The 113,776-nt window shown below is 69.5% G+C and carries 102 protein-coding genes, 2 tRNA genes and 2 pseudogenes (2 of these 106 running past the window's edge); 57 read left to right on the top strand and 49 right to left on the bottom strand.

The features are described from left to right. The 5 genes from AC0VYL_RS06645 to cobT form a co-directional block, all read right to left on the bottom strand. A protein-coding gene (locus tag AC0VYL_RS06645) for a sensor domain-containing diguanylate cyclase (protein ID WP_475482611.1) crosses the window boundary here: on the bottom strand, nt 1-584 show its 5' end (the start). The gene continues 772 nt to the left of window position 1, outside the view; 584 of the gene's 1,356 nt are visible here — the first part of the coding sequence; its start codon is at nt 582-584; its stop codon lies off the left edge, out of view. Nucleotides 585-1,193: 609 nt separating this feature from the next. Further along, nucleotides 1,194-4,196 (bottom strand): YfjP family GTPase, encoded by a 3,003-nt coding sequence (locus AC0VYL_RS06640; protein ID WP_475482610.1) that lies wholly within the window; start codon nt 4,194-4,196, stop codon nt 1,194-1,196. Further along, the gene (locus AC0VYL_RS06635) at nt 4,193-6,085 is read right to left on the bottom strand and encodes a GTPase (RefSeq protein WP_475460369.1); all 1,893 of its coding nucleotides are present in this window, start codon (nt 6,083-6,085) and stop codon (nt 4,193-4,195) included. Before AC0VYL_RS06635 ends, AC0VYL_RS06640 begins: the two co-directional genes overlap by 4 nt. Before the next feature lie 72 nt (nt 6,086-6,157). Next, entirely contained in the window at nt 6,158-7,438 is a 1,281-nt protein-coding gene (gene cobA / locus AC0VYL_RS06630; RefSeq protein ID WP_475460367.1) for a uroporphyrinogen-III C-methyltransferase, read from the bottom strand. A gap of 304 nt (nt 7,439-7,742) precedes the next feature. After that, nucleotides 7,743-10,280, bottom strand: coding sequence for a nicotinate-nucleotide--dimethylbenzimidazole phosphoribosyltransferase (gene cobT / locus AC0VYL_RS06625; RefSeq protein ID WP_475482609.1), 2,538 nt, complete (start codon nt 10,278-10,280; stop codon nt 7,743-7,745). A gap of 626 nt (nt 10,281-10,906) precedes the next feature. Between cobT and AC0VYL_RS06620 the strand changes: the two genes are divergently transcribed. Together AC0VYL_RS06620 and AC0VYL_RS06615 are read left to right on the top strand one after the other, a co-directional pair. Beyond that, the gene (locus AC0VYL_RS06620; protein WP_475482608.1) at nt 10,907-12,043 is read left to right on the top strand and encodes a peptidoglycan recognition protein family protein; all 1,137 of its coding nucleotides are present in this window, start codon (nt 10,907-10,909) and stop codon (nt 12,041-12,043) included. A 148-nt stretch (nt 12,044-12,191) separates the two neighbouring features. Then, nucleotides 12,192-12,809 carry a GNAT family N-acetyltransferase gene (locus tag AC0VYL_RS06615; protein WP_475482607.1) on the top strand — a complete coding sequence of 206 codons (618 nt, stop codon included), beginning with the start codon at nt 12,192-12,194 and terminating at the stop codon, nt 12,807-12,809. A gap of 79 nt (nt 12,810-12,888) precedes the next feature. On the opposite strand, the gene AC0VYL_RS06610 is transcribed toward AC0VYL_RS06615, so the two are convergent. After that, complete coding sequence (locus AC0VYL_RS06610) at nt 12,889-13,176, bottom strand: DUF6504 family protein (RefSeq protein ID WP_475460359.1); 288 nt, start codon at nt 13,174-13,176, stop codon at nt 12,889-12,891. A gap of 468 nt (nt 13,177-13,644) precedes the next feature. On the opposite strand from AC0VYL_RS06610, the gene AC0VYL_RS06605 reads away from it, so the two are divergent. Next, complete coding sequence (locus AC0VYL_RS06605; protein ID WP_475482606.1) at nt 13,645-15,909, top strand: serine/threonine-protein kinase; 2,265 nt, start codon at nt 13,645-13,647, stop codon at nt 15,907-15,909. A gap of 73 nt (nt 15,910-15,982) precedes the next feature. Continuing rightward, entirely contained in the window at nt 15,983-16,948 is a 966-nt protein-coding gene (locus tag AC0VYL_RS06600; protein ID WP_475460355.1) for a quinone oxidoreductase family protein, read from the top strand. A 63-nt stretch (nt 16,949-17,011) separates the two neighbouring features. On the opposite strand, the gene AC0VYL_RS06595 is transcribed toward AC0VYL_RS06600, so the two are convergent. From AC0VYL_RS06595 to AC0VYL_RS06585, 3 genes are all read right to left on the bottom strand, one after another. Then, entirely contained in the window at nt 17,012-18,100 is a 1,089-nt protein-coding gene (locus tag AC0VYL_RS06595; RefSeq protein ID WP_475460353.1) for an SPFH domain-containing protein, read from the bottom strand. Nucleotides 18,101-18,196: 96 nt separating this feature from the next. Further along, complete coding sequence (locus AC0VYL_RS06590) at nt 18,197-18,679, bottom strand: NfeD family protein (protein ID WP_475460352.1); 483 nt, start codon at nt 18,677-18,679, stop codon at nt 18,197-18,199. 162 nt (nt 18,680-18,841) lie between these two features. Next, nucleotides 18,842-21,718, bottom strand: coding sequence for a penicillin acylase family protein (locus tag AC0VYL_RS06585; RefSeq protein ID WP_475483481.1), 2,877 nt, complete (start codon nt 21,716-21,718; stop codon nt 18,842-18,844). A 317-nt stretch (nt 21,719-22,035) separates the two neighbouring features. Here AC0VYL_RS06585 and AC0VYL_RS06580 point away from each other — a divergent pair, with 317 nt between their 5' ends. The 3 genes and pseudogenes from AC0VYL_RS06580 to AC0VYL_RS06570 all read left to right on the top strand — a co-directional run. Then, a complete protein-coding gene (locus AC0VYL_RS06580; protein WP_475460350.1) occupies nt 22,036-22,545 on the top strand; it encodes a hypothetical protein in 510 nt (169 codons plus the stop codon). Nucleotides 22,546-23,064: 519 nt separating this feature from the next. Then, nucleotides 23,065-23,140, top strand: a tRNA-Arg gene (locus AC0VYL_RS06575). A gap of 595 nt (nt 23,141-23,735) precedes the next feature. Continuing rightward, nucleotides 23,736-23,964: pseudogene (locus AC0VYL_RS06570) on the top strand (transposase); the annotation flags it as partial. 56 nt (nt 23,965-24,020) lie between these two features. Here the strand turns inward: AC0VYL_RS06570 and AC0VYL_RS06565 are convergent. Beyond that, nucleotides 24,021-24,494: a hypothetical protein gene (locus AC0VYL_RS06565; protein WP_475482605.1), complete on the bottom strand. Its 474-nt coding sequence runs from the start codon at nt 24,492-24,494 to the stop codon at nt 24,021-24,023. A gap of 294 nt (nt 24,495-24,788) precedes the next feature. Here AC0VYL_RS06565 and AC0VYL_RS06560 point away from each other — a divergent pair, with 294 nt between their 5' ends. Together AC0VYL_RS06560 and AC0VYL_RS06555 are read left to right on the top strand one after the other, a co-directional pair. Further along, on the top strand, nt 24,789-25,421 hold the full coding sequence (locus AC0VYL_RS06560) for a hypothetical protein (RefSeq protein ID WP_475482604.1): 633 nt from the start codon (nt 24,789-24,791) through the stop codon (nt 25,419-25,421). Then, nucleotides 25,387-26,043 carry a hypothetical protein gene (locus tag AC0VYL_RS06555; protein ID WP_475482603.1) on the top strand — a complete coding sequence of 219 codons (657 nt, stop codon included), beginning with the start codon at nt 25,387-25,389 and terminating at the stop codon, nt 26,041-26,043. The genes AC0VYL_RS06560 and AC0VYL_RS06555 overlap by 35 nt, the downstream gene beginning before the upstream one ends. Here AC0VYL_RS06555 and AC0VYL_RS06550 read toward each other — a convergent pair. Beyond that, nucleotides 26,037-26,822 (bottom strand): phosphotransferase enzyme family protein, encoded by a 786-nt coding sequence (locus tag AC0VYL_RS06550; protein WP_475482602.1) that lies wholly within the window; start codon nt 26,820-26,822, stop codon nt 26,037-26,039. The two genes, AC0VYL_RS06555 and AC0VYL_RS06550, sit on opposite strands and share 7 nt — an antisense overlap. A 110-nt stretch (nt 26,823-26,932) precedes the next feature. On the opposite strand from AC0VYL_RS06550, the gene AC0VYL_RS06545 reads away from it, so the two are divergent. Beyond that, a complete protein-coding gene (locus tag AC0VYL_RS06545; RefSeq protein WP_475453480.1) occupies nt 26,933-27,829 on the top strand; it encodes a transposase in 897 nt (298 codons plus the stop codon). A gap of 176 nt (nt 27,830-28,005) precedes the next feature. Here the strand turns inward: AC0VYL_RS06545 and AC0VYL_RS06540 are convergent, their stop codons facing one another. The 6 genes from AC0VYL_RS06540 to AC0VYL_RS06515 are packed head-to-tail and all read right to left on the bottom strand — an operon-like array spanning nt 28,006 to nt 32,891. Beyond that, nucleotides 28,006-28,680: an HIT domain protein gene (locus AC0VYL_RS06540; RefSeq protein ID WP_475482601.1), complete on the bottom strand. Its 675-nt coding sequence runs from the start codon at nt 28,678-28,680 to the stop codon at nt 28,006-28,008. Between the two features lie 13 nt (nt 28,681-28,693). Next, nucleotides 28,694-29,626 carry a DUF2797 domain-containing protein gene (locus tag AC0VYL_RS06535; protein ID WP_475482600.1) on the bottom strand — a complete coding sequence of 311 codons (933 nt, stop codon included), beginning with the start codon at nt 29,624-29,626 and terminating at the stop codon, nt 28,694-28,696. After that, complete coding sequence (locus AC0VYL_RS06530; protein ID WP_475482599.1) at nt 29,623-30,654, bottom strand: hypothetical protein; 1,032 nt, start codon at nt 30,652-30,654, stop codon at nt 29,623-29,625. Before AC0VYL_RS06530 ends, AC0VYL_RS06535 begins: the two co-directional genes overlap by 4 nt. Next, nucleotides 30,651-31,310 (bottom strand): thymidylate kinase, encoded by a 660-nt coding sequence (locus AC0VYL_RS06525; RefSeq protein ID WP_475482598.1) that lies wholly within the window; start codon nt 31,308-31,310, stop codon nt 30,651-30,653. Before AC0VYL_RS06525 ends, AC0VYL_RS06530 begins: the two co-directional genes overlap by 4 nt. Beyond that, complete coding sequence (locus tag AC0VYL_RS06520) at nt 31,303-32,199, bottom strand: hypothetical protein (RefSeq protein ID WP_475482597.1); 897 nt, start codon at nt 32,197-32,199, stop codon at nt 31,303-31,305. Before AC0VYL_RS06520 ends, AC0VYL_RS06525 begins: the two co-directional genes overlap by 8 nt. Then, nucleotides 32,196-32,891: a pyruvate phosphate dikinase gene (locus AC0VYL_RS06515; RefSeq protein ID WP_475482596.1), complete on the bottom strand. Its 696-nt coding sequence runs from the start codon at nt 32,889-32,891 to the stop codon at nt 32,196-32,198. The genes AC0VYL_RS06520 and AC0VYL_RS06515 overlap by 4 nt, the downstream gene beginning before the upstream one ends. Nucleotides 32,892-33,237: 346 nt before the next feature. Here AC0VYL_RS06515 and AC0VYL_RS06510 point away from each other — a divergent pair, with 346 nt between their 5' ends. From AC0VYL_RS06510 to AC0VYL_RS06480, 7 genes are all read left to right on the top strand, one after another. Further along, on the top strand, nt 33,238-34,122 hold the full coding sequence (locus AC0VYL_RS06510) for a PIN domain-containing protein (protein ID WP_475482595.1): 885 nt from the start codon (nt 33,238-33,240) through the stop codon (nt 34,120-34,122). Nucleotides 34,123-34,378: 256 nt separating this feature from the next. Further along, on the top strand, nt 34,379-34,645 hold the full coding sequence (locus tag AC0VYL_RS06505) for a hypothetical protein (RefSeq protein ID WP_475482594.1): 267 nt from the start codon (nt 34,379-34,381) through the stop codon (nt 34,643-34,645). A gap of 425 nt (nt 34,646-35,070) precedes the next feature. After that, complete coding sequence (locus AC0VYL_RS06500; protein ID WP_475482593.1) at nt 35,071-35,883, top strand: Hachiman antiphage defense system protein HamA; 813 nt, start codon at nt 35,071-35,073, stop codon at nt 35,881-35,883. Further along, nucleotides 35,880-38,840, top strand: a complete 2,961-nt coding sequence (locus AC0VYL_RS06495) for a DEAD/DEAH box helicase (RefSeq protein WP_475482592.1) — start codon at nt 35,880-35,882, stop codon at nt 38,838-38,840. The genes AC0VYL_RS06500 and AC0VYL_RS06495 overlap by 4 nt, the downstream gene beginning before the upstream one ends. A 394-nt stretch (nt 38,841-39,234) precedes the next feature. Beyond that, nucleotides 39,235-39,315: transfer RNA gene (locus AC0VYL_RS06490), tRNA-OTHER, on the top strand. 339 nt (nt 39,316-39,654) lie between these two features. After that, nucleotides 39,655-40,104, top strand: a complete 450-nt coding sequence (locus tag AC0VYL_RS06485) for a hypothetical protein (protein ID WP_475482591.1) — start codon at nt 39,655-39,657, stop codon at nt 40,102-40,104. Further along, nucleotides 40,101-42,929: a tetratricopeptide repeat protein gene (locus AC0VYL_RS06480; protein WP_475482590.1), complete on the top strand. Its 2,829-nt coding sequence runs from the start codon at nt 40,101-40,103 to the stop codon at nt 42,927-42,929. The genes AC0VYL_RS06485 and AC0VYL_RS06480 overlap by 4 nt, the downstream gene beginning before the upstream one ends. A gap of 125 nt (nt 42,930-43,054) precedes the next feature. On the opposite strand, the gene AC0VYL_RS06475 is transcribed toward AC0VYL_RS06480, so the two are convergent. The 4 genes and pseudogenes from AC0VYL_RS06475 to AC0VYL_RS06460 all read right to left on the bottom strand — a co-directional run bounded on the left by AC0VYL_RS06475 (nt 43,055) and on the right by AC0VYL_RS06460 (nt 48,894). Beyond that, nucleotides 43,055-44,551, bottom strand: a complete 1,497-nt coding sequence (locus AC0VYL_RS06475; RefSeq protein WP_475482589.1) for a tyrosine-type recombinase/integrase — start codon at nt 44,549-44,551, stop codon at nt 43,055-43,057. Nucleotides 44,552-47,198: 2,647 nt separating this feature from the next. After that, a pseudogene (locus AC0VYL_RS06470) lies at nt 47,199-47,724 on the bottom strand (transposase); the annotation flags it as partial. 114 nt (nt 47,725-47,838) lie between these two features. Then, complete coding sequence (locus AC0VYL_RS06465; protein ID WP_475482588.1) at nt 47,839-48,381, bottom strand: hypothetical protein; 543 nt, start codon at nt 48,379-48,381, stop codon at nt 47,839-47,841. A gap of 24 nt (nt 48,382-48,405) precedes the next feature. Further along, nucleotides 48,406-48,894 carry a hypothetical protein gene (locus tag AC0VYL_RS06460; protein WP_475482587.1) on the bottom strand — a complete coding sequence of 163 codons (489 nt, stop codon included), beginning with the start codon at nt 48,892-48,894 and terminating at the stop codon, nt 48,406-48,408. Between the two features lie 1,281 nt (nt 48,895-50,175). Between AC0VYL_RS06460 and AC0VYL_RS06455 the strand changes: the two genes are divergently transcribed. Beyond that, entirely contained in the window at nt 50,176-50,874 is a 699-nt protein-coding gene (locus tag AC0VYL_RS06455) for a hypothetical protein (RefSeq protein ID WP_475482586.1), read from the top strand. A gap of 914 nt (nt 50,875-51,788) precedes the next feature. On the opposite strand, the gene AC0VYL_RS06450 is transcribed toward AC0VYL_RS06455, so the two are convergent. Then, nucleotides 51,789-52,559, bottom strand: a complete 771-nt coding sequence (locus AC0VYL_RS06450) for an AAA family ATPase (RefSeq protein WP_475482585.1) — start codon at nt 52,557-52,559, stop codon at nt 51,789-51,791. 679 nt (nt 52,560-53,238) lie between these two features. On the opposite strand from AC0VYL_RS06450, the gene AC0VYL_RS06445 reads away from it, so the two are divergent. Next, the gene (locus AC0VYL_RS06445; RefSeq protein ID WP_475482584.1) at nt 53,239-53,433 is read left to right on the top strand and encodes a hypothetical protein; all 195 of its coding nucleotides are present in this window, start codon (nt 53,239-53,241) and stop codon (nt 53,431-53,433) included. Nucleotides 53,434-53,779: 346 nt separating this feature from the next. Next, complete coding sequence (locus AC0VYL_RS06440; RefSeq protein ID WP_475482583.1) at nt 53,780-54,508, top strand: AlkZ-related protein; 729 nt, start codon at nt 53,780-53,782, stop codon at nt 54,506-54,508. Between the two features lie 366 nt (nt 54,509-54,874). Here the strand turns inward: AC0VYL_RS06440 and AC0VYL_RS06435 are convergent, their stop codons facing one another. Continuing rightward, complete coding sequence (locus AC0VYL_RS06435; RefSeq protein ID WP_475460300.1) at nt 54,875-55,165, bottom strand: hypothetical protein; 291 nt, start codon at nt 55,163-55,165, stop codon at nt 54,875-54,877. A 235-nt stretch (nt 55,166-55,400) separates the two neighbouring features. Between AC0VYL_RS06435 and AC0VYL_RS06430 the strand changes: the two genes are divergently transcribed. Then, nucleotides 55,401-56,378, top strand: coding sequence for a helix-turn-helix transcriptional regulator (locus AC0VYL_RS06430; RefSeq protein WP_475482582.1), 978 nt, complete (start codon nt 55,401-55,403; stop codon nt 56,376-56,378). 19 nt (nt 56,379-56,397) lie between these two features. On the opposite strand, the gene AC0VYL_RS06425 is transcribed toward AC0VYL_RS06430, so the two are convergent. Further along, nucleotides 56,398-57,219, bottom strand: a complete 822-nt coding sequence (locus AC0VYL_RS06425) for an AfsR/SARP family transcriptional regulator (RefSeq protein WP_475482581.1) — start codon at nt 57,217-57,219, stop codon at nt 56,398-56,400. Between the two features lie 31 nt (nt 57,220-57,250). Further along, nucleotides 57,251-57,391 carry a hypothetical protein gene (locus AC0VYL_RS06420; RefSeq protein WP_475460294.1) on the bottom strand — a complete coding sequence of 47 codons (141 nt, stop codon included), beginning with the start codon at nt 57,389-57,391 and terminating at the stop codon, nt 57,251-57,253. 749 nt (nt 57,392-58,140) lie between these two features. On the opposite strand from AC0VYL_RS06420, the gene AC0VYL_RS06415 reads away from it, so the two are divergent. The 10 genes from AC0VYL_RS06415 to AC0VYL_RS06370 all read left to right on the top strand — a co-directional run bounded on the left by AC0VYL_RS06415 (nt 58,141) and on the right by AC0VYL_RS06370 (nt 66,822). Further along, on the top strand, nt 58,141-59,403 hold the full coding sequence (locus AC0VYL_RS06415; protein ID WP_475482580.1) for an AMP-binding protein: 1,263 nt from the start codon (nt 58,141-58,143) through the stop codon (nt 59,401-59,403). A 5-nt stretch (nt 59,404-59,408) separates the two neighbouring features. Beyond that, nucleotides 59,409-59,681: a phosphopantetheine-binding protein gene (locus tag AC0VYL_RS06410; protein ID WP_475482579.1), complete on the top strand. Its 273-nt coding sequence runs from the start codon at nt 59,409-59,411 to the stop codon at nt 59,679-59,681. Nucleotides 59,682-59,729: 48 nt separating this feature from the next. Beyond that, a complete protein-coding gene (locus AC0VYL_RS06405; RefSeq protein WP_475460288.1) occupies nt 59,730-60,107 on the top strand; it encodes an ectoine synthase in 378 nt (125 codons plus the stop codon). 15 nt (nt 60,108-60,122) lie between these two features. After that, on the top strand, nt 60,123-61,286 hold the full coding sequence (locus AC0VYL_RS06400; protein WP_475483480.1) for an acyl-CoA dehydrogenase family protein: 1,164 nt from the start codon (nt 60,123-60,125) through the stop codon (nt 61,284-61,286). Between the two features lie 13 nt (nt 61,287-61,299). Further along, on the top strand, nt 61,300-61,980 hold the full coding sequence (locus AC0VYL_RS06395) for a transglutaminase-like domain-containing protein (protein ID WP_475460286.1): 681 nt from the start codon (nt 61,300-61,302) through the stop codon (nt 61,978-61,980). 11 nt (nt 61,981-61,991) lie between these two features. Beyond that, on the top strand, nt 61,992-62,951 hold the full coding sequence (locus AC0VYL_RS06390) for a pseudouridine-5'-phosphate glycosidase (protein ID WP_475482578.1): 960 nt from the start codon (nt 61,992-61,994) through the stop codon (nt 62,949-62,951). Continuing rightward, on the top strand, nt 62,948-63,637 hold the full coding sequence (locus AC0VYL_RS06385) for an HAD family hydrolase (protein ID WP_475482577.1): 690 nt from the start codon (nt 62,948-62,950) through the stop codon (nt 63,635-63,637). Before AC0VYL_RS06390 ends, AC0VYL_RS06385 begins: the two co-directional genes overlap by 4 nt. Continuing rightward, nucleotides 63,634-65,028: an MFS transporter gene (locus tag AC0VYL_RS06380; protein ID WP_475482576.1), complete on the top strand. Its 1,395-nt coding sequence runs from the start codon at nt 63,634-63,636 to the stop codon at nt 65,026-65,028. The genes AC0VYL_RS06385 and AC0VYL_RS06380 overlap by 4 nt, the downstream gene beginning before the upstream one ends. Further along, nucleotides 65,025-65,768: an aspartate racemase/maleate isomerase family protein gene (locus AC0VYL_RS06375; protein WP_475482575.1), complete on the top strand. Its 744-nt coding sequence runs from the start codon at nt 65,025-65,027 to the stop codon at nt 65,766-65,768. Before AC0VYL_RS06380 ends, AC0VYL_RS06375 begins: the two co-directional genes overlap by 4 nt. A gap of 166 nt (nt 65,769-65,934) precedes the next feature. Beyond that, complete coding sequence (locus AC0VYL_RS06370; protein ID WP_475460276.1) at nt 65,935-66,822, top strand: dihydrodipicolinate synthase family protein; 888 nt, start codon at nt 65,935-65,937, stop codon at nt 66,820-66,822. A 238-nt stretch (nt 66,823-67,060) separates the two neighbouring features. On the opposite strand, the gene AC0VYL_RS06365 is transcribed toward AC0VYL_RS06370, so the two are convergent. After that, entirely contained in the window at nt 67,061-67,777 is a 717-nt protein-coding gene (locus tag AC0VYL_RS06365; RefSeq protein ID WP_475460274.1) for a helix-turn-helix domain-containing protein, read from the bottom strand. Between the two features lie 142 nt (nt 67,778-67,919). Between AC0VYL_RS06365 and AC0VYL_RS06360 the strand changes: the two genes are divergently transcribed. Next, the gene (locus tag AC0VYL_RS06360) at nt 67,920-68,540 is read left to right on the top strand and encodes a stage II sporulation protein M (RefSeq protein WP_475460272.1); all 621 of its coding nucleotides are present in this window, start codon (nt 67,920-67,922) and stop codon (nt 68,538-68,540) included. 18 nt (nt 68,541-68,558) lie between these two features. On the opposite strand, the gene AC0VYL_RS06355 is transcribed toward AC0VYL_RS06360, so the two are convergent. Both AC0VYL_RS06355 and AC0VYL_RS06350 read right to left on the bottom strand, forming a co-directional pair. Continuing rightward, nucleotides 68,559-69,137, bottom strand: coding sequence for an NADPH-dependent FMN reductase (locus AC0VYL_RS06355; protein WP_475460270.1), 579 nt, complete (start codon nt 69,135-69,137; stop codon nt 68,559-68,561). 58 nt (nt 69,138-69,195) lie between these two features. Beyond that, entirely contained in the window at nt 69,196-70,161 is a 966-nt protein-coding gene (locus AC0VYL_RS06350; protein ID WP_475482574.1) for a TIGR03557 family F420-dependent LLM class oxidoreductase, read from the bottom strand. Nucleotides 70,162-70,308: 147 nt separating this feature from the next. Here AC0VYL_RS06350 and AC0VYL_RS06345 point away from each other — a divergent pair, with 147 nt between their 5' ends. Continuing rightward, nucleotides 70,309-71,163, top strand: a complete 855-nt coding sequence (locus tag AC0VYL_RS06345) for an SDR family oxidoreductase (protein ID WP_475482573.1) — start codon at nt 70,309-70,311, stop codon at nt 71,161-71,163. Between the two features lie 57 nt (nt 71,164-71,220). On the opposite strand, the gene AC0VYL_RS06340 is transcribed toward AC0VYL_RS06345, so the two are convergent. The 4 genes from AC0VYL_RS06340 to AC0VYL_RS06325 all read right to left on the bottom strand — a co-directional run bounded on the left by AC0VYL_RS06340 (nt 71,221) and on the right by AC0VYL_RS06325 (nt 74,215). Further along, a complete protein-coding gene (locus AC0VYL_RS06340) occupies nt 71,221-71,658 on the bottom strand; it encodes a ChaB family protein (protein WP_475462960.1) in 438 nt (145 codons plus the stop codon). Nucleotides 71,659-71,759: 101 nt separating this feature from the next. After that, nucleotides 71,760-72,560: a lysostaphin resistance A-like protein gene (locus AC0VYL_RS06335; protein ID WP_475482572.1), complete on the bottom strand. Its 801-nt coding sequence runs from the start codon at nt 72,558-72,560 to the stop codon at nt 71,760-71,762. Then, complete coding sequence (locus AC0VYL_RS06330; protein WP_475460262.1) at nt 72,557-73,276, bottom strand: ABC transporter permease; 720 nt, start codon at nt 73,274-73,276, stop codon at nt 72,557-72,559. Before AC0VYL_RS06330 ends, AC0VYL_RS06335 begins: the two co-directional genes overlap by 4 nt. A gap of 45 nt (nt 73,277-73,321) precedes the next feature. Continuing rightward, entirely contained in the window at nt 73,322-74,215 is an 894-nt protein-coding gene (locus tag AC0VYL_RS06325; protein WP_475460260.1) for an ABC transporter ATP-binding protein, read from the bottom strand. A 162-nt stretch (nt 74,216-74,377) separates the two neighbouring features. Between AC0VYL_RS06325 and AC0VYL_RS06320 the strand changes: the two genes are divergently transcribed. From AC0VYL_RS06320 to AC0VYL_RS06310, 3 genes are read left to right on the top strand one after another with little or no spacing between them, the layout of a single operon-like run. Beyond that, the gene (locus AC0VYL_RS06320) at nt 74,378-75,502 is read left to right on the top strand and encodes a sensor histidine kinase (RefSeq protein ID WP_475460258.1); all 1,125 of its coding nucleotides are present in this window, start codon (nt 74,378-74,380) and stop codon (nt 75,500-75,502) included. Next, complete coding sequence (locus AC0VYL_RS06315) at nt 75,499-76,101, top strand: response regulator transcription factor (RefSeq protein WP_475460256.1); 603 nt, start codon at nt 75,499-75,501, stop codon at nt 76,099-76,101. Before AC0VYL_RS06320 ends, AC0VYL_RS06315 begins: the two co-directional genes overlap by 4 nt. Before the next feature lie 58 nt (nt 76,102-76,159). Further along, nucleotides 76,160-76,309: a hypothetical protein gene (locus AC0VYL_RS06310; RefSeq protein WP_475482571.1), complete on the top strand. Its 150-nt coding sequence runs from the start codon at nt 76,160-76,162 to the stop codon at nt 76,307-76,309. Between the two features lie 94 nt (nt 76,310-76,403). Here the strand turns inward: AC0VYL_RS06310 and katG are convergent, their stop codons facing one another. The 4 genes from katG to argG form a co-directional block, all read right to left on the bottom strand. Further along, nucleotides 76,404-78,626: a catalase/peroxidase HPI gene (katG, locus tag AC0VYL_RS06305; RefSeq protein ID WP_475482570.1), complete on the bottom strand. Its 2,223-nt coding sequence runs from the start codon at nt 78,624-78,626 to the stop codon at nt 76,404-76,406. A 34-nt stretch (nt 78,627-78,660) separates the two neighbouring features. Further along, nucleotides 78,661-79,092, bottom strand: a complete 432-nt coding sequence (locus AC0VYL_RS06300) for a Fur family transcriptional regulator (RefSeq protein ID WP_475460248.1) — start codon at nt 79,090-79,092, stop codon at nt 78,661-78,663. Between the two features lie 120 nt (nt 79,093-79,212). After that, nucleotides 79,213-79,716: an HIT family protein gene (locus AC0VYL_RS06295; RefSeq protein ID WP_475460246.1), complete on the bottom strand. Its 504-nt coding sequence runs from the start codon at nt 79,714-79,716 to the stop codon at nt 79,213-79,215. 126 nt (nt 79,717-79,842) lie between these two features. Continuing rightward, nucleotides 79,843-81,291, bottom strand: a complete 1,449-nt coding sequence (gene argG / locus AC0VYL_RS06290; RefSeq protein WP_475460244.1) for an argininosuccinate synthase — start codon at nt 81,289-81,291, stop codon at nt 79,843-79,845. 171 nt (nt 81,292-81,462) lie between these two features. Here argG and AC0VYL_RS06285 point away from each other — a divergent pair, with 171 nt between their 5' ends. Together AC0VYL_RS06285 and AC0VYL_RS06280 are read left to right on the top strand one after the other, a co-directional pair. After that, nucleotides 81,463-82,665, top strand: a complete 1,203-nt coding sequence (locus tag AC0VYL_RS06285) for an anhydro-N-acetylmuramic acid kinase (RefSeq protein WP_475482569.1) — start codon at nt 81,463-81,465, stop codon at nt 82,663-82,665. A gap of 35 nt (nt 82,666-82,700) precedes the next feature. Beyond that, nucleotides 82,701-84,236 (top strand): sodium:solute symporter, encoded by a 1,536-nt coding sequence (locus AC0VYL_RS06280; RefSeq protein WP_475460240.1) that lies wholly within the window; start codon nt 82,701-82,703, stop codon nt 84,234-84,236. Between the two features lie 45 nt (nt 84,237-84,281). On the opposite strand, the gene AC0VYL_RS06275 is transcribed toward AC0VYL_RS06280, so the two are convergent. Both AC0VYL_RS06275 and AC0VYL_RS06270 read right to left on the bottom strand, forming a co-directional pair. Beyond that, complete coding sequence (locus tag AC0VYL_RS06275; protein WP_475482568.1) at nt 84,282-85,361, bottom strand: RNA ligase (ATP); 1,080 nt, start codon at nt 85,359-85,361, stop codon at nt 84,282-84,284. Nucleotides 85,362-85,509: 148 nt separating this feature from the next. Next, a complete protein-coding gene (locus AC0VYL_RS06270) occupies nt 85,510-86,448 on the bottom strand; it encodes a TauD/TfdA dioxygenase family protein (RefSeq protein WP_475482567.1) in 939 nt (312 codons plus the stop codon). Between the two features lie 361 nt (nt 86,449-86,809). Here AC0VYL_RS06270 and AC0VYL_RS06265 point away from each other — a divergent pair, with 361 nt between their 5' ends. From AC0VYL_RS06265 to AC0VYL_RS06235, 7 genes are all read left to right on the top strand, one after another. After that, complete coding sequence (locus AC0VYL_RS06265; RefSeq protein ID WP_475482566.1) at nt 86,810-87,805, top strand: iron-siderophore ABC transporter substrate-binding protein; 996 nt, start codon at nt 86,810-86,812, stop codon at nt 87,803-87,805. Between the two features lie 190 nt (nt 87,806-87,995). Beyond that, on the top strand, nt 87,996-88,940 hold the full coding sequence (locus AC0VYL_RS06260) for a GNAT family N-acetyltransferase (protein ID WP_475482565.1): 945 nt from the start codon (nt 87,996-87,998) through the stop codon (nt 88,938-88,940). A gap of 128 nt (nt 88,941-89,068) precedes the next feature. After that, entirely contained in the window at nt 89,069-89,635 is a 567-nt protein-coding gene (locus tag AC0VYL_RS06255) for a type I-E CRISPR-associated protein Cas6/Cse3/CasE (protein WP_475460230.1), read from the top strand. A 227-nt stretch (nt 89,636-89,862) separates the two neighbouring features. Continuing rightward, nucleotides 89,863-91,500: a glycoside hydrolase family 10-like protein gene (locus tag AC0VYL_RS06250; protein WP_475482564.1), complete on the top strand. Its 1,638-nt coding sequence runs from the start codon at nt 89,863-89,865 to the stop codon at nt 91,498-91,500. Nucleotides 91,501-91,621: 121 nt separating this feature from the next. After that, entirely contained in the window at nt 91,622-92,086 is a 465-nt protein-coding gene (locus AC0VYL_RS06245; protein ID WP_475482563.1) for a hypothetical protein, read from the top strand. A gap of 112 nt (nt 92,087-92,198) precedes the next feature. Then, nucleotides 92,199-92,846, top strand: a complete 648-nt coding sequence (locus AC0VYL_RS06240; protein WP_475460224.1) for a DUF305 domain-containing protein — start codon at nt 92,199-92,201, stop codon at nt 92,844-92,846. Between the two features lie 67 nt (nt 92,847-92,913). After that, nucleotides 92,914-93,807 carry a F510_1955 family glycosylhydrolase gene (locus AC0VYL_RS06235; RefSeq protein ID WP_475482562.1) on the top strand — a complete coding sequence of 298 codons (894 nt, stop codon included), beginning with the start codon at nt 92,914-92,916 and terminating at the stop codon, nt 93,805-93,807. 52 nt (nt 93,808-93,859) lie between these two features. Here the strand turns inward: AC0VYL_RS06235 and AC0VYL_RS06230 are convergent, their stop codons facing one another. Then, nucleotides 93,860-94,693, bottom strand: a complete 834-nt coding sequence (locus tag AC0VYL_RS06230) for a MetQ/NlpA family ABC transporter substrate-binding protein (protein ID WP_475460220.1) — start codon at nt 94,691-94,693, stop codon at nt 93,860-93,862. A gap of 274 nt (nt 94,694-94,967) precedes the next feature. Here AC0VYL_RS06230 and AC0VYL_RS06225 point away from each other — a divergent pair, with 274 nt between their 5' ends. Beyond that, nucleotides 94,968-96,089, top strand: coding sequence for an ADP-ribosylglycohydrolase family protein (locus AC0VYL_RS06225; RefSeq protein ID WP_475482561.1), 1,122 nt, complete (start codon nt 94,968-94,970; stop codon nt 96,087-96,089). Here AC0VYL_RS06225 and AC0VYL_RS06220 read toward each other — a convergent pair. Further along, nucleotides 96,043-97,032, bottom strand: a complete 990-nt coding sequence (locus AC0VYL_RS06220; protein WP_475482560.1) for a GNAT family N-acetyltransferase — start codon at nt 97,030-97,032, stop codon at nt 96,043-96,045. The genes AC0VYL_RS06225 and AC0VYL_RS06220 overlap by 47 nt on opposite strands. Nucleotides 97,033-97,165: 133 nt before the next feature. Continuing rightward, a complete protein-coding gene (locus tag AC0VYL_RS06215; RefSeq protein WP_475482559.1) occupies nt 97,166-97,993 on the bottom strand; it encodes an SGNH/GDSL hydrolase family protein in 828 nt (275 codons plus the stop codon). Nucleotides 97,994-98,351: 358 nt separating this feature from the next. Here AC0VYL_RS06215 and AC0VYL_RS06210 point away from each other — a divergent pair, with 358 nt between their 5' ends. Beyond that, a complete protein-coding gene (locus AC0VYL_RS06210; protein WP_475460214.1) occupies nt 98,352-98,681 on the top strand; it encodes a hypothetical protein in 330 nt (109 codons plus the stop codon). 250 nt (nt 98,682-98,931) lie between these two features. Here the strand turns inward: AC0VYL_RS06210 and AC0VYL_RS06205 are convergent, their stop codons facing one another. Continuing rightward, nucleotides 98,932-99,420 (bottom strand): GNAT family N-acetyltransferase, encoded by a 489-nt coding sequence (locus AC0VYL_RS06205; protein ID WP_475460212.1) that lies wholly within the window; start codon nt 99,418-99,420, stop codon nt 98,932-98,934. A 240-nt stretch (nt 99,421-99,660) separates the two neighbouring features. On the opposite strand from AC0VYL_RS06205, the gene AC0VYL_RS06200 reads away from it, so the two are divergent. The 3 genes from AC0VYL_RS06200 to AC0VYL_RS06190 all read left to right on the top strand — a co-directional run bounded on the left by AC0VYL_RS06200 (nt 99,661) and on the right by AC0VYL_RS06190 (nt 101,405). Beyond that, nucleotides 99,661-100,080: a hypothetical protein gene (locus AC0VYL_RS06200; RefSeq protein ID WP_475482558.1), complete on the top strand. Its 420-nt coding sequence runs from the start codon at nt 99,661-99,663 to the stop codon at nt 100,078-100,080. A 78-nt stretch (nt 100,081-100,158) separates the two neighbouring features. Then, complete coding sequence (locus tag AC0VYL_RS06195) at nt 100,159-100,965, top strand: SDR family oxidoreductase (RefSeq protein ID WP_475482557.1); 807 nt, start codon at nt 100,159-100,161, stop codon at nt 100,963-100,965. A gap of 89 nt (nt 100,966-101,054) precedes the next feature. Next, on the top strand, nt 101,055-101,405 hold the full coding sequence (locus AC0VYL_RS06190) for an antibiotic biosynthesis monooxygenase family protein (protein ID WP_475460206.1): 351 nt from the start codon (nt 101,055-101,057) through the stop codon (nt 101,403-101,405). Between the two features lie 6 nt (nt 101,406-101,411). On the opposite strand, the gene AC0VYL_RS06185 is transcribed toward AC0VYL_RS06190, so the two are convergent. Next, nucleotides 101,412-102,185, bottom strand: a complete 774-nt coding sequence (locus AC0VYL_RS06185; RefSeq protein ID WP_475482556.1) for a class I SAM-dependent methyltransferase — start codon at nt 102,183-102,185, stop codon at nt 101,412-101,414. 264 nt (nt 102,186-102,449) lie between these two features. Here AC0VYL_RS06185 and AC0VYL_RS06180 point away from each other — a divergent pair, with 264 nt between their 5' ends. Beyond that, a complete protein-coding gene (locus AC0VYL_RS06180) occupies nt 102,450-103,424 on the top strand; it encodes a GNAT family N-acetyltransferase (protein ID WP_475482555.1) in 975 nt (324 codons plus the stop codon). Nucleotides 103,425-103,556: 132 nt separating this feature from the next. On the opposite strand, the gene AC0VYL_RS06175 is transcribed toward AC0VYL_RS06180, so the two are convergent. Then, on the bottom strand, nt 103,557-104,321 hold the full coding sequence (locus tag AC0VYL_RS06175; protein WP_475482554.1) for a nucleotidyltransferase domain-containing protein: 765 nt from the start codon (nt 104,319-104,321) through the stop codon (nt 103,557-103,559). A 99-nt stretch (nt 104,322-104,420) separates the two neighbouring features. Between AC0VYL_RS06175 and AC0VYL_RS06170 the strand changes: the two genes are divergently transcribed. Then, nucleotides 104,421-105,251 (top strand): phosphotransferase, encoded by an 831-nt coding sequence (locus AC0VYL_RS06170; protein WP_475482553.1) that lies wholly within the window; start codon nt 104,421-104,423, stop codon nt 105,249-105,251. Nucleotides 105,252-105,267: 16 nt separating this feature from the next. Here AC0VYL_RS06170 and AC0VYL_RS06165 read toward each other — a convergent pair whose 3' ends face one another. Further along, nucleotides 105,268-106,986: a BCCT family transporter gene (locus AC0VYL_RS06165; RefSeq protein WP_475460196.1), complete on the bottom strand. Its 1,719-nt coding sequence runs from the start codon at nt 106,984-106,986 to the stop codon at nt 105,268-105,270. A gap of 392 nt (nt 106,987-107,378) precedes the next feature. Here AC0VYL_RS06165 and AC0VYL_RS06160 point away from each other — a divergent pair, with 392 nt between their 5' ends. Then, a complete protein-coding gene (locus AC0VYL_RS06160; RefSeq protein WP_475460194.1) occupies nt 107,379-107,978 on the top strand; it encodes an HAD family hydrolase in 600 nt (199 codons plus the stop codon). 76 nt (nt 107,979-108,054) lie between these two features. Here the strand turns inward: AC0VYL_RS06160 and AC0VYL_RS06155 are convergent, their stop codons facing one another. Next, entirely contained in the window at nt 108,055-108,942 is an 888-nt protein-coding gene (locus tag AC0VYL_RS06155; RefSeq protein ID WP_475460192.1) for an alpha/beta fold hydrolase, read from the bottom strand. A gap of 418 nt (nt 108,943-109,360) precedes the next feature. Then, nucleotides 109,361-110,179: an aldo/keto reductase gene (locus tag AC0VYL_RS06150; protein WP_475460190.1), complete on the bottom strand. Its 819-nt coding sequence runs from the start codon at nt 110,177-110,179 to the stop codon at nt 109,361-109,363. A 259-nt stretch (nt 110,180-110,438) separates the two neighbouring features. Here AC0VYL_RS06150 and AC0VYL_RS06145 point away from each other — a divergent pair, with 259 nt between their 5' ends. Then, nucleotides 110,439-111,257: a TIGR03619 family F420-dependent LLM class oxidoreductase gene (locus AC0VYL_RS06145; RefSeq protein ID WP_475482552.1), complete on the top strand. Its 819-nt coding sequence runs from the start codon at nt 110,439-110,441 to the stop codon at nt 111,255-111,257. A gap of 1 nt (nt 111,258) precedes the next feature. Here the strand turns inward: AC0VYL_RS06145 and AC0VYL_RS06140 are convergent, their stop codons facing one another. Further along, entirely contained in the window at nt 111,259-111,495 is a 237-nt protein-coding gene (locus AC0VYL_RS06140) for a hypothetical protein (protein ID WP_475460186.1), read from the bottom strand. A gap of 108 nt (nt 111,496-111,603) precedes the next feature. On the opposite strand from AC0VYL_RS06140, the gene AC0VYL_RS06135 reads away from it, so the two are divergent. The 3 genes from AC0VYL_RS06135 to AC0VYL_RS06125 all read left to right on the top strand — a co-directional run bounded on the left by AC0VYL_RS06135 (nt 111,604) and on the right by AC0VYL_RS06125 (nt 113,720). Then, nucleotides 111,604-112,053: an N-acetyltransferase family protein gene (locus tag AC0VYL_RS06135; protein ID WP_475460184.1), complete on the top strand. Its 450-nt coding sequence runs from the start codon at nt 111,604-111,606 to the stop codon at nt 112,051-112,053. Between the two features lie 143 nt (nt 112,054-112,196). Continuing rightward, entirely contained in the window at nt 112,197-112,808 is a 612-nt protein-coding gene (locus AC0VYL_RS06130; RefSeq protein ID WP_475482551.1) for an isochorismatase family protein, read from the top strand. 12 nt (nt 112,809-112,820) lie between these two features. Next, nucleotides 112,821-113,720, top strand: a complete 900-nt coding sequence (locus AC0VYL_RS06125; RefSeq protein ID WP_475482550.1) for a GlxA family transcriptional regulator — start codon at nt 112,821-112,823, stop codon at nt 113,718-113,720. A gap of 12 nt (nt 113,721-113,732) precedes the next feature. On the opposite strand, the gene AC0VYL_RS06120 is transcribed toward AC0VYL_RS06125, so the two are convergent. Next, nucleotides 113,733-113,776, bottom strand: partial view of an MFS transporter gene (locus AC0VYL_RS06120; RefSeq protein WP_475482549.1) — the final stretch only. The gene runs 1,462 nt beyond the window's last position; 44 of the gene's 1,506 nt are visible here — the last part of the coding sequence; its start codon lies beyond the right edge, outside the window; it ends in the stop codon at nt 113,733-113,735.

The raw sequence follows: 113,776 nt of genomic DNA, 5'->3' as shown, positions 1-113,776 counted from the left end.
CCCAGGAACACCAGGAACGTGTTCATGACGGTGAACCCCGCGCAGCAGGCCAGGGCCAGGCTCACGCCGCTGAGGGAGAGCAGGGACTCGTGGGCGTTCGGGAGTCCGCTGATCCCGGCGAGCAGTCCGCCCTGCGAGCCGTGCCAGACCACCGAGGCGAAGAACCCGGAGACGCCGATGGAGGCGGCGTTGAACACGCGCCGGTGCGGCAGGGTGCGCCTGCTCCGGCGCTGGAGCAGCAGGTAGGCGGGGACCGGGATGAGGAGCGAGTACACCGGGGGCAGCAGGAGCATCGCGGGGAACCACCAGGCCCCCAGCAGGTCACGGGTGATTCCGGCGGGGAGGTCGATCCGGCGGATCGCCTCGACGCACACCACCGCGGAGATCACCAGGGCGAGGAACAGGGAGAGGTCGGAGACGGTGGGAACCGTCTGCGCGGCGGCCACCCCGAAGAGGAACAACGCGACGAAGACCAGCAGGAACAGGAAGAGGACCATGCCCAGGGGCTGCTGGAAGACCGGCCAGGAGCGACGCTCCCCGAAGGGGACGCCCTCGGCCGCCATCGGCTTCTCCGAGATGCTCACCGTTCCCTCCTCCCTCCCTGTGTCACCCGCGGTCTTCGGACCCCCGCACCCGACTCTGATGCGCTCACCGCCTCTCACGGTTCTCCCTTCGACGAACCGGACTCGCCCCGCGTTCCCTCGCGGTGCCACTCGGTGACCAGGGACCCCGCATCATCCCTGGTAGGCGACTGGGAAGTACACCCCCTCACTTTACATTACTTTGGGTAATAACTTAATCGCCTATTGTATGTGACCCGCAGGCTGAGGCTACCTTAGTGGTCACCCTGTGTTCCAGGGGGGTTGGTTAGCGTCACGTTGTAGGGCATCCTGCCAGAGGGCATCGCCGGTCTCGGCAAGACGCCGGCCGGTCCGTCTGTCGCTGTCTGTCCGCCGTGCCGACCGCCCGATGATCCAGTAGTTCTCAGCACTCAACCGAAGGAGCGCCACATGGCCAAGAAGGTCGTCAACTGGACGTAGGTCCCCCTCATTGACACACGACGGGGACCGGCGGTCCATGCCACCAGTCCCCGTTCACCGGGTCGGCCGGGGTTGGTCCCCGACCGGCCCTCCTGTTGTCCGGTTCCGGCCCCGTCGCCCCACCCGGTCCGGGAGGAGCGACGGGGCCGGGGCTCAGTCCTGGGTCCGCGCCACCTCGTAGGCGGCCCGGAAGGCCCGGTACCGGGCCAGTTCCTCCTCCATCGGCGCCACGACCCGCAGCCCGGCGATCTCCCGCACCCGCGTCTGGGCCGTGCGCTCCACCTCCTCGCGGCGCTGGACGGCGGCGACCTCCACGAGGTTCCCGCAGCCCACCCCGGTCAGCCAGCCCACCAGGAGCCCGGCCACGACCACGGCGCCCGCGTAGGCGGCGAAGATCGGATCGTCGAACACCCGCAGCCCGGTGATACCGCCGCCGAGCCAGCTCAGCAGGGACACCACGGCCCAGGCGAACCCGGCTCCGGCCACCGCGAGCAGCGCGTACTGCACGGTCCGGGCCATCCGCCACCAGGAGGGGCTGCGGTCGGGGTCCCCGACCGCGCCGGAGACCGCCTCTCCGAGTTCGCCCGGCAGTTCGGCCATGCCGCTGCGGGCCGCCGCGCGCATCCTGCGGCGCCACGGACCGGGCATGCCCTCGGACACCTCGTCCGCCGCCTCACCCAGCGCGGTCTCCAGTTCGGCCTCGTGCGCGTCCACCGGTCCGCCCACACCCGATTCGTCCCGGCGCAGAAAGTCCAGCTGGACGGCGGCGAGCGGGTCCTTGCGCAGCTTGGCGGCCCGGCGGGCCACCGGCCAGCCGACCCTGCGCCTGCCCCGGCGCACGTCGTTGGTCTCCACGACGTCGGCGACGGCCGTGACACCGGCGGCGTTGGCCAGGCCCTCCTGCACCTGGGACCGCACCTGGGCGGAGACCGTCGCGGGGACCTCCCCCTCGCCGTAGAACTCCTCGAAGGGCGCGATCACCTGGTCCAGGTCCGCGACCAGGCGGTCGACCAGGGCCCGGCGCTCGACGACCGTCTCCCCCAGGAACTCCTTCACGTCGCGGATGCCCTGCCCGGTGACGGTGGAGGTGGTGATCACCCTGGGGTGCACCCCGGACTCCGTCTCCAGGAGGCGGCGCAGGTCGGTGAGGAGCTCCTCCAGCTCGTCCGGGGCCACCCGGTCCACCTGGTTGAGCACGGCGACGGTGACCGCTCCGTGCCCGGCCATCTTGGCCAGGTAGCGGTGGTGGACGGCGGCGTCGGCGTACTTCTGCGGGTCGAGCACCCACACGAGCAGGTCCACCGAGCCGATGAGCCGGTCGGCCTCGGCGGTGTGCAGGCTGCGGACCGAGTCGTGGTCGGGCAGGTCGAGCAGGACCAGCCCGGTCAGCTCCGAGTTGCTGGTGTCCAGGACCCCTGTGCGCGAGTGGCGGTACCGGGTGGGCACGCCCAGCCAGCTGAGAAGCGCGTCGGCGCCCTCGTGCCCCCACACGCAGGCGTGCGCCTTGGAGGTCGTGGGGCGGGTGACGCCGGTCTGGGAGAGTTCGAGCCCGCAGAGGGCGTTGAACAGCGAGGACTTGCCGCTTCCGGTGCCCCCGGCCAGCGCCACCACCGTGTGGTCGCCGGACAGGCGCAGGCGGGCCCCCGCGTGGTCGAGCAGCTGTCCGGCCTGGCCGAGGACCTTCTCCGGGAGGTCGCCCTGGCCGAGCTCGGTCAGGGTGCTCAGGGCGTCGAGCCGCTCGATGAGCTCGGCGCGGCTGGTGGTGCTGGTGGGCTGCCAGTGGTCGCCGCTGGTGGGGCGGTACTCCTCGTCGTCCTCCTCGGAGGCGGAGCCCTCGGGGTCGGACGCGGAACCGGGGTCCGGTTCGGGGGCGACGGTGTCGGCACCGATCGCCCGGAAGGCGCCCGAGACCGCTGAGGGCCCGGGAACCCGGCGGGGCAGGGGTTCGGGGCCGTCGTCGGCCTCCTCCGCCCGTTCCGAGGCCTCCGCAGACGGCTCGGACTCCCCGGACTCCTCGGTGGGGGCCTCGGGGCCCTTCGGGGCCGTGGTCGTGGGCACGGCACCGGTGCCGTCGCCGTCGAGCAGGTCGAACCCGGTGTCGGCTGCCCCCTGGGGAGCGGCCGCGGCCGGTTCCCCGCCGTCCGCCTCCGCGGTGGCGTCGAGGGCGCCCTCGTCCTCCGGTTCGGGCACCCAGGTGGCGGTGGAGGGCCGGGCCGGACCGGGCGCCGGACGGGAGGTGTGCCGACGCGGCGCCCCCTCCTCGCCCTCGGGGTCCCGTTCGTCCTGCTCGTGTCTGTCCGCTTCGGCACCGTCACGACCGGTGTCGATCCGGTCCCGCCTGCTGCGCGCGCGATCGCCGCGTTCGCCCTCGACCCGGTCGCGTCTGCCGCGCGTGCGCCCCTCCCGGGCGCCCTCGCTCCGGGTGTGTTCTCCCTCGTCCTCGGGGCGTTCGGTCTCCGGAGTGACCACCGGGAAGCTGCCCGTGTGGCGTCCGGCGATCCGGGTGTCGTCGGCCGCCTCGGTGAGACTGCCGACCCAGCCCGCGAGGCCGTCCGGGTCGTCGTGGTCGTCGTCGCCCTGACGGCGTCGCTGCGCGGCCCCGTTCGCCTCCGTGTCCTGGACCGCCGGGGAGGAGGAACGCGCGTGGCGTCCGAACCTCCGCTGGCGGGCCCCGGCCGACTCGGCGGACTCGGAGCGGGAGTCGGTCGGGGCGGCGCCGTCGTCGGTCCCCGCCCCCTCCTCGTCCGTGCCCCCCGAGGGGGCCGTCCTCTGGGAGGCGGCCTGCACGGCCCCGGCTCCGGACGGGTCCGGGTAGCCGGTGATCCCGTCGTAGGCGGGCGGGTCGTAGGCGGAGTTCTCCTCGGCCGCCCGCTCACGCTCCTCGGCGTGCTCGGGATGCTCGGGTACCGGCATCGTGTAACCGCGCCAGGGGCCGCTCTGGTACGGGGTGGGCTCCTCGTCACCGGCGGGCTGGTCGGGGCCCTCCGACGACGATGGACCGTCGTTCCAGGGGCCGCCCACGGCGGAACCCCGTGCGGCGGAGCCGCGCTCGCCCGCACCCCGCCCGGCGGGCGCGCTCTCGCGCTCCTCGCCCTCGGCTCGGTTCCGGTCCGGGCCGGTGCCACCCGCGTGCGCGGGGTTCCACTGAGTTGTCATCGTGCGATCTCAAGGTTGTACGTGGCCTGATAGAGCTGGACGGCGCTGTCGTCGGACGGGATACCCGCCTTGGACAGGGCGTGGTCGAAGGGCACGCGCTCCTGGGAGAGCAGCCCGAGGACCCGCTGGCGCAGGTTCTCCCGCGCCGACCCGCCGATGCTGCGCAACGACTGGGCACCGAACAGCCCCTTGAGCAGGCGCTGCGGGGATGGGCCGGAGGTGGCGGCCGCGTGGGCGCCTCCTCCGGAGTGGGAACTCTCGAAGCCGAGCAGGTCGATGATCAGGACCAGGGCGACGACGTCGTGGTCGAAGGTGACGAACCGGGCCACCGACCGCTTGGTGGCGCCGTTGGCCGCGGTCATCTCCGCGATCTCGCGCTGCCACTCGGTGATCTCCTGGCGCACCTGTTTGGCGAGCAGGCCCCTGCCGGGCTGGTCGAGGGCGCGGTCCGCGAGGTCACCGCCACCGGGGACCTCCCGCCACTGCTCCTCGATCCGGTCCCAGGCGCGGTCGTTGGCGGAGACCACCAGGGCCTCCAGGGAGTCGCGGACGGCACGCTCCAGAGCGCTGACCCGCTGGCCGCGCTCGGCCTGTTCGGCGCGGCCCTTACGGGCCTTCTTGCCGCGCAGGCGCAGGCTCTTGGCGAGCTCTCCGCTGGCCGAGACCTCCTGCCACCGGGCAAGGAGGGAGCCGCGCAGAAGGGAGCCGTCTCCCAGGGCGGTGTCGATCCGGTCGGTCGCGCCCGCGTAGGCGTCGTCGACGGAGGCGCCCAGCGAACGCCCGGTCTCGATCTGTACCTCGACCTGGCGGGCGAGCTCGGGGACACGGGAGCGGAAGCTGTCGATGACCCCGATGAAGGTGCGGCGAGAGACCCGGTCGCGCTGCTCGGCCTCGCCGGCCACGTCCGCCAGGTACTCGCGGATGTGGTCGGCCACGTTGGAGGTGAAGCGCTCACCCTCGATCTGGTCGGTCTCCGGGATCGCGAAGCGCGCGGCGGTGCCCAGACCGTTGGCCTCCAGCATGGCGCCGAAGTGGTCCAGGAGCTGGCGGCGTCCCTTGCGGGGCACGCGGGAGAGCACGACCGCCAACGAGGTGTCGCGGTCCCGGGCCACCTGGAGGAACTCCCACACACGGGCGTCCGCGTACCGGCCGGAGGTGGTGACGAAGACCCACAGGTCGGCCGCGTCCAGGAACTTGGCGGCGAACTCGTGGTGCGCCGCGACGGCGGAGTCGACGTCGGGCGTGTCGAGCAGGGCCACGCCCGGGGGCATGGCCTCGGTGGCGGCGAGCACCAGCATGCCGTCCTTGCCGGGCATGGCCAGACCCTGCTGGCGCACGCGGGGCAGGGACGGGATGAACGACGCCTCGCTGAACCAGTCCACGTCCACCGGGTTGCAGGCCAGCACCGGGCTGTTGGTGGTGGGCCTGCGCACGCCGGTGGTGGTGACCTGCTCACCGACCAGGCTGTTGACCAGGGTCGACTTGCCCGCGCCGGTCGAACCGGCGACGGCGATGAGCAGCGGGATGTCGGGGCGGCGCACGCGGGGCAGCACGTAGTCGGAGAGCTGGGCCAGGACGTCGGCCTGGAGGACCCGCCCCTCCTCGGCTCCGGCCAGCCCCTCGGCGAACTCCAGATCCCGGATCTGCTTGCGCAGCGACTCCAGGACCTGCTCGAAGCGGTCGTCCTCGTTGGTGGGGGCGCGGTGCTTGGCGGGCCTGACGGGCACGGGGACGGTGGGTCCCCGGCGCTCGCTGTCAGGGACTCCGGCCAGCGGCGCGGATGCGGGGCCCGGTGCGGCGGGCGGGGCGGAGGCGGCGTCCGGTCCGGTTCCGAACCGGTCCGAGGCACCGTCGCCCGAGGCGTTCGGTGCGGCCGACGGCCGGGTCATGATCGGTATGCCCTCCTCATCGGTACTGGGAATCCCCCGGCGGCGCGGCTCGCGCGCACCGCCACGGGGGTCTCACTGAAGATCGCGCCCGGTGGCCAGTCGATCGGTCTCGAACTGGACTCCCGTGTGCAGTATGTCAAGATCCCGCGCAGTTTTGACCACTTCTCCGATGATCACCACGGCGGGCGGCCGCACTTGGGCCGATCGGACCGAGGCGGCGATGTCCGCCAGCGTACCCGTCACCGTTCGCTGACCCGGCAGCGTGGCCTCCTGGACCACGGCCACGGGCGTCTCCGGGGAGCGCCCGTGCCCGACGAGGGCGGCGGCGATGGCCTCGATGCGCTGGACGCCCATGAGGACGACCACGGTCCCGCCCGCCCGGGCCAGCCCGGCCCAGTCGACGGTGGAGCGTTCGTCACCGGGGGCGACGTGCGCGGAGACGACGTGCACGTCCTGCGCCACCCCCCGGTGGGTGGCGGGGATCCCGGCGCTCGCGGGCCCGGCCAGGGCGCTGGTCACACCGGGGACGACGATCACCGGGATACCGGCGGCGGCGCACGCGGCGGCCTCCTCACCCCCGCGCCCGAAGAGGAAGGGGTCTCCGCCCTTGAGCCGGACCACGAACCGGCCCTCACGGGCCCGTTCCACGAGGACGGCGTTGATGTCCTCCTGAGTCATGGAACGGCCGTAGGGGATCTTGGACGCGTCCACGATCTCGACCTCGGAGGGGAGGCGGTCCAGGAGCGGGGTAGGGGCGAGGCGGTCCACCACCACGACGTCGGCCTGGGAGAGGAGCTGCTGGCCCCGGACCGTGATGAGCCCGGGGTCGCCGGGGCCGCCGCCGACGAGGGCGACGCCCCGCAGGCGTTCGCGACCGCGCCGGGCGTCCAGCGTGCCGTCGGCGAGGCCGTCGACCACGGCGTCCCGCAGCCCGGCGGAGCGGCGGGGGTCGCCCGAAGCGACGACGCCCACGGTGACGCCGTTGGCGGAGCCGCTGGCCGGGGTCCAGGCGGAGGAGGCGTGGCGGTCGTCGGCGCGCACGCACCAGATCCGGGACGCCTCGGCCTCCTCGGTGACGGCCGCGTTGGTCTCCGGGGAGTCGGTGGCGGCGTGCACGAGCCAGAAGGCGGGGGCGTCGGGTCCGCTGACGTCCCCGGGCCGCCAGGCGCGGCGGAGCCAGGTCAGGCGCCCGGCGTCGGCGAGGTCCTCCAGCGCGGCGGACACCTCGGGGGAGACCAGGGTGACGCGGGCACCGGCCTCCAGCAGGACGGGGACCCGGCGTTGGGCCACCCTCCCGCCTCCGACGACGAGGACGTCGCGGTCCCGCATGCGCAGGCCCAGGAGATAGGTCACGGATCGCACCCCTTCGGTCGTCCGCACCGGCCCCCGGCTCCGTCGGCGGGGTGCGCGCGCGGACGGGCCCGGCGCGCCGCCAGCGATGTTCGGTGATGGCTCCAAAGTAGCTTGTCAACGCGGCATCACGTGGAGGTAAAGGGGTGGCGGCGGACCGGAGTGACGCGTGCCGCATCAGCGGCCCCGGGACGCGCCTGGAAGCGGTCCCGGCGTGCGCTCCTCCGTCCCCGCCCCCGACCGTGGGGACCCCGCCACCTCGTCGGTGGCGGGGTCCCGTCGTCTCACCGGGCGCCCGGTCCTCCGGTCACCGGCGGGTGGTCACACCGGCGGTGTCGAAGGTGGCGACGTTGCGCAGCGCACGCACCGAACCCTGGAGCAGCGGCAGCGCGAGCAGGGCGCCGGAGCCCTCGCCCAGACGCATCTCCAGATCCACCAGGGGTGTGAGGCCGAGGTGTTCCAGGGCGATGGCGTGGCCGGGTTCGGTCGACCGGTGGCCGGCGAAGCAGGCGCTCAGGGAGTCCGGCGAGATGGCGGCGGCGGCGAGCGCGGCCGATCCGGCGATCACACCGTCCAGGAGGACCGGGACCCGCAGCGCCGCTCCGCCCAGGACGAACCCGGCCAGCGCGGCGTGCTCCAGACCGCCGAGCGCGGCGAGGGTCCCGATCGGGTCCGCCTCGTCCACCGGGTTGGCCTTGAGGGCCTGGCGGACCGCCTCCACCTTGCGTTCGTAGGTCGGGTCGTCCACACCGGTCCCCCGACCGGTCGCCGCAGCGGGGTCGGCTCCGGTGAACGCGCAGATCAGGGCGGCGGCCGGGGTCGTGTTCCCGATCCCCATGTCACCGGTGACCAGGCAGCGGTTGCCCGCCGAGACGAGGTCCCGGGCGATCTCGATACCGCCCTCCAACGCCTGGAGGGCCTGGTCGCGGGTCATCGCCGGACCCTGGGTGAAGTCGGCCGTCCCGCGCGCGACCTTGCGCGGCAGCAGGCCCGTGCCGCGCGGCAGGTCCCCGACCACGCCGACGTCGACGACGGTCACCTCGGCGCCGACCTGCTCGGCGAAGGCGTTGACCACGGCCCCGCCGTCGAGGAAGTTGCGCACCATCTGCGCGGTGACCTCCTGCGGCCAGGCGGTCACCCCCTGGGCGTACACCCCGTGGTCACCGGCGAACACCGCCACGGCGGCGGGTTCGGGCACCGGCGGCGGGCACTCCCCCGCCAGTCCGGCGAGCCGTACCGAGACCTCCTCCAGCACGCCGAGTGAGCCCTGCGGCTTGGTCATCCGGTCCTGTCGGTCCCTGGCCTCCTCCACGGCTCGGGCGTTCAGCGCTCCGATGGCGGTGATGGTCTCCTCCAGCAGGGTGGTCGGCTCCTGGCCGGGCAGACCTCGGCGCCCGTAGCGGTCGCGGTGCACGGCCCAGGACAGGGGGCGGCCCCTGGCCCAGCCGGAGAGGCCGAGTTCGGGTTCGGTGGGGAAGTCCTCGACGTAGCCGACGCACAGGTACGCGACGAGTTCTAGGTGGGAGGGGAGTTCGAGGACGCTGGCCGCGTCGCGTTCGTCGGTGAAGGCGACCCAGCCGACGCCGAGCCCCTCCGCCCGGGCGGCGAGCCACAGGTTCTCCACGGCGAGGGCCGCGGAGTAGGAGGCGGGTTTGGAGTGCCGTCCGGGGCTGTGCGGGCCGCGGCTGGGGTCGACGGTGACCGCGACGTTGATCGGGCTCTCCAGCACCGCCTCGACCTTGAGCCCGGAGAACGCCTGGGCGCGCGTGCCGGGCCGGGTGTGGCCCTGGGCCTCGCGCTGGACCCGGGCGAGCTCGCGCACCCGCGCCCGGATCTCGGGGTCGTCGATGACCAGGAAGTCCCACGGCTGCGTGTGTCCGACGCTCGGGGCCTGGTGCGCGGCCTCCAGGACGCGGGTGAGGACGTCGTCGGGGACCGGCTCGGGCAGGAAGCCCGTCCGGACGTCCCGTCGGTCGCGGATGGCGCGGTAGACGGCGGCGCGCTCGGCGTCGTCGAAGGCGTGGCCCGCGTCGCTCCAGACGTCGTCGCCGGGGGCGCCCGGCGTTTCGGAGGGCTGCTCGGCTCCCCGCGTCTCGGCGTTCAGCGCCTCACGGGCGGCCTGGATGGCGGGGACCAGGGCCGGGGCGGACGCTGTCTGGGGATCCTCCGGTTCGGTCCGCTGGTGCGGACCCGAGTGCTGCGGTACCTCCAGGGGCGCCGCTGCTTCGTGTGCGTGCACGGTGTCGCTCTGCTTCGGTTCGGTGGCCGCGCGGTTCTCGTCCGCGGGGCCGGGGTGCGTGATGGGCTCGGGCCGCTCGGTCCCGGTCCGCGAGTCCTCTGGGGTCGCGGATCCGGGCTGGGGGGCTTCGGCCGGGGTGGGGGGTTCGGGTTGCGCGGGGCCGGAGTGGCGGCTGCCCGAGCGGAAGGGGATGACGTTGAACCGGGGGTCGCGCTGAGGGGCGACGGGGGGCTCGTGGGTCTCGGGCCGCGTCGGCCGTGGTTCGGGCTGGACCGGTCCGCTCTGGGGCGACCCGGTCTCCGGGTGGGCCTGGTGCCTGGCCTGCTGCGGCCGTGTGGTGAAGGCCGTGGGTGCCGGAGCCGGGGGCGAGGGCTCGACGGCGGAGTGGTGGCCGGGCGGGGGCGGCGGAAGCTCCGACCCCGGGAACGAGCTCCGGAAGGGGTTGTGCTGCGGCGCGACGGCTCTGGGGTCGCGCGCCTGGGCGCCCTTGCCGCTCTCGGGCAGTCCGTCCAGGAGGCCGCCGAGGCCGGGCAGGGGGCCGCTGCCCCGTTGCCACGCGCCCTCCTGCTCACCGCGACGGAGGTCCTCGCGGTCGTCGTTGGTCATGGTCGCTCCCCGAAGAAGAGAAGAGAAGAAGAGGTCAGTGAGCTGCCCGGTTCCACCTGGTCCGTTACGGATTCGGACCAGCGTAGTCCGCGGCGGTCATGCCGCTCGCACGGGTCCCCCCGACCCGGCGCGGCTCGCCCCGGCCGAACTGCCGGGGTCCTCAAGTCACCATCAACTGTGCCAGAGTCCGTGTCGGCGCGGGCTGTGTACGGGAGTCGCGGTCCGCGACCGGAGGGGTTTCGGGCCCCGTTCGGGCCCGGGATCGGCCCTTCCGGAGTGGGGCGCGGGTGTCGCGACGCGCCCCTGACTACGCTCGCGAACCCATACTGACCTGGAGAAACAACGGAACCGGGCATCGGCCACCCCCCTCGCCACCCCGCTGCGCGACGACTCGAACACCCTCCGTACATTTTCTGGTTCTCAGATCCAGGTATCGGCCCAGGAGAGGGCTTTCGGTTCGTGGAGGAGCACCGTTGCGGCCAGGACCGGACCCGGCGACACGGCTCATGGCGGGGCCCGGCGCCCGCGCGGCGGGTGTCGGGCGTCGAAGGGCTGTGGCACGCTCTTCCGTACCCGAACGCCCCTGACCCCGGTATCCGCCCCCAGTAGAACGGAACGGACCCTCCATGCGACGGCGTCACTTCCTCGCCGGTGCCACCACCGTCACCGGCCTGTCCGCGCTCGCCCCCGCGCTGCCCGCCTCCGCCAGCGCCTCCGCGCGGACCGCCGCCGAGCCGACCACGGACGCCCTGACGGCACCCAGGATCCTCGCCGAAGAGGCCCGCGCCACCGGCGCCCTCGTACACCCCGAGCTCCGCTTCGACGTCGTCTCCGTCTCCCAGGCGCCCGAGGCCGTCTCCGAGAACGCCGCCGTGCGCTTCGAGACCGCCGACGGAGCCCTGGGCGACTGGCAGGACCTGCACTTCCACACGGCCGGACCCGAGCACCTGGCGCCCACGGCCTCCGCCACGGCGCGGGCGCCCGAGGGCGCGACCGGCTACGAGGTGCGCGGCACGGACGGCGCCGACCTGACCGCCGTGAACCTGCACGACGGCGAGGAGCTGCGGTTCGGCGGCCGAGAGCGGGTGTCCCTCTCGACCGAGGACGAGGGGGTCACCACCCTCACCGGCGGCACCACGCTGCGGGTCCGCACCCGGGCGGGGTGGGGCGCCGACGAGTCGCTGCGCTTCGACGGGGACGGCAACGACCTGTGGCCGGCCCGGTTCCACCGTGTGCAGGCGCTGACCGTGCACCACACGGCGATGGCGACCACCGAGGACCACGCGGCGGACATGCGGGCCGTCTACCACCTGCACGCCGTCCAGCAGGGGTGGGGCGACGTCGGCTACCACCTGCTGGTGGACCCCGAGGGCACGGTCTACGAGGGACGCCACTCGGGCGGCGGCCTCCCGATCTTCCGAGGGGTCCCCCTGCCGGGCCTGGCCGAGTCGGTGACGGCCGGCCACGCGTTCGGGTTCAACCACGGCAACATCGGCGTGTGCCTGCTCGGGGACTTCACCGACGGGCTGCCGACCCAGGCCGCCCAGGACTCCCTCGTGGACGTCCTGCGGGTCCTGTGCGCACTCACCGGCGTGGACCCGTCCGAGCGGATCGAGTACGTGCACCCGGACACCGGGGCGGCGACCGGACAGGAGGCCGTGGCCCGGCACCGGGACTGGCTCCAGACCGAGTGCCCCGGCAACGCCTTCTCCGAGGCATTCGACACGGTCATCCGCCAGCGGGTCGCCAGCGGCCTGCTCTGAACCCGCGCGGTGGCGGGGCGTTCCGGCGTCCCGCCACCGGATCGGGCGGGTGCGTGGGACGGCGGCCCGCCGCTCCACGCACCCGTGGGACGCGTATCTTGATCGGTGCCCGGAACGGCCGTTCGTACGCAACAGGGGGATCACTCGCATGGCCACCGTCCAGAGCGCTCCGATCATGCCCGCGGTGATCCTGGAGACCGAGCGCCTGCGCCTGCGGTCCGTGCTCGAACGGGACATCGACGACGTGTACGCCTCGTGCGTGGACCCGGAGCTCCAACGATGGATTCCGCTGCCCGCGCCCGGACTGCCCTACACGCGGGAGTCGGCCGAGCACTTCTGCCTGAGCCTCGCCCCGGCCATCCGTACCGGCGGCGACGGCCAGCACTGGGCGGTGGTGGACCGGGAGACGGGTCGGCTCACGGGATCGGTGGCGCTGCTGCGCACGCAGTGGGCGGCCATGGTGACCGAGATCGGCTACTGGATCTCGCCGTGGGGCCGGGGCCGTGGGCTGGCCACCGAGGCCGTCGTGGCGGTCTCCCGCTGGGCCCTCGGCCAGGGGTTCCAGCGCGTGGAGCTCAAGGCCGCCATCGGGAACACCGGCTCCTGCCGGGTGGCCGAGGCCGCCGGGTTCCGGCGGGAGGGCACCGACCGGAACGCGATGCCCCTGCACGAGGGCCGTTCCGACCTGGCCTCGTACGGTCTGGTCCCCGGCGACGTCAGCCTCGGCGAGGGGCTGCCTCCCCTACCCGACCGGGTCGGGCCGTGACGGCCGCCGGTACGGATGGCCGACCCGGCCGCCTCCCACGGTTCCCCGGCCCGACCGCACCGGAACCGGTGGCGTCCGCTCAGCCCCAGACGCGGCTGAGCGACCACTCCCCGGTGGTCGTGTCGTGCCGGAGTTCGTACACGCCCTGTGCGTAGGCGGAGCCCGCCTCGACCCGCCAGTGTCGGCGTTCGGGCACCTGGGACCCGTTGCCGGGTGTCCAGTCACGGCGCAGGGTGACCCAGTGGTCGATGATCCTCCGCACCCCGTACACGCGGCCGTCCCAGGTGAACCGGGTGGGTCGGCCCCCGTCCTCGACGACCGTGACCTTCGCCCCGAAGTACCGTCCCACGACAGTTCCCCCCAGCATCGACCGACTCCTTCTGGCTGGTGTCCGGCGGCGCGGGATGGCACACCGCCGGAGCGCCCGTCCGTGGGGAAGTACGGCCAGGCGTTCGAACAAGTATTCGAATCCTAGCGAAAGCGGGGGTTCCGTGGAACTGTTTCCGCGTTCCCGACATCACTTCCGGTAGCACCCCGAGTGCCCGAACCCCCGTTGTTCCGGTCGCATCCGGGATCGTGCCACCCTCCATCTCCTTGATCGGACGTCCGTCAAAGACCTCGACCGGCCCCCGGGCCCGCACACCCCCGACCACCGCTCCCACCCCCCGCGCGCCCTGACCCGACCGCGCGGAGCCACCCGCCCAGCTCCGTGTCGGCCCAGTTCCGGCCGGGTTCCGCGCCCGGAACGGCCGAGAAGAACCGGAACGCGTCGGCGTGTCGAGATCGGTACGCTGTTAGACGCGAATCACACGATCCATACGAGGGACCCCCAACTGTGACGTCCAATGGACACGAAAGCGGCAAACCCCTGCGCGCCGGTGACCCGCGCGAACTCGACGGCTACCGCATCGTCGGCCGTCTGGGACACGGCGGCATGGGCACCGTGTACCTGGCCAGGGACGCCGCCGACCGTGCCGTGGCCGTCAAGCTGATCCGCCCCGACCTGGCCGACGACGAGTCCTTCCGGCTGCGCTTCGCCCGTGAGGTCGCCTCCGCCCGCCGGGTCGCCCGCTTCTCCACCGCCGGGGTCATCGACGCCCGGCTGGAGGGTGAACCCCTCTTCATCGTCTCCGAGTACGTGCCGGGCCCCAACCTGGACGAGGCGGTCCGGGGCGGCGAGCCGATGCACGGAGGGACGCTGGACGGACTGGCCATGGGTGTCGCGGCGGCGCTGACCGCCATCCACGGTTCGGGGATCGTGCACCGGGACCTCAAACCCGCGAACGTGCTGCTGTCCCCGGTCGGCCCGAAGGTGATCGACTTCGGGATCGCCCGCGCCCTGGACGACGCCAGCGGTGCGGTCACCCGCTCCAGCCAGCTCATGGGCACCCCCTCCTACATGGCGCCGGAGCTGATCCTGGGCGAACAGGCCACGGCCGCGGCCGACGTCTTCGCGTGGGGATGCCTGGTGGCCTTCGCGGGCATCGGCCGGGCGCCCTTCGACGCGGGTACCGTTCCCGCGGTCCTGCACAACATCTCCACCGCGTCGCCCAGGCTGGACGGGCTGGACCCCAGCCTGGTGGACCTGGTCACGGCGGCGCTGGACAAGAAGCCCGAGAACCGTCCCACCTCCCAGCAGCTGCTGGCCCACCTCACCGGCCAGCAGGACCCCGAGGAGGCGGAGGTGCGGCGGACGATCACCACCTCGTGGGCGCCGCCGAGCAGCACCCCGGTGCCCGGGCGACCGCCGGAGCCCACCGAGCCGGTTCTCCGGGAGCAGGTCCCTGTCGAGGGCGCCACCACGCCGCCGGACGGCCAGCCGTCGGCCTCCGACCCGAGCGCCGCCCCGCCGCACACGCGGGCGTACCCGCCGCCCACGGCGCAGCAGGCTCCCCCGGCCCACCAGGCGCCTGAGTCCCAGCAGACGCAGCTCCACCAGGCCCCGTTCCCACCGCCCGTGCCACCCGGGGAACACCCGCAGCAGTACCCCCAGGGGCACCTCCCCCCACAGACACCGCCGTCCGGTCCTCAGCAGGGCGGATACGGCCACTACGGACCGAGCGGCGGCCACCCGCCGCCGCACCACGGCGCCGGTCACGGCTCCGCGCCGCAGGGCGGGTACGGTCCGGGCCAGTACCAGCAGCCCGTGTCGGGGAACTCGCCCTCCCACGGGGTGCCCGCCCACACCGGCCACGCCGGGTACGGTCCCCCCAACGGACCCAACGGACCGGGTCAGCCCCCGGCCCCTCCCCGGGGCGGGGACCCGGGCCGCCGCCGCAAGGTGATGCTCATCGGCGGTGCCGCCCTCGCGGTGGTCCTCGTCGCGGGGGTGGGCGCGACCGTCCTGCTCTCCCGTTCGGACGACCCGCCGACGGACACCACCAGCATCTACGTCACGGACTTCGCCACGGACCCCGCGTGGTCGGACACCCGGACCTTCGACCCCCAGGACCCGGACTACTCGGACGGCTACTGGGCCGAGGAGAAGGCCGTGGTGTTCGAGCTCGACCCCACGATCTACACCTCCCGGGGCACGATCGTCCCCTACGACAGGGAGACCCCGGACCGCGTCCTCATCAGCACCAACCTGGTGCCGATCCAGGGCCCCGCCGAGTCCAACCTCGGCGTGCGCTGCTGGGACCAGGAGGGCGAGGACGAACGCACCATGTACGAGGCCCTGCTGCGCTTCGACGGCGCCCAGGCGCAGATCCGCCGGGTGACGGAGGAGAGCGGGGACACCGCGATCGCCGAGACCACCGAGGTGGCCGGGTTCGAGCCCTTCGACCTCCACAACGAGGAGTCCGCGGTCGAGGGCCTGCCCTATGACGTCCGGGTCGAGGACCTCGTCACCAACAACCTCAAGTTCGCCTGCGAGTACGTGGCCGAGGAGGGCGAGGACCCGTACATGGACCTGCGCATGTGGGTCAACGACGAGCTCGTGCTCTCCGCCACCGACCAGCAGCCGCTGCCCGACGACGGCGACCTCGACGACGAGGAGCGGCGCAGGGTCGGCGTCGTCATGCGCCCCGGCGCGGGGACCGAGCCGATCGCCGCGCTCTACACGGACTACGCTCTCCACAGGATCAACGTCGACGGCTGAGCCGGGTCTCCGAGGCGGGCGCTCCGAAGGCCGCGCCCCGGCCCCGGCGGTGTCCCGCCCCCTGAGGAGAACCATGCGCGTGATCGTGATCGAGGAGTACGGCGGACCCGAGGTCCTTCGGGTGACCGAGGCCGAGAGCCCCGCTCCGGGGCCCGGTGAGGCACGCGTGGACGTCGAGGCGCGAGGCGTCAACTTCATCGACGTCTACCAGCGCTCGGGCGCCTACCAGGTCCCGCTCCCCTACGTCCCCGGGATGGAGGCCGCCGGAACGGTCTCCGCTCTGGGCGAGGGCGTCACCGACCTCCGGGTCGGTCAGAGGGTCGCCTGGGCGATGGCCCCGGGCGGGTACGCCGACCAGGCCGTGGTCAGGGCGTCCCTGCTCGTCCCGGTCCCCGACTCCGTCAGCACCGAACAGGCCGCCGCGCTCATGCTCCAGGGCATGACCGCCCACTACCTGACCCACGCGGTCCACCCCGTGGCCGAGGGCGAGACCGTGCTGGTGCACGCCGCCGCGGGCGGCACCGGGCTGCTCGTCACCCAGCTGGCCAAGGCGCGCGGCGCCCGGGTGATCGGCACCGTGTCCACCGACGAGAAGGAGCGGATCGCCCGGGAGGCGGGCGCGGACGAGGTCATCCGGTACACGCGGACCCCGGTGGCCCCGGCCGTCCGGGAGCTCACCGGCGGCGAGGGCGTGGCGGCGGTCTACGACGGCGTCGGCCGCGACACCTTCGACGCCAGCCTGGAGTCCCTGCGCCCACGCGGAGTCCTAGCCCTGTTCGGGCAGTCCAGCGGCGCGGTGGAGCCCGTGGACCCGCAGCGGCTCAACAGCGCGGGCTCGGTGTACCTGACCCGGCCCTCCCTCGCCTACTTCGTGGCCGACCGGCAGGAGCTCCTGGGTCGCGCGGGCGACCTGTTCTCCCTGGTGGAGAAGGGTGGCCTGGACGTGCGGATCGGCGGCCGCTACACCCTGGAGGAGGCGGGCGCGGCGCAGTCCGCCCTCGCCTCGCGGGGCACCACCGGCAAGCTGCTGCTGGTCTGAGCCCGCCTGGCGGGCAGGGCGACGGCGGGCCCCCGGCACGGAGGCCCGCCGTCGTCCGGCCACTCACTCCTGTTCCCGCGGCTCCGGAGGCGTTCCCATCCGCGCACCGGCCTTGCGCACGTCGTCGCGCGCGTCGGCCACGGCCTGCTCGGCGGCCTCCGCGGCCTCCTGCGCCGCCTGCGCGGAGGCGGAGGCCTGGGCCGGGTCCGGGCCGGTGATCTGCGCCGGTCCGCCCGACTCCCCCTCCTGGGCCTGTTCCTTCGTGGTGGAGGGCGCGGTCATGGCGGCGTCCCCGGCGAAGGCGTGGCTCACGTTCTTCACCGCTTCGGTCAGCTCGCCCGGGATCACCCAGAAGGTGTTGCCCTCGCCCTCGGCCAGGCTCGGCAGGGTCTCCAGGTACTTGTAGGCGAGCACCTTGGCGTCGGCGTTGTTGGTGTGCACGGCCTGGAAGACGCGTTCGATCGCCTTGGCCTCGCCGTCGGCCCGCAGGATGGCCGCCTGCTGGTCACCCTGGGCCTCCAGGATGGCCTGCTGGCGCGCCCCCTCCGCCTTGAGGATGCGGGCCTGCCGCTCACCCTCGGCGTGCAGGATGGCCGCCCGCTTGTCGCGGTCGGCCCGCATCTGCTTCTCCATCGCCTCCTTGATGGTGGGCGGCGGGTCGATTGCCTTGATCTCGACCCGGTTGATGCGGATTCCCCACTTGCCGGTGGTCTCGTCCAGGACCCCGCGCAGCCGGGTGTTGATCTCCTCGCGCGAGGTGAGCGTCTTCTCCAGGTCCATGGAGCCGATGACGTTGCGCAGCGTGGTGACGGTGAGCTGGTCTATGGCCTGGATGTAGTTGGCCACCTCGTAGGCGGCGGCCTTGGGCTGGGTCACCTGGTAATAGAGGACGGTGTCTATGTTGACGACGAGGTTGTCCTCGGTGATGACCGGCTGGGGACGCGAGGTGAAGACCTGTTCACGCAGGTCGAACTTGGTGTTCACCCGGTCCACTCCCGGGATGATGAAGTTCAGTCCCGGGTCGAGGGTGCGGATGAAGCGCCCGAAGCGCTCGATGTTGTAGGCGCGTGCCTGCGGGACAATCCGGATCGCCGACAGGGCGACGGCTACCAGCAGGACGGCGAGGATGATGAGCGGTATCGCAGATTCCATGTTCCGCACCTCGTCCGGGGATGTGGCTGTGGTCTTGGTTCCGTGTTCGGTTCGGGAGCTCGCGCGGCTCGGCGGGGTCAACCGCGCCCACTCCGGTCAGTCCTGGTCGGGACGGTTCCGTTCGGGCAGTTCGGGGAGGCCCGGCAGGGCCTCACGCGGGTAGACGACGGCGGTCGCGCCATCGATCTCCATGACGTCGACGTGCGCCCCCACCGGGATCACCAGGTCCTCGTCCAGACTGCGTGCCGACCACTCCTCTCCTTGGAGCTTGACCCTCCCGCTGTCGGCGTCCACCTCCTGGAGCACGACGCCGGAGCGGCCCACCAGCGCGGCCGTGCCCGAGCGGACGTCCGGGCCGCGCCTGAGCTGGCGGTCCATGATCGGTTTGACCAGGATTAGCCCGGCGGCGGACGCGGCGGCGAAACCGATGATCTGCACGACCACCGGAAGGCCGATGGCGCCGAGGATCCCGGCGACGAGCGCGGCGGCCGCCAGGAGTCCCAGCACGAAGGTCAGGGTGAGGAACTCGGCGACCCCGAGTCCGGCCGCGAGAATGATCCAGATCAGCCATGCAGGCATGTTCCCGTGGCCCTCCCGCTGTGGTTTCGGGTAGTCCTTAAGCTACCCACACAAACCCGTCACACCACAAGATCCCCTTGACGGATGCACGATCGCGGCCCGCGACTCCCCCGTCGCCGGGGGTCGCGGGCCGCGTCCGTCACCGCCGGGGGCGGTACCCGGTCACCTGCCGCCGGAGAACTGGTAGACGAGCTGGTAGGTGGGCCTGTTCTGCCAGGCGATCGGCCACATGTTGATGCCGCCCACCGCCTGGTGGATCACGGTGTCCGCGCAGAGCTGGTCACCGGCCGAGCAGTGGCCGTCCCCGGGGTAGACGTCGCCCGCCGGGGTGGCGGCGGCCTCCGCGAGGCTGTCCAGCAGGACCGTGCGACAGGAGTCGACGTCGCCCTCACCGCAGTAGACCTGGTCTCCGAGGGTGCCGTCCACCTCCTGGCCCAGGACCGAGCGCAGGTCCTTGTGCACGTAGGACCACCAGCCGTACTGGAACGCCGAGCCCCGGTGGGCCTGGCTCTGGTTGACGCTGCCGGGCGCCCCGCCGCCGATCGCCCCGGAGGGGGACTCGTCGGGTTGGGCGGCCCGGGTCAGCTGCGTGTACAGGTCCTCGCCCAGACCGGGCTCGAACTGCGCCCGGACCAGCAGCGGCCACCAGGCGTCCAGCACGCGGATGGCGTCCGCGTGGTCGTAGTACCCGGCGTCGCGCTGGGGTTCGCGCCGCAGGGAACCGGACTCGGTCCAGGCCCGCAGCGACGCGACCGTCTCCGCCAGCTCCGGGTCGTCCACGGCCTCGGTGTCAATGACCTCCAGGAGCAGCGGGAGGACCTGTTCGGCGCGCAGGTCCGCGACCCCGGCCTCCATCATCGTCGCGGTGAGCGAGGCGGGCGTGAACTGGTGCCCGTCCCCGATCAGCCCGGACACCCTGGCGTCCAGCAGGTCGTTGCGGTGCACCGACCCCGTGGACCAGCCCGAGGTGTACCCCTGCGCGGGCTTGTTGTTCCAGTTGACGATGTAGTCCGGGTTGATCTCCTGCGGGTGGTCGGACTGCGGGTGGTACTCGGCCTCGTTCGTGGCCGGGTCCCAGCCGGACCAGCCGGAGCCGGAGTAGGCGTCGATCGGCAGGGTCGGGTTGGTGCCCGCGAGCCGGACCGGGTTGGAACCGGAGTTGATGAAGGCGATGTCCGTGTCGTCCACGTAGTGCCAGTTGAACGCGTACCCGATGTCCTCGGCCGCCCGGGTGAAGGTCTCGGCGGAGGTGACCTGTTCGGGGTCGTTGAACCGCTGGAAGCCGAGGATGGAGTCCACCTCGCGCATGTAGGTGGACCGCAGCTCGGTGAAGGCCACCGGAGCCCCGTCCACGGTGGCGAACGACCTGACCAGGCCGAACTCGGACCGCAGGGAGGTCAGGGTGTAGCCCCCGGCCGGGGTCCCGTCCGCGATGGTGGGCGTCCAGTCGTTGCTGACGCTCAGCTCCTCGAACTCCGTGCACCCGCCCGAGGAGTCCACGTAGGCGCGCGAGGAGGTCGACGGGTCGGAACCGTCGGTCTCGCACAGCTCCACCGCGAAGGTGTCGGTGATGTCCTGGCCCGCCGAGGTGGCGCTCCAGGCGTAGTCGGCGCCGCGGCCCATCTGGACGTAGAAGCTCACGCCCGCGAAGGAGGCGCCCCGGGCGCTGATGCCGGGCCCCTGGAGTTCCTGGAGCATCAGCAGCTGCGGTGAGAAGTAGCCGGTCTGCGGGCCCATCACCGCGACGGGGTTGCCGCTCTCGGTGTGCTGACCGGAGACCAGCAGGGCGTTGGACATGCCGCGCGGGTCGAGGAAGCCCTCGGGCAGGACGCCGTCGTCGAAGATGCCCTCGGCGGCGGACAGGTCGCCCTCCTCGACCATCTGCTCCAGCTCGGCCCGCTGCTCGTCGGAGAGCTCCTCCACGGTCGGGGCGTCCGCTCCGGGCGCCTCGTCCTGTTCGGCCTCGGCCCGCTGCGCCGTGGCGGCCGCGGACCCGTACTCGTCGTGGACGATGCTGTAGGGCTCGACGGAGCCGTCGTCCGGAACGACCTCGCCCACCGGGTCGTCCGGGGTCTGGGCGTAGGGGAACTCGCCGTCGACGCTGACCACGGCCTCGGGGTCGTTCTCCATGCGCCAGGCGTGCCAGAGTTCCAGGCCCTCCTCGGCACCGTAGCGGTCCTGGAAGTTGGCCAGCACGACCGCGGCCTGGACCTCGCCGCCACCGCCCCCGCCGAAGATCCCGCCGACCATCGCGGCGATGCCCACGACGTCCGTGGGGGTGAAGGGCTCGATCTCCCCGCCGTTGGTGATGGCGTCCTTGTGGCCCGTGAGGACGTACTCGCCGGGGAAGTACCGGCCGCTGTCCGCCTCGTCGATGTAGGCGTTGACGCCCTCCAGATAGGCGTCGACGTCCGCCAGTGCCTGGGCGCCGCGTTCACCGCTGTCCGCGACCCGGTCGATCTGGGCCTGCTTGTCCTCCTCCGTGTAGGGCGCGGTGCCCCAGAGGTCCTGTTCGAGGCCCCGGTTGCCCTCGGCGCCGCCGGCGAAGGAGGTGAGTTCACCCCGGCCGACCCGGCGCAGGACGTCCATGAGGAACAGGCGGTCCTCACCGGCCGCGTATCCGGCACCGAACATGGTGCCCTCGCGGGTGGTGCCCTGGACGTGCGGGATGCCGTGCTGGCGGTCCCGGGTGATGGTGACGTCGTCGCGCGGCTGGTAACGGCGGTCGACGTCGCCCTCGTCGACACCGAAGCTGGCGTCGATGAAGAAGTCGTCGAGGCTCTCGTCCGTGAGCCCGTCGTAGTGGTGGACGAGGTTGTCGTACATGTCGAGCTGGCTCGACGAGTGCTTGGGCCGGGTGCCGAAGACCTGGTGGCCGAGGATCTCCACCAGTGTGGCGCTGCCGTTCTGGCCCGGCGGGAGGATGTCGAGGCAGGCCCCGGGGGCGCAGTAGTCCTCCGGTGCTGCCAGGGCGGGGGTGGCGGGAAGGGCGGCGACCAACGAGGCGGAGATCGCGAGGGCCGCTCCCGCGGCTCCCATGCGGAGCCGTCGGGGCGGTGCGGGTCGGAGGTACGGGGGCATGTGGGGTCACCACCTGGGGGTGCGGGCGATGGATCAGCCGCATGGTACGTAGAGGTACGCAAAGTGCGAAAGACTTTCACGTTCTTCCACAGAAGCTGGGCCTCGGTACCCGAAAAACTTGGTTTGCAGTGACCCATGCCACACCTGCGGAAACCCGTATGAGCAGCCTGCACCGCCACCGACACGCACCGTGGACACTGGCCACATCCGGCCACAACCCGCCGGTCACTCGGGCGGACACCGGGCACGGCCACGTCCTTTGACACAATCGCCCCATGAACCAGTACCCCGACCCCCATCAGGGTGAGCCCTGGCAACAGCCCAGCGGCGGCACCCCAGGGTGGGGCCTGCCCCCCGAACCGCACACCGGTGGCCAACTGGAGCCCTACGGCGCCCCCACGGGCGGATACCAGCCCTTCGACGGCGGCATGCCGCACGAACCCACCCTCGACACCATCGGGGACATCGCGATCACGCAGAACACCGTGATCACCCCGTCCGGCCGGTTCCCCATCAGGGGGACGGTGTGGACCGTCAGCGACATGAGCCGCACCGAGCGCAGCACCCCCGTGTGGGCGATCATCGTCGCGATCCTCATCTTCTGGTGGACCTGCCTCCTCGGCCTGCTGATCCTCCTCGTCAAGGAGGACAGGACGACCGGACACGTCCAGGTCACCGTGCAGGGCGCCGGCCAGTACCACTCCACGCAGATCATGGTGAGCAACCGGTCCTACGTGCAGCACGTCAACCAGCAGGTCAACTACGCGCGCGGCCTCGCGGCCTGACCCACCAGGATCGGCCACCACGCTGGCCGATCCTGGATTCCAAGCCGACCGGCGTTCGAGCACCCTCCGCCGGCCAACACGTCGCCAAACCCCGGCAAACCCATGTTTGCCACGCATTGTATTCGCTCATACACGTAGAGCAGCCTAGAGTCTTTCCTGGAAGGGAGCGCATGCTGTTCACGGTGGCGTCGCTCGCGATCCTGCTCGGCCAGTGGTGGATCTTCTGAACGGGGTCTCCCCACGGGGGCTGACAACCCTGGAGTTCACGAAACGCCCGCCGCACAGCAGCGCACCAGGGGTTAATCACCGGTAACGTGGTGCGCGAGGCCCATAGCGACCGGTTTGGTGGAACACACGTGGTAACGAGACGCAACTACGAATCACCGTAGTTGGTCAGACTTTGCCCTCCCTTGGGCGACATCCGACGAATGCCCTAGGATGTCTCCCCGAGGGCACCCACCAGGTCCCCCAGGTCACAGCCCGGCCACACAGCGCGACCAAGCGCCACAATTTAACCGAGCACCCATAGCTCAGTGGATAGAGCATCGGACTTCTAATCCGACGGTCGCAGGTTCGAATCCTGCTGGGTGCACCACAAACCCCCAGGTCAGACGGGGTACACGAGGACCTCGCAAGAGGTCCTCGCGGCGTTTCCGGGGCTTGTGTGCTCCGTACGTGCACTTCAGTCGCACCTCAGTCACAGCATGACCCGCGAGAACCCCATCGGACTTGTCCACCTCGCAGTCACGCCACCCCTCGGATTCTCGGCCGAGTCCTCCACACCGAACCTCCTGGGCCAGCCCCACCCGCCTCATGATTGCCTACAGGAAGGCCAATCCCGAACGAGAACGGGAACCCGCATCCCTCCGCGCTTCCACGCAGTGGCCCTGGTTGCCGCTGTAGCTCGGCCTTCGCCAGGTCGCGTCCACGGTTGTTCTCCTCACAGTGATGCGATGAAGAGCAGGCTTTCCGCGCGAGGCTCCTGAGGTGCGCTGGCAGTTTCCCACGATCACCTGGTCGGTGATCACCTGACCCGATCCGGGCGTCTCCGCGTACACGAGTGACTCCGCATGGTCCATGTCGAGGATGACCAGGGACCGTTCATCGCGCTGTGCGCACCACGACCGAACGGGAGCACCTGCATCTACACAGTGGGATTCGATGCCCGCTGCAGCAAGGCCTGGAACTGCCACCTGCGCCGCTGGCCCCGCAAGCGCGGCACTGCCCACCCGCCTGGCCCGTAAGGGTGGGGAGTCGTCGCAGCAGTTGGGTGGGCACCGATGGCAGGTCGAGCGCACCATGGCCTGACTGGCCGGCTGCCGCCGCCTGCACCGACACTACGAACGCAAGGCCGACCACTTCCTGGCCTTCGCCAGCATTGCCTGCACACTGATTTGCTACCGCAGACTCACCAAATGAGATGAGCTCGAACTACTATTCGCCAAGAGCACCCAAATTTCCCCATTCTTGAATACTCACAACACGTTCACCAAGAAACCACACACGACGACAGAAGTTGAAATTGAGTGAATTGCAGCATATGAATTTCTTCCGAGCGCGAAGATAACATGACGACTCCCCTTAACGGCGCCGACAAAAACAGCCCTTGCCGACTCAACAGCCATGACGAAGGTCACGCCAATGGCAGGGGCGGAAAAAAGGAAGCACCAAGCGTAATAGTAATCTCTTTCGAAGTTTGAAACAAAAGCCACTTGAGAAATCTGGTAAATAGCTTCCGTAGCTAGCGCCAATGGCAGCACATAGAGCGATGTAAGCATCATGTCCAGGAAGAAAATTTCCTTCGCCTCGCGAACAGAAACCCCCTCCCCCCGGGCACGCCTACGCAATCTTACTACGAGAGCCCCCAGGCCTCCGAGGCCAGGGAACAGCCTCACGTAAAAAATCTCCGAAAGGCGCCAGATTCCATACTCAACGAAAATCTTTCTCAATATTTCATTTCCCATATCGACACATCAGTTCAGCACCAAGGCTACTAGTGGGTTAGCCACCGGCCGGACTGCCCACCAAACCTCCTTCTCACTGAGTACCGGGGCACTCTCGCGCCGTTGCTAGGCGGGTGCGGCAAGGTCGCGGGCATTGGCATTGCGCGCATGCAGCACCCATATTCGGACTATTGGCGATGGCGAACTAGCGCAGTGCCCCGAAGCACGCCTCAATCGGGACGGCCCACGAGGCATAGGGACGCCAACGCGCTGATTCGCCTGTTGCTCCGGCACACCGACTTGGCCCAAGACGCCATCGCGCGCATGTGCGACCTGTCCCAGACGATGGTCTCGCGAGTCCTGAACGGCCAGCGGGAACTGCGTAAGCAGGAGACCGTCCGACGGGTGGTCGAGGGCATCACTCACGGGTACGACATCCCCTCCCCCGTGATGGAGCGGGTGCCACCGGAACTGGGCTTGGAACTGAACGGCTCCCCGCAGAAGACCGCCGAAGTCCTGGGGCAGGTGGTCAGCCTGGATGTTGAGAACGTCCCCGGGGTGGAGCAGCAACCACCGGCCTCCGCGGTCAGTTCCGCTGTGCTTTCCTGGCTGGTGTCAGGGCCCGCCTCCGGTAGGGCCGAGGCTCACGTGGCCGAGGGTCCGGTCGCGGCGATCCGCAGCGCGTCAGAGACGTTCTCGGCGTTGGACAACCGCTTCGGCTGTGACAACGCGCGGGCGGCGGCAGTGCGCTACCTCAACGGCACGGTTGTTCCGCTGCTTCGGAAGTCCCATGCGGAGAAGGCCGACCGGACGCTGTTCGCGGTGTCCGCGGAGTTCGTGCTCTCGTTGGCGTGGATGTCCTACGACGCCAGCGCAACGGCGCAGCCCGCCGCTATTCGTGCAGGCCCTGGACCTGGCCGCGCATGCGGGTGACCGGCTACTCGGGGCGAGCGTGCTCTCGGCCATGAGCCACCAGGCCAACTACGTCGGTGCGCACGCCGAGGCGCGGGATCTGGCGCGGGCGGCGTTGAGCGGTGCCGGGGAGCGGGCGACGCAGACCATGCGGGCGCAGTTCCTGATGATGGAGGCGCGTGCCCACGCCTCCGGGCAGGACAAGGCCTCGTGTTTCCAGGCGATGAGCAAGGCGGAGCGGGCTATCGGTCGACGTGACCCGGGGTCCGGTCCGGGGTGGATCGGCTACTTCGCCCATGCGGAGTACTCCGACGAGGTCGCCCACTGCCATCGCGACCTGGGCCACGCCCATCTGGCACGGCGGTTGGCGGAGCAGAGTCTGGCGTCCTCGGTCGGGGCGGAGTACGCGCGCAGCTGCGTCTTCACCCGTCTGGTGTTGGCGACGGCCGTGCTGGGGCAGGGTGAGGTCGAGGAGGCCTGCCATCTGGGCTCCGTGGTGCTACCACAGGTGCAGGCGACGTCCTCGGCGCGGTGCGTGGGCTACCTCGACGCGTTCGCCCGGAGTGTGCGGCCCCACCGTGGGGGACCGATGGCGGACCGGTTCCTGAGTCAGGCTCGGGCCGTGGTGTCGGCTGCTCAGTAGGGGTTCCACTCCCGTGGGCGCCGGAGGTCGGCCAGGTCGCTGATGCGCTGGTCGATCTCGGCGTCGATCTCAGAGCTCTCCCCGCCCTTCTGGGCGAGCCAGGTGGTCATGCGCAGTTCCCGAACGCGCTTGTAGAGGGGGTAGCCCTCCCAGGCGGTGACGTCGAACCCGTAGGCGTCGCAGAAGTCGGCGTACTCGGCTTCGCTGTGCCAGCCCAGGTCCCGGTAGAGGGCGGTCAGGACCAGGTCCCACTCAGGTGGGCCCCAGCAAATGCCGTCCAGGTCGAAGAGCACGACCCCGTGCGGTGTGGCCAGGACGTTGCCGATATTGGCGTCGCCGTGGATGACGTGGGTACCCAACACCGGTTTGGTGGTCGGGAGGCAGGTGGCCAGGTCGCGGTGGACCTCACGCAGTTGGTCGCGTTGGGTGGGGCTGAGCCCGGGGGCCGTGTCGATGCGTTCGGCCACTCGGTCGAAGGGGTCCAGGTCGGGGAGATCGAGTGCCGATGGCGGGGTGAGGCCGTGCAGCGTGTGCAGGAGTCGGGCCAACTCCCGGGGGACGGTCCACTCCCCTTGGACCCCCTCCCAGAGCGTAACCGCGGTGCCTTCAGCCAGAACGGGTTGTTCACCGGGCAGGGGGCGGCTCACCGGCAGCCCCTGTTCGGCCAGCCAGCGGGCGGCCCGCACCTCCCGGTCGGCCTCCGCCCTCCTGGCGGCGGAGCGTTCTACCCGGGCGATGACGGCTCCGTCGCGCAGGCGGAACACCGCGCGCTCACCCATCCGGATGAGTTCGGGCCCTTCGTGAACCGAAGCCTCGGGGACGCCTAGATCGTTGATGGGAAATCGCTGAACCTGCTGCGGGCATGACGAAGGGCGTCAAGGATCAGAGTGTGACCAAAGACCTTGACGCCCTTCTGACAGCACTCTACGTCCATCTGGACGATGAGGTGCTCCCTTCAGCGAACCGACCCCGACGGGCGGGGCGGCCCCGCCTGCTCACTGACGCCGAACTGGTCTGTGTGGCCATCGCCCAGGTCCTGCTGCGCCATGATTCCGAGCGGCACTGGATGCGCGCCGCACCAGCACGCATCGGCCATCTCTTCCCGCGTCTGCCCAGCCAGTCCGAGTACAACCGCCACCTGCGTGCGACGGCCCCGGCCCTGCTCCAAGCAGCTCGGTGGCTCGCCCGAGTCGCACCTACCTGGCACGAGAAACTGCGGTTGATGGATGGCACCCCGGTGCGCTGCGGTGCCTCACGAGTGACGGTCAACCGCTCCGGCCTGGGCGAGATCGCTGGCTATGGGATGGACCAGTCCCACCACGCGTTCTACTGGGGCGCCAAGCTCATGCTGATCACCACTGCCGAGGGGTCGGTGTGCGCGTTCTCCCTGGCCCATCCCAAGGAGCTGGACGAGCGCAAGCAGGCGCTGCACCTGCTCCACGTGCAGGGCTGCGCCCCCGGGCCGGGGCCGGTGCCGATCGTGTGCGACAAAGGGTTCGCCGGGGCCGGGATCGAGAAGGCCGCCGCTGGTCTGGGTCACGTTCTGGTCCGCCCCTCGCGCAAGGACGAGCCCGACCACGCTTTCCCGGGGTGGTTGCGTCAGCGGATCGAGGCGGTGATCTGGACGTTGAAGAACCAACTCGGGTTGGAACGCCACCAAGCTCGTACGACCGAAGGGCTCTGGGCCAGGGTGTGCCAGCGCGTCTGCGCGCTGAACGCGGTGATCTGGCACAACTGGCTGATCGGCGCCCCGGTCAAGCGGTCGCTGATCGCTTACGACCACTGACCAGGGCACACACTTTTCACATCAACGATCTAGGGCCTGGGCGGCGGTGTGGACGGCGCGCGGGGCGCGCTCGGTGAAGTCCTCGGAGTGGGCCACGGGCCCCAGCCTACGCCGGGGCCGCGCGCCCGAACCGCGCCCGGATGGAGCACTCCGTTGTGTGGAGTGGAGTGGGTGGGTCACCTGGTGTTGAGGGCCGTGCTCATGCGGTGCACTCGGTCGGTCTGGGGGAAGGTGAGCCAGTCCCACTCCCCTTCTTCCGCTCCCATCCAGGTGGCCAGGCAGCGGCGGAAGAACTGAGAGGGTGCTCCGGTGGCGGTGCCGATCCAGTCCTGGTCGGGTGTGCCCAGGGCGAGGTAGGAGCTTTGTTCCTCATCGACCAGTCGGCGGGAGGCACTGATCCAGTCCGTACAGGGCCGCATGGTGACGGGTGCCGGGATGTGGTCGAGGAAGCGCCGGTGATCGTGGTCGGTGGCCACGACGTGGATGTGGGTGTGGTCGTAGCAGGCACCGCCCTTGTCGCGAAAGTCGAGGCTGCCGTGTTCGAAGACGAGGCTGTCCAGGCCGCTGCGTTCTCGGATGAGGTCGGTGACCTGTGGGATGAAGGTGCGCAGGTCGGCGTGTTCGGTCTCGTCCAGCCAGCCCACGGAGAGGGTGTGGCGTTTGGAGACGATGAGTAGGTACCAGTCGGTGAGTGCGCCGATGCAGGGCATGACGACGAAGTGTTCGCTCTCCAGGAGCACGTAGTCGGTGCGGGTACGGGCCAGGCCGAGGTCGTAGAAGAGGTTGGAGTCGTCGCCGCCTTCCACCTCGCAGCAGAAGGTGCAGATCTCGCTCAGGGTGATCTCGTGCACGGGGTCCTCCGGATCAGAACAGGGTGGGCGCGCCGGTGGGAGCGTCCTCGACGGTGGCCGGGACCAGGGAGCGGCCGATGAGCCTGCTCAGGTCGGCGCAGTGACGGGGCGCGTCGGGTTCGGGGCCGGTGGAGAACACGGCGACGGGGCCGGCGGCCCCGGTGATGTGCAGTCGGTGGGTGCCCTGGGTGAGGTCGTCGGGGTGGGCGAGCACGGGGGCGGATTCGAAGACGGCGGTGGAGCAGGCGGGCCGTACCCAGGGTTCGGGGGCGGCGAGCACTTCGGTGCCGGGCTGGTTGTCGGCGATCTTGTTCAGGTAGGGGGTGACCTGGGCGGCGAGGTCGGTCAGTTTCGTGATGAGTGCGGTGGTGTCGATGCTGTTCTGGAGGCCCAGCACCTTACGGCGGGTTTGGACTTGTTGGGGCAGCCCGAAGTGCTGGGAGACGGCCGATTCCAGGTTGCGGATGGTGGCGCCGTCCTTGGTGCGGGCCAGATAGAGGGCGGCGACGGGTCCCTGTTCGGCCAGTCGGCTGCGGCGGCGTGAGTCGGCGGCGGTGCCGACCTTGGTCGTGCCGTTGGCGAAGACATCGAGGTAGAGCCAGTGCGGCTGCTGGAGGTAGTCGCGGATGTTCTCGGGCAGCGCGTCGGGGGTGCGGTGGGCCTGGTGGGCGGCGATGAACCCCTCCTTGTACTGACAGCGTCGGCACTGTTTGCCCCGGGTGACGACCTCGTCGGTGCGGCAGCGCACGTGCCTGCCCTCGGCTCCGGTGAGGTCGAACCAGCCGATGCAGCGGCGCTGCTCTCCGTCGATACGGAAGGCGTGTTCACCCAGGAGGGGGTGGAGCAGGCTGTTTTCGGGGTGGTCGGGGTCGGTGGTGCGCAGGCGCGGGGTGTCGGGGTCGCTCCAATCCAGGCCGAGAAGGGTGACAGGTGCGGTCGGGTTCATGCCAGGCTCCGGTGCAGGATCGTTTCGATGTGGTGCAGGCAGCGGCGGCGCCGGGTGGCGACCGGGGTGCTGCGTTCGGCGTACAGGCCGTGGTCGTGGGTGCCGTTGAGGTTGTCGGTGACGATGTGCAGGTAGTCGAAGGGCACGTTGGCGGTGGTGGCGGCGAGGGCCATGTGTCCGATCTCGGGATCCACCACGTCGAAGTGTGCACGGTGTTGCTCGAGCCAGATGCGGGTTTCGTCCAGGACGCTGGGGACCGTGATGTGCCGAACGCCGGTGCGGAGTCCGGGCAGCGTGGGGTCGAGGTCCAGGGCGCTCTTCCAGGAGACGGAGTGGCCCTTCACCTGGGTGGTGGTGCCGGTGACGACGACGGTGTTGGGCTCCATGTCGGACTGGAGGCCGCCGAGTTTGCCGACGTAGAGCACACCTGAGGTGTGGCCGCGGGTGATCAGGGCGGTGACCAGGTCACCGGCGAGGTCACCCCAGAAGCTGAATTCGCATCCCAGTAGGAGGGCGGTGGAGCGGCCGATGCGGGCGGTGCGCCAGCCGAAGCCGGGGCGGTCGTTCCAGTCGGTGCCGGAGGCAGGTGGCCGGGTCAGGAGGGGTTCGACGTAGCCGAGGATCGTCAGGTCGTGTGCGGGCAGGTTGCGTGGGAGCCAGTGGTCGACGAAGGCCAGCCCCTGGCCGGGGGCGGGCCGCTCGACGGTGATCTCGGCTGGTAGGTCCGTCATGGCGCAGGCCGCGCGTAGAAGCTCCGCGTAGTGGTGGGTGTAGTCCTGGCCGGGAGGGACGACGCAGTGCAGGAGTCCGTCGGCGAGGGTGAAGTAGGGGCGGCGCCAGTTGAAGCGTTTGCCCGCGCGTTTGTCGCCGCCGAGGAGGAAGCTCAGGGAGCGGTTGGGGTAGACCCATGCCCGGCCTCGGGCAGCGGTGAGCAGGTCCAGGGGGATCTTGGGGAGTACGTAGTCGGGCAGGCGTTCGCCCATGGTGTGTTCGCTGGCCAGGACAAGGCTGGCCGCGGTGGTGTTCACGCGTTGACCTCTCCGTAGAGGAGGGGCAGGAGGTCCGTTTCATCGGCGGTGCTGGGCAGGGTGTGGACCGGTGTCGGGTGTGCGCTGAGCAGTTTCTCGAGGGCGTGGGAGGTTCGGGCCTGGTAGTCGGTGAAGGTTTCTGAAGAGGTCGTGGCTCGCTTGGTGGTGAAGGCGCCGTGTTCGGAGGGGTTGGAGGTTCCGGCCCTGCGGCTGGTGGCTACCTCGGCCGGGGTGGAGAGCAGGATGATCCGGTCGGGCTGAGGCAGAGCGGAGAACACGGCTTCGGACTGGGAGACGAGTCGATCGTCGCCGGACAGGGTCATACGGGCCTGGTGTTTGAAGTACCAGCCGTCGACCACCACCGGCCGGGGGCGGCTGAGCTCGGGTGCCACATGGGCGTGGTGGAAGAGCGCGTACCAGGCCGCCAGGGAGTGCAGCCAGTAGTGCGCCGGGTAGTCCCAGACCGGCTCGGTGTGGTCGTAGCCCCAGGTCAGGTCGTGCATGAGGGCAAGGCGCTGGTCCAGCCATGTGTTCCCGGTGTGGGGAGGATCGTCCTTGCTCAGGGCAGTGACTTGAGAGGTGGTCGTGGCCAGGCGGGACAGCAGGTGGCTCTTGCCCGCGCCGTCGATGCCCTCGATGGTCCAGAACTCAGCCATGGGCGCTCCTGACGGTGATTCCGGCTTCCCGAAGGTTGATGGCCAGGTGCGAGAGCAGGCCTGAGCGCAGGTACACCTCTCGCGCCCCGGCCTGGTGGAGTCGGTCGATGAACGCGGCCAGGCGGGCGTGCTCCTCCCGGGCAACGGACACGTCGAGCAGCACGGGGCCGTCGGGTAGGGATGCGTCGGTGGACGAGAGCGAGGCCGTGTTGATCGGAAGTGCGGGGGTGTCCTGTTGCCAGGTGCCGGGCTCAGGCACACTGCTGCGGATGTTCTGGGCGGAGAGTCCGTAGCGGCTGGAGTGGTGCAGCTTGAGACCGAACGGATGGCCCAGGTCGTCGCGAAGGGTGGACAGGTGTCGGCGGTGTTCACGAACCCACGCCACGAGAGTGGCGATCTGCCAGTCATCAACGCGGGCCGGTCGTTGTCGGGTTCCGTGGCGGGGGTCGTGGAAGCGAGCCGTCTGGAGGTGGGTGTCCGGGATGGTGAGTTCGAGGCCATCGTCCTTGACCACCAGGACGGCGGGGATGAGGCGACTGTCCAGCTCCCAGATTCCAGGAACGATCTCGGCCACCACCACTGACTCATAGACCGCGAGTTCGACGGAGAAGAGCACCTGCTCGTATGGCTGCACCAGTACAGACAGCCCCGGAGCGAGATCGCCGATCCACTTCGCCGCGGCTGTGGGTGTGGCACCGACCAGGCGGGGCAGGTTCCGCTCCTCGCAAGTGGCCGCGGTGCGCAACACCAGGAGTCGGTGCTCGCCGAAGCTGTCGCGCAGAGCCCGAGCACTCATCTGATGCGGTCGCCGCACGAGACGGATCGGTACACGCAGCAGCCCGTGGGCTTCTAGAGCGCTGACGGCCTCGACCTTGTCCCACCCGCTCATGAGGCCCACTCCAGGGCAGCACGTGTGATCGGGCGGACCTGGAGCACCAGGACGGTCGCGCCGGTCCAGGCCCACTCCACGTCGACATCGAACCCGAAGTGAGCGCTGAGCTGTTGGCACAGGGAGTGGAGCTGCGCGGTGAGGGCGAGGCTCGGGACCTGATCGGGGCCGGTAGAGGCCCTGAACCGGCGGGCGTCACGCCGAGCTCGCATGCGCAACGGCATCCCGGCGGTGGCTCCGTCCGGGTACGGGGATGCTTCGACCAGCAGGCAATCCTGGCTGAGGAAGGCCACACCGTACAGGGAAGCCTCAACCTGTTCCTGGACCAGAACGCACCCGCCCGGGACGGCCTCCAAGTCCTCCCGTGAGAGCAGATCCTGGTTGATGACCCGGGCCAGTGCTGAGGCGTCGGGCGGACAGTTCAGCAGCGACACCGATCGACCCGCCTGGGCGCGCTCCATCCCGTCTTCCCGGGCCGAGCTGGTGCGCACCACGACTCGGCGGGGCCGGTAGAGCTCCAACCACGTGCGGAGTGAGGCGATCGCTTCGCTGGTTCCGTGCGCCAGACCCGCAGTACTGAGGCAGAGCCCCGGGGGCACGGGGAGCCCGAGGTCAGCGACCTGGCTCAACCGCGCCGCCTTGTGACCCCACAGGTCGGGGTCCAACCGCTGTGAGAGCAGGTCAGCTACCAAGGCGCCACCTACTCTCGGCGCGGATCTTCAGCCCGAAGGCTGCTTCGATGAGTCCGTCCATGCCCCCACTGTGGCCAGCGCAGCCGCTCGTTCCCATGACCAGCCAGTCATAGGTTCACCGACGTGGGGCAGCGGCCCTGCCGTGAGTGACGGGAGGCGATCCCAGCCCACCTCGAACCCTCTATGAAGCCTGGTAGGAGACAGCCAGGTAGGTGTCTCGGTGATCATCTGCATACTCCGGAGCCGCTGCACCAACCCTTCCGACGCACTGTCCGCGAGCAACTCCGGGGGTGAGCGTTCAAGCAGGGCCCGTCATTTTGTCGGTGCGCGGATCTAACCTGGCCGCATGACGACCAAGCCTCCTGGGTACACGGAACGGCTCCTCGCTGATCTCGACCAGATCATCAAAGGCCTGGGCACGATCCTTGACTCCTCCTCTATTGAGAACATCGACCCCAACCGCAACTCCGACGGCAGTGTCTGGTTCTTCGGCGCACCCGTGTGGGGCTGGGTGGAAAGCTCCCCGGAGATGGAAGCCAGCCGGATGGTTCTCTTGAAGCGCTTTCGTGAATGGGAACCGCGATTCCGTCTCGTTTTTCCGCACCCCACCCCCGAGGTTCAGGAGCGGATGGACGAGGGACTCAGTCTCATCGATTCCTGGCTCACACGAAACCCTGGTGCCCATGATGTTCCTCCGACCTTGCAAGCCGCCAATGCCTCGCTGAAGACGACCTTGGAAAGTCTTCGTGTCTTGGCTGGCCTCCTTCCGGCAGATGAGCAGGCAATACGCCTGGTGGTCGACACCAATACGCTCATCGACGAACCCGACCTCGCCATCCACAGGGCGACGTTGGGACCGCGGTACCGCGTCCACCTTGTGCCGGTGGTCCTGCGTGAGATCGATGACCTCAAGCGATCCGGGCGTACTCAGGAGCTGCGCGATGCCGCCCGAAAGGCGAACCGGCGTCTCAAAGGCCTGCGAACTAATGGTGATGTGAGCCAAGGTGTCACCGTCGCAGGGCAGGTTTCCTGCGTCTTTGAGCACATCGAGCCGAAGGCGAGCGGGTTGCCCTCGTGGCTCGATCTGGACGTTCCCGATGACCGCTTCGTCGCCTCAACGCTTCTCCTGCAGTCGGAGCACCCCGAATCGACCCTGTACGTGGCAACCGATGACATCAACCTGCAAACCAAACTGGCCGCTGTAGGCCTACCCTTCGTGGAGTTGCCGTGACCGAACCTCTCACACCCACTGACGAGGACGCCCGCGAGCATTACGGCTGGGCCCTAGCCGAATCTGCTCGGTTGCGCGATGCCCCTTACAACCGGGGAGACAGGTCCGCCTGGTGGGCAATGACCCATGGCTCGCTCGCCAAACACGCACCGGACGAAGAACACGCTCAGTGTCAGGCCGACGAGTGCAGCACAGGAAGCTGGCCGTGCATCATGGTCAAAGGAGCGATCGCCGACCTGCGTTCCGGGAGCGCAGGATGGTGAACGGCGACCCTTATGCAGCATCCCTCGAAGAGGCCAAGCGAACCTACAGCCTCATGCTCACCAAAACCGATCACTTGCGCAGCGACCGGTTGACGGATCCGTTCCAGCGAGAGCTCTGGAACTTCATCCACACCCAGCTCATCGAACACGCACCGAATCAGCAGCGGGACGCCTGCCGATCAGCAGAGTGCACGGAATGGCCTTGTCATCCTGTCAGGGTCGCGGTCGCCACAGCAGATAAGGGCGAGATGTTGCGGTGAGTGACCGGTTCTAATCCGACGGTCGCAGGTTCGAATACTCCGGGTGCGCCATAAAACCTCAGGTCAGAGCCTCAGAAAATCAGGGTCCAGCAGGGTCCTCCCACCAGTGGGTCCAGGATGTGACCGAGGTGCAGCCAGGTATTCCGCCCATGCATTGTCCATACTCGTGCCGGCAGGCTCTTGTCTGCACCCCACGGCGTCAGTCACGAAGGCCAAGCCAGTCCTCTCCTGTGCGGTCAGCAACGAGGCACCACCCCGACTGGTTTCCTACTGCTCCGTTCAACGGCGACCCGCCTCCCGTGAGTGACGGGAGGCGGGCCCGGCATACGCCGCAGCCTCCACCAACCTCGATACGAGACACTATCGTGGTGACGGCGGCTGGCAGATCGCGAAGCCGGTCCTGGTTCGGGAATAGGTGAGTCACGGTGCAGGAACTGGATGTTGACCTCGAGTCGTTCGGGGATATCTTCGCCACAATCCAGAGTTCTCCGTTCATTCTCGTTGAGGTCGAAGCCGGTCAAGTTTCGCTTCTTGCGAAGCAACTCGGTGTACCGGTCCGCCGTTGCTACATCTCAGATGAGAGGCTCCAAGATCGGATAACGCGGACGTCGGCCTCTGCCCAGGAAATCATCGCCGCGAAGCTGCCGGATCGCGGCTCCACGATGGCTGGCGACTTCGGTGAGATACTCACCGCGCTGTTTCAGGCCGCTCGCGAACACCCGAACGAAGTCCTCGACCCTAAGAAGTGGCGGCTCAAGCAGGACCGCACCAAGGCTGCGCCGTACTCCGACGTTGTGCAGATGATCTTGCCGCACTGGCCGGTGGCATCGGATGAAGATCGCATCATCTGTTCCGAGGTCAAGACCAAGTCGACCAGTGGCCACTCGGAGCCGATCGCGAGCGCGATCGAGGACTCAAAGAAGGATAGTTCTCAGCGTTTCATCAAGACGCTCAACTGGCTGAAGGAACGGGCCCTGGATACGGGCCTCTCAACTGTGTCAGTCGACCAGCTGGACCGCTTCATCCGCGCGATCGACCACCCGACGGCGCACCGCGAGTTCCGGGCGGTGGCGGTCATCTCGACCAACCTGGTGGCAGCCGAGATCCAGGATGTGGTGGCCCCTCCACCGGATGAGAGGGCGCTGATCGTGATCTCGGTCCCCGACTTGAAGTCGAACTACGAGTTGGTCTATAACGCGGCACTGCTGAGCGCTGACGAGTCCGAGGCTGTGGCATGAGGGAGACGCTGGGGCGATGGATCGCGGACGCGGAGACCCACTACGCCATCGAGGACTTCAAGCTTGCAGCGCATCTAAGCCAGCTCGACTACCTCGACGGCCGCACCATGGACCTGTACTACTCCCTTGTTGGGGAGTTGTTCGACATGGTGCGGAGTGGGGACGCCGAACCGGCGGACTGGGCTTCCCTCGGCCGCGCACTGGACTCGGTTAGCCGGGAACTACAAGCCGGTGCTCGAGCCGATGCCTTGTTCTTCGCCTCGGTCGCGTTCTATTTGGGTGGGTACCCCGCGTCGGCGGTGATGACGATGCGTCGCACTGGCCCTCAATATTGGGAGACGGACGAGCAGAGGGCAGCACACGAGTTGCTAACCCGCTCTGCGAGCCCGGCTTCGGCTCTCACCCGCACACTGGTCGCCTCGCTTCGGAGTGGGAACGCTCAGGTCATCGATACGGCAGTCGCCGCAGCCGAACTCGGCGCGGCGCGAGCGCTTGAAGTCGGACCGGAGGAGTGGGTGGCGCACCGCCTCTACCTGGCGTTGCTCCAGCGATTCCGGCAAACCCACCTGCGAGCGATTCTGCCAGACGGCGCGACCCGCAGATGGGATCCGCTTGTCGAGTCGTTCCTCGATCGATGTCAACCCGTCTGGGACTTCTTCCCCTCCCAGATCGAGGCCATCAATGCTGGGCTGCTCACCAGCGCCCACTCGTACTCGCTGCAGATGCCCACAGGTGCAGGCAAGACCGCGCTGACTGAGACGCTCATCTTTGACCACCTGACACACTCAGCTGAGCGCAAGGCTGTACTCCTGGTCCCGTACCGCGCGCTGGCCCGTGAGCTGCGAGGAAGCGTCGGCCGACACCTCACCAAGATGGGCCTGCGCTCACGGACTGTCTACGGGGGCACAGTGCCGGGCATCGAAGAGAGCGAGGACCTCGAGGACGTCCGCGTCATCATTGCGACACCCGAAGCACTGACCGGCTTGATCGGCTCCCACCCCGAACTCCTGACGGCGATTTCCCTCGTCGTCTGCGACGAAGGGCATCTCCTCGACAGCGGGGCTCGAGGTGTGGGTCTTGAGCTTCTGCTGGCCCGACTGAAAGCACGGAACCCAAGCCCGCGGATCGTGTTCGTCTCCGCGATCGTGCCGAACGTCGAGGAGATCAACACATGGCTCGGTGGATCCGACACAACCGTCGTTCGCAGCGACTATCGACCGTCGATCGCTGAGTTCGCGGTGCTACGACCTAACGGTTCCGGGAGCCGGGCCACGATCGGCCTAGAGCTGCACGAACCATCCACCTCGGTACCGGCCCACACGCTTCCAGAGTTCCTACGCCCCGCGGATTTCCAGTTCACGAACCCGTCCACCGGTCGACGCAACACCTACGCCTACTCCTCGACGAAGACGCGAGCTGTAGCGGCCGCGCGTAAGGCGCTCACCCTCGGTCCGGTCGCGATCTTTGCCACCGAAAAGGGGGGTGACCGTGGGGTCGTTGGGTTAGCGAGCGAACTCCTCAGGCAGATTGACTCGGGACTTAGCCTTCCCCTGCCTCAGAACTACGTTAAGGACGCTGCTCTCGTCGACTCCGCAGTGGCTTATCTCGCCGGTGAGTTCGGAGACGATTGGGTGGGCACGAGATTGCTTCAAGCGGGGGCGATCGTTCACCATGGCGATGTGCCGCAGGAGACCCGCGAAGTTCTCGAGGAGCTCGTTTCGGATCGGCACGTCCCGATGGTCATGTGCACCAACACGCTGGCTGAGGGTGTCAACCTCCCGCTTCGAACGATGGTGCTGTACTCCGTGAAGCGAAGCTCGGACGGGAGCGCTCCGCGGGCAATGCTGGCCCGCGACATCAAGAACCTCGTCGGTCGGGCCGGCCGGGCTGGCAGCTCTACCAGAGGCCTGGTGATCTGCGCCAACCCCGACGACTGGGCGGCGGTCAGCCCGGTTGCCGCAGGCCAACCCGGCGAGCCAGTCGAAGGCGCAGTCATCGAGCTGATCCGCCGACTCGAACGAGCATTGGCCAGCAACCGGTTGCAGCTCACCAACGAGGTGATCGAAGAGAACGCGCCGCTCTTCCCGCTGGTTGATGGCGTTGACTCCGCGCTGATCGAGCTCATCCGCGACGAACTTGGGGCCAACGAGTTCGCGCAGATCGCACAACAACTGGCCGCCGAGACGTTCGCCGCGACAAAGGCGAACACTGGCGAGCAGAAGCTGCTCCAACATGTCTTCGAGCTCCGGGCGCGTCGGATCGTTGATATGCGGTCGTCAGGACGCCTTGCGCTGGCGCGGACGACCTCCGCTCGACCTCGACTCGTGGACCAGGTGATCGACAACCTTCTCCCGCGCTACACGGCCTGGAACACGGCAGACTCGCCCCTAGATCCCGATCTTGTCCGCGTCCTCGTGGATTGGGCCCTCGAACAGCCGGGGTTTACAGAGGAGGCCCAGGCCGCTTACCGTCGCACCCAGGTGACCGACATCGGAACCTCCCTGTCGCAGCTCGTGCTGGCGTGGCTTGAGGGTCGCACCTTCAGAGACATCGCGCAGCGCGTCGGTATCGACATCGACGCCCTGCTTCGCATCCACGCGAAGATTGTCCTGTTCGACCTCGTGACACTTATCGAGCAAGCAGTCGCGCTAATACAGGAGCACACCACCGAAGCGGGCAACGAGCTTCCCCCAGCGATCGCAGCATTCCCGGATTTTCTTCGCTTCGGGGTTCCCACGCCCGCTGCGCGGGAGCTGATGGCGCGCGGGGTGCGGCATCGCTTGGCAGCGATCGCGCTCGGCTCCGATCAGGCGATGGAGTCAACCACAAACATCTTCGCCACCCCGTGGGTGATCGCACGAGACCTGCTGACGGATGAAGACACCTGGCTTCCTCGCCTAGGTGAACTCGTTTATCAGCGCACCGTCGCTGATGTAGCAATCAGAAGATCCGTCTAGTATTGCAACGACATCTTTCAAAAAAGATGGCCACACAGGGCAAATAACCGTGCGTGGCCATCACTGACCTCGTAACCTGGTCACGGTCCTTCTCCGAGTTCACCTCGTCCTTCGTCCACCACTTCTCCCGCGTTGAGTCCCGTAGACAGGCCACTTCCTAGCTACGCGGATTCCTCAGCGAACTGGAGCGCAAGAACGGGTAGACCCTGGCCAAGATGTTGCGGCGTTCACAAAGAACAAGAGAGAAATCGCCCAAAGATCTCGCCATCGACCATCGGACGCCGCCAGGGGCCAGTGTCTGCTCCGTTTGTGCTCCGCAGTTTTGGACCGGGGCATCGGGCGGTACCCCTTGACACGAAACGACAGCAGTGATCGGATGGATTGGGACGAAACGGCACCCTGTGACACGTGCGGGCACGAAAGCATCGGACTTCTAATCCGACGGTCGCAGGTTCGAATCCTGCTGGGTGCACCACAAACCCCCAGGTCAGACGGGGCGCGCGAGGACCTCCGAGGAGGTCCTCGCGGTGTTTGGGTGGCCATGTGTGCTCCTGGTGTGCTCCCCAGTACAAGGTGAGTGCAGGTGGGGGTCCACCTCGTGGAGCACTTTGCGGATCGGTGACCCTGCCGGGCCATGCCAGGCACGGCCCAAGGGCGGACCCGTGTCCGCCAACCAGCGCCCCACAGCCGCCCGTCGGCCCGTGTGGGGCATTCCTTCAGCGCCGGGCACACCCTGCCACCCTCACAGGCCGCATACGGCCGTTTCAGCCGAAACCCCTTACCCCACAGGGCATGGCGCGCCACAATCGGTGGCATGAACAGGGCAAGATGGATTGGCGCAGTGGCAGCGGCCATCGTGATCGTGGCAGCCCTAGGGATTGGGGTGTGGTTCGGCGGCGGCCCGACCTCACGCGAGGGGTGGGAAGCCGCCTCCTGGACCGCAGCGATCACCGGTGCTCTGGCGCTGGCGGTGAACACCGTCGTCTGGGCCGCCACCAAACCACCCCGCACACACCCAGCAGCCTCTACCGCAGCCGCGCCGCCCCCGTCACTCCCGAAGGGCTGCCAGGCGACAGGTACGGGCAACAACTGTGCTTGCGAGGACCGGGCGATGCCGCAGAGTGACGACGACACGCGTGTGGAGCCCACCACCTACGGAGGAAACCACTTCGACTTCCGGGAAGCCCGCGGCGAGACGATCATCGGCCAGCAGAACAACCCACCTATCCGCGAAGGCGGGAACGGACAGGGGCCGCAGAAGTGAGCGACCGCCAGGGCAAGAACCACTTCGATTTCCGCGGAGCCCAAGCCGGGGCAATCATCGGTCAGCAGAACAACGAGCAGCACGTTCACACACTTCCTGCCCCGCCCCGCTGGCCCCTTCTCGTGGGCGCCATCCCGCCGGTCGCACGCCACTACCAACTACGTACCATCACCGCCGACCTGTACCACGCCCTGAACACCCAGACCTCGGTTGCCCTGCGGCAGACCGCACACGGTGCGGGCACAGGCAGTGTGGTCTCCGGCATGGGAGGAGTCGGCAAGACACAGATGGCTGCCGCCTACGTCCACCAGGTCCTGGCCAACTCCCGTGCACACCACGACGACAACGCGGTGGGTGCTCTCCATCGGGGTATGGGAAGCCCCCAGATCCGCGCGAACTCGGCCAAGGCGACCCGCGGCGAAGGGTTGACTGCGGATCTGGTGATGTGGGTCAACGCCTCCACCCGCGGCACCATCGTCGACGCCTACGCCCGCGAGGCCTCCAGTATCCTGCAGCGCGGCTTCGACACCCCGGACAAGGCCGCCCAGGCCTTCGTGGGGTGGTTGGCCACCACTGACAAGCGGTGGCTGATCGTCTTCGACGACCTGGTCTTGCTCCACCCACTCCATCCGGACGGCTCGTCCGCCACTTTGGACGACTTGTGGCCACCCACCACCGGCAATGGGCGGCTGCTCATCACCACCCGTGACAGCGGGCGTGAACTCACCGAACGCACCCGCACGGTCCTAGACCTAGGCGTGTATACAAAGGCTGAGGCCGACGCCTTCCTCTCTGAAGCCCTCACCGACGCGCGCATCCCTCACACGCCTTCAGAAAGGGAGGACTTGGCTGAGTTGTTGGGTCGGTTGCCGTTGGCGTTGAGCCTGGTGGTGGCCTACCTCGCCGACCGGCCCGGCATGACTCTGGCTGCCTACACCGACCTGTTCACTGCCCAGTCACAGAACCTGGATCGCATGTTCCCCCGACAGGCGCCGGGCTACGCACACGCCATCGCCACCACCTGGGCGCTGTCCATCGACCACGCCAACCAGCAGCCCCCTCAACGACTCGCCGAGCCCTTGACTGGGATTCTCGGCTTACTCGACTCCGAACACATCCCCCTAGCCGTCCTGACCGCACCCCCCGTTCGCAATTACCTGAGCACCGACCTAGAACCGGCTCCGCAAGCCGGCAAGGGCAACTCCATGCCCACGGCGGATCAGGACACCACCGACCTACAACCCGCACCACCGCCCAGCGTTCCTGACCCGACATCCAATCTCAAAGGAGATGACGCCGAAGGCGGTGTCGCAGTACAAGACGTGTGCGACGCACTTGTGCTGCTCGCGCGCTTGAACCTCATCACATCCACCGGAGACCTGTATCGGAGCGAGACGACCCTAGGCATGCACCAGCTCGTCCAACGCGCCATCCGCGAACACAGCACCACGCGTCCCACCCGGTGCAGCGTGCATGTGGCAGCCAATGCGCTCGAGTATGTGTGGCCCGACGTGGAACGAGATACGGCCCTGAGTGACCATCTGCGCGATAACGTTCAAGCTCTGCGGAGCCGCATCATCTCGAACAAGAGCGTGGAGGACTGGCTGTGGCAACCGGATGCGCACCCGTTGCTCTTCCGTGCGGGGCATAGTCTCGGTGAGGCCGGGCGAATCAGCGAAGCTCTGGGCTACTGGGAACGCACAGCCACCGCTGCCCACCATCGTTTGGGACCTGACCACCCCCACACCCTCACGGCACGCCACAGCCTCGCCCTTTGGCGCACCGAGGCTGGAGATCTAGGCGGAAATACAAAGAGCATCCTCCATGCTCACGAAGAACTTCTCATTGACCAAGAACGTGTGCTTGGCCCGGACCACCTCGCCACGCTTGCCACACGGGGCAATATCGCCGCAATGCGCGGAATAGCCGGAGACCCAGAAAAAGCAGCCAGAGATTATGAAGACCTCCTCCCTGCAATGCTGCGAATCCTGGGATCAGACCACCCAAACACCTTCACAACTCGCCATAACATCGCTTTCTGGTGGGGAGAATCCGGAAACGCTACAGAAGCAATCCACGCCCATGAAGAGCTCCTCTCCGATCAGAAACGTGCACTCGGACCCGACCACCCGGACACCCTCACCACACGAAACAGCATCGCCCTTGGAATGACCAAGAACGGAGATCTCAAGCGCGCCAATAAATCATACAAATCACTTCTCATCGATCAAGAAAAAATCCTAGGACCCAGGCACCCAGAGACCCTCGCCACCCGCGCCAACCTCGCACGTTTACAGGCCGACACCGGAGACCCCAAAGGAGCCGCTCGCACCTGCGAAGAATTCCTCCTTCCACAAATGCTAAACACCCTAGATCCTGACCATAAGTTCATCTTCAACATTCGATGCTACATTGCCGAATTTAATTACACCTGCGGCGAACTTACCAAGGCCATAGAGGTTCTCGAAGCCCTTATCATTGACCAAGAACGCGTGCTTGGCCCCGACCACCTCGAAACGCTCGCCACACGAGGCAACCTTGCCCGTTGGAACGGCGAGGCCGGAAACCTTCAAGACGCTGTACGTGTATACAAGCATCTCCTCACCGACCAACTGCGGGTCTTCGGTCCCGACCACCCAGACACTCTCACCACCCGAAATGGTCTCGCAGGGTGGACCTACAGGTCCGGTGACATCACCACAGCCATCAGGCTTCTCGCTGCGCTGGTGCGTGACCAGAGGCGCATCCACGGACCCAACCACCCCAGCACACAAACCAGCGTGCAAGCACTACAAGGCTTGCGGGGCAAACTCCTCAAACGCTAACGCGTCCAGGGGACCTTTGATCCGATGGTCGAACGGCCCCGGGCACGAGGAAACCCCAGGCCAGAACGGGTCCTCACCTGGGGCAGAGGGCCTCGTGGTGCTCCTGGTGTGCTCCCCGGAACCGGCTACCGCACCGGCACCAAACCACCCGACCCAGCCGGTACCGACGCCCCGCGCAGCAGAGCGGCGGTAGCCTCAGCTGCCGCTTTGGCCACGTCCGGGAACACGCTCTGGTAGGTGTCCTGCGTGAAGTGCGTGGTGGAGTGGCCCAGCTCAGCCGAGACCACCTTCACGTCCGTCCCCGCGGCCAGCGCCATCGAGGCCGCCCCGTGTCGCAGCCCGTGCAACGTGATCGGTGGGAGTCCGGCTGCTCGGGCGATGCGGGCGAACCAGTCACTCACGTGCGAGGGCAACCACCCGGACCCATCTTGGCGGGTGAACACCAACCCCGAATCCACCCACTCCTCCCCCGCCTTCAACCGGGCCTGGTTCTGGAACTTCTTCCACCCCCGCAACACCTTCACCGTGTCGGCGTCCAAGGTGATGGTGCGCTGCCCGGCCTCACTCTTCGGCATCGTGGTGAGCGTGGTCCAGGACAACTGCACCACCTGCGTCCGGATATCCGCCTCCCCGTCCGTGAGGCGGGTGTGAGCCCAGGGCAGACCGACGGCTTCACCTCGGCGTAGGCCCTTGACCGCGATCAGGTGGAACAACGGGTGCAGCCACACATACTTCCTCGAGTGTTCCAGGAAGGTGCGGGTCTGCTGTGGTGTCCACACCATCACCTCACCCGGAACGGTGCCGTCCTTCTCCCACCGCTCGACTCGACCCGGGGTCCACACCAGCGGGCGTTTCCTCGGACATGAGGGAAGGCGTGCGTGGGAGGCGGCGTTGACGTTCACCGGCTCCTCCGGGCTACGCACCGCATCCGACAGGGCGCTACGCAAGGTGGCGCGGATCCGGTGCTTGGTCGACAGACTCACCACCCGCTGACCCCGGACCGAAGCCCGCACCTTCGGATCCTCGGACTCCTTGCACTCCAAGATCCGTACGTTGTTCTCTTCAACGGCGTCGAACATCGCCTCGACCTGGGTGGACTTGAGTTTGTCCAGCCGGATCCTGCCCAGGTGCGGGATGAGGTACTTGCGGATGTGCCCGGTGTAGGAGGTTCGGGTGCCTTCGGCCAGGTCCGGCTTCGCCTGGATCCACGCCTTCAGGTAGGCCCCGACGGTGGGGGCTTCCTTGCGCACATCAGCCCCCGTCCCCAGCCGTTGGCGCACCTCCTCCACCGAAGGAAACGAGGTGCGGGCCTTGAGGGCGCTCTGGATCAGGTCCGCGATCTGCACCGCCACCTCCCCCTCACCCCCTGCCAGGTCCAGCAGGGCTTTGAGGTCCAGCGCCTCCCACGCCTGCTCCTGGCTCTCCAGCCCGGTGCGGCGAGCCCGACGACGCTTCCTCTCGCCCGTACGTGGAAGTTCGAGTTGGTAGCCCCAGCCGCCGTGGCGTGGGTTGAACGCCCCACCCTGACGGCGCAGCTTCGGACAGCGCACCCCGAGCGCCCGACCGGAGTTCTCATCCCGACACCCGCACCGCTTGAACACCCGTCCCTGATGAGAAACCATCTACGACTCCCCCCTCCATCCCGTGGTCGCTACACGCACCACACCCTGAGCACCCCTCACCGAGGGTGGAGGGCACGGGTAGGCCGAGGGGGCCAGGATTCCCGCGGTGGGGATCCGCCAGCTGCGGCCCACCCGCAACGCGGGGACCGGGAAGGACCCCTGGCGTAGGAGCCGGTAGTGGTGGTGCGGCCCAAGCCGAGCATTCGACCGGCTTCGACCGGTTCCAACACCACCGGCAGTTGTCCGACCTCGCCCAACCGGACCGGAGTATCCGACCTCACCTGACCCAACTTCCCACCCTGTGTGAACTGCACGGATACGGTGCGGAGCCCCGCGTGGTGCGGGGCACCACGCATCCATGCTCGACCTCGCCGAGGTGGTCAAGCGGCTTCACCAACAACCCCACCGGATTTTCCCTCCCACACCCATTCACCACCCGCTATCGGGTGTTATGTGGTTTTCACTGGTCGCGGCCACCACAGCGCCCACGTGGGGCCGAACCCCTTGGGTTCGGTCTGGACGGCGGGGCCGGGGGTGTTCGGGGCGGTGTGGGGCACTGGTGGCCCCACACCGCCCCCACCATCCGAGCAGAACGGAAACAACCCGACCCAACGCCCCACGCCAGCCCCGAACCCGGCGGCCCGGTCCCGGGCACGAAGTGCCACCCACGTCCCGATCCCCCGTTCACTTCCTTCTGTTTTTGTCCCTCACCCAGTGAGAGAGCCGCCCCGCCCCAAGACTTCGACACCTCGAACCGACCCGGTCGAGGAAAACAGGCCGCAAGGACGGGAGGGGCGCCCCTGCCAGACGTTGAACAGCGGGAGATCCCAGCAAGCTCGGACACCTTCTCTGCTACCGCCACGCCCTTGTGGACCAGTCCGCCCCCGCGCATCGGATCCACCTCCGGCCCAGTAGACGTGGCCCACCTCCGCCGCCGCTCGCGCACCTCACGGCTGCGCACCAGAACCACTCGACTGCGGGCGCATGCTCGGCGCACACCCGCACGATCACTCCTTCGACCCGAACCCCCAATTTCGAATAGCAAATCAGTTTCCCAAAATCGCGAAAGGCGAGCTGGGGCGGAGGGCGAGCCAGAGCGGGAGCAAGGGGCAGCGGACTGGCGGGGCGGCCGACCCGCCGGTCCGCTGCCCCTACGTGAAGATGACTACCCACTGGGCATAAGTCTGGACCCGTGAGTCACACTCAAATTGGCTTTGACCTGCAAGGATGCGAGTTTTCTGCCCGGTGTCACCACTGGGGGCGCTGGCGTAGTCACAGGTAGGGCGATGCGCATAGTCACAGGCGTAGTCACAGGAGCCCCCTGTCCTCGCCCCCTCCCAAGCGAAGGGGAGCCGCACAATAAGGTTTTCCTAGATTCACAGAGAATCCCTTTATGGCCAGCTCAATACAACACAGCACACCGGGGCCGATCAACGCACTCCCGAGCACACGCACCGCGCCCGCAGCATCCCAAGCCCCCACACTCTACCCTCGCCACAATTCCCAGAATGCGAAAACGATGCTTTGACCACGCAATGCTTATAAGAGAATCTCAGACAAGCAACTATGAAGGACGGGCCTCCAGCCGAACCAAGGCTGAAGCATACACTCTTAAACACCCAGAGGAGCTGAGGGATAAATAAGCACTCAAAGAGCGAAGAGGGGCAGACGGGCGGGCCTGGAAGGAGCCAGAAAAGGACATGTGGGACGAGCGGCCGAGAGGTCATCACCAGGGGCCACCGCCCCCTACGTGAAGGTGACTACCCACAGGGTATAAGTCTGGTTTTGAGCCACACTCACAAAACATACTCTGACCTGCGAGAACGAGTGTTCCAGGGAGGACCACAGGGCAGGAGGGGGCGCGGAGGGTGCGTTGGAGTACTGATTCACTGGCTCTCAGCTATCCCTCAGAGCGGGCCTGGGGCCGGGGACGGAGGGTGTGGGACGGTCCAGTGAGATCTCCGTGATTCACGGTGATGAGTATGGCTACTTTGATCATTTTCCAGCGCGGTAGCGTGGTGTCGAGTCGCTGAATAAGAAACCCCAAACCCATTCTTCGAGATTCTTGTCTTCGCGAAAACGCAGCTCCACCGCCTCATCGCCTCGCAGGCCGCGCTCAGCCTGAGTGGGTGATGACCGCGTGGGTATCGCTCACCGGCATCGCCTCGGTCGACGACCTCGACCGGTCCCCACGACCCCACTGGCCCGGCGCAGGTGGTCCAGGGCATCGAAACAGGCCCGCTCCCTCGAAGGGGACGGCCCTGGATGCTTCTGCGCGAGGTCAGGCCACGGGCTGCCGCGGTGCCTGCCACTGACGTATCACTGCGGCCAAGTCGCTCATATCCAAGGACGGCTCACCACCGCCTGCTTCTGCGTCCCCCGGTCCCGGGCCCCCTCCGCGAGGTGCCGGTGGCACCGCCCTCGCGCGACGCCGGGCGTGCTGGACTGGTTCTTCTCATGCACGGCCAGATACAGGCGTACCCCGCACACCCCGTCATCGTCCTCACACCACCCACGCCGCCCCGTGTGCAACGCCCGCTGGTGGGGCGGCGACCCGACTGTGTAGGTGCCCGTGGGCGCTTGCCCAGCACGGAGTCGAGGACCTTCACCCCCTCACCTCGCCCACAGTCTTCCCTAGACCAGGTTTACGGCCTCGGGGCGGAGGCCGCCTGGACAGGGTGGGCGGTATCGCACGCACCAGCGGTTGCAGATCTTGGCTGTCGTGCAGGTTCGCACCCGAGATCGCCATGGAAATCGGAAGCCCGGTTCAATCGGTGATCAAGTGGATCTTGAACCCCTTCTTGCCCCGTTCGACAGGATTCGGGCCTGTCAGGTCCCCGCTTGAGAGCGCGCATGTTGACCGAGTCGACCGCGCACCGCGACCGGTCGAGTTCACCGCGGGAGCCGAGTTCGTCCAGGACCAAGCGGTGCAGTTTGACCCAGACCCGGGCCCAAGTCCATTCGGTGAAACGCCGGTGCGAGGTGGGCTCGGAGGGGCCGAACACCGGTGGGAGCTGCACCCTGGCGCAAACGGTGGTCGCCGCGAAGATGATCGCGGCCAAGACCTCACGATCCCCGTGTCTGCGCTGCCCACCACCTTGAGGCCGAGTGGGCACCACCCGCTGAACCAGCTTCCGCAGTCCGTCCGGCGCCAAACCCCCAACCATCGACACTGCCAGGATACCAAGAATTCACATGAGATGAGCTATAAGCACGCCGAAAGCTCTTGAGAAGAGATCTCAGCGAGATTTATGACCACGCCACAACACACACCCCAATCGCCCAATTCACCCAAATACCACAAACCCAAGGGCAATATTAAACAAGAACGAAAACGCGATGAGAGAAATGAGCAAGTTCTGATTCAAATAAATCAGCCGCCGTGGACTCAAACCACTACACCGACCTGCATCAATTTCCCGCAGGACATGGCGCTTGATCGAGCGGACCAGGGAGAGGTTTCTTGAACCCCCGAACAACTCGTTCAATATCGATCCGGAAAATCCCACACATTCAACTCTCTCCCCATCGTCAAGAAAGACCAACAGACCGCCTTCCCACCGAATGGCACGAACTCGCGACACAGGGATTTCATGGGCGAAGATGAAATTTCGTACAACCAAGGACCCGGGCGCCAGGACGACACCAGGAAGAAAAGTGAACTTGAGAATTACCCAGATGGACACCGGAAAAAATAGAGACACGAAGAAAAGTTGCCACATCCCAGCCTCATGGGCCTCCTGCGACCTCTCGAAACTCCATGAAACCCACAGGAAGACAAAGGGGGCAACGAGAAATAATCCAAAAGAAGCAGTTGCCCAATTCTTCATCCCTAGACTCCCAGAGCATCCGCCCTACTTTGACCAATCATTTCTGACTGAAATACTGACCCCCTGAGCAGCCATCCACTGCCCCGCATTGGCGCCATAGGAAATAACCGAACTCTTCAAATCCACTCCACCCACATTTTGCCCGGAAACCTTCTTTTGATACCTACCAACTCGAGAGAAGCCCGTATCACGCATGAATCTTCTCCCACTTCCAGCAAGAGCTCGCGCACCGGCGCCTCCGACAGCAAGCAGCCCCAGGTCCATGGCGTGGTGCCCAAAATTCACATTGCTCAAGTCATCCTTGTTCTGATAGACATCCCACCCAACGCCACCCAACCAAAGCGCAGCTCCAGCTCCCAAGCAGGCCCCAGCTGAGGCAAAAACCCATACGCCAAATCCGACAAGAGTGGCGACTTGCTTGATATTGCCTCTATTTCCGCATACCCAGGATCGAGCATCATTCCAAGAATCAATGGCCGATTCTCCAGCACTGGAGAACCATTTAGCAGTCATGATCCCAAGATCTTTAGGACTAACAGTAGTATTAATCAACGGAGGTCGATTGGGAACCGATTTCTTTACTACGGTCCGCCATGGACTCGGGGTGCGCCCCATGGCGGCCAGATGAGATCGTCTACTCAGGTGTGAGGGACACTGAGGCTAACACAGGCGCGAACCGAACAAATATTTCAGACAACCTGATTATCCACAACCTTAGAGCCCCACGAAAACCGCCAAATTACCATTCCAAAAAAGGAGAAACACCAACCCGAAAGCAATCAACGGATACAACCAGATCATCTTACGATAGAGGTCAATGAAGGCGAAATTCCCTCCCGTTCTTGAAAATGTCGATTGCATATAAATTATCATCAGATCAACACCAGCAGCCGTCGCCAATTGACCTCGGAGCACGGCAACGAAGAATGCCAACCCCATGATAGAAATTGATACAATCCGCTGGAATCTCTAACCAGAGAACCAAGGAGCCCGACCACAATAAAAACGACAAAAGCCAAGAGTATCGAAACCGCTAACCTAATATAGGAAAGCCATACCGCGTCGCGAACCGTGGGGACTTCTCCGTAAGCTGACTCTTCCGCAACATTCAATAGCCTAGAGAGATTCCTACTGCTTTTCGCAACGACACCGCAGACGTACTCATCCAAGCGATAAAATCCAACTTCACTTAATCTCCATTCAGAGACCTTCGACAAATTACCACTCCTCACTTTGACTATACTCCCAGGATTCCACGCGATTCACCCTGAGGGTTATTGTGAGCGCTCGCCGCAGGCCTGACGGAAAAGACTCCACCCGCACCAGAGTCTCCCCACCGCGATAAATTCACAGCGACCCCGTCTCCGAATTTGCTCATCTGCTCGAGGACCGGACCGTTCTTCTACCTATCTCTTTTCCCTCGAGATCCACTCGCCGCAGGGCGCTACGAGAAGACCACCTGACGGGACTGTGCCTGACGGCCCATCGGATCATCCTGGCGGCGCTCCCGCGCAGGCCCAGCAACACCCCCGCAACCGTCACAACGCCCCGGGAGCCCGCCAGGGGTGGCCCAGACGTGTCAGGCACACACCCACGGCCGCCCAAAGGAAGCCCGGCTGTCACCCAGCAGGGCTACCCTGCCCCTGACACAACACCACCGCGACCAAACGCGACCAGCTCCTCACCGCGTTCCCCGAACTACACGACTGCGGCACACCCGCACTCCTGCTCCACCCCCACCTGGGAAACCCGGGACCTCAAGACAGCTCCGTTGCCGGCCCCCTCCTCTGGCCTGTGGACGAACCCTGGCCCGCCTGCTCCCACGGTCATTACGTCTTCGAAGCGCCTCCTGAGAGCGGCGATGTCTACTTCGACGAACCGCTCTACCTGCAAGCCGTCCTCCAATTGTTCGCACGCGACCTGCCCGCCGGACACACCCTCCCCGGGGGAGCCGAACTCCTCCAGGTCCTGTGGTGCCCCAACGACCACCCCAACCCACCGGATGCGGACGGCCACGACCTCACTCCCTGGCTCACCCTGCGCTGGCGGCACGACCTCACCGGGCTCGCACCGCTCCCCCAGCAGCCCTTCCCCCACACCCGCGTTGAGCAGTACGCTCTCCCACCGTGTGTCCTGGCCATCGAGGAGATCACCGACTACCCCTCCGACGCTTTCCTGCCCGAAGAACTCGCCGACCGCATCCAGGAGTGGGAGACCTCCACTCCCGTGTCCGGACACGTCGCCCCCCAAGCCAGCTACTCTGACGATCTCACCCACCAAGGGGGAATGAAGTTCGGCGGCCACCAACGGTGGGGCCTGACCGACCCCTCCCCTATCGAGTGCGAGTGCGGCATCTCCATGGAACACCTGCTCCAGATCGACAGTATGGAACCGGGTGGACTGGACAACCTCATCATCAGCTGCGGCTACTCCCTCGGCCTCCACTACTGTCCCGTCTCCCCGAAACATCCCCACCGCACCGTCATGCAATAACTGATGACTTCGTGCACACGCTGACCTTTGAGCTTGTGGTTGACGAATCCGGCTGACGATCGAGCGCTGTCTGCCCAGGTCAAGGTCAACCCGTCAAGCTCTGCTCGTCGCCCTGACAATCGCGTTCACAAGGGTCAGTTTCGAAGTGCTCGTTGGAGGACCGTCCTCCTCCCAGAAGGTGAAGAACTCGGATGCTCGACGGCATTGGCGCGCTCCGTCCAGGTGTTCGCGAACGTCGGCGGTGTGGCTCGGGCAAGGACGTCGGGCAGTTGCTCGTTCAGGGCATACACCCCTCCCGATACCCTTGACCCCACCAACCGTTGGAGGGAATCCTGCGAAGTTCCGCACCATGGACCGCGCTCACACTCGTGATCCTCCTTATCGCCCCCATTCTGGTGTCCAAACACCTACTCGTACCAGCTAACCGACCTTTCGTTTACGACAGCGGAGTCAGAGTTCAACTTCTTTCCATTTCCCACAAGAACATCAACCGAGAAGAACGAGTGACATGGAAGATCGAGATCATCAATGGTTCAGGAAGTCCGCTGGACCTGAGTCTCTCCTCGACTTGTCGCTACGCCATGCCGCCACTCGAGTCCGGCCGCTCCACCCTGGCTGAGCAAGGCAGCGAAAGGCTCTCGCTCCCAGTGAACCTGTCAACGAGCGTCACTGACTCATGTCCCTCGCCAGAGTCTGGTCGATGGTGGGTCTACACCCTCACTCTGGAGGACCACGCCGACAATATTGGCTCTCGCACCATCAGCTTCACGGGCAAGGCCCACTAACTTTCCCGCCATATCGCAATGCAGTTGGCGAATCCCAGATCAAGAGATTCCCGCCGCGAGCGGCCACCGGACTCCCGTTCCTGTGTGCTCCGCAGTTCAGGCCGGTACTTCAGCAAGCTGCATACACGTTCACAGAAGATCATCCTGATTCGGATGTTGCGGGACGCAACGGCACGAAGTGAGACGGGGCGCCAGGGCATGGGAATCGGACATCACGGGCTCGATCCGAGGAGAGGGCAACTCCACCGCGGCCTGCGGGGGACCACCGGTGTTCGCATCAGGGCCGAATCGAATCCAGGCCAGTTCCCGCGCCCGGCGTCGGTCGAGCGCGAGCAGACTGCGCGCGCCCGGCGCGAACGCCGTGGGCCCGTTCCGGGTGGCCTCCCGAAGTCGCCGCCAGCGCCGAGAATGTATCCGGTGACTGCGCTCGGTCACCCGCCGCCCCCGGGCGCTCTGCCCGTTCCGGGCCTCCTGCGGGGTGGCGTCGATCATCAACACGTGCATCTCGTACCGGCGGAGTCGGCAGAGTAGGGCGAGCAGCACACGGACCGGCCGCCGGGTTCCGCACTCGTGCACCACCACCGGGCCGCCACACAGCGCCGCAGCAACCTGGACCAGGTGGAGTACGTGCACCACCCAGCGCCACAGTGGGTAGCGGACCCGGCCCAGCAGAGCTCCCAGCTGGTACCGCGACTGTAGCGAGTCGATCACCCGCACACCGTCCGCGGTGAGCACGGTCCGCTCCTCGTCCCCGCGCAGACCGAACAGCCGCCGCAGCAGGGTGCTCTTCCCGGCCCCGGGCACCCCGGCGACCAGGACAAGGGAGCGCCGAGGGTAGACCGCCCCACGCACCGTCGCGTCATTCTCCGTGGGTACATGCCGCACCCGCCCCTGGAACATGTTCGGTAGCTCCTCAAAGCCGACCTTCGCGCCGGTGGGGCGCGGCTCTACAGTGGCCGTGTCACCAACGGCATGGTGCTACTGGGCCACGACCTGGGTGGGGGAACCGGCCGTGCGTTGAAGCGGGCGATGGTGGAGCCAACCGAGACGTCCCGGGTGAGCAGCTCCATGGCGTCATCTCCAGGCCCGGAGCCGCTCGAAGACGCGGTGACACGACATACCGGTGACCGGCTACCGCTTGGTGTACAACGGTGACCGGCCGGGCTTGACGCCCTTCGGAAGCAACGACTCCAGCACCGCCCACTGAGCATTTGTCAGATCTCTCTGAGCCACGAGACATGATCATCGCATGCCCCTGATCCACTCACGACCAGTCTCTGGGGTGCACGGTGAGAGGTGGGTGATCGTCGCTGACAGCCCCCAATTGCCCACCCACGGCACCGCCGTGTCGGTCGACGGTTGACCTTTGCCGACCCCTCATGTCAAAGGGTGGTTGCTACCTCTCCCGCCGGCGATCAGGCGGCCCGAGAGAGCCTCAACGCCTACTCCAGCACTGGGGTGGGCCGAGGGAGAGCGTGAAAACACGGCGGGTAGGGTGCTGATCAGGGAAGTCAGCGGATTCCGTCACCGCTCGACTGCCTAATCTCCGCGATTCCGGTGAACAGTGAGGCGAACGGCCATGGACAAACCGCAGGGGAAGGACTCGTTCTCGGTGCTGTACAGAACGGGGTTCCGTATCAACTACGCGCTCCTGCAGGTCATGGGACCGGCGGCCCTGAGCCCCGAAACCGATCCGCGGGTCCGCGCGAAGAGGGAGTACGAGCGTCGGCGTGAACTCCACCGGGAGTGGAAGGCGCACCAGCGCTCCGTGTAGCACGACCAGACACGACGCCTTGGACGTCCCGGGCCCCTGGTGTAAACCCAGGCACTCAGCCGTTCGATGAGCTCCCCCTTCCCACCAATGTCACACCTGGAACTTCACTTCGGATCTCGCCCGGCGCGCTCCGATGTGTCCGCGTGAAAGCTACGGTGCGCACGTTCACGCCACACGCTGCACTCGGGTACATCGGGAATTTCTCTCGACCTTTTCTGCCCGCATGATCTGCCATGCGCGTGCGGTCGGCCAGATCAGCGGAAGGGCTCCCTCCTGTCACCCGGTTCCGTGTGGGAGGCTTCCCGTTCGGAGACCGTCCCCTGTACGACCCCCGGTGGGAGCCGTCATGAGTGAACTTCTGAAAGCGCGGCTGACCCGTTGGTGGTGTGACGGGCCGACCATCCGCACCATCGACGAGGCCCGGGCCTTCGTGGACGACGTCGGGTTCGCGGTGCTGTTCGGCGGGAAGCAGCCGAACTACCCGTGTCTGCGCGAGATCTCCCGCGACGACGACGCCGAGGTGCTCGCCTCGGGCATGGGCGAGGACTTCGAGGCGCTCTGGGAGTGGAAGGACACCCTCCCCGCGCAGGGGCAGGCCTGGCTCGGGCGGTTCCTCGCGGGCAGGCAGACCCTGATCAGCCCGGACCTGTTGGCCGACCTGTACGAGTACCCGGGAGAGCCGGACGACTTCACCCGGTGCGAACACCTGGGCGCCGGTGCTCGGCGTCTGGCCGAGCTGCTGCTTGTCGAAGGGCCGATGACCACGCGGTCGGCACGGTCCGTCCTCGGACTCAAGAGCAGGGAGTTCGACCGGCTCGTGGCCGAACTCGGCCGATCGCTGCTGGTGACGGGACACGGAGCCGACACCTCGGGGCCCGGGTGGCCGACCTCGGTGATCGAACTGACCGCCCGCGTGTTCGACGTGCCCGGTGACGGGGACCGGCGGGATCGGGATGACGCGGCCGCGGCCCGTTTCCTGGACACCATGGTGAGGTCGACACCGTACGAACTCCACCGGGCGTTCCACTGGGACCGCGACCGCGCGCACCAGGCCCTGGTGCGCGTCACCGGCTGAGGTCCGACCAGAGGTCCGGTGCCTCGTCCGGGGGCGCGGGCGGTTCCCCTCGGATCAGGACGGCCGCCTCGCTCCGGAGGTTTCGACCCGCCCGGGAGAGAACCGGGAACCGCCTCCGACGCGCACCGTGAACACCGGTGCGGAGTAGCGGACTTCCTCCACCCCATTACCTTCGGACATCCCCCAAAGTGACGGGGCGAATACGTTCCGGCCTTTCTCCGCTTCGACTTCTCCCGACCCGGTAAACCACGCGGAAAGAGGGCGACCCCGCGTCGGGATTCCCGTGGTGGGCCTTTCGCTTCGGGCCCGTTCGGGAAAGTCAAGATCATTCTGGATTGCCCCACGTCAGGAACGGCGAAGAACGGTTCAGGGCCGCCCGGGGTCGATCGCCCGGGCGGGGTCGGCCTCCAGTACGGTCCACGCCTCCAGTGGAGGGTTGTCGCCCACGACCCTGGCCCACAGCCGCAGGACGGTCACCGTCGCGTGGCCCCCGACGTCCTCGTGGAGGAAGAAGACAAGTTCTGCCTGATCGGCGGCCATTTCGATATAGAGGTGTTCCAACATGTCACCGGGAACGGAACTGGAGTAGAGCGCCGCCTTGATCCGCTCGGGGGGAAACGGGTCGCGGACGGACAACCGCAGGCGTATGATTCTCATGTTTTCCGTCTGTTCATCGAGGCACGGGCAAGTGATTCCTGAACGGATCGTGAACCACTCTTGCGGTGGGGTCCCGCAGACTCCACACTTGGCACGGATGTTTTCGCAGGGTCTCCGTTCCGGCGTGGCCGACGCACCGTGTGGCCCCGGAGATCGATAAGGAAGAAGCGACTGGAGGAAAGTCGTGTTCGGGTCGATCGGAATCGGTCAAGACGCGGTGAGTGTTTATCGGGCGATGTTCGCCGAGCCCCACGCCGGGGTGCGGGACCTCGGACGCCTTCTGGACTGGCCCGTGGAACGGGTGCGGTCGGCGCTGGACGAACTGGCCCGGCTCTCCCTGGTCCGACGCTCCTGGGAGAAGTCCGAGGAGCTGGTCCTGGTCCGCCCCGAGTTCGCCCTCCAGTCGCTGCTGGTCCAGCAGGAGGCCGACCTCCTGGAGCGGCAGCAGCAGCTGGCCACCGCCCGCTCGGCCATCACGCAGCTGATCTCCGAGTTCGAGGAGAGCCACCGCATCCGCGCGACCATGGACATCGAACAGCTCCACGGAATCGACGCGATCCGGCTGCGCATCGAGGAGTTCGTGCACGAGTGCCGCCACTCGTTCTGGACGTTCGCCGACGGGGGCGCGCAGACGCAGGACAACCTGGAGGCGAGCCTCCCTCTGGACCGGATGCTGCTGGACCGGGGCGTCGAGCTGCGCGACATCTACCTCGACAGCGTGATGAACGACCCCAAGACCGTTCGGTACATCTCCCAGCTGACCGAGCTCGGAGCCCAGATCCGCACGGCTCCCACCCTGCCGACCAGGATGATCCTCTTCGACCGCACCACCGCGCTGATTCCCACGGACCCCGACGACTCCTCCGCGAGCGCCCTGGTCCTGCGCGGCTCCGGTGTGGTCACGGCCCTGATGGCCCTGTACGAGTACGTGTGGGAGGGCGCCAACCCCCTCGGAGCCAGCGCTCCACGCGGCCGTCACGGCCTGAGCACGCAGGAGCAGGCTGTGGTGAACCTGCTGGCCGAGGGCAACACCGACGAGACCATCGCCCGCAAGCTCGGGGTGTCGGTGCGCACCGCGCGCCGGATCACGGCGGACCTCAGCCGTCGGTTGGGGGCCCGGAGCCGCTTCCAGGCCGGTGTCCTCGCGACCGCGCTGGGCTGGATCGACACGTCCTCCCTGGAAGGGGCCGCCGAGAGGGAGGGCGTGGTCTGACCGCCCGCCCGCCCGGGGTTCACTCGGCCGCCAGGGAGAGGGGGATCTCCCGCCGGACGCGCGCCCGCGGGCGGCGGGTGAGCGGAACCGGGCCCTCACCCAGCACCTCCTGGTGCAGGGCCTGGAGTTCACCCGAGGGCTCCAGGCCGAGTTCCTCGGCGAGGGCCAGCCGCAGGCTCCGATAGGCCGCCAGGGCCTCGTCGCGGCGCCCGGCCCCGTTCAGCGCGCGGATGAGCTGGCCGTGGAACCACTCGTTCAGCGGGTACTCCATCACCAGGGACCGCAGTTCGCAGATCGACTCCCGGCCGCGACCCAGCAGGACCTCGGCCCGGATGCGCAGTTCCTGCGCGTGCAGCCTCTGTTCCTCCAACCGGACCGTGTGGGAGCCGATCAGCGGGCCCCGGGGGACGTGGGCGAGGCACGGGCCGGACCACAGGTCCAGTGCCTCACCCAGGCGCCCCGACGCCGCGTCGGGGTGGCCCTCCTCCAGGAGGCGGCGGCCCTCACCGAGCAGCCGTTGGAACTCCAACGCGTCCAGCTGCTCGGGGGCGACCCGCAGCAGGTACCCGGAGGAGCGCGTGACCAGGAGCTCGGGTTCCTCCGTCGCGGGGTCCGCCCGCTCGACGGCCTTGCGGAGCTGGCAGACGTAGGTCTGCACGGTCGTCACCGCGCTCTTGGGCGGATGGTCCCCCCACAGTTCCCTGATCAGGACGCCCATGGGGACGGGATGGTTCGCCCGCAGCAGCAGCATCGCCAGGACCTGGAGGACCTTCGGCGCCCTGGGTGTGCACGTCCGGTCCTCCCTCAGGATCTCCAGCGCGCCGAGAATCGTGAATTTCACTGGACCACCCTTCTTCGTCCCCGTTTCGGATTCACTGCCATCCGGCGCCGCACTCGATACCGGTGCACTCCGACGGGAAGTTCGTGTCCTGGGCGAGGGCCGATCCGCCGCCTCCGATAATGGCGATGGCGGTGAAACCGGCGGCGCAGAGGAATCGCTTGATCTTGCCCATGAAGGCCACTTCCCTTTTCCGTGAACCGCGGGTGGCCGCGGGGTGTCTTATCGGAGTCCAGCAGGGCCGGGTGATTCGAGGAATCCGTTTTCCCGGCCCGCTGTTCTGATTTCCATCATCGACGCTCGGAAGGGGGTTGTCAGCACGATCGACTGGCATACTCCTGCAATGGCACCTAGCTGCCAGGCGGGGCGCCCGCCGACGGTGGCCCCCACCTGCCAGAAGGCCCGGGCGCGCTCGGCACCGGGATCCGAGCGGGAGCGTCGAGGCCGCCCACACCCCCGCCCCCACGGGGCTTCCGACCCACCTCGCGCGGACTCGTGCACCGTCAGCCCCAGGGCCGCGACCCCGGCCACCCGCGCCGTCGCGACGGGCGTCAGGACCCGCCGAAACCGCGTTCGAGGGACACTCAAGCGCTCGTCCAGGCAGGGTCGAAGAACGGTCCTGGGAAATGAGAGTCCCCTTGTCCGGGGTTCGCGGTACTTGGTACCCGAATTCGGGCAAAAGGAATCTTTCCCACCAGTATTGCCAAGGGGTGTCGGCGTTACCTAAGTTCTGCTCTGGCAGCCGAACAACCACCGGATTCGCCAGCAGAATCAGACAGGGACCGGTGTCCCACACCAGCCCGGAAAACCCCGCACGAATGTGCGGACCCACCCGTAGTTCTCGTGACCGAGGAGCCGATAACCGTGGCTACTCCCGCCGTCTGGGAAATGATCCAGGAACACGCCCACCACCGACCGGAATCCGTGGCACTGAGTTTCACCGAGGGCAGCATGACCTTCGGGGAACTGGTCGCCGCGGTGAACGCGACCGAACCCGGGGATCCCCCCACCGGCGTCCACGTCGTGCGTGCCGGACGTGACGGACGGGCCGTGATCGACACCCTGGCGGTCCAGCGGCTCCGGCGGCCCGCGCTCCTCGTCCCCCACGACGCGGGTGCCGGGTACACCGACCGGATCAACCAGGACCTACGCGACCTCACCGAGGACTTCGGGGACGCGCGCGGTCTGTGGACCACGACCTCCGGCTCGACCGGCAGGCCCAAGATCGTCGCCCACGACCCCGAGGGCGTCGACCGCTTCGTCGGCTGGGCGCGCGACCACTTCGACCTGGGGACCGACACGGTCTCCCTCAGCCTCTCCCCGATGAACTTCGACATCGCGACCCTGGACGTGTGGGCGGTCCTGGCCGCCGGCGGACGGGTCGTCTTCGCCCCACAGGACGACCTCACGAACGGTCCGGCCCTGGCCGAGGCGGCCCGCACGCACGGCGTCAGCCTCCTGCAGGCCGTACCGGTCGTGCTCACCCTCATCGCCCGCGCCGGCCTCCCCGCGCCACGGATCCGCACCGTGGTCTCCACCGGCGACTTCTACCCCCTGGAGACCCTGCCCGACCTGCACGCGGCCTTTCCCGAGGCCGACCTGTGGAGCGTCTACGGCAGTACCGAGACCAACGACAGCTTCATCCTGGACCTCCGCAGTGCGACGGCCGGAGAACTGGGCCGCCCCATCGACGGGGTCCACCACCGCGTCGACGCGACCGGCGAACTGGTCGTCTCCACCCCCTTCCAGGCGCTGGGCTACGTCAACGCCCCGAACGACGCCTGGCGCGACGTCGGGGGGCGACGCGAGTTCCGCACCGGCGACCTGGTCACCACCGGCGCCGACGGCACCCTGCGCCTGGCCGGACGGAGCGACCGCCAGGTCAAGGTACGCGGCGTGCGCCTGTCCCTCGACGCCGTCGAGGCGGTGCTGCGCCACCAGAACGGTGTGGCCGACGCCGTGGTCACGGCGCGCGGCCGGGGCTCCGGCGACAAGGAGCTCCTGGCCGCCGTGCTCGTCGAGCCGGGGGCCGCCGTCTCCAACCTGGCCCTGCGCTCGGCCGTCTCCTCCACCCTCACCCCGACGGCGGTACCGAGCCGGACGTTCCTCACCACGGAGCCCTTCCCGGTGACCGGCACGGGCAAGACCGACCGCAACGGTGCCATCCGCAGACTCCTCGAAAGGTGACCGACATGACCACCGACATGACCACCGACCTCCGCGACCGCATCCAGGAACGCATCGTGACCGCCCACGCCCCGGACCTGGCGGGCGAGGACATCCCCCGCGACTACGACCTCCTCGCCAACGGCGTCGTCGACAGCCTCTCCCTCCTCGCGCTCGTGGAGTGGATCCAGTCCTCCTTCGACGTCCCCGTCACCGACGTCGAGATCTCCCCCGCCGACTTCCGCACCATCGACTCGATCGCGGACTTCATCGGGACCAACACCGGGCCACGGCTCTGACCCTCCCCCTTCCGTCAGACCACCCGCACGACCGAAAAGAGAGATTCCATGTTCAAGCGCTCCCGTGAGAAGACCGACACCATCGACTGGGGCAACGGCACCAGCGACCGCCTGCTGGTGGAGGACGACAACCTGGGCTTCACCGTCGCGCACACCGTGGTGCGGGCGGGAACCGTCTCCCGGCTCCAGTACGCCAACCACCTGGAGGCCTGCTACTGCATCGGCGGCAGCGGGTTCGTCGAGAGCAAGGACGGCGGAACGCGCATCGACCTCACCCCGGGCGTCCTCTACGCCCTGGACCAGCACGACCCGCACCTGCTGATCGCCAGCGACCACGAGGACCTGGAACTGGTCAGCGTGTTCAACCCCCCGCTCTGCGGCGACGAGCGCCACGACCTCGACTCCCCCGAGTTCTCCTCCTACTGACCGGACGTGAACAGCATGGTGACCACCACCGCGGCACCGCCGCGAGACGAGGACACCGCGCTCGCCCGCGTACGCGAGCGCGTCGAACAGGCGGCCCCGACCATCAACCGGGGCCACCTCGACCGGGACCGCGAGGCGGTCTTCTCCCGGGAAGCCTGGCGGGAGCTGGCGGGCACGGGCCTGTTCGGCTCCTGCCTGCCCGAGGAGGTCGGAGGAAGCGCCGGCTCCCTCACCGACCTCATGCACGTGGTCGAGGGTCTGGGCTACGCCGTCCGTGACTCCGGTCTGAACTTCAGCGCGGCCACCCACCTCGCCAGCACCGGGTTCGCGCTCAACGGCTTCGCGGGCCCCGAACTCCGCCGCCGCCACCTGCCGTCGGTCGCCGCCGGGACGTCCATCGGCTGCCACGCCATCACCGAGCCGGAGACCGGGTCGGACGTGCTGGGCATGTCCACCACGGGCCGCCTCGACGGTGACCACATCGAGCTGGACGGGCTGAAGACCTACGTCACCAACGGGCCGGTGGCGGACCTCGCTGTCGTCTACGTCCGCACCTCCGACACCCCCGGCCCGCTCGGTCTGAGCGCGGTGCTCGTCCCGAGGGGCACCCCCGGGGCGGACTTCGGTCCCCCTCTGGACAAGACGACCCTGCGGACCTCCCCCTTCGGGGAGTTGCGCCTGACCGGATGCCGGGTCCCCAGGGCCAACGTCATCGGTGGTGTGGGGACCGGGTTCCTGATCCTCGACCGCGTGATGACCTGGGAGATCCTGATCGCCTTCGTCATCAACGTGGGCGAGATGCGCCACCGCCTGGACCGGGTCGTGGAACGGGTCGGCAGCCGACGTCAGTTCGGTCGGCCGCTCGCCGAGTTCCAGGGCGTGCGCAACACCGTCGTGGAGATGCACATCGCGACCCAGAGCGCCCGCCAGGCCCTCCACTCCGCCGGAGCGGCGGTCTCCGCCGGGCACCGGGCCACCGCGGAGACCGCGGTGGCGAAGATCCTCACCAGCGAGGCCAACATCCGCACCGCCCAGGCCGCCGTCGAACTGTTCGGCGGCGAGGGCGTGCTCACCGACACCGGAATGGAGATCGGGGTCCGCGACGCCCTCAGCGGCCCCATCTACTCCGGCTCCAACGCCGTGCAACGGCAGAAGATCGCCAAGGCCCTGGGCCTGTGACCGGAGGATCACCGTGACCGAGACCCACACCCTGACGGACCCGACCCACTTCCTCGACCACCAGAGCCCCGAAGTGCGGGAGTTCGTCGACCGCGCGCTGCCCGACCGGGACGCCTCACCCCGCGAGATGGCCGTTCGCCTGCACGACGCCGTGCGCGACGGCATCCGCTACGAGGTCTACGACGCCGACCTCACCCGCGAGGGGGTCCGCGCGTCCAGCATCCTCAGACGCGGGCAGGGGTTCTGTGTCCACAAGTCCATCGTCTACGCGGCCGCCGCCCGCTCGGTGGGCATCCCCACGCGGCTGGTCTACGGGGACGTGCGCAACCACCTGGCGTCCGACCGCCTCCTGGAACTGATGGGCGACGACCTCTTCACCTTCCACGCCCTCGTCTCGGTGCGGATCGACGGCACCTGGATCCGCGCGACCCCCGTCTTCAACACCCTGCTGTGCCGTCTCTACGGCATCCGGCCGCTGGAGTTCGACGGCCGCGAGGACAGCTACTACCACCCCTTCGACAACCAGGGCCGCCGCCACATGGAGTTCGTCCGCTGGCGCGGCGAGTTCGACGACTTCCCCTACGAGACCGTGGTCGGCGGTATCACCGAGAACCATCCGAAGCTGGTCGGCCCGGAACTGGTGACCGCCCAGGGGTCCCTGACCGACGACGCCCGCCGTGAGCGTGGAGAGTGAGAGGAGTGGACATGACCGGGATCGACCAGTCGAACGTCATCGTCTCCGACGAGGTCCGTACCGCCATCGAGAACCGGGAGGCCGTCGTCTCCATGGAGACCTCGGTGGTCGCCGGGGGTTCCTACCCGCACAACCTGGAGACCGCGCTGGCGGTGGACCAGTGCGCGCGTGACGAGGGGGCGGTTCCCGCCCGTGTCGCGGTGATCGACGGCGCCCTGCGCGTCGGGGTCTCGGACGACGAGCTGGAGCGTCTGGCCAAGGCCGCGGACAGTCAGAAGATCAGTACCCGGGACCTGGCGGTCGCCCTGCACGGCGGCCGCACCGGGGGCACCACGGTCTCCTCCAGCCTCATCGCCACGGTCGCCGCCGGGATCAGGGTGTTCGCCGTGGCGGGGATCGGCGGTGTCCACCGGGGCGCCGAGGTCTCCTTCGACATCTCCACGGACCTCACCGAGTTCACGCGTTCGCCCGTGGCGGTCGTCTGCGCGGGGGCGAAGTCCCTGCTCGACCCGGCGCTGACCCTGGAGTACCTGGAGACCGTGGGCGTGCCCGTCATCGGGTACCGGTCCGACGACTTCCCCGGCTACTACACCCGCAGCACGGGGCAGCCCGTCCCCTACCGGATCGACGACCTGGGAGAGCTGGCCGCGGTCATGCACCGGCACTGGGGGGCGGTCTCCCCCTCCTCGGTGCTGGTCACCCACCCCATCGAGGAGGAGTGGAGCATCGACGCCGACCTGCTCAACACGATGGTGGAGGACGCCCTGGGCGAGGCCCGCGCGAGCGGTGCGACGGGGCCCGCGCTCACCCCCTTCGTCCTGTCGGCCATCTCCAAGGCGACGGACGGGCGCAGCGCCCTGGTCAACCGGGCGGTCCTGGAGTCCACGACCCGGCTGGCGGCCCGCCTCGCGGTCGCGGAGGCCGACTTCCCCGCTGGCCGGCGGCCCACGGGACCGGCGGTGCGGACATGACGCGCGTACGCGGTGTGCTCCTGGACCTGGACGGCACCCTGGTGAACTCGCCCTCGGTGATCCTGGCCGCCTTCCACGACGCCTGCGCCCCGCACGGCGCGGTGCCGCTCCCGGCCGACGCCCGCGGGCTCATCGGCAAGCCGCTCGACACGATCCTGCCCCGACTCCTCCCGCGAGGCGACGAAGCGGTCTGGGAGGAGGCCAAGGCGCTCTTCCGGGAGTCCTTCGCCCGCCGCAGCCGCGCCGCCGCCTCGACCCTGGTGTTCCCGGGGATCCGGGAGCTGCTGACGGACCTGGCGGCGGAGGGGCTCCGGATCGCGGTGGTCACCAGCAAGATCACCCGAAGCGCCCACGAACTGTTGGAGTCCACCGGGCTGGACCAGCATCCGGACCTGGTGGTCGGGCACGACCAGTCCCCCCGGGGCAAGCCCGCCCCGGACCCGGCCCTGCTGGCCGCGAGCTCCCTCGGGCTGGTGCCCGAGGAGTGCGTGGTCGTGGGCGACTCCCCCGACGACGTCGCCATGGCGGTCTCCGCCGGGATGGCGGCGATCGGGGTGGACTGGGGTGTCTCCGACGCCGACACCCTGTTCTCCGCCGGTGCCGACCACGTCGCCACCACCGTCAACGAACTCGCCGGTCACCTGCACGGTCCGGTCATGCAATCCGCCAGGAAGGTGACTCAGTGAACACGGTACGCAGACTGACGGGGAGTCCCCAGGCGATGGGCGCGCTCGGCGTCCTGTGCCTGGCGCAGTTCCTCATCGCGCTGGACTACTCCATCATCTACGTGGCGATGCCCAGCGTCGGGCACGACCTCGGCCTCTCGTCGTCCGTGCTCCAGTGGATCGTCAGCGCCTACGCCCTCCTGTTCGCCGGTCTGCTCCTGGTGGGCGGACGAGTCTGCGACCGGGTCGGCGCGAAGCGGGTCTTCCTGGTCTCGGTCGTCGTCTTCGGCGCGGCCAGCGCCCTGGGCGGGTTCGCCCAGGAGGGCGTGGCGCTGCTGGTCAGCCGGGGCGCGCAGGGGTTGTCGGCGGCCTTCCTCCAACCGGCGACCATCGGCCTCATCAGCGCGACCTTCGCGGCCGGTCCGGCCCGCTCCCGGGCCCTGGCGATCTGGGGCGCCATCGGTGCCTCCGGTCTCGCCGTCGGCGCCATCCTGGGCGGCGTCCTCACCGAGTTCTCCTGGCGCTGGACCTTCCTCATCAACATCCCCCTCACCCTGCTGGCGGCCCTGGGCGGCCTGCTGTGGCTGACCGCGGCCTCCAGGAAGGAGAGGGGCGCGCGCATTCCCCTGTCCGCCGCGATGATGGGGACCGGCGCGCTCCTGGCGCTGGTCATCGGTCTGACCCTGGTGGCGGACCCGGAGGCCTCGGGCGTCTACGCCGGAGCCGCGTGCCTGGTCGCGGTGGTGCTGGGGCTGGCCTTCCTCACCCACGAGTCGCGGGCCGACAACGTGATGGTGGACCGTTCGCTGCGCCGTACCCGCTCCCTCGGGGCCGGTGTGGTGGCCACCTACCTGTACATGGCCAGTGTGGGATCGGAGTTCTACCTCGTCACCCTGCTGCTCCAGAAGCTGGAGGGCTTCACGCCGCTCCAGGCGGGGCTGGGCTTCCTCCCGCTGGCCGTCATGGTGACCCTGGGGAACATGGCCGCGGGCCGCGCGGTGGAGCGGATCGGCGCGGGAACGACCATGACGGCGGGCTTCCTGATCAGCCTCGTCGGCCTGGCGCTGCTCGCCGCCATGCTGGGGTCGGGCACGTACACGACCCACCTGCTGCCCGGTCTGCTGCTCAGCGGGTTCGGCCACGGGGTCATCTACACCTCCATGTTCGTCATCGGGACCCGGGACGTGCCCGACCGGCACCAGGGCACCGCCGGTGCGCTCATGACCACGTCCCAGTACCTGTCGGCGGCGGTCACGGTGGCCCTGCTGACGATCATCCTGGGCACCGACCCGACAGGTGTGGAGTTCCGGTGGGCGTTCGGCCTCACCGCCGCCTTCGCCGCCGCGGGCATGCTCATCTCCCCGCTGATCCTGCGCCGCCCGGAGAAGCCGAAGGTGGAGGTCCGGGTATGAGGACGAGGCTCGGCATCCTGGTCATCCACAACGACCCCGTGCCCGAGGCGGAGATCTGGCGCTCGGCCGGGCCCGACACGAGCGTGCACACCGCGAGGTTCTGGACGCCGCGCCCCTTCGGCACCGAGTTCACCGGCCTGGACCTGGGGGTGCTCCTCTCCGAGACGGGGCTGGACACCGCCGTGCGCCAACTGGGCGACCTGGGCGTGCACGCTCTGGGCTACTGCTTCGCCAGCAGCAGCGTGTTCGGCGGGACGGCGTTCGACGACGCCTTCGGCGCGCACGTCGAGGAGATGTCGGGCGGGGTCCCCACCGTCACGGCGGGCCAGGCCATCCGGGAGGAACTGGACCGCGGCGGGGACGACGGGATCGCCGTGGTCGCCCCGCCGTGGTTCAGCGACGGCACGCTGGAGGCCATCCGCGCCTACCTGCCGGTGCGGGTGCGCCAGGTCATGAGGTTCGAGCTGCCACCGGAGTGGGACGGCATCGAACGGCCGGACCTCTTCGACCGGGGCGCGCGCTTCGCCGTGGACCAGGCCGAACTCGAACGCCAGGTCCTGCGGCGGCTGGAACCGGGGATCGGGACGGTCGTCGTGCCCGGCGGCGGTTTCGCCAGCCTCGCCGCCGCCGAACGGCTGCGCCGGGCGCGGGGGCTGAGGGTCGTCTCCTCGAACTCGGCCCTCCTGCGGTCCATGGAGCGGCGCGCGGCCTCCGCCGCGCGGGCGGTCCCGGCACCCTGACACGGCTGATCCCCCAGGGGCACCGGGCGAGGTGAACGGGGGCGGCGCGCCACCGCCCCCGATCCGCCCGCCCGCGGCGTCGTCCGGGTGATGTCCACCCCGCTCGGAACCCGGGTGGGGCGCCTGTGCGAATCTGGGGCGCCGACGCGGACGAACGGAGTTGACGATGGGTGACCTGATGAGACCGGGCGTGTGGGGTGTGCTGGCCACACCCTTCAGGGGTGACGCCCTGGAGGTGGACACGGCGGGGATCGAACGGCTGGTCAAGCACGCCGAGGGCGCCGGGGTCACCGGGTTCACCGTGCTGGGCGTCTTCGGAGAGGCCGCGCAGCTCGACCGCGAGGAACGCCGCCTGGTCCTGGAGACGGTCCTGGCCGCCACCGACCTGCCGTTGGTCGTGGGCTGCACGAGCCTGGGCACGGCGCCGACCGTCGAGGAGGCGGCGACCGCCGTGGAGCTGGTCGGTGACCGGCTCGCCGGGGCCATGGTCCAGGTCAACAGCGCCGATCCCGGAGTACTCGGCGCGCACCTGGACGCCGTCCACGAGGCCACCGGCGCCGACCTGGTGGTGCAGGACTACCCGGTGGTGAGCGGGGTCCGGATCTCCGCGGCCGTCCTGGGTGACCTCGTCGCGCGTACCCCCTACGTCAGTGCGGTCAAGGCCGAGGCGCCGCCGACCCCCGCCGCCGTGGCCGAGCTCACCGCCCGCTGCGACGTGCCCGTCTTCGGCGGTCTGGGCGGGATCAACCTCCTCGACGAACTCGCCTGCGGCGCCGCGGGCGCGATGACCGGCTTCTCCTACCCGGAGGCCCTGGTGGCGTGCGTGGACGCCTGGAACCCGGCCGACCCGGGCCGCAGCCGCTCCGCGCTGCTGGAGTACCTGCCGCTGATCACCTTCGAGCAGCAGGCGGGGATCGCCCTGGCCATCCGCAAGGAGTGCCTGCGCCAGCGCGGCCTGATCGACGAGTCGGGCGTCCGCGCTCCGGCCAGGAGCCTGCCCGAGTCCCTGCGCCCGTTGCTCACCGACCACATCACCCGCGCCCAGGCGCTGTGAGCACCGGGGCGGGGCCCGGACCCACCCGGTACGTGCCCCGCCCCGCTACCGGCGGCCGTCACCCCTCGGACGCGTTCCGAGCGGCGTCGAATCCACCAGGGAGAACGGACACGCGATCCGCGAGCCCCAATTCGAGACCCCCTGAGGTGGTCCCGGCACCGGAGACGCGTCGCGCCCTCGGCGGAGACCCGCGTGATCGGTGCCGGTCCCGGATCGACCGCCTCGCGGGCGGGTTCGGTCAGGGTTCCTCTTGAAGCAGCTCGTTCAGGCGCTTCAGCACCCGCAGCTGCGCGGGGTTGTACAGCTGCACCAGGGCCTCGGCCATGGTGTGTTCGGCGCGCGCGGCGCCGCGCGGCGCGTCCGAGGCGGGCTCCGCCGACCACGGGTTCTCCTCGCGTCCCCTGCGGACGACCGGCAGCAGGCGCGCGGCGAGCGACTCGATCACGGCGCCGTCGGCGTCCGGCGGCAGGGCCTCGAACTCCGCGTCCGTCTCCTCGGGTTCGCTGACCATCTCGCGGAACCGCTCCATGGCGTCCTCGCTGAGCACGGAGGAGTAGACCATCAGCAGGGACCGCTGGCGCTCGGAGAGGTCACCGGAGAGCGGGGCGAACCCGGGCGGGACGTGCGCCGGAGCCCGGTGGCGCAGGAGCAGCGCCAGCTCCGCCCGGACCCGGTTGAGCCGGTCGACGGTCGCCTCCAGCTCCCGGTCCAGCGCCAGGATCGCCCCGTCCGGGTCCTCGTCGGCCCGGTCCATCGTCCCGATCCGCGACAGCGGCACCCCCAGGTCGACCAGGCGCCTGATCTGGAGGAGCCGGACCAGGTGCGCGACCTCGTACCGCTTGTAGCCGTTGGCCGCCCTTTCCGGGACGTCCAGCAGGCCGATCCGGTGGTAGTGGCGCACGGCCTTCACCGTGGTTCCGGCGAGTTCGGCGACCTGCCTGGTGCTCCACGCCACGAGTTGCCCCCCTGGGTCCGAACGGTGTCTCCACGCATTCCACACCCTGCCCCGGGGACAGGGTCAAGGGCTTGACCCTGCCCCAAGGGCATGGTTTCGGATGGGCACCGCACCGCCAACCACTCGATCCAGGAGAACTACCATGCGGTTCCTCCGTCCGTCCTTCCAGATCATCCGCGCCCGGCTCGGCGCCTACCTCGTGCTCAACGCGGTCGTGTACGGGCTCTTCCTCCTCGGGATGGTCGCCGCGCTGGTGTTCCCCGAGCTCAACACCGCCAAGGTCGGTTCCATGGAAGAGGACGGGACCATCGACCTGGTCACCACGCTGCTCGGGAACGCCTGGCTGTTCGCGCTGACCATCCTCGCCGTCAACGTGCTGACGGTCGCGCTGCTCACGATCCTGCTGCCCTCGATGATCGTGCCCTTCGCGGGGATCGCGCTGTTCGCGTACAAGGCGTTCACCATCGGCGTCGCCCTCGCTCCGACGGACGCGGTCGTGGCGAAGACGCTGATCCCGCACTCGTTGACGATCCTCATCGAGCTCCAGGCCTACGTCCTCGTCGCGCTCGGCGCGTACCTCCTCGGGAGGGCGTGGACGCGTCCCCGGACGGTCGGCGCCCGCAACCGCCGCGAGGGGTACGTCCACGGTCTGCGGCAGATCGGTTGGCTCGGCCTGCCCGCGATGGCGCTGTTCGTCGTCGGCGCCCTCTACGAGGCCTTCTCGCTCATCCACATCGTCCCGCTCCTGTTCGCCGGGGGCTGAGCGCGGCGGCGAGGGCGGTCACGTTCCGGCCAGGGGGCCGCGGGCGCGCCTCACGGCGGCGTACCCCAGGGCCTCCTCCAACTCGGTCACGGCCAGTCGCATCCGCTCCACCACCGAGGGGTCGGTGTACTCGCCCCGGGCGTTCGTCCGCGACCCCGCCCGCGAGACCACCACGCAGTCCACGAGCACCGCGCCCAGCAGTGTGAGGGTGGGCATGAGCGGGGCGTGGGCGCGCATGCCGCCCGCCTGGCCGGGGGACGCGCTCACCAGGAGTGTCGGCCGCCCGACCAGCCCGCCGGAGCCCACCAGCCAGTCGATGGCGTTCTTCGTGACCCCGGCCGGACCGTGCGCGTACTCCGGGGTCGCGATGATCACGCCTTCCGCGCGCTCCGCCAGCTCACGGAACTCCCGGACCGCCTCCGGCCAGGAGTCCTCGTCGTTCTCCACGTCCGGGTTGAACAACGGTAGGCGTCCGGCCAGGTCACCGCCGACCACGGTGGTCCGCGTCCCCACGCTCTGGGCCAGGTCCAGGAGGGCCGCGTTGAACGACCCCCTCCGCAGGCTGCCGCAGATGCCCAGTACGACGTGGTCCGGCATGAGCCCGCCCTCCGTGGTCCGTGTGGCACGAGTGTGTCACGCGGTGCGGGCCCCTCGCCTAGGACTGCGCCATGTTCCGGATCGGTTCGGCCAGCTCCGTCTCGAAGAAGGCGAAGAAGCCCTCCGGGTCGGGTCCGGCGTTGGTCAGGACCAGGTGGTCGAAGCCCGCCTCCGCGAACCGCCGCACCATGTCGAGGTGGCGTTCGGGGTCGGGCCCGTATCCGAAGGCCTCCGCCATGTCGTCGGTCCTGATCAGGGCGGTCGCCGCCTCGAAGTTGACCGGGTTCGGCAGCTCGGACTGGACCTTCCACCCGGTGAGGCCGAACCGGAAGAGCTCCCGGGCGGACTCCAGCGCGGTGCGTTCGTCGGCGGCCCAGGACAGCGGCACCTCTCCGTAGCAGGGGCCGTTGCCGCCCCCTTCGCGGTAGGTCTCCGTGAGCGCGGAGTCGGGTTCGGTGGCGAAGAGGCCGTCGCCGTGTTCGGCGGCCAGGCCCGCCGCCTTCGCCCCGCCCGCGGCCATCACGATCCTGGGTGGGAGCTGGGGGAGGTCGAAGACCCGCGCGTCCTCCAGGACCAGGTGCTCGCCCCGGTAGGAGTGGTAGCCGCCGGACCAGAGCAGCCGCATGATCTTCACGGCCTCGACCAGCATCTCGTGGCGCACGGTCACGTCGGGCCACCCCCGGCCGACCACGTGTTCGTTGAGGCGCTCCCCCGCGCCCACGCCGAGGGTGAAGCGGCCCTCCGAGAGGATCGCCGTGGTCGCGGCCGCCTGCGCGACGATCGCCGGGTGGACGCGCAGGAACGGGCAGGTCACGCCGGTGGCGATCTCGATCCGTCCGGTCCGTTCCGCGATCGCCGCCAGCATGGACCACACGAACCCGGAGTGCCCGTGGCTGAACAGCCAGGGGTGGAAGTGGTCGCTGACCTCGACGAAGTCGAACCCGGCCCGCTCGGCGCGCACCGCCTGGTCCACGATCTCCCGGGGCCCGTAGCCCTCGGCGAAGAGCTTGTAGCCGATTCTCATGGATTCCTCCTCCACCTGTGGCCCTGACCCGTGTGGCCTCTACGGAAACTCCGTCAACCGGAAAGTCGTCGTGTACGGCTCCGACGTGTACGGGATCCGCAGGTCGGGCAGGGCGGTCGGAGAGGGCCCACGGAAGGGAGGACCACCATGGAGGACCGACGACCGCCAGCACAGAGCCAACCCCACCCGGGCCGGACCGAACCGATGGATCCCCAACCCCGGGACGAGATGCGCGACTACGAGGGCAGGGACCTGCTCAGGGGAAAGCGGGCCCTGATCACCGGGGGCGACTCCGGGATCGGCAGGGCGGTGGCGGTGGCCTTCGCCAAGGAGGGCGCCGACATCGTCTTCGGGTACCTGGGCGAGGACGCCGAGGCCCAGCACACGGTCGACCTGGTCCGGGCACAGGGCCGCCGTGCCGTGGGCGTGCGGGGCGACCTGGCCGACGAGTCCGTGTGCGCGCACCTGGTCAACCGGGCCGTGGAGGAGCTGGGCGGGATCGACGTCCTCGTGGAGCACGCCGCCACCCAGACCCCGGTGGACGACTTCACGGATCTGACCACCGAGCAGCTGCGCCGGACCTTCGACGTGAACGTGATGGGGGTGTTCTGGACCGTCCGCGAGGCCCTTCCGCACATGTCCGAGGGCGGTTCCATCGTCATCACGGGGTCGATCAACGGCCTGCGGGGCAACAGGTCGCTGATCGACTACGCGTCGAGCAAGTCAGCCGTCATGAACCTCGCCGTGTCGCTCTCCCAGGTACTCATGGACCAGGGGATCAGGGTGAACTGCGTGGCCCCGGGGCCGGTGTGGACGCCGCTGATCCCGGCCACTCTCGGGGAGAGGGGGAGCGAGGGGTTCGGCGCGCAGGCGCCCATGGGGCGTGCCGCCGACCCGGACGAGATCGCGCCCTCCTACGTGTTCTTCGCCAGTGAGCGGCTCTCGTCCTACTACACCGGCGAGACCCTCACCCCGACCGGCGGGGAGATCCAGGGCAGCTAGGCACAGCCGGAACCGGCACGCCCGGATCGCGTCCCGTGCGTGCCGGTCGCGTCGGGTTCAGCGGGATCCGCTCCGTGAGGAGCGGCGGCTCCCCGAGGTGCGGCGGTTGCTCTCCTTGCGCAGGGCCTCGACCAACTCGTCCTTGTTCATGGTGGAACGTCCGGCGATGTCGAGCTGGCGGGCCCGCTTGTAGAGGTGGCCCTTGGTGGCGTTGGCGTCGACTCCCCCGGCCGTGGGGCGGTCCGCGCCCGGGCGCCGCCCGGCCCTCGGGTTCCTCGCCTGCTCGTCCGAGGGTCCGCTCCCGTTGCCCTCCTTGGGCTCCCAGCGGTCCCCGACCTTCTCGAACTTGCGCTTGACGGCGGCGAAGGCGACCCGGTGGGCCCGTTCGCCCTCCCCGTACTCGTCGACCGCGCTGTCGTGCGCCTCGATCCAGGTGCGCTGCGCCTTCTTCGGCGACCTGCGCAGGGTGTCGGGCAGTTCGTCCACACCGGGCATCGTTCTCATCTCCCGTCGGTTCGGGTGTCCTTCGGGCAGGCCCTTCGGCCCTCCCTGTTCCCGTTGCCCGCGATGACCCGCGCAAACATCCCCCGGCGGGATCAGGACGGGAGGCTGGCGCCGGTGAACAGCACCAGCAGGGGCAGGGCCAGGTTGTTGACCGAGTGGACGGCCACGGCGGGCCAGACCGAGCCGCTGCGGCGCATGACCTCGGCGGCGATCACGCCCACCACGAAGGCGGCGGGCAGGATGAGGTTGACGCCATGGAAGACCGCGAAGATCGCCGAGCTCCCGAGGACCCCGATCCAGGGGCCGTAGCGCAGCAGCGCGTTGGTGACGACCCCGCGGAACAGGAACTCCTCACCGATCGGGGTGAGCACGGCCAGGAACAGGATGGTGAGGACGAGGCCGACCGCGCCGCTGCCCGCCGTGTCGTAGTACACGCCCTGGGGGTTGCTGTCGTACCCGGTCAGGCCGGTGATGGCGAGGATGACCAGCCCCTTCGCCACGAGCGCGACCACACCCCAGCCGGCGCCGAGGAGCATCCAGCGCCAGGTGGTGCGCCGGACCCCGAAGGCGGCGAGGGAGCGGACGCGCACCGCGTAGGCCACCCCGAACCCCGCGAGGCCGCCGACACCGGACCACGCGGACACGAGGAGGCCGTAGACCAGCGGGTCCAGGTCCAGCGGCCCCACCGGGCCGAGGAGGACGAGGGCGACCACGCTGATCGCCATGCCGAGCAGGCCGAGCACCACCTCGGGCCAGCCCGGGCGCTCCGGGGCCGTGTGGGAACGGACGGTGTGCTCCGCGGACATGGTGGGCTCCTTGGTCTCGGTGCGGGCGGACGGGGGCGGTGCGGTGTCGGAACCACCCTGGCCGCCCGGGTTCGGCTGGTCCGTCAACGACGCGGTTCCCAGCGGAAGACGCGGGTGGCGAGGGCGACGGCCACGACGACCCAGGCCAGGGTGGGCGCCAGGAGGAGCAGGGAGTCGGAGACGGCCACGCCGCCGCTCCAGGCGTTCACCACGAGCTCGGCGGCGGATCCGCCGGGGAGCAGGCGCTTGACCAGGGTGAGCTCCTCCGTACCGGTGAACCCCACCCAGCCGGAGATGACGAGCACCCCGAGCATGACGGGCAGCGTGGTGACCTGCGCGTGCTCGGGGGAGTTGGTGACCCCCGCCGTGGCCAGGGCCAGGCCGAGCATCATGACCACGGTGGTCAGGACCGCCGACACCAGGAGGAGGGGCTGGGCGGGCGCCTCCGCGACAACGGACAGCACGGTCAGGACCACGGAGACCTGGACGACGGTGACGACGGTGACCGGCAGCAGCAGCCCCGTGAGGATGCGGACGTCGTCCACGGCCGTCGAACGCAGCCGCTTGAGGAAGAGGTTCTGACGGCGCGAGGCGAGCGTGGTCACGGCGGTGGTGTAGAGGGCCATGACCACCACGAGGAACATGAGGACCGAGGCGACGGCGCCCAGGTCCAGCAGCTCGGGCGCGCGGTCGTGCAGGTACACGTAGAAGGCGCTGCCGGCGAGGGGCACCAGGAGCATGGTGACCAGGACCAGCCGGTTCCGGAGGATCTGGATCAGCTCACTCCGAGCGATGGCGAGCATGGCGGATTCCTTTGCGTGGGAAGGTCGTGCGGGTTGGGGGGTGCGTTACTCGGTGCCGATGGAGCGGAAGACGTCGTCGAGCCGGGTGGGTCCGGCCTGGAGGTCGCCCAGCTCCACCGCGTGGTCCCGCGCCCAGTCCAGGAGGACGTGCAGGTCCTTCTGGAGGCCGGTGGTCTCGACGAGCAGGGATCCGTCGCCCTGGCGCACGGCGGGGAGCGGTGGCTCCGGGGCGGACGCCGCCAGGGTGAAGCGCACCGTGGCGGGCAGGGTGCGGGTGAGTTCGGAGACCGTCCCCTCCTGGTGGAACACCCCCCGGTGCATGAGCCCGATCCGGTCGGCGCGCTGCTGCGCCTCCTCCAGGTAGTGCGTGGTCAGGACGATGGTCGAACCGTCCTCGCGGAGCCGGTCCACGGCGTCCCAGAGGTCGTCCCGGGACTGGATGTCCAGCCCGGTGGTGGGCTCGTCCAGGAAGACGAGTTCCGGGGTTCCGTAGACGGCGGTGGCGAAGTCCAGGCGCCGCTTCTCGCCGCCGGAGAGCTGGGACACGCGCGTTCCGGCCTTCTTGGTGAGGCCGACGACGTCCAGCAGGCGCTCGGCCCGGTCGGTGCGCCCGGAGAGACTGCCGATGAGCCGGACCGACTCCCTGACCGTCAGGTCCGGCGAGAAGCCGCTCTCCTGGAGCATGATGCCGGTGCGGGGGCGGACGGCCCGGCGGTCGCGCGGGTCGTGCCCGAACACCCGGACGGTGCCCGAGGTGGCGGCGCGGTGGCCCTCGATCGTCTCCAGGGTGGAGGTCTTTCCCGCGCCGTTCGTGCCGAGCAGGGCGTAGAACTCTCCCCGACCGACCTGGAAGGAGAGGTCGCGGACGGCGTGGAAGTCGCCGTAGCGGACGTTAAGGCCCTCGACGTCGATGACTGGTGTGGCGGCTGTTGAGGTCATGCCCCCATTCCAGCCGTGCGCGCGGATTCTCGGCAGTGCGGCCGTGTCACCACCTGGAGGTGACATCCGTGGGGTCAGGAGATGACGTGGTGTCACTGGTGGGTCGGCGGGGCCGGAAGAATACTGGTACGGTCCGCGCAGTCGTTCCCCGGAAGGGTCCGCATGACGTCAGAACCCACCGAGGTCACGCAGGGGCAGCTGCGCGTGGTCAATATGAACATCGTGTTCGGGTCGGTCTCGGCGGTCGGGGCCCTGCTGATCTCGACCAACGCCCAGAGCGTCGGCCAGGTGCTGGTGCTGTGCCTGGGACTGCTGGCGGCCCTGATATCCGTGCGGGCGTGGTCCGGGCAGGCCTTCAGGATCGTGGCGCCGCCGTGCCTGGCCGTCAGCGCGGCCGTGCTGGTCGTCGGGATCCTGTGGTTGGACAGCGCCTCGGCCGCCTTCGGCTTCTCGGTGGTGGGCACCGTGGTCGTGTTCCGGTTGCCGGACCGGTACCAGCGCCCGGCCGCCCTGGGGCTGCTGGCCCTCGTGATCGGCGTCATCGCGCTGAAGGTGCTGACCGGCCCCGGTCCCGTGGGCGACATCGTGTGGGAGTACACCGTGGGCGCGGCCAGCGTCGCGATCGTGGGGGTGGTCTTCGCGACCCTGAATCACCTGGTGGCCAGGCTGATCACGGAGTTGGAGAGGGCGCGTGAGCGCGACGCGGAGTTGGCTGTGGCCCGGGAGCGCGTCCGTTTCGCCGGGGACCTCCACGACATCCAGGGGCACACGCTGCACGTGGTGAAGCTCAAGGTGGCACTGGCCCGGAAGCTGGTGCACGCGGACACCGACCAGGTGGTGCGGGAACTGGACGAGGTCTACGCCCTGGTGGGCGAGACCATCGCTGAGACCAAGGAGCTGGCCCACGCGCAGCGGCGGCTCAACCTGTCCGCCGAGCTGGAGAACGCGAAGAACCTCTTCGAGGCGGCCGGGATCGACGTGCGCGTCGTACGCCGGGGCGAGGGCGAACCGGACACCCGGGCGGCGGAGATGCTCGGGCAGGTCCTGCGGGAGACGACCACCAACATCCTGCGGCACGCCGAGGCCGAGCAGGTGCGGATCACGCTCACCGGGTCCGGCATCACCATCGTGAACGACGGGGTGCGCGGGGAGGCCGCTCCCGAGCTCGGGGGCCTGGCCACCCTCCGCGACCGCGTGGAACGGGACGGTGGAACACTGACAGTGGAACAGGGGGACGGGCGGTTCCTGACCGCCGCCGCGTTCTCCGGGCGGAGGGACGACCGATGATCACCGTGGTACTCGCTGACGACGAGGCCCTGCTGCGCAAGGCGATGGCGGCCCTGCTCCCCCTGGAGGGCGAGATCACCGTGCTGGCCGAGGCCCATGACGGCGAGTCCGCCGTGGCGGCCACCCTGGAGCACCGCCCCGACGTGCTCGTCATCGACCTGGAGATGCCGGGGGTGGACGGACTCGGCGCCGTGGACCGCATCCGTCGGGAGCTGCCGGACCAGGTGATCCTGATGCTGACCCGGCACGCCCGCCCCGGTGTGCTGCGCCGGGCGCTCCGGCTCGGTGTGCAGGGGTTCGTGAGCAAGTCGGCCGACCCCGCGCACATCACGTCGGTGATCGGCACCCTGCACGGGGGCAAGCGGTGGGTGGACCCGGACGTGTCCGCGCTGGCCGTGATCGACGACTGCCCGCTCACCGAACGGGAGATCGACGTTCTGCGGGCCACCAGGGACGGGTACTCGGCCGCCGACACCGCCGCGCGTCTGCACCTGGCCGAGGGCACCGTGCGCAACTACCTCTCGAACGCGATGCGCAAGACGCAGACCCGGACCAGGCACGAGGCGGCGCGGTACGCGCGGGAGCACGACTGGCTCTGACGCCGGGGTTCGGGGAGAAATCACGGCAGCCTACGGGGACAGCGCCTCCGACGCGGCGATGCTGGACCTCGCGCGGGTGGCGTACCTGGTCAACCTGGACGGCGGGGCCGCCGAACGGCTGCGGGGACAGCTCCCCGGGCCGGAGCGCGTGGAGTGCGTGGAGTGGCCCGTGAGGGGGCCGGACACACGAAACCGGCCCGACCGGTGAGGGTCGGGCCGGTGACGCGGGCGGTGTCCGAGGGGTCTGGCTCTGGGAACTCCGGGAACCCGGGACCACTCCTCGGGACGCGCCCGGGGTCGAACTAGACCAGGTCGAACCGGTCGGCGTTCATGACCTTGTTCCACGCGGCGACGAAGTCCTGGACGAACTTCTCCTTGGCGTCGTCGGAGGCGTACACCTCGGCCACGGCGCGCAGCTCGGAGTTGGAGCCGAACACCAGGTCCACGCGGCTGCCGGTCCACTTGACCGCACCGGAGTCGTCCTTGGCGACGAAGGTCTCCGAGGTCTCGGAGCTGTCGCCGGTCGCGTACCAGTTGGTGTTGAGGTCGAGCAGGTTGACGAAGAAGTCGTTCGTCAGCGCGCCCGGGTGGTCCGTGAGGACGCCCAGGTCCGAGTTGTCGAAGTTGGCGCCCAGCACGCGCAGGCCGCCCACCAGGACGGTGGTCTCCGGGGCGCTGAGGCCGATCAGGTTGGCGCGGTCCAGCAGCAGGTACTCGGCGGGAAGGCGGTTGGCCTTGCCGTAGTAGTTGCGGAAACCGTCGGCGACCGGCTCCAGGTAGGAGAAGGAGTCGGCGTCGGTGTGCTCGTCGGTGGCGTCCACACGGCCCGGGGTGAACGGGACGGTGACGTCCTGACCAGCGGCCTTGGCGGCCTGCTCGACACCCACGCCACCGGCGAGGACGATCACGTCGGCGACGGAGACCTTCTTCGCGGAGGAGGCGTTGAACTCGTCGACGATGCCCTGGAGCTTGGCGAGCACGCGGCGCAGCTCGGCCGGGTTGTTGACCTCCCAGTCGACCTGCGGCTCCAGACGGATCCGGGCACCGTTGGCGCCGCCGCGCTTGTCGCTGTCGCGGTAGGTCGAGGCGGAGGCCCACGCGGTGGAGACCAGCTCGGCCACGGACAGGCCGGACTCGGCGATCTTCGCCTTCAGGGCGGCGATCTCCGCGTCACCGATGACCTCGCCCTCCTGGGCGGGCAGCGGGTCCTGCCAGACGAGGTCCTCGGCGGGGACCTCGGAGCCGAGGTAGCGGACCTTCGGGCCCATGTCGCGGTGGGTCAGCTTGAACCAGGCGCGGGCGAAGGCGTCCTTGAAGGCCTCGTGGTCCTCGTAGAAGCGGCGCGAGATCTGCTCGTAGACCGGGTCGACGCGCAGCGACAGGTCGGTGGTGAGCATGGTCGGCTTGTGCTTCTTGCCGGGGACGTGGGCGTCGGGGATGATCTCCTCGGCGTCCTTGGCGATCCACTGGTTGGCGCCGGCCGGGCTCTGGGTGAGCTCGTACTCGAACTCGAAGAGGTTCTTGAAGAAGCCCTCGCTCCACTGGGCCGGGGTGGTGGTCCAGGTGACCTCCAGGCCCGAGGTGATGGCGTCGCCGCCCTTGCCGGTGCCGTGGTTGTTCTTCCAGCCCAGACCCTGCATCTCCAGGCCGGCGCGCTCGGGCTCGGCCTCCAGGTTGCTGTCCGGGGCGGCGCCGTGCGTCTTGCCGAAGGTGTGGCCACCGGCGATGAGGGCGACGGTCTCCTCGTCGTTCATGCCCATGCGGCCGAAGGTCTCACGGATGTCGCGGGCGGCGGCCAGCGGGTCCGGGTTGCCGTTCGGGCCCTCGGGGTTGACGTAGATGAGGCCCATCTGCACGGCGGCGAGGGGCTTCTCCAGGTCGCGGTCGCCGCTGTAGCGCTGGTCGTCGAGCCAGGTGGTCTCGGGGCCCCAGTAGACGTCGGCCTCGGGCTCCCACACGTCCTCGCGGCCACCGCCGAAGCCGAAGGTCTTGAAGCCCATGGACTCCAGGGCGACGTTGCCGGTGAGGATGAAGAGGTCGGCCCAGGAGATGTTCTGGCCGTACTTCTTCTTCACGGGCCACAGCAGACGGCGGGCCTTGTCCAGGTTGCCGTTGTCGGGCCAGCTGTTGAGGGGGGCGAAGCGCTGCTGACCGGCGCTGCCGCCGCCGCGGCCGTCGTGCGAGCGGTAGGTGCCGGCGCTGTGCCAGGCCATGCGGATCATGAGCGGACCGTAGTGACCGAAGTCGGCGGGCCACCAGTCCTGCGAGTCCGTGAGGAGGGCCGCGATGTCGGCCTTCACGGCGTCCAGGTCGAGGGCCTCGAAGGCCTTCGCATAGTCGAAGCCCCCACCGAGCGGGTTCGACACGGGGGTGTTCTTGGCGAGGATCCTCAGGTTGAGCTGGTTGGGCCACCACTCACGGTTGCCGTCGCCCTGGGTGGGGTGCGTGAGCCCGTCACCGTGCGCGACGGGGCATCCTCCGGTCTGCGGCGGGGTGGGGGCAACGACCTCGTTGTTTTCAGACATCGACTTCCTTACGGGAAGAGGTGAACTTTGTGGTTCAGGAGCTCCGCGCGCCGTAGCACTCGGCGCACTGGCCCCAGTAGACGACCTCGGCCTCGTCGATCGAGAAGCCGTGGTCAGCGGACGCGGTCAGGCACGGCGCGTGGCCGACCGCACAGTCCACGTCCGCGATGGCGCCGCAGGACCTGCATACGACGTGGTGGTGGTTGTCCCCCACCCGTGTCTCGTAGCGGGCCACGGAGCCCTGTGGCTGGATACGTCTCACCAGGCCAGCGCCGGTCAGTGCCTTGAGCACGTCGTAGACGGCCTGGACGGACACCGCGCCGAGTTCCGCACGCACGTGGTCGATGATCGACTCCGTGTCCGCGTGTGGGTGCTCGTGCACGACGGAGAGGACAGCTAACCGCGGGCTCGTCACCCTCAGAGCGGACTCGCGCAGCATTTGCTCGAAATCCGAAGAGGTGGGCATAGCCTGGAGTCTGCCGCCTTTTCTGGAATTAGTCAAATGATGGACCTGATCCGCTGTAGCTCCCCCGGGGCAGCGAGAAGGCCCCCCTCCGGCGGAGAGGGGCCTGGTCACGGCGGCGGGTCAGGCCAGTCGGCCGCGGACCCGGATGGCGGTGCGGACCCGCTCGGCCCTCGCGGCGTACTCGGCGGGATCGACGACCAGCACGCCGTTCTCCGTCATGAGCGCGTGGTACTGCTGCTCCTCGTACGGAACCCCGGGCGGCAGGGCGGCGATGTGCCAGTGGAGGTGGCGGTTACCCTGTTGGCTGCCGAGGGAGAGCAGGTAGGTGCGCTCGGACTCGAACACGTCCTCGACGGCGAGCGCCACCTCGCGGACCACCAGCATGGTCCGGGTGTAGGCGTCCTCGTCGAGGTCCCGGACGACGTGTTCCACGTGCGCCTTCGGGGCCACCAGGGTGTGCCCGGGCAGGGTGGGGTGACGGCCGAGGAAGGCGATGTGGTCGTCGTCCTCGAAGAGCACGTCGTGCTCGAAGCCCGGTTCTCCGGACACCAGCGAGCAGACGAAACAGGGGCCGTTCCGGGTGCGCTCGGTGTAGGCCTCGATGTCCATGGGACGCCGCTCCACGCGGACCCTCCTTCCGTTGGGGGCGGGGAGGCTCAGGGTAGGCAACGGGGGACGCCCCGCCAGGTCCGGGCACACGTCCGCCCCGCACGGGAGGTCCCGTGCGGGGCGGAACGGCGTCGGTCTGACCTAGTCGGTACCGGCCTCCATGGCCGCGTAGTCGAGCAGGTCGTCCTCGGAGCCCTGACCGCGCGAGGCGATGGTCTCGGCGCCGCCCTCGGGCATCGCGCCGATCAGCCCGGTGGAGGCGGCCTGCGCGGCGCCGATCGAGGTCGAGGGCGTACTGTCCCCGACCATGCCCAGGGCCGCGTACTCCTCCAGCTTGGCGCGGGAGTCAGCGATGTCCAGGTTGCGCATGGTCAGCTGGCCGATGCGGTCGCTGGGGCCGAACGCGGAGTCCTCGGTGCGCTCCATGGACAGCTTGTCCGGGTGGTAGCTGAACGCCGCGCCGGTGGTGTCCATGATCGAGTAGTCGTCGCCGCGACGCAGACGCAGGGTCACCTCGCCGGTGACGGCGGTGCCGACCCAGCGCTGGAGGGCCTCGCGCTGCATGAGGGCCTGGGGCTCCAGCCAGCGGCCCTCGTACATGAGGCGGCCGAGGCGGCGGCCCTCGTTGTGGTAGGTGGCGAGGGTGTCCTCGTTGTGGATCGCGTTGACCAGGCGCTCGTAGGCGGCGAACAGCAGGGCCATGCCGGGGGCCTCGTAGATGCCCCGGCTCTTGGCCTCGATCACCCGGTTCTCGATCTGGTCGGACATGCCCATGCCGTGGCGGCCGCCGATGGAGTTGGCCTCCAGGACCAGTTCGACGGAGTTGGCGAAGGTCCGGCCGTTGATGGTGACGGGGCGGCCCTTCTCGAACCCGATCGTCACGTCCTCGGCGGCGATCTCGACCTCGGGGTCCCAGAAGCGGACGCCCATGATGGGGTCGACGATCTCGATGCCGGTGTCGAGGTGTTCGAGCGCCTTGGCCTCGTGGGTGGCACCCCAGATGTTGGCGTCGGTGGAGTAGGCCTTCTCGGTGCTGTCGCGGTAGGGCAGGTCCCGCTCCTGCAACCACTCGGACATCTCCTTGCGACCGCCGAGCTCGGTGACGAAGTGGGCGTCGAGCCACGGCTTGTAGATCCGCAGGGAGGGGTTGGCGAGCAGACCGTAGCGGTAGAACCGCTCGATGTCGTTGCCCTTGTAGGTGGAACCGTCGCCCCAGATCTGGACGCCGTCCTCCAGCATGGCGCGGACCAGCAGGGTGCCGGTCACGGCGCGGCCGATCGGGGTGGTGTTGAAGTAGACCCGACCGGCGGAGCGGATGTGGAACGCCCCGCAGGCGAGGGCGGCGAGCCCCTCCTCCACGAGGGCCTCGCGGCAGTCGACCAGGCGCCCGATCTCCGCGCCGTAGTCAGTGGCACGAGCCGGCACCGAGGCGATGTCGGGTTCGTCGTACTGGCCGATGTCGGCGGTGTAGGCGCAGGGGACAGCGCCCTTCTCGCGCATCCACGCGACCGCTACGGACGTGTCGAGGCCTCCGGAGAAGGCGATTCCGACACGTTCACCGACAGGCAGGGAAGTGAGCACCTTGGACATGCAAAAAGTATGCGCCTAAATGTATGAACATGCAAACTGGTGCCGTGACCACGCCCGCGTTCCCGGTCTGGCGGGGAAATCCGGACGGGACCGGTGACGCGGCGGGACGGGCGGGGTACCGTCCTCGGACGGGCTCCCAGCCCGCCCCCTGACCCCTGCCTCAGGAGCCGCATGATCGTCATCGGTGTGTCCTCCGGGACCTCGGCCGACGGGATCGACGTCGCCGCCGCCCGCCTCGACCTCGAGGACGGCGGCGCCCACGTCCGGCTCGTCCCCCTGGGGTTCGCCTCCACGCCCTACTCCGACACCCTCCGCGAGGCGATCCGCGGCGCCCTGCCGCCCGCCGCCACCACGATGGAGACCGTCTGCCAGCTGGACACCCGGATCGGCCAGGAGTTCGCGGCGGCGGCACGGAGCGGGATCGAGGAGTTCGCGGACGGCCGGGCCGACCTGGTCGCCTCCCACGGCCAGACCCTCTTCCACTGGGCGGAGGGCAACTCCGTGCTCGGCACCCTCCAACTCGGCCAGCCCGCCTGGATCGCGGAGGCCACCGGGCTTCCCGTGGTGTCGGACCTGCGGGTGGCGGACGTGGCCGCCGGAGGCCAGGGCGCACCGCTGGCGAGCACCCTGGACCTGCTGCTGCTCGGCGGTCGCGCCGAGCCCACCGCCGCGCTCAACCTCGGCGGCATCGCCAACGTGACGGTGGTCCGCGACGGACTGCCTCCCCGCGCCTTCGACACCGGTCCCGCCAACGCGCTGATCGACGCCGCCGTGCGCCTGGTCACGGACGGGCGGGCCGAACTCGACGCGGACGGCGCGCTGGCCCGGACCGGCCGCCCCGACCCCGAACTGCTGGAACGTCTGCTGGCCGAGCCCTACTACCGGCTGCCCGCACCCAAGACCACCGGACTGGAGCTGTTCGGCCCCGACCACCTGGACGCGGCGCTGACGTTCGCCGGGCGCGCCTCGGACGGGGGCCGGGTCTCCGACGGCGACCTGCTCGCCACCCTGGTGGAGCTCACCGCCGTCACCGTCGCGGACGCGCTGGAACCCTTCGGGGTGACCGAGGTGCTCGCCTCCGGTGGGGGCACCCGCAACCCCGTGCTGATGGAGCGGCTGGCCGCGCGCCTGTCCCCCGCGCGGCTGGACACCACGGAACGGGTCGGTCTGGACGGTGACGCCAAGGAGGCGTACCTGTTCGCGCTGATCGGGTTCCTGAGCTGGCACGGCCTGGCAGGGTCCGTACCGGACTGCACGGGCGCCCGTCGGGCCCCGGTGGCCGGACGCCTCACCCCGGGCATCCGACCGCTGCGTCTGCCCGAGCCCGCGCCCACCGCCCCGCGCCGTCTGTACGTGGAGGCGCCCGGCGCCTGAGCCGGCCCCGCCCCAGGAACCCCCAGGAGGACGCAGTGCAGACCATCGACCTCGTCGTCATCGCGGTGTACCTGCTGGCCTCGGCCTGGCTGGGACTGCGCCTGTCCGGGCGCCAGCGCGACGTCAGGGACTACTTCATCGGCAACCGGCAGCTGCCCTGGTGGGCGGTGTGCCTGTCGGTGGTGGCCACCGAGACCAGCGCCCTGACCGTGATCAGCGTCCCCGGGGTGGCCTACCTCGGCAACGTCACCTTCCTCCAGGTGGCGATCGGCTACCTGATCGGGCGGGTGGTCGTGGCCTTCCTGCTGCTCCCCCGCTACTACCGGGGCGAGATGACCACCGCCTACGCGTACCTGGGGCTCCGGTTCGGGCGGGGCATGCAGGCCACCGCCTCGGTCACGTTCCTGTTCACCCGGCTGCTCGCGGACGGGGTGCGGCTGTTCGCGGCGGCCATCCCCATGAAGATCGTCCTGGACTCGCTCGGGCTGGACACCTCGTACTTCGTGATCGTGGCGGTCCTGGGCGTGGTCACGATCCTCTACACCCTGGTGGGCGGGATCAGGGCCGTGGTCTGGGTGGACGTGCTCCAGATGGGCGTGTACGTGGTGGGCGGCGTGGTCACGCTGGCCGTCATCGCCTCCAGCCTGGACGTGAACTTCCTCGCGGCGGCGGCCGACGCCGGGAAGACCCAGTTCCTGGACCTCACCTCGAACCCGGTCTCGGCGCCCTACGCCACGGTCACGGCCCTGGTGGGCGGCGCCCTGCTGTCCACGGCCTCACACGGGGCCGACCAGATCGTCGTGCAGCGCCTGTTGGGCTGCCGAAGCCTGCGGGACGCCCAGAAGGCCGTGATCGTCAGCGGAGTGGTGGTGTTCCTCCAGTTCGCGCTGTTCCTGACCGTGGGCCTGGCGCTGTACTCGTACTTCGAGGCGGCCTCGGTGGCGGAGCTCGGGCTCCGCACCTCCGACGAGCTCTTCCCGGTGTTCATCGTCGAGGGCCTGCCCACGGGGCTGGCGGGCCTGTTGCTCGCGGGGATCATGGCGGCGGCGATGAGCACGCTCTCCTCGTCGCTGTCGGCGCTGTCCTCCTCGACCATGGCCGACCTGTACCAGCAGTTCTCCCGGCGGAGCCTGCCCGACGCCCAGGCGCTGCGGCTGAGCCGACTGTTCACCCTCGGCTGGGGGCTGGTGTTCGTCGGGGTGGCGGCGTTCTTCACCGGCACCGACAACCCGGTGGTCGAACTCGGGCTGTCCGTGGCGAGCCTGACCTACGGCGGCCTGCTGGGCGCCTTCCTCCTGGGGCTGTGGGTGCGCCGGGCACGGCAGACCGACGCGATCCTGGCCTTCGCCGTGGCGGTGGCGACCATGTCCTGGCTGTTCCTCTTCCAGCCGGGGCTGATCGGGTTCACCTGGTACACGGCGATCGGGACGGGCATCGTGCTGGGGCTCGGCTACCTGCTGTCGCGCCGCCACCCGGACGACGCCCCCTCGGCGGACGCCGGGGCGCCCGACACTCCCGGGGAGTCCACCGCGCCCGTCGCCCGGGAGGAGGGCCCGAGCCCCGCCGCGTGAGTCCGCGTGCCACGGGACGGCCGCTGGGGCGCGGCCGTCCCCCGGCTACTCGAACTCGGTGCCTCCCCGGCGGGTCAGGTAGGCGTCGGAGACGAACTTGGCGACCGCCCGGCCGCCCAGGACCTCCGAGTAGCGGTCCAGGGCGGGCCGTACGACCACGCCCTCACGCAGGTGGAGGTCGGACCCGCTCCAGGTCTCCGTTCCGCTCGCGGCGTCGAACAGCGCGGACTCCTCGTAGGGTCCCTCGTACACCACCGGTATCGGGGGCAGGTCCACCTCCGCGAGCAGGGCGGGCAGGTCGGCGGCGTCGATCCACCGGCGTTCTCCGTCCACGTCCAGGCGGACGTCGAACACCGCGTAGCCGGGCCGCTCGCCGCGGCCGGACTCGCCGTACGCGAGGTCCTGCACCCCGGCGCCGAACACCTCTCCGAACACACCCACCCGGTCGGCTCCGAAGCGCTCCGCGAGGGCGCGCGCGGCCTTGCCGACGCCGTACGTGATCACGGCCCTCCAGTAGAGGTTGGCCTCCGAGCGCACCAGCGCCAGGCTCCTCGCCCCCTGACCCTTGGAGGAGACGTACTCCTCCCCGGATCCGGCGACCAGGGTGTACAGGCAGGCCGTGCCGTGGATCTTCTCCGTGGCAACGACCGGTTCCCCGGGCTCGAACACGTCGGGGTGGCGCTTGATGTTCTCGACCTCGATCCACCGCAGCAGATCGGGGGCGGGCGCCATGTCGCCGCTCATGTGCAGCGGAACCTCGGGCACCCACTTGGTGACGCCGAGCTCGCCCGCGAGGTCGGTCCCGGCCTCGTGATCGGCCGCGAGGTCGCGGTCGGCCAGCGCCGAGGGGCGGCAGACGATGCCCTGGGAGACCTCGCCCCGCAGCCGGACGGGCCGCACGCGGTTCCTCTTCGCGCCCGCGAGCCTGCCGGTCAGTCCGAGCTCGTCGACGAGCCCCTCGGGCAGGACGGCGTTCTCCGGGATGTAGACCGCCCAGTCCCCGGTGCGGTAGGCACCCTTGGCGACGACCGCGCGGAAGAGCCCCACCTGGGCCAGCTCCAGCGCGTCGGCGTTGGGGTGGGGAAGGATCGTGAGTCGCTCGGCGGTGACCCGGAGGGTGGACATGTCGCTCCTCGGACGCGGGGGTTCGGGCGTGGGTGCCCGCTGTCCGAGCCAGTGTGTCCGAGGCCCCACTGGGCCACAACGCCTTTTCCGTGGGCCCTCCGGGGTGAGCGGGCCCCCGGCCCCGGGGCGGGGGCGGGGGCCGCGGGGATCAGAAGGGGCGGTCCCCGACGATCGCGACGCGCTCGGCCACGCGCGGGTGCGGGTGGTAGTCGTTCACCGCGTAGTGCTGGGTGGCGCGGTTGTCCCAGAACGCGACCGAGTTCCGCTCCCACCGGAACCGCACCTGGTACTCGGGGGTGTGTGCCTGCTGGAAGAGGTAGCGCAGCAGTTCGTCGCTCTCCGCCTTCTCCATCCCGACGATGCGCGTGGTGAAGGAGACGTTCACGAACAGGGTGCGGCGGCCGGTCTCGGGGTGGACGCGCACCACGGGGTGCTCGACCGGCGGGAAGCGGTCCTGCCACTCCAGCAGGCGGTCCTCGTCCAGGAACCGGACGAACCCGGGGATCACGTCGTGCACGGCGGTGCGCCCCTCGATGCGCTCCTTCACGTCGTCGGGCAGGTTGTCGTACGCGGCGGCCATGTCGGCCCACATGGTGTCGCCGCCCATCGGCGGGACCTCGACCAGGCGCAGGATGGCGCCGAGGGCGGGCGCCTCGCGCCAGGTGACGTCGGTGTGCCAGACGTTCTCGTAGCTGGGCGGGGCCTCACCCTTGGCGAACCGGGCGACGTGCGCGTCGTCGCCCCGCTCGATGAACGGGTTGGTCTCCAGGTCGCCCCACAGGCGGGCGATCTCCTGCTGGCGGGCGGAGTCGATGGGCTGGTCGCGGAAGAAGATCACCTTGAACTCCAGGAGCGCGCGGTTGAGCTCGTCGCGCAGCTCGTCACCGATCTCGTCCCGGAGGTCGATCCCGTGGATCTCGGCTCCGATGAGCGCCCCGAGCGGCCGGACCTCGAACAGTTCGTAGGGGCGGGAGACGGCGCCCTCGGGGAGTCGGCGCAACGTGCGCGGCCCCTCGACCAGGGCGGTGTCCACTGCGGAGCTCTCCCGGAGGGTCCGGACGGCCTCGGGAGCGGCGGTCGGGGTCATGTTTCCTGCCTTTCTGGTCGGAAATAACGACAAAACGGATCGGGAACGATCACGCTGGGTGATCAGGGACTGGTCAGCACCTACCCGCGGAAGGTGGAATCGACGCACCGGCGTCACGGGCCACGGGGGCCCGGAGGGTCAGCAGTGCGGAGGGGAACCCAGACGGCCACGGCGCTGGATCAGACCCGGCGTTCCGCGACGGGCCCGCGCGGACCGGCGGGCGGTCGGGCGACTCGGCAAGGGGGTTCCCATAGGAGCGAGGGTGAGGCACCGGGGTCGCCCTGTCAACCACCCCGAACCGTCACAAGGGTGACCAGCAGGGATAAGATAGGCGTGCCTAACCTTAGCCGAACGGAGTCTCATGTCCCCCGGTCCCGCCCCGCGCACGCTCGCGTGCGCCCTGGTCCTCCTCCTGCCCCTCACCGCGTGCGGGACCGCTGACGACGCCCCCGGGAACGACGCCGCGTCCCAGGCCGAGGACGGAGCCTTCCCGGTGACCGTCGAGCACGAGTTCGGCAGCACCACCATCGAGGAGGAGCCCACCCGCGTGGTCACCCTCGGTGTCACCGACGCCGACGCCGTCCTGGCCCTGGGCCTCGTGCCGGTCGGCAACACCGGCTACACGTTCTACGAGTCCGGTCTCGGCCCGTGGACCGACGAGCTGGTCGGCGACGCGGAACTGACCCGGATCGACTCGGACTCCGAGCCCAACATCGAGCAGGTGGCCAGCCTCGAACCCGACCTCATCATCGGTGTCTCCGCCGGGTTCGACGACAGCACCTACGAGACGCTCTCCCAGATCGCGCCCGTGGTCGCCCGGCCGGAGGGGGTCGCCGCCTACACCGTGCCCCGCGACGAGGCCACGGAGACCATCGCCACCGCGCTCGGGCGTCCCGAGGAGGGTGCCGCCCTCAACACGGCCACCGACGAGCTCTTCGAGCGGGCCCGCGCCGACCACCCCGAGTTCGAGGGCCTCGACGGAACCGCCGTCCTGCCCTACGACGGCAAGTACGGCGCCTACCTTCCCGGCGACGCCCGCGGCCGGTTCCTCACCTCGCTGGGCTTCACCATCCCCGAGGCGATCAGCGAGCGGGACACCGGGGACGGCTTCTTCGTGGAGCTGTCCACCGAGCGGGTGGACCTGCTCGACGGCGACCTCCTGCTGGTGATGAGCGACGACGAGGACTTCGACATCACCGAGGGGGCCAGCGTGTTCGAGTCCCTGGACGTGGTGCGTGAGGACGCCGTCGTCACCACCTCCCTGCACGAGCGCGGCGCGGTCACCTACAACTCGGTGCTGTCCGTCCCCTACGCGCTGGAACACCTGGCTCCGCGCATCGGTGACGCCCTCTCCTAGAGCCGCCGGTCAATTCGCGTGCGGCACGGCGCCGGGTCCGGTAGGAAGGGGGCCCGGCACCGTGCCGGAAGCACACGAAGGAAAGGGAGGGACAACGCGATGAACGTTCCCGACGCCCCCACCGCGCCCGAGTCCCACCGACCGGCGGAGCACCGCTGACCCCTCGGGCGCCCTCCCACCGGAGTGTGCAGTGACCACCGAACACGACCGCCTCACCCTGCGCCCGATCACCGGGCGCGCGGAGCTGGACCTCTTCAACCGGCTCCCCTACACCCTCAACCACGAGCTCTCCGACGACCTCGGCGCCGGTCGGCGCCGCCCCGAGTGGATGTGGGTCGCCCTGCGCGGCGACCGCCTCGTCGCCCGGGCCGCCTGGTGGGCGTCCCAGGAGGACGACACCCCCTTCCTGCTGGACGTCCTCGACGTCGACGACGCCGCCGCCGACCGCGTGGACGCCCTGGAACGGCTGCTGCGCGCCGCCCTCCCCCGGGTCCTGCCGCCCGGCACGGTCCCGCCGGACCACGTCCGCCACGTGCCCGCCGACTGGGCCGCGCGTGCGGAGACCGCCCGTCCGGTCCGGGAGCGGTTGACCGCCCTGGAGCGGTCCGGGGCCCGCCTCTTCGTGGAGCGGCTGCGGCTGGAGTGGCTTCCCGGGACCCCGATCGCGCCGCCGGGCGGACGCCTGTCGTTCCGTCGGCCCCGGGACAGTGAGGAGCTGCTGGGCCTGATGGCCCGGGTCCTGGAGGGCACCCTCGACGCGCACAGCCGCGAGAACCTGTCCCGGAACACACCGCGCGCGGAGGCCGAGCGCCACTTCGCGGAGGAGATGGGCCGGTACACCAGCCCCCGGGACTGGTGGCGGATCGCGACCCTGCCCGACGGCGCGCCCGTCGGGTTCGTCACGCCCGGCCGCAACCACTACAACCCGGTGATCGGCTACGTGGCGGTCCTGCCGGAGCACCGGGGCCACGGGTACGTGGACGACCTCCTGGCCGAGGGGACCCGTGTCCTGGCCGACCTGGGCGTTCCCCGGATCAGGGCCGCGACCGACGTGGGCAACACCCCGATGGCGGGGGCGTTCCGGCGGGCCGGGTACACCGACTTCGAGCACGCCCTGCACTCGACCTGGGCCTGACCTCCGAGGGGTCGGGCCGCCCGGTCCGTCCCTGGGCTGACCAGGCGCCCACCCCTCGTAGGCTGAGGTCCACGGCGCGGTCCCGCGCCCGCACACCGCCGCCACGGCACGACCCGGATCGGATCTCCTTGTACCTGTCCCGCATCAGCCTCGACCCCAAGCGCAGCGCCGGAATGGACCAGTGGGCGGTGATGGGCCGCGCCGTGCGCCGGGCCCTGGACCCCTCCGCCGAGACCGACGCCCGGATGCTCTGGGTGCGCCTGTCCCCCACCATGCTGGTGGTCAGCTCCGACACCGCTCCCGCCTGGGGCAAGGTCCCCGGCGCGGTCTCGGCGTCGATCCAGCCGATGACCCGGCACGTGGAGGGTGAGACCGTCCGTTGGGAGCTGGTCACCGCGCCGACCGCGCAGCGCGAGGTGGCCCCCGCCGAGGAGGGCGGGAAGCCGCGCAGCAAGAAGGTCGCGCTGCCGGAGGAGGAGTTCGAGGCGTGGCTGGACCTCAAGCTGGGTGAGGCGCTCCAGGTGACGTCGGCGCAGTGGAAGCGCCTCGGCGGCCGACCCGCGCGCCACCACTTCACCGGCGAGGCCGTGGTCCGGGACAGCGAGGCGCTCCAGGACCTGGCGCTGCACGGCGTCGGCGGGGGCACCGCCACCGGCGCCGGGCTCCTCCTCACCTCGCCGCTGGAGGCTCCCTAGCCGCAGGGGCACACGGGGTGGAAAACCCACCAAGACGGGATTTTCACGAAAAAACTCTCATTTCACCTATCTGTCGCAACCTCGCGTAGGAGTGTTGCAATCGGCGGACAAATCATGAAGGTTTTCTCCTAAGCCCGAGCTGACCGTCGCACACGGGCACCCGCAGGAGCGCCCGACGGGGGCGCCCCGCGGCCCCGGCCGTGCGGCGCAGGCCTGAAGGAGCAACCTTGGCGTACCCGAACCGGAACCGACCGTCCAGACACCACGAGGCCTCGGCTCCGTTCCCCCGCACCGCCGCACCACGCCCCCGGACCGCGTTCCTCGCGGGAGCCCTCGCCACGGCACTGACCGCGGCGCTGTTCCACGCTCCGCAGGCCGCGGCCGCACCGGAACCGGTGAACCGACAGCCCTGCGAGACCGACCCCGAGGCCCCGCCCAAGCACCAGATGCGGGCCGAGTGGATCGCCGGGGTGCAGAACATCGACTGGCCCACCGAGCAGGGTCAGAGCCCGGAACAGCAGCAGGCCGACCTGACCGACCTGTACGACGAGGCCGTCGACAACGGGCTCAACGCCGTGTTCGTGCAGATCAGACCGACCGCCGACGCCTTCTGGCCGTCGCCGTACGAACCCTGGTCCGAGTGGCTCACCGGTGAGCAGGGCGGCGACCCGGGGTACGACCCGCTGGAGTTCGCGGTCGAGGAGGCGCACGCCCGCAACCTGGAGTTCCACGCCTGGTACAACCCGTACCGCGTGGCCATGCACGACGACCCGAACGCCCTGGTCGAGGACCACCCGGCCCGCCAGAACCCCGACTGGGTGTTCGAGTACGGCGGGAAGCTGTACTACGACCCGGGCATCCCCGAGGCACGCGAGTTCGTGATCGAGGCGATGATGCACTCGGTCGAGAACTACGACCTCGACGGCGTGCACTTCGACGACTACTTCTACCCGTACCCGGTCTCCGGCGAGGAGATCCCGGACGCGGCCACCTACGCCGAGCACGGTGCGGGGTTCGACGACATCGCTGACTGGCGGCGGAACAACGTCGACCTCATGGTTCAGGGCATGAGCGAGGCGGTGAACTCCGTCAAGCCGTACGTGAAGTTCGGCATCAGCCCCTTCGGTATCTGGCGCAACGCCAGCACCGACCCGAACGGCTCGGACACCAACGGCTCGCAGTCCTACGACAACCAGTTCGCGGACAGCCGCAAGTGGGTGCTGGAGGGCTGGCTCGACTACATCAACCCGCAGGTCTACTGGGAGATCGGGCTGCCCGTCGCGGACTACGCCGCCCTGGTCCCCTGGTGGGAGGAGGTCGCGGAGGGCACCGGCACCCACCTGTACATCGGTCAGGCCGCCTACAAGGTCGGCAACGCGGGCGCCTGGCAGGACCCGAACGAGCTCTCCTCGCACCTGGACTTCAACCGAGACCACCCCGGAGTCCAGGGGGACGTCTACTTCAGCGCCACCTCACTGCGCACCAACGCGAGGGAGGCCATGGGGATCCTCGTCGAGGACCACTACTCCAGCCCGGCGCTGGTCCCGGTCAAGGAGGACCTCGGCGGGACCGTCCCGGCCCCGCCCAAGGTGACCGCGAACGGCGGGGACACCCTGGAGATCGCGCCCGGACCGGGCGAGGCGCCCGCGTACTACGCGGTGTACGCCTTCGACGGCAAGCCCGTCCGAGGGCAGGCGCCGTGCGGGATCGAGGACCCGCGCAACCTGCTCGGCACCGTACGCGCGGGCGACGACGGCACCGCGGTCTACGCGGTTCCCGAGTCCGCCGACACCACGTACCACGTGACCGCCGTGCACCGGCTGCACCACGAGAGCCGCGCCAGCAAACCGGCGTACCTGCCCTAGCGACGACCGAGGGGCCCGGCACCGACCCGTGCCGGGCCCCTCGCGTGTGCGGCGCGACCTCCCGGAACGGTGCGCGCGACCCGATCACGTACCCCATCGGGGTAAGGGTATGCTGGCGCACATGTCGCCGTCGGAACCGAGCAGCCGCGCGGGACTCGCCTGGACGCGGGTCCTGCTGATCGCCGCGCTGCTCATCGGGTTCTCGGCCATGCACACCCTGGGCCACCTCCAGCACGAGGCGCACGCCTCGACCACCGCGGTCCAGTCGGCCCAGCCCACACAGGCCCCGCACGCGGATTCCCTGTACGCCGCGACGGACGACCACGGCACGCTCGAACGCGTCGCCGCGAGCGTCTCCCCCGCACCCTCCGCGAGCGTGTCGGACCTTCCCGAACTGGACCCGACCTCAGTCTGCCTCACCCTCGGATCCTTCGTGGTCGTGTTGCTGGGGATCGCCGCCGTCGCCTTCACGCGCTGGCCCGGGGCACCGGCCGAACCCGTGGCCCCGTTCCGCAGCGCTCCCCTGCCGCCCTTCCCCACCCCCGACGAACCCTCGCTGGCCCGCCTCCAGGTGCTGCGCGTCTAGATGCCCGCGCGGACCCGGCACGCCCGTGTCGGCTCCGCGCCCACGCGCCACCGACGGCCGCGCCGGACCCGGTTCCCGCGCGGCGAGGAGACCACCGAGAGGAAGGGTCGACATGACCCCGTACCAGCGTGCCCTGAAGAAGCGAGCCCTCGGCGCGGCGGCCGCCGCACTCGCCACCGCCCTGTTCGCCACCGCCTGCGGCGACGGGGGTGACGACGCCGCCGACACCACCTCGGAGAGCGAGGAGCAGGTGGCGGAGCACAACGACGCGGACGTGATGTTCGCGCAGATGATGATCCCCCACCACGAGCAGGCCGTCACGATGGCCGACCTCGCCGACACCCGCGCGGGCGACGAGGTCAAGGAGCTGGCGGTGGAGATCCGCGACGCCCAGGGGCCCGAGATCGAGCAGATGGAGACGCTGCTCGACTCCTGGGGGGCCGACCGCGAGTCCGAGATGGACCACTCCGACATGGACGGCATGCTCACCGAGGAGCAGATGACCGAGTTGGAGGGCGCCGAGGGCGAGCGGTTCGACACCCTGTTCCTGGAGTTCATGGTGCTGCACCACGAGGGCGCCGTGGACATGGCCCGCACCGAGCTCGACGACGGCGTCAACCCCGAGGCCCGCGAGCTGGCCCAGGAGATCATCGACGCCCAGGAGAGCGAGATCCAGCAGATGAACGAGCTGCTGGGCGTCGAGGACTCCGGCGAGGACGGTGCCGAGGCCACCGAGGAGGGCGACCACTCGGAGCACTGAGGTCCACGAGGGGGCGGCGCCCGAAGCGCCGCCCCCGTGAACCGAGGTCGGACCGAGAGGGAGAGACATGAACAACGGAACACGCACACGGGCCCTCACCGCGATGGCCGCGGCGGGACTGATCACCGTCGCCTCCGCCTGCTCGAACGGGGACGGTGACAGCGCCCAGGCGGGGGCGGGGGCGGCCTCGGGCAACACGGTGGGGGTCGCCCTGCCCGAACAGGCCCAGCACGTGCACGGTGCCGGGGTGGACCCGGAGTCCGGCGAGGTCCTGGTGGCCTCGCACGCGGGCCTGTACACGCTGCCCGCGCCGGACCGCCGCACTCGGGAGGCGACGGTCCCGACACACGTCGGCCCGGCGATCGACCTCATGGGATTCGCGGTCCAGGGCCCCGGCCACTACCTGGCCAGCGGGCACCCGGAGGGCGACACGGACATGCCGAACCCGGTCGGGCTGATCGAGACCCGGGACGGCGGCGGCAGCTGGGAGGCCCTCTCCCTGGCCGGGGAGTCCGACTTCCACGCGCTGGCCTCCGCCGGTGACCTGGTGGTCGGTTTCGACGGCGCGCTGCGCGCCACCGAGGACGGCGTCGAGTGGACGGACCTGGACCCGGACGTGGAGGCGGCCGCCCTGGCCGTCTCGGACGACGGGCGGACCGTCGTGGCCACCACCCAGCAGGGACCGGTCCGTTCCACGGACGGCGGAGCCGGGTTCGAGGCGGTCCCGGACGCTCCCCCGCTGGCCCTGGTGGACTGGGTCCCCGGGGGTTCGACGGTGTTCGGAGTGGCGGTGGACGGCGGCGTGTACCGCAGTGACGACGCCGGTGGGAGCTGGGAGCGCACCGGTGAGCTGCCCGGTACGCCGGAGGCGTTGCACGCCGACGAGGACCAGGTCATCGTGGTGGCCGACCTCCACGTGGCTCGTTCCACCGACGGGGGCGCCACCTTCGACGGCTGGTGACGCCCTGAGCGCCGGGGCTCCCTCCCTCCGGGGGGAGCCCCTCCGGGCCGGGTCAGCCCGTGGTGGCGGGGATGACGCTGCCCTGGTACTCGTCCTCGATGAACTGGACCGTCTCCGGGGAGGTCAGCAGTTCGACGAGGGTGGCGACGCGGGGGTCGTCGGCGTTGTCGGAGCGGGCCGCGAGGACGTTCACGTAGGAGTTGCCCTCGACCTCCTCCAGGAGGATCGAGTCCTCCTCGAAGTCCAGCCCGGCCTCCTGCGCGTAGTTGTTGTTGACGATGGCCGCGTCGACGTCGTCCAGGGAGCGGGGCAGCTGTGCCGCCTCCACCTCGCGGAAGTCGAGGTCGAGGGGGTTGTCCTCGATGTCGTTCAGGCTGAAGGTGGCCTCGTCGATCCCGTCCGCGAGAGTGATCAGGCCGCCCTCCTCCAGCAGGAGGAGCGCGCGGAACTCGTTGGTGGGATCGTTGGGGAGCGCGACCTCGGCACCCTCCTCCAGCTCGTCGAGGGAGTCGACGCGGTTGGAGTAGAGGCCGAGCGGGGGCAGGTAGATCTGCTCGACGGCGACCAGGTCGGTGCCGTTGCCCTCGTTGAACTCCAGGAGGAACGGCTCGTGCTGGTAGAGGTTGACGTCCAGCTGCCCCTCCGCGAGGGCCGTGTTGGGGGCGATGTAGTCGGAGAACTCCTGGATCTCCAGGTGGAGGCCGGCGTCGGCGGCCAGTTCCTCCTGGACGAACGCGAGGATGTCACCGGCCGGGACGGCGGTGGCTCCGACGACGAGGGTGTCGGCTCCGTCGGAGGGGGCCGAGGCGTTCTCGGAGGGAGCACCGCAGGCGGTCACCGCGAACAGGGCCAGAGCGGCGGGGACGGCGAGTGTGGCGCGGCGCATGAGGGTCCTTTGCGTACTGCGGGCTGGTGGTTCAGGAAACGGGAGGAACATCCCGAATTTCCTATTAACCCGATCTTAAATCAGAGATACCGGGAATCCCGGCCCTCGTGACCAACCGCACAGGCCCTGACCAGCCCGAAGGGCGATGGTCAACCCTTGAAGGATCGCACACCGCTCACCGCGGGTCCCGCGCCGGGGTCACCGAGCGCCGCGCTTCGGAAGAGCCCGTCCCGCCGGGCTTGTACGCGGGACCGCTGGCGCCTAGCATCCAGCAATGCGGACCCCCCACCCCCTTCCCGACCGCCTGACCGGCTGCCTGATCGGCGGCGCGGTCGGTGACGCGCTCGGCGCCCCTGTCGAGGGACTCGGACTCGACCAGATCCACGAACGCCACGGCCCCCAGGGGCTCACCGAGTACGTCGAGGGCTCCTACGGGATCGGTGCGATCACGGACGAGACCCAGCTGACCCTGCGCACCTGCGACGCCCTCGTCCGGGCCTCCGTACGCGCGCGGAACAGGGGGATCGGCGGGGCGTCCGTGGGCATGGTGCTCGACGCCTACCTGGAATGGGAGCGCATCCACCGGGACGACGGCCCCGGGCCGCTGGACTCCGACGACCCCCTGAACGCTCCTCGCGGCTACGGCGCCGCCACGGTGGCGGCGCTGCGCCAGGCGCGGAACCGCCCCGCGCCGGTCAACAACTCCAAGGGATGCGCGGCCGTGGTGCGGGTGGCCCCGTGCGGGTTCGGTGTACGCGCGGCGGAGGACGCCTTCGAGCTCGCGACCCGGGTGGCGGCGCTGACCCACGGACACCGGACCGCCCACCTGGCCGCGGGGGTGTTCGCCGCGACCATCTGGGGGCTGGTCCGGGGCGGGGAGATCACTGCCTCCCTCACGCGGGCCCGCGAGCTGCTGGAGGAACGGACCGGCCATGAGGAGGTCTCCCGGGCGCTGGACGCGGCTGCGGCGAAGGCCGACGCGGGTGTCCCCACCGCCCGGGACCTGGCCGAACTCGGTCACGGGTGGACCTCGGAGGAAGCCCTCGCGGTGGCGGTGTGCGTGGCCCTGCGCACCGACGACCTCGCCCGCTCACCAGGCGATCCGAACGTGTCCGGGATCGGCCGGTCCGCGCTGCGGCTGGCCGTCAACCACTCGGGGGACAGCGACACCCTCGGGGCGCTGTGCGGGAGCCTGGTCGGCGCCCGGTACGGGGTGCACGCCTTCCCCGGAGACTGGCAGTCCCGACTGGAGGTGCGGGGCCACGTGATCGGGCTGGCCGCCGACGCCGCGCTGGAGTACGGCCCCTGCCCGCCCTCGACCGAGGACGAATCCTGGACCGGGGTGTCCCCTAGACGTCCGCGCGTTCGAGTTCGAGGTAGCGCTCCTCGACCCTGAAGCCCAGGGCCGTGTTGATGGCGCGCATGTACCCGTTGCCCACGGCGTTCCAGGTCCGCACCGCCGGGCGGTCGGGGAAGTCGCGGATCAGGCGCTCCAGGTTGTGGACCTTGAGGGCCAGGCCCAGGCGGTGGCCCCGGTGCGCGCCCGCCACCAGGGTGTCCTCCTGGCCCACGACGTCCTCGCCCTCCACCAGGGACAGGACCGTGAAGCCCGCGAGCTCACCCGAGGGCGCCTGCGCGACGGTGACCAGGGCGACCGTGCCCGTCGCCGCGCGCCGAGCCTCCAACGCGCGGACGCGTTCCACGTCCCAGACCTCGGGCGCGTACGTCAGGTCCCCGGCGGGCATGTCCCGCTGCATGACCGTGTACAGGTCGGCGTAGGCCTCGACCAGGTCGTCGGGGCAGGCGCCGGTCCACTCGAGCATCCGGTAGGCGCCGGTGTCCGGGCGGAGCCGGGCGAGGAGTGCCGGGTCCACGGGCAGGTCCAGGAGGAGCGAGTCCTCCTCCAGTCCGACGGTGAACCCGTGCGCGAGCGCGAAGCGGGCGCCGGGCCAGGTCTGCCTGGACTCCCCGGCCGGGACGGGGACCTCGGTGGCCGCGACGGTGCGTCCCAGCTCCGCCATCTCCCGTTCGGCCACAGCCAGGAGCCGGGTTCCCAGACCGCGTCGGCGCCGGTCGGGGACGACGGTGACGGACACGTCGGCGTGCTCGGTGTTCTCCTTCAGGCCGAGCTCCAGCATCAGGGTGCCCACCACCCGGTCCCCCTCGTGGGCCGCGTGGAGCTGGTAGGCGATGTCGTCCCGCTCCGTGGTCACCGATCCGCGCAGGGCCTCGCGCGGGATGGCGGCCCCGGTCCCCCGCCCCTCCATCCAGGCCTCCCGGTAGGCCTCGTACCAGGACTCGAAGGCGTGGGCGTCGTGCGGGTCGATCCGGGCGATCATGTGCGGTTCCTCCAGGCGTGACGTCGGCCCCGACATCATGCACGGACCGGACCCACCGGCGCCACGGGTTTTGCCCGTGTCCGCCACCACGTCCCGGAACGGCCGGGTGGGCCCCGGCCGTTCGCGGGTCCGGTCAGAGTGCCTCGGCTGGCTGGGGGACGCCGACGGCCTCGGCCAGGGCGGCGCCGAAGGCGGCCATTCCCCGGGCGTTGGGGTGCAGGGGGGCCGCGACGCTGGTGGGGACCAGGCCCTCCAGGTAGCGCTCGCGGGGCGGCGCGCACACGTCGTGCCCCTCGCTGACGGCGGCGAGATCGACGTAGGTGCCGCCGTGCGCGAGGGTCTGCCGCTCCAGCGCCTCGTTGAGGTGGTTCACCGATCCCTGGATGTAGTCGGCGTCGCGGCCCCACACGGGCTGGACCGGCCAGCAGCCGCCCTCGCGGACATAGGTTCCGTAGCCCGCGACCACGATCTCGGCCTGGGGAGCGCGGTCCCGGATCTCCGTGAGGGCCTGGTCGAGCACCGGCTCCCAGGCGTCGATGTCCCCGGCGACGCGGTCCGTGGTACCGCCCCGGGTGAAGCGCTCCTCGCAGGAGAGGCCGAGCGGCTCACGCAGGAGGTTGACACAGCTCAGCGCGGCGCCGACCAGTTCGACGTCGTTGCCGCCGATGGTCAGGGAGACCAGGTCGGTCTCCTCGCTCAGGGCGTCGTACTGCGGGGCCAGGAGCCCGAACTGCCGACCGGAGAAGTCGGAGACCTTGGCCCCCGAGCAGGTGACGTCGGTGAGGTCGGCGCCGAGCAGGTCGGCGGCGACGCGGGGGTAGTTGCGGTCGGAGCGCAGGCACGCGATGTTCGGGTCCTGGTCCGGAATGAGGGGCCCGGCGGCCGCGGAGTCCCCGAGCGCGACGTAGGCGAGGGGTTCGGCCTCCCGCTCGTCGGCCTGGACGGCAGAGCCCGTAGCCATCCCTATACTCACAGTGACCACGGTGGTCACCGCGATCCTGGTCAACCCTTGCCTGCCCACGAGGCCTCCGTTGGTCCTCGTCTTCGTGTGGTGCTGCTCTCACATGATGTCGAGCCCCGACTGCCCGTGGGAGCGAAAACCACGGAGAGTGATCGGACTGATGCCTTCCGTCCCGCGTTTTCGCAGGTCGAGAAGGCGGCCTCGGGCTTTGGTGACCCGCGGCCAGAACGCGGGCTTCACGGTGGCCTCCGGGGCCCCTCGCCGCACTGGAAACCCTTACGGGGTACTTACTCCAGGCGGGTAGAAGGGTGCAGACGACTGCCATCCGGGCCCCGGCCCATGGAAGAAAAGAAGAGCGATGTTCAGTGACGTGATCGACTGGTTCAAGGGTCTGTTCGGAGATACGGCGGAACAGGTCACGGACGGGGTGACGCAGGGCCTGGACCAGGTGGGCGGCGGAGCCGAGGAGGCCATGGGCACCTTCCAGGAGACCGGCCAGGACCTGGTGGGTCAGGACTACGGCCAGTACGCGGAGGACGCCCTGGGCGGCGTGACCGAGGGCGTCACGGACCAGGTGTCCGAGGGCGTCCAGGGGTTCCAGGACCAGGCGGAGACCCTCGGCGGTATCGCTGAGGACCCGATGGGTGCCGCCGCGGACGAGGCCCGGGACCGCTTCGGGCAGGGCTGACCCCACAACGGCGCGGGTGTCCCCGGGTGACCGGGGCACCGGGAAAACCGCGTGACCTCCAGGACCGAGCGGGTTAGCCTCCCCGGCCCCGGTGCCCGCCGTCCGGCGAGGTGCCACGACCGTGGTCGGTCTGGCGTTCCTGCTCGTGCGCACGAGTGCTGAGGCCCCACCCTGTGGGGACGGGCGGGTGAGCTCCCCCGGAGACCCCGGGCCCGTCATGTGGTGAGTGACGGACCCGAGCCGCGCGAGGTTACTCGGCGGGAGCAGCCTGGCCCAGGAACCTCTCAGCGACCACCTGGCCAAACAGAACCTCTCCGGTCGGATCGAAACCCACGCCCCGGTAGAAGCCCTCGGGGCCGCCCTCTCCCGGTACCCACAGGACCGTGATTCGGTTCTGCCTGCGACGGCGAGCCTCGCGGGCGACCGAGTCCACGGCGAACCTGCCGTAGCCCCGGCCCTGGTGCCTGGCGGACACGTTCAGTCGCCAGATCCCGCAGCGGAAGGCATCGATTTCGCTGTCGGGGTCGAAACCTCCCATGACGAAACCGACGACCTCGTCACCGGCGAGGACCAACCGGGGCCAGGCCACGTTCGGCGGGGCCGCGTAGGCCTCCGCCAGGGACCGTTCCACGGGGGCGACGAAGCGTTCCTGGTTAGGGTGGACGCGCAGGTCACAAGCGGCTCCGACGTTCTCCGGGGTGATCCTGGCGAGACGGGGAGCGGGGGGTGTGTCGTTCATGGCACGACTGTAGGACGGCCCAACACACGAAAAAGCCGCTGCGGAATCGAGCCGGGCGTCACCGCCTCCGGGGCCGAGTCGAGCATCGAGCGGCCGCGCCCACGATGGTTCCGTGCCCTCACCGGACTGCGGGCGCGGAAACGATCGGCCGACACCCGTGCGCCGGGACCGCCACATGCCGACTACTCCACGTAGCATTCTCGTTACCCAAAGTCGATGTCGATTCGCTCCGGAGTCCCCGTGAAACTGCCTCTGCGCCCCCACCAGCTGGTCCTGCGCCTCGCCACAGGCGCCTCCATCCTCAACTCCGGGCTGAACAAGCGCGGCGCCGACGAGGACACCGCCATGGGGCTGCACGGGATGGCGGTCGGCACGTACCCGTTCCTGGACAAGATCGACCCGGTCACCTTCGCCCGGCTCCTGTGCGCCGGGGAGATCACCCTGGGCACCGCGCTGCTGGTGCCGCTCGTGCCGAACCGGCTCGCCGGGGCCGGGCTGAGCGCCTTCGCGGTCGGGCTGCTCGGCATGTACCTGCGCACGCCCGGCATGCGCAAGCCGGGCAGCCTCGCACCCACGGCGGACGGTACCCCCCTGTCCAAGGACCTCTGGCTGCTCGGCGCCGGACTCTCGCTGGTGCTGGAGGGCTGCGACAGGGACTGAACCCGACCTCCGGGTTCCGGGCGGGGGACGGCTACTGTGGTGCGGGCCCACCCCTCCCCGACCCGAAGGGCCACCCCCGTGTCCTCCTCCCCTCGTCGCACCGCGCTGGTCACCGGCGCCTCCTCCGGGATCGGGGCCGCCGTGGCCGCCGCCCTCGTCGAACGCGGCTACCGCGTGTTCGGTACCAGCCGCGCCCCGGAGCGGGTCTCCGACCCGTTGCCCGGGGTCGAGTACCTGGCCCTGGACCTGACCGACTACGCGTCCGTCGAGGCCTGCGCGCGTGCAGCCGGTGAGGTGGACGTGCTGGTCAACAACGCGGGCGAGAGTCAGAACGGGCCGATCGAGGAACTGCCCATGGACGCCGTGGAGCGGGTGTTCCGGCTCAACGTGTTCGGCGCGGTCCGCCTCACCCAGCTGGTCCTGCCGGGGATGCGGGCCCGCGGGTACGGGCGCGTGGTGATGGTGGGGTCGATGCTGGCCAGCTTCCCCCTGGCGTACCGGTCCTCGTACGTGGCGACCAAGGCGGCGGTGAAGGGGTTCGCGGACGCCGCGCGGCGCGAGGTCTCGCCGTTCGGGGTGGGCGTGACCACGGTGGAGCCGGGGTCGATCAACACGGGGATCAGCGAGCGACGCACTCAGTACGTGGGCGACGACTCCCCCTTCCGGGACGAGTACCGGACCATGGTGGACACGCTCAACGCCAACGAGGCCAAGGGAGTCTCCGCCGAGCGGGTGGCCCGGACGGTGCTGGGCGCGATCGAGGCGAAGCGGCCGCGCCCGCTGTACGCGGTGGGCAGCAACGCGCCGCTGGTGTTCGCGCTCCGGCGGCTGCTGCCCCGTGCCGCGATGCTGCGCGTCGTGGCCCGCAAGCACGGCCTGGGGTGAACCGTCCCTCCGGGGAGCCCGCCGTGAGCTGGCGCGTCGAGTCCCTTAGGTTGGCCCTGACAGGGATCAGACCGTCCGGAGGTACACGCGTGACCAGTGTCGTGAAGTTCAACGTCCTGACCGTTCCCGAGGGTGAGGGTTCCACGTTGGAGGAGAGGTTCGCCAAGCGGGCCGGACTCGTGGAGAACCAGGAGGGGTTCGAGGAGTTCCAGCTGCTGCGGCCGGTCGAGGGCACCGACAAGTACCTCGTGTACACCCGCTGGCGGTCCGAGGAGGACTTCCAGAACTGGGTGAACGGGCAGGCCTTCCGGAAGGGCCACGCCCAGGCCGCGGCCGACGCCAGGAAGGACGGCCACGCCCACGGCGGTCACGGCGGACCGGCGGCGACCAACAGCGAGATCTGGGGCTTCGAGGTCGTCCAGCACGTCAAGGCGGGCTGAGCCGCCTCACCCCCGCGACCGCTCCGGTCTGCGGGCCTCGACCAGGTGACGGGACGAGTGGGCCACGAACGGTCCCCGCTCCTCGATCTGTTCGTGCAGCTCCCGGAGCCGGTCGCGGTGGGCGTCCACGGTGAAGCCGGGGACCATCCACACGACCTTACGCAGGAAGTACACGACCGCGCCGACGTCGTGGAACTCCATCCGGAGCCGTTCCGACCTCAGGTCGACGACCTCCAGCCCGGCGGCCTCCGCCCCGGCGCGGTCGTGGTCAGGGTGTCGGGCCTCGCGCGTCTCCCTGGACTGTGGGCCGAGGAAGTACTCGACCAGCTCGAACACGCTCGACGGCCCCACGTGCTGCGCGAGGTAGGTGCCGCCCGGGGTGAGGACGCGGGCGATCTCGTCCCACCAGACGGTGACGGGGTGCCGGGACACGACCAGGTCGAAGGCGGCGTCCGCGAAGGGCAGCGGGGGTCGGTCGGGGTCCGCGACCACGGCCACACCCCTGGGGTGCAGCAGCCGGGTGGCCTCGACGACGTTGGGCGGCCACCCCTCGGTCGCGACGGTGAGCGGCGGATACGCGGGGATTCCGGCGAGGACCTCACCACCGCCGGTCTGGAGGTCGAGGGCGGCGGTGGCGCGGACCATCCGCTCGCCCATGACGCGCTGGTACCCCCAGGACGGGCGCTGCTCGGTGGCCCGGCCCTCGAACCAGGAGAAGTCCCAGCCCTCGGTCGGTTCGGCGGCGGCCTCGTCGATGAGGGCGTCGAAGTCTCGGATCATGAACCCATGGTCGCCCACCACGACGGCACCGGTCCAACCGCTTTCGTCCCGCCTGTGGACAACCTGCGCCCCGGTCCCGCAAAGGGGTTGCGGCGCCGCGAGAGCGTCGGTACAACTACTAGGGCCGCGCCGACCCCCGGCCGCGGCGACGAAGCGAAAGGAGGCACATCCGATGTTCCCCGTGATCACCGCGTCCGTGTCCTCCCGGGTCGACGACCACCGTTGACCCCGGTGACGGCGGGCGCACACACCGAAGGTGCAGCCTTGACCGTTCTTCCGAACAACCTGACCCTCCGCCCCATCACCGGTCCCGAAGAGCTCGGACTCTTCAACCGGATCCCCTACGTGCTCAACGACGAACTCGCCGACGACCTCGCCCAGGGCCGTCGGCGCCCCTCCTGGATGTGGGTCGCCCTCGACGGCGACCGCCTCCTGGCCCGCCTGTCCTGGTGGTGCCGGACCCAGGACGACTCCCCCTTCCTGTTGGACCTGCTCGACGTGGACGACGACGCCGAGGAGGTCGACCGCGTGGCCGTGGCCGACGCCCTGCTGAGCACCGCCAACGCGGCCCTGTTCCCCGACGGCGTCCCGGTCGCCCGGGGCACCACTCCCCCGCCCGAGTTCCTGCGCTTCGACGTCGCCGACTGGCGCGACGACGAGCGCTCCCGGCGCCGAGTCGATGAACGCCTGGCCGTCGTCGAGAAGTCGGGCGCGGTCCCGCTCGTGGAGCGTCTGCGCTACGAGTGGAGGGCCGGGAACCCGCTCCCCGAGGACAGCGGCCGCCTGGTGTACCGGGGTGTCGAGGGCACCGAGGACATCCTCGGCCTCATGGTCCGTGCCCTGGAGGGCACCCTGGACGCCCACGACCGGATGGACCTCCGGGAACGCTCCTCCGAGGAGGTGGCGGCGGCCAACTTCGCCGACGAGTTCGCGAACTACTCGACACCGCGCTCCTGGTGGCGGGTGGCGACGCTCCCCGACGGCACCCCGGTGGGGTTCGTGATCCCGGCGCGCAACGCCTACCACCCGATCATCAGCTACATCGCCGTGCTGCCCGAGCACCGGGGCAACGGCTACATCGACGACCTGCTCGTCGAGGGGACCCGCGTCCTGGCACGGGAGGGCGGCACGTACGTCCGTGCCGCGACGGACGTCGGAAACGTGCCCATGGCCCAGGCCTTCACCCGGGTCGGGTACGACACCATCAGCGGTGTGGTCAGCATGACCTGGTCCAGGTAGGTTCCCGACCGCCCAAGGCACGACCTGGTCCAGGTAGGTTCCCGACCGCCCAAGGCACGACCTGGTCCAGGTAGGTTCCCGACCGCCCGGGGGCAGGGGTTGCGGCCCCTCCCTCGGCGCGGCGTGGCCGGGTCAGCGGGCCCCGGCGATGACGCGGCCGGTCTCCGCGACCGCGGCGAGCAGGTCCTGTGGGTCCGCGGTCATCCCGGCGACCACGAAGTCCACCTCCTCCAACCCGGCTCTGGACAGCAGGGCCTTGTCGTTGGTCACCCACTCCCCCCGTGCGGCCAGCACGGCGTGGGCCGTGTACGAGGCCGCCTGGGCGATCATCCCCGCGCACTGGGCCACCCGCCCGTGCGGGGCGTGGTCGCGCTCCGCGTAGGCGAGGGTGGCCGAGGCGAACCCGCGCCAGCGCGGCGGGGCGCTCCGCCGGAGCGGGTCCGGGTAGCCGGGGCGGGGCAGGTCCCCGACCAGGACCCGGCCCACGGCGAGTTCGGCCACCACCAGGTAGGTGGGGATGCCCACCAGGTGGAACATGAGCGGTTCCACGCGGAACCGGCCGTGCTCGGCCTCGGCCAGCTCGCGCTCCACCACGTCGAGGTCGCGGTAGTGGACGTCCACCGGGCGGCCGTCGATCCGCAGCCAGGCGCCCCCGTTGAACACGCCGTCGCTCCAGCCGCCGATCTCCGAGACCTCGCCCTCCCATCCGACGTCGCGCAGGTCGCGGGGGGAGAACTCCTCCCGGGAGCCGCGGTAGTAGACGGCGAGATCCCAGTCGCTGTCCGCCCGGTGGGTCCCCTGGGCGCGCGATCCGCCGAGGCTGACCGCCTCGACCCCGGGGAGCGCGGCGAGGCGGTCGGCGGTGGCCGTGAGGAAGTGTTCGTCCGTGAGGGTCATGGTTCCCATGATGGCCGTACCGGGCCGGGTCGCGCTCCCCGTTCCTCCCGCCTGTGGAAACCGGTGGCCCACGGTCACCCCGGTTCCTAGGCTGTGGGCATGGAGCTGCCGCGTTTCGAGGATCCCGCCCTGCGCGACCTGCGCCCGGAGGAGGTGCACGTGGGGCTGTCCGGGGCCCGGGTGTTCCGCCTGTACGACGGCACCGGCCGCCCGGTCGCGGTGTTCAAGGGGGTGCCGACCGACCGCCCCGACCTCGCGGAGGAGCTCGACGACGAGATCTCGCGGACGGTGTGGATGGCCCGGTTCGGCCTGGCGACGCCGCGTGTCCTGGAGTCCGAGCCACGGCCGGAGGGGCCGTCGCGGTGGGTGGTCTCCACCCACCTGCCCGGCACACCGGCCCACGAGCCGGGGGCGGCACGGGAACACCCCCGGTTGGTCGAGGTACTGGCCGAGGCGGCGCGCACGATCCACGCGTCGCACGTCGGCCGAGTGGTGTTCCGGGAGGGACTGGCGGAGAACCTGGAGCAGGCCCGGGAGCGGGTGACGGCGGGTCTGGTCCAGCGCTCCTGGCGGGGGAGCCGGTACGAGGGCACCGACCCGGCCCGTGCTCTGGCGGAGGTGGAGCGGCGGGTGGAGCGGGCCGGTCCCCTGCCGGAGGTGGTGACCCACGGGGACTTCTGCCTGCCGAACGTCCTGGTCACCGCCGACCTCGGGTGGGGGCTCGTGGACCTCGGCCAGGCGGGGCTCTCCGACCCGCACCGGGACCTGGCCGCGATGGTGGGGAGCCTGCTCAGTCACCTGAACCCCCACTTCGGCCAGGCGGACGCGGACCGGTTCCTGGACGCCTACGGCCGGGACCGCGTCGACCCCGAACTGCTCTCCCTGCACTTCGGAGTCGACGACTTCTTCTGGCCGGTGCCCCGGGGGTGACACGTGGCCCGGTGGTTCAGGGTTCCAGGGCCCCGTCGCCCCGCTTCCCGTGACCGTTTCCGTTCCCGTTGCCCTTGCCGTTGCCTCCGTTCCCGCCGTTGCCGTTGCCGTTGCCGCCGGACGACGGACCGCGGTTTCGCCTGTGCTGGCGGCGGAGCCTGCGTGACCGGGCGGACAGCGGCGCGCGGCGGCCCCGCTGGACTCCGGAGCTCTCCGCCGTCTCCGCCTGGAGCGCCCGCACCAGGGAGAACATCATGAAGAAGCCGATCACGAAGAACGGCAGCCCGAACACGATGATCGTCTGTTGCAGCGCGTCCAACCCGCCCACGCCGGAGGCCGTGAGCACGGTCGCGGCCACCACGCCCTCGGTGATGCCCCAGAACACGCGCTGGCGGGTCGGGGACTCCTCCGTCCCCGAACAGAGCATGTCCACCACCAGGGACGCGGAGTCCGACGAGGTGGTGAAGAAGATGATCACGATGACGATGCACATGGCCGAGACGAAGGTGGTCCACGGGTAGTGCGTGAGGAAGGAGAACAACGCGCCGGGGATGTCCCCTTGGCCGACGACCTCCTCCACCAGGCCGCCGCCCTGGTTCATCTCGATGTCGAAGGCCGACAGGCCGAACACGCTGAACCACACGATGCTGAAGGCCGTGGGCAGCCCCAGCACACCCAGCACGAACTCGCGGATGGTGCGGCCCCGGGAGATGCGGGCGATGAAGATGCCGACGAACGGCGACCACGTGATGGTCCACGCCCAGTAGAAGACCGTCCACGTGCCCTGCCAGCCGGTGTTGCCGAACGTGTCGTTCCAGAACGAGAGCGGTATGAGCCACTGCGCGTACACGCCGGTGGTCTCGATGACTCCCTTGGCCAGGTAGAGGGAGGATCCGGCGGCGAACACGAACACCAGCAGCGCCACCGCGATGATGATGTTGATCTGGGAGAGCCACTTGATGCCCACGTCCAGGCCGGTGGCCACGGAGATCACGGCGACGCAGGTGACGATGGCGATGAGGATCAGTTGGTTGACACGGCTCTCCTCGACGCCGAAGAGGGTGTTGAGCCCGCTGTTGATCTGCATGGTGCCGAGGCCGATGGTGACCGCGACACCGAAGAGGGTGCCCAGGACCGCGAAGATGTCGATCACCCGGCCGAAGGGCCCGTTGATCCGGTCACCGAGGAACGGGTGGAAGATCGAACTCACCCGGAAGGGCAGGCCCTTGCGGTAGACGAAGTAGGCGAAGGCCAGGGCGGGCAGGCAGAAGATCGTCCAGGTGTGCAGGCCGAAGTGGTACAGCGTGAAGCCCATGGCCTGCTGCGCGGCCTCGACGGTCTCGGGCGCGGCGTTTCCCTGCGGGGGATTGGCGTAGTGGCTGATGGGTTCGGCCACACCCCAGAACATGAGGATGCTTCCGATTCCAGCCGCGAACAGCATGCAGAACCACGTGAGGTTGCTGTAGTCCGGTCTGCTGTCGGGCGGGCCCAGACGAATGTGCCCAAAACGGCTGAAAGCGATCCAGATGAGAAAGATAAGAAAGGTGGTCACACCGAGGATGTAGAGCCACCCCAGGTGCGACAGGATCCACTCGGACGTGGCACCGAAGACCAGGTCCACCTGATCGGTGAAGGTGATCGCGCAGACCACGAACAACACGGTCAGCGACGCCGAGACGAAGAAGATCGCCGGGTTCGTCTCCAGACCCAGCTTCCGTGCCAGTTTTTCGATCATACCGGCTGCTTTCTGGTGGTTCGGGCTGGTTCGACCAGCGGGGCCCATCCTTTCCCCGACCAGTCGGCCTCGGGCAGAGAGGCGCAAAGTGCAGACGTCTTCTCTTTGGTCACATGCCCACATTCTGACAGCGAAACCGGCCCTCACGGGACAAAGAACCACCACCCCGAGAAAGCCCTCTGAAAACGGTCGACAAAAGCTGACAAAACTTCATCGGCTCATGTTTCACCAGAAAAGGCGATAAAAGCCACCGAACCGGGGTTCAGGGCCAGCCTCCAGGCGGTACCGCCGACCGGTCCCGGGACGGCCGTGAAAGGAGGTTCGTCGCGTGCCTGTGGGGGAAGGAGGGCCTGCGAACCGACCCCCCGACCGTTCGACCCTGGGAGTGCCTCGTGGAAGCAGTGCTGTTCGACATGTTTGGTGTGGTCGCCATGGACCAGTCACCGACGGTCCGCGCCGCGATGGTGGAGTACTCCGGACACGACCACGCCGCCTTCTGGGCCGCGTACTGGGCCCCGCGCCAGGACTACGACCGGGGCGACCTGGACGGGCCCGCCTACTGGCGCGCCGTGGGAGAGCTGCTCGGTGAGCCCTTCGGTCCGGAGCGGATCGAACGGCTGGTCGCGCTGGACCTGGACAGCTGGTCGCGGCTGAACGAGGACTCGGTGGCGCTGGTGACGGAGCTCTCCGACGCGGGCGTGCCGCTCGGGCTGCTCTCGAACATCCCCCCGGAACTGGCGGCGCGCTTCGAGGAGAGACACTCCCGCGTACTGGACCTGTTCCCGACGCGGGGGCTCTCCTGCCGGATCGGCCACGCCAAGCCCGAGGTCGGGGCCTACCGGTGGTGCCTGGAGCGCATGGGCGTCCCCGCCGGTGAGGTGTTGTTCGTGGACGACAACCGGACCAACGTCGAGGCCGCCGGGAAACTGGGGCTCCGGGGACACGTGTTCACGTCGGCGCCCGAACTGCGGCGGGCGCTGGGCCGGGACTGAGCACGGGCTGGTGGCGGTCGTGCGGCCGCCACCAGTGGCGCGTCGGTGTCGTCGGTGTGGTCCGTGGCGGTACCGGTCAGGCGTCGAACTCGCGCAGGAGCTCCGCGACCCTCTCCGGCTGCTCGTACAGGGACAGGTGTCCCGCCCCCTCGATGGTCCGCACGTCGGTGTTCAGGAACCGGCGGGCCGGTCCGTGCAGGCGCGCGGGCGAGAAGAACGGGTCGTGCGACCCCGTGGCGACCCGGACCGGGATACCGGACCAGGCCAGGAAGGACTCCGCGTGCAGCGGGGTCGGCGTGGAGTGCGTGCGGCAGTGACGGGCCACCAGCGTCAGCCACTCGGCCTCGGAGCGGTGCTCCTCGCAGCCGGTGTCCGTGGACGGACCGCTGAGGAACTCGATCAGCCTGGTGCTGGTCTGCTCGTTGGGGTGGATCATCCACGGCAGGGTCGCCCGCATCGACTCCGAGCTGACACCCGCCGCGGTCAACCCGGCCGGGTTGAGCAGGAGCATCCCCGCGACGAGCGGGTTCGGGGTCGAGGACAGCGCGATCGCGGCGCCCCTGGAGTGGCCCAGCACGATGACGGGGCCGTCCGTGATCTGGGGCAGCAGGTCGTCGAGCCACCCACCGTAGGCCTCTATCCGGGCGCCCGCGGTCCGCTGGTTGCAGCTCAGACCCGGCTGTCCCGGAAGGTCGACCAGCAGGACCGGCCGGTCCGCGGCGAGCGCGCGGGCGGCGGGAACCGTGGTGGCGGCGTTGAAGTTGGTGCCAGACAGGACCAGGACCGGGGTTCCGCTTCCACCCGAGGCGCGGAAGGCCTGTGTGGGGCCAAGCCGGGTCTCCATGGGCGGAAGGGGTCCGAGTTCGGGCCACTGGCTCAGGGCTTTGTGGCACCAGGCGTGCACTGACCGCTCAGCGGTTACGGAGCGGTACACGCGCGCTGTGCGCAGGGGGACGACGGTCATGGATCTGGTTTCGCGTAGAGAGAGATGTGGTGTCCGCCGCGTGAACTTTCCCGGCGCACCAGAGAGGACTGTACGCCTCTGTTCGGCCCCCCGCCACTCCGGAGCGGGGGCACCCGGTGTGGTGTCGCTGACCAGCCGCGCACAACGGACTCCTACCCTTCCCGATGTGTCACGGGTTGTTGGTGTTTGCCCTGGTGTAAGGGTTGCTCATCTCGTCCGAAAGTGGACATTCGGCCGAGTGAAGTTTGGTGCGGACCCGGTGCGGTTCTGGGCGTTCGGGATCCGATGACCACCCCTGAGACCAGACCTCTGATCCCATGACGTGCACAGAGGGTGATGGGATGTTCGGGGCCCGCCGAGCGGGACTCGGCGGGCCCGGGGAGGGTGACCGTGACGAGGAACACGGCCGGGTCGTCGGCTAGTTGACCTCGGCGGGGTCCGGGCCGATCCGGCCGTCGCGGTCGAGCGAGCCGATCCGGTCCATGTCCTCGGCGGTCAGCTCGAAGTCGAACACGTCGAAGTTCTCCCGGATGCGCGCCGGGGTCACCGACTTCGGGATGACGACGTTGCCGAGCTGGAGGTGCCAGCGCAGGACGACCTGGGCGGCCGACTTGCCGTGGCGGGCGCCGATCTCGACCAGGACGGGGTCCTCCAGGAGCCCCTTCCCCTGCCCCAGGGGGCTCCAGGCCTCGGTGAGCAGGCCGTGGGCGGCGTTGGCCGCGCGCATCCCGGACTGCGAGAAGTAGGGGTGCAGCTCGATCTGGTTGATCGCGGGCACCACCTCCGCCTCCCCCACGAGGCGCTCCAGGGTGGCGGCCGTGAAGTTGGACACGCCGATCGCCCTGGCGCGGCCCTCGGCGTGGACGCGCTCCATCGCCTTCCAGGTCTCGACGTAGGTGTCGCGCGCCGGGGTGGGCCAGTGGATCAGGTACAGGTCGACGTAGTCGGTGCCCAGGCGCTCCAGGCTGGCGTCGAAGGCCCTCAGGGCGTTGTCGTGGCCCTGGTCGTCGTTCCACAGCTTCGTGGTGAGGAAGATGTCCTCGCGGGCCACGCCGGAGTCGGCGATGGCGCGGCCGGTGCCCTTCTCGTTGTCGTAGATCCGGGCCGTGTCGATGCTGCGGTACCCGGCCTCGATCGCGGTCGAGACGGACCGGTGGGCCTCGTCGTCGGGGACCTGCCAGACACCGAAGCCGAGCTGCGGCATGGTGAGGCCGTTGTTCAGTGTGACGTACTGCAAGGGGATGCCTTTCGACGGTGGCGTGCGGGTCGCGACTCGGGGCTCGCCACGACCCCGCGCAGGTGGGGGCCGGTTCCGGCCCGCCCGCGCGACCCGAGGGTAGACCCGAGCGGCGCGCGGCGACCAATCGGATCCCCGCCGGCGCCGGTGGCCCGGCTGGTCAATCCCGGCGACACGGCCGAGGGAAGGGGGACGCGGTCGCCTCGGTCGGTTTCCGAAGCGCGGGACCAGCGGGGAGCAGCCGGGATACGGTCGCCGCATGAGCGAGCCGACCCGCCTCCAGGTGGTCCTGCCCAACGAGTCGCCCCGAACCCCCGCGCGGACCCTCGTCGACCTGGGCGTACGCGCCGAGGAACTGGGCGCCCACACCGTGTGGCTGCCCGACCACCTCCTGCCGCCCGCGCCCTACGGCACCGCGTTCGGGGGCGTCTACGAACCCCTCGTCACCCTGGCGTACCTGGCGGCCCGCACGGAACGGGTCCGGCTGGGCACGTCCGTCCTGGTGCTGCCGATGCGCGACCCCTTCGTGCTGGCCAAACAGGTGGCCACCCTGGACGAGTTGTCGGGGGGCCGGTTCACGCTCGGAGTGGGCGTGGGGTGGTCCCGCGAGGAGTTCGCGGCGGTGGGGTCGGACTTCGCCACCCGGGGCGCCCGGGCGGACGAGGCGCTGGCGCTGCTGCGGCACCTGTTCGAGGGTGAGGGGGGTTTCCACGGCCGGTTCCACGAGTACGAACGCGGGGTGTTCGCGCCGCGTCCGCCGCGACGGGTGCGCGTAATGGTCGGCGGGGGCTCGGAGCCGGCGCTGCGCCGAGCGGCCGCGTGGGGCGACGAGTGGCAGGGCGTGGACCCGGACCCGGAGGTCTTCCGCGCCGCCCGCACGCGGCTGGGTGAGCTCACCCACCGCCCGGTGGCCACCGGGGTGCGGATGGCGTGGACGGGGGGCGAGGAGGAGTTCGCGCGGGCGGTCGCGCGGTTCCGTGAGCTGGCGGCCACCGGCGCGGACTCCGTCGCCGTGTGGTTCGGGGAGGCGGAGGGCTTCGGGGAGCGCATGGTGCGGTTCGTGGCCGCACTGCGCTGAACTACTTCTGGTTGCCCAGCAGGCCCCGGCCGCCGTACTTCTTGTGGATGGCCTGCTTGGTCACCCCGAGCGACTCCGCGATCCGGGCCCAGGTGGCGCCCTCGTTCCTCGCGCGGCGCACGAGGACCGCCTCCGCTCGCTCGGCCTCACCCCTCAACCGCACCACCGCGTCCAGTCCTTGCAGGGGGTCGCCGCCGTCCATGGCGCGGGCCAGGGCGCTGAGGTGCTCGGTGTCCATGGGTCAACTGTAATTGACCGTGTCCCGGATCGGGAGAGTCCACGCCCAACCGGGGGGAACCGGTCCAAGCCTCCGGGCCCCTCGGAAACGGGTCGCTAGGTTGGGCCCATGCTCACCATCGAACGCGCGCTGAAGACCGACGTGGAGGCGATCGTCGCCCTGCTGGCGGACGACCCCCTGGGCGCCCGCCGGGAGACGCCCGACGACCTGTCCCGCTACGTCGAGGCCTTCGAGGTCATCGACGCCGACCCGCACCAGTACCTGGCCGTCGCCCGCCGTAACGGCCGGGTCGTCGGCACGCTCCAGCTCACCGTGGTTCCGGGCCTGTCCCGGCAGGGGGCCACCCGTGCCCAGATCGAGGCGGTCCGGGTGCACGCCGAGGAACGCGGCGGCGGTCTGGGCTCCACCCTGTTGGAGTGGGCCGAACGCGAGGCCCAGGGGCGCGGCTGCGTGATGTTGCAGTTGACCTCGGACGCCAAGCGCCAGGACGCCCACCGCTTCTACCAGCGGCTGGGATACGAGCCCAGCCATGTCGGCTTCAAGAAGAGACTGGTCTGAACCGGACCCGGGTACGACCGTGACCGTTCCAGGAGTGGCGGGGTCGCACCAGACCCCGCCCGAGTCACATGGTGACCGGATCGGTCCGGCATCGAGCGTGATCGTGCCTGGATCGGCACCCGGGACGCTGCGAGGGTTCGGGTATGAGCACAGACACCCGTACCGGCGCGGCGCTGCTCGTCGTCGACGCGCAGCGGTCCTTCCTCCAGCGTGAGAGCTGGAGCGCCTCCTCCGATCCCGAGGTCGCCGTGCGGATCGGCCGACTCGTCGACCACTTCCGCGATCGGGGCGACCGGGTCGTGTGGATCACGCACGCCGAACCCGGGACCGGGACCGTGTTCGACCCCGTGCGCGGGTTCGTGGAGCCGATGCCCGGGCTGGCCCCGGCGAGCGGCGAGACCCTGCTGACCAAGACCGCGCACAGCGCCTTCACCGGCACCGACCTGCGGCGCCTGCTCACCGGGTGGGGCGTGCGGGAGCTCACCGTCTGCGGGGTGCGCACAGAGCAGTGCTGCGAGACCACCACCCGCATGGGGTCGGAGCTGGGGTTCGCCATGACCTTCGCGGTGGACGCCACCGCCACCGAACCCATCGAGGCCCCGGGGTCCGCGCCCGGACGTTCCCTGCGGGAGGTCCTCGACGACCCCTCGACCCTGCGGCCCCGCGACATCGTCACCCGCACCGTCTACGCGCTGTCCGGCCGCTTCGCCGAGGTGCGCACGGTGGAGCAGATCGTGGCCGACGGCCTCGGCTAGGCTGACCGGATCGTGCGTACGATCGTCTTCCTCCTGCTGCCCGGACTCCACCTGCTGGACCTGGCCGGTCCGGCGCAGGTGTTCTCCACCCTGGCCGGGCCGGACCACCCGGTCGCGCTCCACCACGTCGCCGCTCGGCCCGACGTCCCCACCGCCCAGGGGGTCGGGTTGCGGGCCGAGGTCACCTGGCCCGCGCTCGGCCCGGACGACCTGGTGCTCGTCCCCGGGTGGCGGACCTCCGGTCGCCCTCCGCGCGCCACCCCGGAGCAGATCGGGGCTCTGACCTCCCACCACGCCCGCGGGGGCACGGTGGCGAGCGTGTGTTCGGGGGCCTTCGTGCTCGCGGAGGCCGGTCTGCTGGACGGGCGCCGGTGCACCACCCACCACTCCCTCCAGGAACGCCTCGCCCGGCGCCACCCGCGCGCCCGCGTCGTCCCGGACGTGCTGTACGTGTCCGACGACCGGGTGGTGACCTCGGCGGGCATTGCCAGCGGCATCGACCTCGCCCTGCACCTCGTCACCCGGTGGCACGGGCCGTCCCTGGCGGCCGCCGTGGCCCGGGAGATGGTGGTCTACGCCCGCCGCAACGGGGACGAGCCCCAGGCCAGCGCGGTGCTGAGGTTCCGGAACCACCCGGTGGACCTGGTGCATCGGGCGCAGGACACCATCGACGCCCGGTTCACCGAACCGCTCCCCCTGGGCGGTCTGGCCGCCTCGCTCGGGGTCAGTGAACGCACCCTCACCCGGGCGTTCGGTGAGGCCACAGGACTGACCCCGCTGAGGTACCAGCAGCGATTGCGGTTGGAACGGGCCGAGCTGCTGCTGGCCGAGGGGGCGACGGCGGAGTCAGCCGCCCGGGCCGTGGGGTTCCAGGACCCCCGCATGCTCCGCCGCCTGCGCTCCCGGACCTGACCCTTCCCCGCGTCACGTCCGGCGCAGGAGCACCATGAGTCCCAGGGCCAGGGCGA

The sequence above is a fragment of the Nocardiopsis sp. iso_238 genome, from assembly GCF_056173325.1.
This window is presented reverse-complemented; position numbering and strand designations above follow the sequence as displayed.

Excerpts from the sequence above, each read along its gene's own strand:
- AC0VYL_RS06390 (WP_475482578.1), top strand. The coding sequence starts at position 61,992 with ATGACCGGGATCGACCAGTCGAACGTCATCGTCTCCGACGAGGTCCGT.
- AC0VYL_RS06420 (WP_475460294.1), bottom strand. The coding sequence starts at position 57,391 with ATGGGCAAGATCAAGCGATTCCTCTGCGCCGCCGGTTTCACCGCCATC.
- AC0VYL_RS06210 (WP_475460214.1), top strand. The coding sequence starts at position 98,352 with ATGTTCAGTGACGTGATCGACTGGTTCAAGGGTCTGTTCGGAGATACG.
- AC0VYL_RS06140 (WP_475460186.1), bottom strand. The coding sequence starts at position 111,495 with ATGGACACCGAGCACCTCAGCGCCCTGGCCCGCGCCATGGACGGCGGC.
- AC0VYL_RS06465 (WP_475482588.1), bottom strand. The coding sequence starts at position 48,381 with ATGAAGAATTGGGCAACTGCTTCTTTTGGATTATTTCTCGTTGCCCCC.
- AC0VYL_RS06130 (WP_475482551.1), top strand. The coding sequence starts at position 112,197 with ATGAGCACAGACACCCGTACCGGCGCGGCGCTGCTCGTCGTCGACGCG.
- AC0VYL_RS06355 (WP_475460270.1), bottom strand. The coding sequence starts at position 69,137 with ATGCCGGACCACGTCGTACTGGGCATCTGCGGCAGCCTGCGGAGGGGG.
- AC0VYL_RS06510 (WP_475482595.1), top strand. The coding sequence starts at position 33,238 with ATGACGACCAAGCCTCCTGGGTACACGGAACGGCTCCTCGCTGATCTC.
- AC0VYL_RS06235 (WP_475482562.1), top strand. The coding sequence starts at position 92,914 with ATGAACAACGGAACACGCACACGGGCCCTCACCGCGATGGCCGCGGCG.
- AC0VYL_RS06635 (WP_475460369.1), bottom strand. The coding sequence starts at position 6,085 with ATGACCCGGCCGTCGGCCGCACCGAACGCCTCGGGCGACGGTGCCTCG.
- AC0VYL_RS06410 (WP_475482579.1), top strand. The coding sequence starts at position 59,409 with ATGACCACCGACATGACCACCGACCTCCGCGACCGCATCCAGGAACGC.
- cobT (WP_475482609.1), bottom strand. The coding sequence starts at position 10,280 with ATGACCAACGACGACCGCGAGGACCTCCGTCGCGGTGAGCAGGAGGGC.
- AC0VYL_RS06315 (WP_475460256.1), top strand. The coding sequence starts at position 75,499 with ATGATCACCGTGGTACTCGCTGACGACGAGGCCCTGCTGCGCAAGGCG.
- AC0VYL_RS06155 (WP_475460192.1), bottom strand. The coding sequence starts at position 108,942 with ATGACCGTCGTCCCCCTGCGCACAGCGCGCGTGTACCGCTCCGTAACC.
- AC0VYL_RS06245 (WP_475482563.1), top strand. The coding sequence starts at position 91,622 with ATGTCGCCGTCGGAACCGAGCAGCCGCGCGGGACTCGCCTGGACGCGG.
- katG (WP_475482570.1), bottom strand. The coding sequence starts at position 78,626 with ATGTCTGAAAACAACGAGGTCGTTGCCCCCACCCCGCCGCAGACCGGA.
- AC0VYL_RS06225 (WP_475482561.1), top strand. The coding sequence starts at position 94,968 with ATGCGGACCCCCCACCCCCTTCCCGACCGCCTGACCGGCTGCCTGATC.
- AC0VYL_RS06460 (WP_475482587.1), bottom strand. The coding sequence starts at position 48,894 with ATGACTGCTAAATGGTTCTCCAGTGCTGGAGAATCGGCCATTGATTCT.
- AC0VYL_RS06385 (WP_475482577.1), top strand. The coding sequence starts at position 62,948 with ATGACGCGCGTACGCGGTGTGCTCCTGGACCTGGACGGCACCCTGGTG.
- AC0VYL_RS06340 (WP_475462960.1), bottom strand. The coding sequence starts at position 71,658 with ATGCCCGGTGTGGACGAACTGCCCGACACCCTGCGCAGGTCGCCGAAG.
- AC0VYL_RS06505 (WP_475482594.1), top strand. The coding sequence starts at position 34,379 with ATGGTGAACGGCGACCCTTATGCAGCATCCCTCGAAGAGGCCAAGCGA.
- AC0VYL_RS06185 (WP_475482556.1), bottom strand. The coding sequence starts at position 102,185 with ATGATCCGAGACTTCGACGCCCTCATCGACGAGGCCGCCGCCGAACCG.
- AC0VYL_RS06435 (WP_475460300.1), bottom strand. The coding sequence starts at position 55,165 with ATGAGAATCATACGCCTGCGGTTGTCCGTCCGCGACCCGTTTCCCCCC.
- AC0VYL_RS06360 (WP_475460272.1), top strand. The coding sequence starts at position 67,920 with ATGCGGTTCCTCCGTCCGTCCTTCCAGATCATCCGCGCCCGGCTCGGC.
- AC0VYL_RS06520 (WP_475482597.1), bottom strand. The coding sequence starts at position 32,199 with ATGAGCGGGTGGGACAAGGTCGAGGCCGTCAGCGCTCTAGAAGCCCAC.
- AC0VYL_RS06600 (WP_475460355.1), top strand. The coding sequence starts at position 15,983 with ATGCGCGTGATCGTGATCGAGGAGTACGGCGGACCCGAGGTCCTTCGG.
- AC0VYL_RS06370 (WP_475460276.1), top strand. The coding sequence starts at position 65,935 with ATGGGTGACCTGATGAGACCGGGCGTGTGGGGTGTGCTGGCCACACCC.
- AC0VYL_RS06640 (WP_475482610.1), bottom strand. The coding sequence starts at position 4,196 with ATGACAACTCAGTGGAACCCCGCGCACGCGGGTGGCACCGGCCCGGAC.
- AC0VYL_RS06285 (WP_475482569.1), top strand. The coding sequence starts at position 81,463 with ATGATCGTCATCGGTGTGTCCTCCGGGACCTCGGCCGACGGGATCGAC.
- AC0VYL_RS06230 (WP_475460220.1), bottom strand. The coding sequence starts at position 94,693 with ATGCGCCGCGCCACACTCGCCGTCCCCGCCGCTCTGGCCCTGTTCGCG.
- AC0VYL_RS06550 (WP_475482602.1), bottom strand. The coding sequence starts at position 26,822 with ATGGGTGAGCGCGCGGTGTTCCGCCTGCGCGACGGAGCCGTCATCGCC.
- AC0VYL_RS06475 (WP_475482589.1), bottom strand. The coding sequence starts at position 44,551 with ATGGTTTCTCATCAGGGACGGGTGTTCAAGCGGTGCGGGTGTCGGGAT.
- AC0VYL_RS06270 (WP_475482567.1), bottom strand. The coding sequence starts at position 86,448 with ATGACCCCGACCGCCGCTCCCGAGGCCGTCCGGACCCTCCGGGAGAGC.
- AC0VYL_RS06220 (WP_475482560.1), bottom strand. The coding sequence starts at position 97,032 with ATGATCGCCCGGATCGACCCGCACGACGCCCACGCCTTCGAGTCCTGG.
- AC0VYL_RS06535 (WP_475482600.1), bottom strand. The coding sequence starts at position 29,626 with ATGAACCCGACCGCACCTGTCACCCTTCTCGGCCTGGATTGGAGCGAC.
- AC0VYL_RS06595 (WP_475460353.1), bottom strand. The coding sequence starts at position 18,100 with ATGGAATCTGCGATACCGCTCATCATCCTCGCCGTCCTGCTGGTAGCC.
- AC0VYL_RS06300 (WP_475460248.1), bottom strand. The coding sequence starts at position 79,092 with ATGCCCACCTCTTCGGATTTCGAGCAAATGCTGCGCGAGTCCGCTCTG.
- AC0VYL_RS06485 (WP_475482591.1), top strand. The coding sequence starts at position 39,655 with ATGAACAGGGCAAGATGGATTGGCGCAGTGGCAGCGGCCATCGTGATC.
- AC0VYL_RS06400 (WP_475483480.1), top strand. The coding sequence starts at position 60,123 with ATGGTGACCACCACCGCGGCACCGCCGCGAGACGAGGACACCGCGCTC.
- AC0VYL_RS06165 (WP_475460196.1), bottom strand. The coding sequence starts at position 106,986 with ATGATCGAAAAACTGGCACGGAAGCTGGGTCTGGAGACGAACCCGGCG.
- AC0VYL_RS06145 (WP_475482552.1), top strand. The coding sequence starts at position 110,439 with ATGAGCGAGCCGACCCGCCTCCAGGTGGTCCTGCCCAACGAGTCGCCC.
- AC0VYL_RS06205 (WP_475460212.1), bottom strand. The coding sequence starts at position 99,420 with ATGAACGACACACCCCCCGCTCCCCGTCTCGCCAGGATCACCCCGGAG.
- AC0VYL_RS06330 (WP_475460262.1), bottom strand. The coding sequence starts at position 73,276 with ATGCTCGCCATCGCTCGGAGTGAGCTGATCCAGATCCTCCGGAACCGG.
- AC0VYL_RS06580 (WP_475460350.1), top strand. The coding sequence starts at position 22,036 with ATGAACCAGTACCCCGACCCCCATCAGGGTGAGCCCTGGCAACAGCCC.
- AC0VYL_RS06240 (WP_475460224.1), top strand. The coding sequence starts at position 92,199 with ATGACCCCGTACCAGCGTGCCCTGAAGAAGCGAGCCCTCGGCGCGGCG.
- AC0VYL_RS06135 (WP_475460184.1), top strand. The coding sequence starts at position 111,604 with ATGCTCACCATCGAACGCGCGCTGAAGACCGACGTGGAGGCGATCGTC.
- AC0VYL_RS06450 (WP_475482585.1), bottom strand. The coding sequence starts at position 52,559 with ATGTTCCAGGGGCGGGTGCGGCATGTACCCACGGAGAATGACGCGACG.
- AC0VYL_RS06325 (WP_475460260.1), bottom strand. The coding sequence starts at position 74,215 with ATGACCTCAACAGCCGCCACACCAGTCATCGACGTCGAGGGCCTTAAC.
- AC0VYL_RS06350 (WP_475482574.1), bottom strand. The coding sequence starts at position 70,161 with ATGAGAATCGGCTACAAGCTCTTCGCCGAGGGCTACGGGCCCCGGGAG.
- AC0VYL_RS06265 (WP_475482566.1), top strand. The coding sequence starts at position 86,810 with ATGTCCCCCGGTCCCGCCCCGCGCACGCTCGCGTGCGCCCTGGTCCTC.
- AC0VYL_RS06430 (WP_475482582.1), top strand. The coding sequence starts at position 55,401 with ATGTTCGCCGAGCCCCACGCCGGGGTGCGGGACCTCGGACGCCTTCTG.
- AC0VYL_RS06345 (WP_475482573.1), top strand. The coding sequence starts at position 70,309 with ATGGAGGACCGACGACCGCCAGCACAGAGCCAACCCCACCCGGGCCGG.
- AC0VYL_RS06375 (WP_475482575.1), top strand. The coding sequence starts at position 65,025 with ATGAGGACGAGGCTCGGCATCCTGGTCATCCACAACGACCCCGTGCCC.
- AC0VYL_RS06440 (WP_475482583.1), top strand. The coding sequence starts at position 53,780 with ATGAGTGAACTTCTGAAAGCGCGGCTGACCCGTTGGTGGTGTGACGGG.
- AC0VYL_RS06590 (WP_475460352.1), bottom strand. The coding sequence starts at position 18,679 with ATGCCTGCATGGCTGATCTGGATCATTCTCGCGGCCGGACTCGGGGTC.
- argG (WP_475460244.1), bottom strand. The coding sequence starts at position 81,291 with ATGTCCAAGGTGCTCACTTCCCTGCCTGTCGGTGAACGTGTCGGAATC.
- AC0VYL_RS06310 (WP_475482571.1), top strand. The coding sequence starts at position 76,160 with ATGCTGGACCTCGCGCGGGTGGCGTACCTGGTCAACCTGGACGGCGGG.
- AC0VYL_RS06215 (WP_475482559.1), bottom strand. The coding sequence starts at position 97,993 with ATGGCTACGGGCTCTGCCGTCCAGGCCGACGAGCGGGAGGCCGAACCC.
- AC0VYL_RS06585 (WP_475483481.1), bottom strand. The coding sequence starts at position 21,718 with ATGGGAGCCGCGGGAGCGGCCCTCGCGATCTCCGCCTCGTTGGTCGCC.
- AC0VYL_RS06175 (WP_475482554.1), bottom strand. The coding sequence starts at position 104,321 with ATGACCCTCACGGACGAACACTTCCTCACGGCCACCGCCGACCGCCTC.
- AC0VYL_RS06405 (WP_475460288.1), top strand. The coding sequence starts at position 59,730 with ATGTTCAAGCGCTCCCGTGAGAAGACCGACACCATCGACTGGGGCAAC.
- AC0VYL_RS06275 (WP_475482568.1), bottom strand. The coding sequence starts at position 85,361 with ATGTCCACCCTCCGGGTCACCGCCGAGCGACTCACGATCCTTCCCCAC.
- AC0VYL_RS06495 (WP_475482592.1), top strand. The coding sequence starts at position 35,880 with ATGAGGGAGACGCTGGGGCGATGGATCGCGGACGCGGAGACCCACTAC.
- AC0VYL_RS06525 (WP_475482598.1), bottom strand. The coding sequence starts at position 31,310 with ATGGCTGAGTTCTGGACCATCGAGGGCATCGACGGCGCGGGCAAGAGC.
- AC0VYL_RS06615 (WP_475482607.1), top strand. The coding sequence starts at position 12,192 with ATGGCCACCGTCCAGAGCGCTCCGATCATGCCCGCGGTGATCCTGGAG.
- AC0VYL_RS06620 (WP_475482608.1), top strand. The coding sequence starts at position 10,907 with ATGCGACGGCGTCACTTCCTCGCCGGTGCCACCACCGTCACCGGCCTG.
- AC0VYL_RS06170 (WP_475482553.1), top strand. The coding sequence starts at position 104,421 with ATGGAGCTGCCGCGTTTCGAGGATCCCGCCCTGCGCGACCTGCGCCCG.
- AC0VYL_RS06610 (WP_475460359.1), bottom strand. The coding sequence starts at position 13,176 with ATGCTGGGGGGAACTGTCGTGGGACGGTACTTCGGGGCGAAGGTCACG.
- AC0VYL_RS06445 (WP_475482584.1), top strand. The coding sequence starts at position 53,239 with ATGGACAAACCGCAGGGGAAGGACTCGTTCTCGGTGCTGTACAGAACG.
- AC0VYL_RS06320 (WP_475460258.1), top strand. The coding sequence starts at position 74,378 with ATGACGTCAGAACCCACCGAGGTCACGCAGGGGCAGCTGCGCGTGGTC.